Source organism: Cytobacillus eiseniae (genome assembly GCF_017874625.1).
GTDB classification, from domain to species: domain Bacteria; phylum Bacillota; class Bacilli; order Bacillales; family Cytobacillaceae; genus Cytobacillus; species Cytobacillus eiseniae.
The window spans coordinates 1-89,794 of record NZ_JAGIKZ010000016.1 but is presented as its reverse complement, the minus strand read 5'-3'; the positions used below and the strand labels follow the sequence as shown (position 1 = coordinate 89,794).

The following is an 89,794-nucleotide window of genomic DNA, read 5'->3' as shown; positions in this document are numbered from 1 at the left end:
CCATCATCAATGCTATGATGGACTTTGCATTTGCTTTCACACCGCGTTTTGTCCGTCATCAACGCTATGATGGACTTTCCCTCTGCTTTCACACCGCGTTTTGTCCGTCATCAACGCTATGATGGACTTTCCCTCTGCTTTCACACCTAGTTTTGTCCATCATCAATGCTATGATGGACTTTGCATCCTTACTGGCCTTTATCTCCCACTCTTTATCCAACCAACATTCGCCCTAAACATAACACTACATTAATAAATTATTCTGGATATAAATTGTTAAACATTCTTTTCATAAAATAGTCATCTTGGCATTTTTCTCTGACTAGTTGGATCTTTTTTCCCTTTTTCACATGCTGATCGATGACAGTCCATTCGGTTTCTTCCTTTTTTAAGTGTACGACTGTGTTTTTATGTTCTAGATCCTTGTAAAAGATATAAGCGGTCGTTGGATCGCCATGAAAGAAGTAAATTCTTTTTTCTCCAGTTGATTCCCCACTTAAATGATCTTTCAAGCTTTCTAAATGAATATCCTTATTTGCTGCCAGGACTGTATACTTCATTAAATCAATTCTATTTATATACATACTCTGATCAATAATCTCTTCATATTTATGACCGAAACTCGTAAAGATATCATTCATAATCCGTTCATTAAATTCCTTATTTCGAAAATCCTTTTTTCGTTCACATTCTACTTCAGACTGTTTTTCTTCTAAAGCAAATGCTGTACCAATGCTCGAAATAAAGAGGAATAGGACCGATAAAATAGATATTTTCAAAAATTGATTCACAAAATCACCTCGTTTTGTATTTTTCCAACGAAGTAGAAAATTATTCAGCATCCTTTCAATCACCAGCTAACATTTGATATTTTTTCTATTAAAATGTATTATTTTTTTTATAGCAAAAAATTGGGGAAGGTGAATTATGGCAGCACAACACAAATCAGAAAGTAAGGTTCATTTTATTTATCGGTATATCATGTTATTGATTGGCGCCTCTTTAGCTGCATTATCCATTGAGTTTATTTTAATTCCGAATACCATTATTGACGGTGGAATTATCGGGATCTCACTCATCATTAATAACCTGACAGGCATTAATTTTGGAATCCTCGTTTTCATCATTAATATTCCTTTTCTATACTCTGGGTATAAATATATCGGAAAAAGCTTTGCTTTCTCTTCACTATTCGGTATTGTCGCATTAGCGGTTGTTGAATCGCAGATGCACTTACTTAATCTTTCTGCTTTTACGGATGATGCTTTATTGGCAGCTGTATTTGGTGGTTTATTATTAGGTGTTGGAGTTGGAATTGTGATCCGTTTTGGCGGCGCATTAGACGGAACGGAGATTCTCGGTATTTTATTAACGAAGAAGCTTCCATTTTCAATTGGTGAGTTTGTTATGTTCTTGAATATCTTTGTTTTTGGCTGGGCAGGGTTTGTTTTAGGCTGGGAACAGGCAATGTATTCAGTTATTACTTATTTCATTGCATCGAAGCTAATTGATACAGTTGTTCAAGGATTTGAAGGAGATACGAAGGCAGCGATTATTATTTCAGATCATTATGAAGAAATTTCAGATGCCATCATCCACCGCTTAGGACGCAGTGTGACTAAGTTAAAAGGAAAAGGCGGCTACAAAGATACGGAAAAAGAAGTGATTTATGTCGTGATTACACGCTTAGAAATCTCTAAGTTGAAGGATATCATTAATGACATTGATAATAACGCATTCACAACGATAATGGATACACAAGAAGCCCATGGAAGTAAATTCAAATCAGCTATCCATTAAAACACAAAATGGCGTGAAGATTTCACGCCATTTTTACTATTTTCCTCACTCTATTCAGATATACTGCTTAACACAATCGCATGTCTACCTTGATCATATTCAATGACTAAATCCTCGACCTCAGCCTTTATATAAGGGTCAATCGCCACTTGGATTGTATTAATTATTTCTACTCGATCGGTTGGTTCCGGTTCATCTAATGCCATCCCCATTTCAGACTTTTCACAGCCAAAGCCAACAAAATAGATGCGGATCCCACTCGCTTGCTGATCTCTTAACACTTGCTTTAATAAATCCCGTGCTTCATTTGTAATCATCATAAAAATCAATCCCCCTATGATAAATTATCATTTAGAGGACCTTTTTGTAAATGGATTATACGCTCAAGACAATCAGATTGCCAGATGGATCTTTCGCTAAATAAGAATGATCCTTTTTACTTACAGGAACTTCTATCCTTTTCAAACGTTCAATAACCATTTCTCTTGCTTCCTCATTTGGAAAAATGAGTGTATATGACGCCAAGCCTACACTGTTTTCAACAGGAGCAGGAGCACCAAGTCCATTCCAAGTATTTAAGCCAATATGATGGTGGTAACCGCCACTTGATATGAACAGAGCTTGCCCACCATAACGAGTCACAACCTCAAACCCTAGCCCTTGACAATAAAATTGTTCTGCCGCATGCAAATCGGCCACATGTAAATGAATATGCCCCATGACCGTTTTTGCTGGAAGTCCACTCCACGGTGTTCCATCCCCTTCAGCCAAAATACTTTCAATATCCAATCGCTCTGTCGTCATATGCACTTCACCATTGTTCCACACCCATGATTCTGCTGGTCTATCCGTATAAATCTCGATTCCATTTCCATCTGGGTCTGCTAGGTACAATGCTTCACTAACAAGATGATCGGATGCCCCCTGTAATGGGTACCCATTCTTAATAAAATGTTCGATTATTTTTGCTAAATCAGAACGTGTTGGCAATAGCAGAGCAAAATGATAGAGGCCAGTCGTACGCGGTTGTTTCGAAACGACCTCTTCAGGCTGCTCAATTTGCAGCAAAGGGGTCTTTCCATCTGCTGTTAAAACCGCTTTCCTCTCCTGTTTCTCCAAAATTTGAAAGCCAATGACTTGCTGGTAAAATGCAATCGCCCGCTCTAAATCTGCTACTTTTATATCAACCTGACGCACAAAAACATTCGGTTCACTGTGAAAGTTCATTATAAGAATTCCTCCTTTAAAACGGCTTGTAAGTTAGTTACTTTATGTAAGTAATTATATTTTTATAATTTAATTATGTCAAGTACCTTTATTATTTCCAGTAATGAAGGTTATAATGTATATAGGAGTGATGAACGATGAACAAAGATCTTATTTGCCCAAGATTTGAAAAAGCCATGAATATTATTAGTCAGCGCTGGACGGGATTGATTATTTACCAATTGCTAAATGGCCCACAGCGTTTTAGCACCATTGAATCTACGATTGGCATTAGCGGGCGTGTCCTATCTGAACGACTAAAAGATTTAGAACTAGAAGGAATCGTTAAGCGAGAAGTCTATCCTGAGACCCCCGTTCGGATTGAATATTCTTTAACTGAAAAAGGGATTTCTTTAGAACCACTTATGAAAGATATTGAAATCTGGTCACAAACATGGATAGAAAAAGACATCCATTAAAAAAGCAATGGAGTCCATTCTCCATTGCTTTTCCTCTTACAAATACTTGCGATGAATCCCTTTTCCGTCATACGTAAACAGCATATTCTTCCCTTCGACAATCGTTTCAATATGGACACTTCTGCCCCAGAGCTGCTGGACATATGGGAGCACCTTTTCTAAATACTTCAGATCAAGCTCAATTCCTTCAAACCAATGCTTTAAATAGAGCTCGCCATTTTTTAAATAATCACCATCATTGACTGTTAAATACGGGAATCCGCCATTTACGCGCATGTTCACTAGTTGGTCACGAACACTTTCCCACTGCTTATCGACTACTTTATAATCCCTTCCCTGCTTTTGAAACAGATACATATCCTCTCGCATGACGAGATCCTTTGTTAAGTAATTTCTTAAAAAGGAGATATCTGATTCGATTTCGCGAACTTCAAACATCTTTTCGCGGCCGGATCCTTCCTTCACTCCACGTTTTTTCATTTCTTCTGTCGGATTATTGTATCTTTCTTCAATATCCTCAAAAATTTTCAAACCTAAATAATATGGATTAATGCTTGTTCTGGAAGGCTGGACGACCCCCGCATTTAATTTTGCAAATTCGAGTGCTTCCCCACTTGTTAAATCCATTTCACGGAGAATACGCTGATGCCAATACGATGCCCATCCTTCGTTCATGATTTTTGTTTCTAGCTGTGGCCAAAAATAGAGCATTTCCTCTCGCATCATCGTCAATATATCCCGCTGCCAATCGGCTAGCTCTCTGCTGTAGCTCTCAATAAATAAAAGAAGATCCTTTTCTGGCTGCGGGGGAATTTTCCTTTTCTTCTTTTTTCGAGTGACTTTCTTTTCATTTCGCTCATCAAGATTCCATAAATCATCATATGGGGAAGCGGCAACAGTATCCTCTTCCTCCTCATATTCCACATCCTCTAAACCCCAAGCAAGCTTTGGCCTCATAAGTGAAGGATCGATATGTTCTTCAATCGCTAATACCGCATCAAGGAACGTTTCAACTTCTTTTTTCCCGTACTCTACCTCATATTGCCGAATCCGTTCCGCTGTAGCAGCCATACTTTCAACCATATCTCGCTTCGTATTCTCAAAGCGAATATTATTTTTGAAAAAGTCACAATGGGCAAGGACATGGGCCACGATCAATTTATTTTGGATTAAAGAATTCGAATCCAGTAAGAATGCATAGCAAGGATTGGAATTGATTACAAGTTCATATATTTTCGATAGACCAAGATCATAGTGAAGCTTCATTTTATGAAATTGCTTGCCAAAGCTCCAATGAGAAAACCTTGTTGGCATCCCATAAGCACCGAATGTATAAATAATATCTGCAGGACAAATCTCATAACGCATCGGATAATAGTCTAAACCAAAGCCATTCGCAATTTCCGTAATTTCCTGGATTGCATATTGAAGTGATTTATATTCCTCGCCAACCATCGCTTCTCCCCCTTTATCCTCTTAACACAATCTATGAAGAAAAAGAAGGATTGATGATTTTTCTAGCAAAAAACGCTATGGCTCATTTATTTTTTGAAGGCTGTTTTCGTAAACATTGTTGCTATTTTACACATAATTGGTAAAGGTTGATTTCCGCGCACGTGTGCTCCCTTTCCGCGGGGTGGGCGCTGAGCCTCCTCGTCATTCAAGCTCCTGCTTAGGTCTCAGCTGTCCCACGCATCCCGCAGGACATTGAGTAGGCTTCTTAGGATTCACACCGCACGAAGGAAATGCGACAGCATTTTCGAGGATCTCGCTACCTTCCGCTCCAATCAACCGACCGACCTTGTTGATCAAACATTTGATTCAAAAGCAACAATCCTTTAGAAAAGAGCCTTTGTGAAACATAAAAAAGATAAGAGAGCCATGACTCCCTTATCCCTGTTTCTCTTCTACACTCATTGTTAATGTCTTGCTATTATCAAGACTATGAGTGATTTTCACAACAACGGTGACTGGTTTTCCATCTTCCTTTACTTGGAATGTAAAGGAATCAGTCACATTCGTTTCAGTTAATTTTTGTCTCCCTGTGTATTCGTATTCCACTACCTCTTCACCTGGATAATCTTCAATAACAACAGCTGTAGCAATTCGCCCGTATTTTTCATAATCTGGCTTTTCACTTGCAAAGGATGAGCCAATCCATCCATTGAAAAACAGACTAATTATAGCAAAAATGAGCAGATACCTTTTCATTCGATCCCTCCATAATAATTATTTTCCTTATTTTCCTCCACTTTTGATTATTTATTCATACAAGACTTATACAGGTAAAAGATGAAAACCCATCAAATCCAATATGACCAACATTTACTGCGGAACATTTCTGCGTCTCCACCGCAAACTATAATCAACTCCTAAATGGAGGAGGCTAAGACAAATGAATAAGACTAATTTGGATTATGATCGGGCGCTCTATTATACGCATCGGTCGGAATGGGACAATTTATTAATATTGATGGTACGGACGGAAGATCAATTTCTTTCAAAAAAAATCGAGTATTTCCTGCATGCATATAACTATGAAAAAGATTACACCGTCATTGAGAAGCATTTATATTCTTTGCTCCGATACATCGATCATGCAAATGAATATTCATTCGATGAACTGCCTGAAACTATGTATCAATTGCCATAAGCATTGAGAATTCCACCAAAATAAACACGATCCAAAATAATGGATCGTGTTTTCCTAGTTAATTCCTTTTCGAACAGCATACAATGCTGCTTGTGTCCTGTCTGCAAGCTCAAGCTTAGAGAGAAGGTTTGAGACATGTGTTTTCACAGTTTTTTCTGTAATAAATAAGGCGATTGCAATTTCTTTATTGCTTTTGCCTTTCGCAATTTCCTTTAGCACATCAAGCTCTCTTTTCGTTAATTCATCTAGTGGATTTGCTTCTTTTTTATTTGATAAATGGGTTAAAAGTTGAGAGGTCGCCTTAGGATGTAATTGATTTTCCCCTTCCTTTAAGGAAAGGATCGCTCGAACAAGCTCATCTGGTTCAACGTCCTTTAATTGGTAGCCAGAAGCACCCGCTTCAAGAGCAGGAATCACATGATCCTGATCAGAAAAACTTGTTAGCATCATGACTTTAACGGAAGGACATTTTTCCTTGATTAAGCGTGTGGCCTCAATCCCATTCAACTCAGGCATTTCCAAGTCCATTAATACGATATCTGGCTGAAATTTTATTGTTAGATCAACTGCCTCTTTTCCATCTTTTGCTTCACCAACTATTTCTAATTCTTGCTGTGTTTTCAGAAAGAAAACTAACCCGCGTCTAACTACATGATGATCATCCGCAATCAGAATACGTATCGCCAATTTTCGAATCCTCCTTATACCGGAATGATGATTTGTATGGTTGTTCCCTTGTCTGGAGAGCTTTTCAGCTTGAATTGCCCCTTTAAATGCTCTGCACGTTTTTTCATACTTTGTAGACCGAGGGTTGGGATTTCACCTTGTTTGTCATCATAATAAAAGCCATTCCCACAATCTGAAATAAGCATTTCCACTTGATGCGCTTCCATCGACAGACGCAGCAACACCTTTTCTTGTCCTGAATGCTTTTTACAATTGGCTAACGCTTCCTGGCCAATTCTCCATAAAGCTTCCTCCACTTTTCCTGGAAGTGAAATCACACCGGATACTTCTGGTTCCACTTTCAATCCAAGCATTTGTCCATAATCCAGCAAAGCACTCGTAATGCCATTTTCTAATCCTCTTGGGCGTAGCTGCCAAATTAATGCTCTCATTTCACTTAATGCTTCCTGTGCAAGATCTTGGATATATGTAAAGGTTTCCTTCGTTTCCTTATCCGCAGTCATCTCTGCACCTCCTCTTGCCGTTAGACGAAGAGAGAAGAGCAGCTGGCTAACCGAATCATGAAGATCTCTTGCTAAGCGATTTCTTTCAGCCGTTAAAGCCGTTTCTTGCTCTACTTCTATCAGCTTAATTCTCTTTAAGGCTGTGCCAATTTGAAAAGCGATCGACTCAAGCAATGCGAGCTCCTCAGGTTCAAAATGTGTCTTATTAGGTGCGCCAACATTAAGGATACCAAATTTTTCATTGCCCGCACGCAAAGGAATGGTTGCATGATGGGTTAGGCCATTCGTGTCCTCCCTTTTCATTGCAAGGGCTGATTCAATTCTTTTACACTCAATAATATTGGTCGCTTTTTGAAGCCGCCCATTATTATAGCGATCTAAGCACCAGCAATCCCCTGTACACATTGGTTCACAATCATTATAGGCCAATGCATGTGGAAGATTTTCCTTTGCAGCAAGCATATGCTTCCCATCAGGCTCAACGAGAAAGATCCAGCCACTGCTTAACCCTGTTACATGCAATAATTTTGCCAGCACTTCTGATAACAGTCCGTTAATTTCTGTTCCTTCATTTAATAATTCAGCAATTTCCTTCAATATACGAATTTCCGAATGATGAGCTTCCACCGATTCCCCTCCCAGCCTTTGTGCAGCTACTTCTTATTATATAAAAAAACACTGAAGAGAAGTTCTCTTCAGCGCTTTTTTATGCAATCGGATAGTTTTGAACAAATGGATGCAGAACGATTTCGTCAATTAACATATGCTTTGGTGCAGATGCCATATATACAACTGCATTCGCCACATCCTCTACTTGCAGCCAATCCTTTTTCTCTGCTAATCCTTGCTTTGATCCGGCAATATACGTATCAACCATTCCTGGATTAACCGTGCCCACTCTAATGCCATATTCCCGTACTTCTTGGGCAATGGAACCAGAGAACCCTTGAACGGCATATTTCGTTGCCGTATATGCGGCTCCATTCGGAATCGTATATCTTGCTACATCTGAGGCAATCGTAATAATTGTGCCTGATTTTCTTTCTTTCATATGAGGAAGAATGGCCTTCACACCTAGAAAAACACCTTGCACATTTACTTCAAACAGACGCTTCCAATCAGCGAATGATGTTTCTTCAATCGATTTGAATAGCCCTAGCCCCGCATTATTGACTAATAGATCAATTTGATTGTATTGCTGGAGGGTTTGTTCAATCATGGAATGCACTTGGTCTTCATTCGAAATATCCGCTTGAATCGCCAATACATCCGGAAAACCCTTTTGCTGTAATTCCTTTGCCGTTTCATTGATCTCGTTAGAGCTTCCGACAATCGCAAGCTTCATCCCTTGTTCAGCAAGCTTTGATGCGATTTCTTTTCCAATCCCTCTTGATGCACCAGTTATAATTGCTACTTGATCGTTTAACATGTTACCAAACATCCTTTCACTAATTCTTGCTGAATGATAGAGATTGAATTTTCTCATCGATCAAATTCATAAAGGCATTCTCAACACCAGTAAGCTTTTGTTTGCTTTCTTCTAATGATACGCCATTTATTCCAAAATAAAATTTAATCTTTGGTTCTGTGCCAGATGGTCGGATACAAACCCATGTGCCATCCTCAAACATATACTTAATCACATTTGATTTTGGTAAATCAATCGTATGTTGTTCCCCATTGCTTTGGGTTCGTACACTTGTTAAATAATCTTCAACGGCCGTGACCTTTAATTCGCCAAGTGTTTGCAGTGGTTCTGAACGGAATGAAGCCAATGTCCGCTCAATCAATTCAGCCCCTTCTTTGCCTTTCAATGTTAAAGAACGAAGACCTTCAAGGAAATACCCATATTGTTCAAAAATACGTAGTAGTACTTCATATGCATTGATCCCATGTTTCTTATAAAATGCTGTCACTTCAGCAGCAAGAATCGCCGCTTGTACCGCATCTTTATCACGGGCAAAATCCCCAATTAAATACCCATAGCTTTCTTCATAGCCAAATAAAAATTGATGCTCGCCTGTTTCATCATATTCCTTCATCTTTTCAGCAATAAATTTAAAGCCGGTTAACACATCCACTGTTTCCACACCAAAAGAAGCCGCAATTTTTCTCCCTAGCTCTGAAGTAACGATCGTCTTCAATACGACGCCATTTTCTGGGAGTGTATTTTTTTCCTTTTTCTGTGAAAGGAGGTAGTGCAGAAGCAATGCACCTGTTTGGTTTCCAGTTAGAAGGATGTATTCCCCTTTTTGATCACGAACAGCAATCCCTAATCGATCAGCATCAGGGTCTGTTGCAATTAAAAGATCAGCATTTGTCCTTTCCCCTTCTTTAATCGCTAATTCAAATGCAGACCTTTCTTCAGGATTCGGACTTTTAACTGTTGAAAATTCAGGATCAGGCAATTCCTGCTCCTTCACAACTTGAACAGAATGATAATTTAATGCCTTGAAAGCCGCTCGAACTGGTAGATTCGCTGTTCCATGTAAAGGGGTGAAAACAATCGATAAATCAACTTCAGTGCTTAGATGTGGATTCTCAGAAATCGTAATCAGATGATCGATATATCTTTGATCCATTTCTTCCCCAAGCATTTTGATTAACCCTTTTTCTTTCAAAACTTCCTCATCCACAACCTCAATTAACAGTTCATTTTCAATTTCATTTACTTTTGAAATGACAATATCGGCACTTTTAGGTGGCAGCTGTGCTCCATCTGAACCGTATACCTTATACCCATTATATTCAGGTGGATTATGACTTGCAGTAATAACAATTCCCGAAAATGCCTGTACTTCTCTAACCGCGAATGATAATTCTGGTGTCGGTCTTAGTTCATTAAAAACATACGTCTGTATTCCTCTTGTTGCTAATGTTTTAGCTGCTTCCATCGCAAATTCGAAAGACTTATGTCTAGAATCATAAGCAATGACAACACCTTGCTCCATTGCTTCTACACCCATGCTTTCTATGTATGCAGCGAGTCCAGCGGAAGCCTTTCTTACGGTGTATATATTCATCCGGTTTGTACCTGCACCGATTTCTCCGCGCATGCCACCTGTCCCGAACTCTAAATTTTTATAAAAAGCATCCTCTAGTTTTGACTCATCTTTTTGTAATAATTGGATTTCAGATAACAATTCTTGATTCAAATGGCTATACTGAATCCATTGCTCAGCCTTCTTTTTCCAATTCATCAATATCCCTCCAAAACTCCATCTTATTAAAACATCTTAAAGAAGAAAAATCCACTCTCCTGCTGCTATCTCCATTATGTATTTCGTTCTAGCAGCCTTTATTCCTTTCAATCATGACAAAACTATGACGAAATTCATACTAATAATTGACTTTGTCTCTCTGTTAATTTACAAAAGTGAAACAGTAGGTCATAATTTTATTTGATAACTTCATTTAAAGGAGCACAATATGGAGAAAACAAAGAAAGATTCTCGCGATTCCTTGTTGTTTATTTCTTGGGCGGCATCTGTCCTTGCTATGTTTGGCAGCCTGTATTTTTCTGAGATTCGTCAATATGAACCTTGTACACTTTGTTGGTATCAACGAATTGTTATGTACCCTTTTGTTGTCATTTTAGGAATAGCAGTCGTCAAGAAGGACTACCGAATTAGCATCTATACAATGGTTTTATCTGCAATTGGCATATGTATCTCTCTTTATCATTATTTAATCCAAAAGGTTGCTTTCTTTGCTGATCATGCAGCAACATGTGGAAGAGTTCCATGCACGGGCCAATATATTAATTGGCTTGGATTTATTACCATTCCATTTTTAGCATTCACTGCATTTGTTAGTATTTTTATTTGTAGCTATTTATTATGGAAAAAGTCTAAGGAGGCAGCATAAGTGAAGAAGATTATCATCTTTTTAGCAATAATCATCCTGCTTTTTATTGGGTTAGGTGTCCTAACAAAAATGCAAAATGAAGAAAAAGTAGCTGAAAATAATCCGTATGAGAAAGATACACTCCATCCTGAAACGGTCGCACAGCTTGATGACCCTAATTATCAAAACCTGATCCTTCCAAATAAATTAGAAGAATTGCTTGATAATAAAGAGGATGTAACCGTGTATTTCTATAGTCCAACTTGCTCTCATTGCCAACGCACAACGCCCGTCGTTTCTCCGTTAGCAAAGGAAATGAATCTTCAATTGCATCAATTTAATTTACTTGAATTCGATCATGGCTGGGATGATTTTGGAATTAAAGAAACACCAACCATTGTCCAATTCAAAGACGGCAAAGAAGTCAATCGAATTACAGGATACCAAGACAAAGAAGTATTTGAAGAGTGGTTTAATCAGAATAGTAAATAGTCCTATAAAAAAACGCCTGCAGATAAATTCTGCAGGCGTTTTTACAATTAGATTAACAATTCATTTGCAGGCTTCGTATATAAGCTAAGCCATTCATTTTTCATCATTCTACTCGTTATGAAATTTTCAAATTGAAAAGGAAATGAAAGGCCAAATTGTTGAAGAATATCTACATTTTTATTAAATGTCTGTTCATATTTTTCATTCAGATTTGATGAATCAAGAATAGCTATAATCGTTTGTAGGCTGACAATCACTTGAGATGCTTCCTTTAATGTTCCAAAGTCTTCAAAATGCCTTGAAGTCGTATGTAGCACATCTAATTCCACAAACCCCTTAATCTCTTCATCCGGAAAATAATTTGGAAAAATAGTAGAATATATTTTTTCAATTAGTACTTTTATTTCCTCCTCCTGCTCAGGAGTTGATGCAAATACAATCTTCACTGAGAACCCACCTCTATAACCTGTAACCAGTTTGTAATATGTAATAAGAATATCATATTCATTCTCCTTTTTAGGGTGGTAATTACAACCATCTAACGGGTAAACTACATATATTATGCACTTGTGAAAAATTGGTTGTATAGAAGGAGTCAATCATTATGAAAACAAAAAAAATGGGTGAATGGTACGAAATAAAAATTAATCAAGAATGGGATGGATTATCGATTGATTCTATATTTAGACAAGTTTGGCAAGCGCCTAAAAAGCAAGTTCATTCATTACGAATGGAAAAGGGAGTAAAAGTCAATGGAGAAGATCGAAGCTGGAATCTTCCTTTACAGGCAGGTGACCGCTTACAGCTGAAACTATTTACAGAGGAACCTTTTGGTGTGGTCCCAACATACCAAGATGTGGATGTATTATATGAGGATGACCATTTAATTATTTTTAATAAACCTGCGGATATGGATACCCATCCTAACGATCCTGATCAAACAGATACCCTTGCAAATGGCGCAGCCTATTATTTACTATCAAACGGAGAACAAAGAAGAATAAAGCATGTTCATCGGCTCGATCGTGACACTACAGGTGCTGTTCTATTTGCTAAGCATGCGCTTGCAGGCTCGATTCTTGACCGACTGCTTGAAGAAAGAAAGATTAAGCGAACGTATCATGCACTCGTTCATGGGAAGTTAAAAAGGAAAAAAGGAACGATTCAACAGCCAATTGGCCGAGACCGTCATCACCCGACTAGAAGGAGAGTTTCTCCAACTGGTCAGTCTGCCATTACTCATTATGAAATTCTAGAATATGATGCGAAACAAGATCAATCGTTCATCCAATGTCAGCTAGATACAGGGAGAACGCATCAAATTCGTGTTCATCTAGGTCATATAGGTCACCCAATCGTTGGTGATTCATTATATGGAGGGAAACCAATCTTTTATAGACAAGCGCTGCATGCGGCAAAACTCGAACTCCCTCACCCCTTTACAAATGAAACGATACGGGTTGATTGTCCGAGTGAATTTTAAATGAATATGGTTTGTACGAGCGAACCGTTAGATAAGCCACTACGTCCAAACTTAATTCCTGCCGCAAAAAAAACAAGGGCCTTCCAATAGCTGGAAGGCCCTTTTAACCTCATACCATTAATCAGTGGATTTTCTAAAAGCTCTCATCAATAGACTTAAAATAAATACAAGTGCAACTGCACCAATTAAAGCAGGGATAATGGCAAAATCAGCAACTACTGGACCCCAATTTCCAAAAATTAATGAACCTAACCAAGCACCGACAAAACCAGCAATGATATTCCCAAACACACCTCCAGGGATATCCTTACCTACAATCATTCCAGCAATCCAACCAATGATTCCACCTATAATTAATGACCATAAAAATGTAAACATCCTATCACCCTTTCGTGTTTGTAAATAGTTTTCGTCAAAATTCCTTTTTTATTACAAAAAAATTTACAAGAAGCATTTTATGTATAAATTTTTTCGCAGGAAGCGATTGCCTGTTTCAGACAATCGCTCTATATAAACGGCTTTTGCCGGTGTCTTACCTCTTTTCTACCCCAGACTAATAATGTCCTAAACAAAAAAGAAGAAACTGCCGTACAAACTGGAAGACACCGACTAAGATAAAGGAAACACGGTGAGCGAAAGCAAACCGATGTTGACACAATCGTTGCGGAGGGGACTGGAAATTTGGCAGCACAAAAAAACGACTACCGCTTTCGATAGTCGTTCAATCATCATTTATTTAGTTACTTGGTATTTCAGGCGCATCAATCATTTGAAGCTCACCACTCATACTTTCAAGGAATGCAACAAGGTTATCTATTTCCTTATCCGTTAAATTAAGTGGACTTACTAATACACTCTTATTCGCATGATCTCCGCCGCCAGCGTTATAATACATAACAACATCTTTTAAAGTTTCAAGACTTCCATCATGCATAAATGGTGCTGTATGAGCCACTCCTCTTAAACCTGAAGTTCTGAATTTCCCTTTATCTTCCTCATTACCAGTTACATCAAAACGACCTTCGTCTCCACTCATTCCTAAATTATGATAGCTATAATCAGATAATAGTGGTCCAGCATGACATGAAATACATCCAGCTTTTCCTACGAATAGCTTCATGCCTTCTTTCGCATCTGCACTAATTGCGTCTTCCTCCCCTTGAAGATAGCGATCAAATGCAGTATCAGAAATGACAATCGTTCTTTCAAAAGCAGCGATCGCTTTTGCAATATTATCAGCAGAAATCTGATCATTAAAAACAGTATTAAATTGCTCAACATATGTTGGCACACCATTTAATTCAATAACTAATTCATCTAAATTCTGATTCATTTCAACTTCTGATTGAATCGGTCCTAAAGCTTGTTCTTCTAAGCTCCCAGCTCGTCCATCCCAGAAATTCGTTGGGTAGTAGCCTGAGTTAATAATAGTCGGACTATTTCTTCCGCCTTGATGTCCTTCAAAGCCAATAAATGTGCTCATTCCATCCCCATAACCTGCACCAGGAGCATGACATGACATACAGCTTTGTACATTATTGCCTGATAGGCGTGGATCAAAATATAGTGTTTTTCCTAATTCTACTTTCTCATCTGTCATTGGATTATCAGCAGGAACCGGCATTTCTCCAAGTGGCTCGAACTTTGCTTTTGCATCCAATAATTCTTGATCTACTACTTCTTCCTTTGCAGGTTCATTCTTTTCCTTATCAGCTGGAGCGGATGCTTCTTCGTTTGAGTTACATGCTCCAAGAATTGATAAAACAAAAATAACCATCATAGCTAAACCTAATTTCCTCATAAATAGTTCCCCCTATTTATTTTTAGATAGAAATGGAATATCTGTAAATATTATTTATTTTTTCCATCCATCTTTAAAGTAATTATATCTTTAAATTCATTCTTATTTACGTATTACTTTCGAAAAGTTTGTGACATTTATCACAAATCGCAACTTAAACCTCATCCTTATATTGAAAACATAATCGATAGAATTTCATCACATAATAGGGTAATATGTAAGTTTTTCTATGCTTATTGAACTTTTTTCTACATTTTTCTTTCTAATTCATCGTTTTTCGTATAAAATTAGTCTCGTTTGGAAGAAATATTTGGGGGTAAGAAAATGGCTTTTAAAAAGAAGGACAAATTTAATCTGTTGCTCAGTAACATCGCATCAAATGTGAAGGAAGGCGCTAATTATTTTGCTGACTATAAATTAAGTAATGTAAGTGATCTGAAAATCTTTTCAGATACACTCAAGGACTATGAATCAAAAGGAGATTCATACGTTCATGAAGTAATTAAGGAATTAAATAATGCCTTTATTACACCAATTGAACGAGAAGATATTCTTGCACTGGCAATGAGCTTAGATGATGTAATTGATGGAATTGAACACTGTGCATCACTCTTTGAAATGTATTCCATTACAAAAGCAGACGACTTCATGTTGAAATTTGTCGATGCTATTAAAAATTGTGCACATGAAATTGTTGAATCAATTGAACTGCTTTCAAACAAAAAACTACTTCAAATTCGAGAACACGCAATTAAGATTAAAGATTATGAATCCAAATGTGACGGTGTCTTGCGTCAATCAATCAAACACCTCTTCACGGTTGAGAAAGATCCAATCCGCATCATCCAATATAAGGAGATCTATGAAAATCTTGAAGAAATTGCGGATAGCTGTCAAAGTGTAGCAAATACTTTGGAAAGTATTATTATGAAAAACGCGTAAGGAGTCTTAATATATGGACGGATTTTTACTATTAACCATTTTAATCGTATTTATGGCTCTCGCTTTTGATTTTATTAATGGCTTCCATGATACGGCTAATGCAATTGCTACATCTGTTTCTACAAAAGCACTTAAGCCAAGACACGCCATCCTGCTTGCAGCTGTGATGAACTTCGTTGGAGCTATGACCTTTACAGGGGTTGCCAAGACAATTACAAAGGATATTGTTGATCCATTTACACTAGAGAATGGATCACTCGTCATCTTAGCAGCACTTATTTCTGCTGTTTTCTGGAACTTGCTTACTTGGTATTACGGGATTCCAAGCAGTTCTTCACACGCACTGATCGGCTCCATAGCTGGTGCGGCTATTGCAGCGGCTGGATTTGCTTCACTCAATTACAAAGGTTTTCTGAAGATTATTCAAGCTCTACTTATCTCTCCAGTCATCGCGTTTGCTGTAGGATTTATCGTCTATAGCATATTTAAGATCGTCTTTAAAAATAATAATTTAACGAAGACAAATCGCAACTTTCGTATTTTTCAAATTTTTACAGCTGCACTGCAGTCCTATACACATGGAACAAACGACGCGCAAAAAGCGATGGGGATTATCACAATGGCTTTAATCGCTAATAATTATGTGACAAGCACAGATATTCCTTTTTGGGTTCAATTCTCCTGTGCACTTGCAATGGGACTTGGTACATCTGTAGGCGGCTGGAAAATTATTAAAACGGTTGGCGGCAAGATCATGAAAATTAGACCTGTGAATGGAGTGGCTGCCGACTTAACCGGAGCAATGATCATTTTCGGCTCTACTTTAATTCATCTGCCTGTTAGTACAACACATGTTATTTCTTCATCTATTCTAGGTGTAGGTTCTGCTCATCGCCTTAAAGGGGTTAAATGGGGAACTGCACAAAGAATGCTCATTACATGGGTAATTACCTTGCCAATTTCAGCTACTATTGCTGGACTTGTCTATCTACTTTTGAATGCTATATTTTAAACCATTGGAGAGGGCAGTCATTAAGACTTCCCTTTTTATTTTTGCTTAGAATGAATGCTTTCTTCATTTGTAATAAATAATATACAATAAGCACTTGTAATCCAAAATAAAAACGAATATTATATAGAATGTAGAATTTAATGTTCGTATTTGGAGGATTTATTTGATGTTTAAATTAAAAGAAAATCAAACAAATGCAAAAACAGAGGTTTTTGCAGGGATCACTACTTTTTTAACAATGGTCTATATCGTTGTCGTTAACCCAGTCATTCTAGCGGATGCAGGGGTACCTTTTGAGCAAGTATTTACGGCGACGATTATCGCTTCTGTCGTTGGGACATTATGGATGGCGCTTTTCGCCAATTACCCCATTGCGATTGCCCCTGGGATGGGGTTAAATGCCTATTTTGCTTATTCAGTCGTTGGAACACATGGAAATATTGATTATCAAACAGCTTTTGCAGCTGTATTTATTGCAGGTATTATTTTTATCATTTTATCTTTGACTCCTTTTCGCTCCAAGCTGATTGAAGCGATTCCCGATAATTTAAAGCACGGGATAACCGCAGGAATTGGATTGTTTATTGCTTTCATTGGATTGCGCTTAACTGGTATCATTACGAGCCATCCAACCAATTTAGTCGCATTAGGTGACTTACACGAGCCATCTGCCATCTTAGCTCTAATTGGTCTAGCTATTACATTAATTTTAATGGTGCTTAATATTAATGGTGCGATGTTCTTCGGAATGATTATTACAGGATTGATTGCCTTTTTCACTGGCCAGCTTTCTTTTGATCAAGGGTTCATGGCAATGCCTTCCTTGCCTGATGGATTAATGGTGTTAAATCCAATTGATGCGATTGGTGAAGTAATTTCACATAGTCTATATGCAGTCGTATTCTCTTTTCTACTCGTAACAATTTTTGATACGACAGGAACAATGATTGGCGTAGCCCAACAGGCAGGCTTAATGAAGGGAAAAACAATGCCAAGAGCGAGAGAAGCATTGCTTTCTGACTCTTTAGCTACAACAGTCGGTGCGATGTTTGGGACGAGTCCTACATCTGCCTTTATTGAATCATCTTCAGGCGTTGCTGCTGGAGGAAGAACAGGATTAACTACTTTAACAGTCGCTGGCCTATTTATGATTTCTGCATTTTTCGGCCCGCTTGTAAGTGCTGTTTCTGGGATTTCTGCAATTACTGCACCAGCACTCATTATTGTTGGAAGCCTTATGATGGGCAGTATTTCCAATATTAAATGGGGAGAGCTCGATGAGGCATTTCCAGCCTTTTTAATTATTTTAAGTATGCCTTTAACGTCAAGCATTGCAACAGGGATTGCACTAGGTTTCATCTCTTACCCGATCATGAAAGCCGTTAAAGGGAAATGGCGTGACGTTCATCCGCTTGTGTATCTTTTCGCTGTCTTATTTTTCTATCAACTCGCCTTTTTGCCACATTAGAATCGGTACATATTGCCAATTCACTCTTAGAGAAGCGCTTTTATGGGATGAACCATCATCCCATAAAGCGCTTTATTGTTACAAACTGAACCGCATAGTTTCTTCGTTTCATGCCACAATAATACCCAACAAACTATATTACAATAATTCCCCTGAATGTTTGCTCTTATTATTCAAATAATAATATTTGATTAATTGCTAATAAATTAAGTTTTTTTACTTATTTTGATTCTATTGCCACAAAATTTTCATTAATCTACAATAATATAGTTGACTGATTTTTAAAAATGGGGGTTCAGAAAATGGATGCAACAATGAATGCGAACCAGCAGGGAAAAAATAAGAAAAAGCATCCTCCTGGTTTATACTTACTATTCTTAACAGAAATGTGGGAGCGCTTTAGTTATTATGGGATGAGAGCGATTCTCGTACTTTACTTAACAACCGCTTTCGTAAGTGGCGGATTAGGTTTCAGTGATAGCTATGCAATGATGCTCTATGGGTTTTTCACTGGTGCCGTATATTTCACACCAATGGTTGGAGGCTATTTATCAGATCGGTTCTTAGGACAACGCCGTGCGATTACAATCGGTGGGGTCTTGATGGCACTTGGTAACATCGCATTGTTCATGCATCAAAGTGCTGGGGCTTTATATTTAGGTTTAATCTTACTTATCGTCGGAAACGGCTTCTTTAAACCGAATATTTCAACAATTGTTGGCGAACTTTATGAAGAGAAGGATCCTCGTAGAGATGCAGCATTTACAATATTCTATATGGGGATTAATATTGGGGCTTTCTTCTCTCCATTAATCATCGGTTTTCTTTACAATGATTTATTCAAAACAACAACGATTGACGGAATTATCCAATATGGTTTTAAGTATGGATTCTTAGCATCTGCAATCGGTATGATTATTGGTCAACTAATCTTTAATCTGTTTGGCAATCGTTATCTTGGAGATATTGGAAAAAAACCTACAGGTGCACCAGATAAAAGTGTGGACCCAAATGCGAAAAACAAACCGCTTACAAAGAAAGAAAAACAAAGAACTGCAGTTATTGTTATTTTAGCTTGCTTCGTTGTATTCTTCTGGGCTGGTTTCGAACAAGCAGGAAGCTCTTTAACGCTATATACTGAGCGATTTGTTGATAGAGAAATTTTCGGATGGGAAATTCCAACCGCTTGGTTCCAATCTGTGAACCCTGTATTTATTGTCATTTTAGCACCAATTTTCTCAATGTTTTGGCTTAAATTAGCTTCATCCAAACGTGGTGATCTTAAAGTACCTACAAAAATGGGACTTGGGATGATTCTTCTTGGTCTTGGATATGTCATTCTGTTAATTGCTATCGCACAAACAGGTAGTGATGAATCAAATATTCAAATGAAAGCAAATGTCATGTTTATTGTTCTTACTTATTTAATGCATACAATGGGTGAGCTCATGCTATCGCCTGTTGGATTATCACTAGTAAGTAGAATTGCACCAGTTAAGCTTGCTTCACTCCTTATGGGTGTATGGCTTGCAAGCACAGGTGTGGCAAATATTCTTGCAGGTCAGCTTGCTGCATTCACTCAAACATTAGGTTATTTCGAAATCTTTAGTGTCATTGGATTAATGGCTATTGTCCTTGGATTTATTTTGCTTTCCGTTTCGAAAAAACTTGTACGTATGATGGATTAATACGAAAAGCGCCTTGGACATCATAGGGGCCACTTCTATTAGTCTTGTGCCCTCTAGATGTTAGAATAAGGCACTTCTCACAAATAAAGGGGCATGTAAAAGTTTTTTTCAACTTTTTCATGCCCCTTTTCTTGTACAACTTTTCTTTTTGCTCGTGTCCTTAAATCGAGTTAATAGCATTAGAAAAATAAGCAGAGTTTTTCCGGTTAAATGCAGAATGAAGCGCGTTTTTGAGAAAATAACCGGAATTATTCCGCTTATTTAACGAAAAATCACCTATTTTTGCACTTTTCAAGACAATAGGCGGAGTTTTTCCGCTTATTTTCACTTTTTTTATAAAATATTCCGAAATAAGCGGAGTTTTTCCGTCTATTCGTCAGCTCTGTCGCTCAATCTGATCCCCCAACTGATAATGCAGACCTAGATAAGGGGCGCAGCAGCTTCCCATCATTTCTTAGTATAAATAATCGAATCAAATTACACCGTATTTTCCACATATTTTATATGTGACCAATAGAGGTTAAAAGCTATGTTTAATCAAAATTATTTCGATCGTAAAACTTAGTACTCCTTAACATTACAATAAAATAAGCAAACGGATTAATTTACAAAATTGCTTGCTAAAGCACTTTTTTCTACATTAAACCGATCTGTAAAAAACAGCTTCTCTTTATGCTTCCGCTTCAATTTTCTCCTTCATATCATTGTATACATCCGTATTAATTTCTCCAGTGATTCGACTTGTTAAAATCCCTGAAGTCATCGCCCCACTGACGTTTACTGCTGTCCGTCCCATATCGATAAGTGGTTCAATTGAAATTAGAAGTCCAGCTAATGCAACTGGTAGATCGAGTGCTGCGAGGACAATGATGGCCGCGAATGTAGCGCCTCCTCCTACACCAGCTACCCCAAATGAGCTAATTGCTACAACAGCAATGACTGTGAGGATAAACATAGGAGATAATGGATTAATCCCTACCGTTGGCGCAATCATCACAGCAAGCATAGCAGGATAAATTCCCGCACAGCCATTCTGTCCAATGGATAATCCGAATGAACCAGAGAAATTCGCTGTTCCTTCAGATACACCGAGCGATTTCTGTGTTTTAATATTTAAAGGAAGCGCACCAGCACTTGTTCTAGACGTGAAAGCAAAGACTAAAACCGGGAACGCCTTTTTCATATACGTAACAGGATTAAGCCCCGCAAACATGAGCAATAATAAATGAATAACGAACATAATGGCTAGAGCAACATACGATGCAATAACAAACTTTCCTAGCTCCAGTATCGAGTCTACATCACTCATCGCAACCGTGCGTGTCATGATCGCTAGGACACCATATGGAGTTAATCTAATGATAAGGATAACGACACGCATAATGACTGCATATAGCGCATCTACAATCTTAGCAAATAACTCTGCTTGTTCTGGTGATTTCCTTCTGACACCAAGAAAAGCAATCCCTAAAAAGGCGGCAAATATAACGACGGCAATCGTAGACGTCGCCCTTGCACCCGTAAAGTCTAGAAACGGATTGGCTGGAAGCAAATCAAGCATTTGCTGTGGAAATGTTTTCCCTTCAATGCTTTGAGATCTTTCTTCGAGCTGTTCACCTCTTATGCTTTCCGCTTCTCCTTGGTTAATCTCGATTGCTTCTAGATCGAAGCCTACGGCTGTAATAATCCCTACAGCTGCTGCAATGGCTGTTGTCCCAATGAGTAGCCCTAGAATAAGCGCACTAATTTTTCCGATATTATTACTTAACTTCATTTTTGTGAATGCGGCAAGAATGGAAATGAAGACAAGTGGCATAACAATCATTTGGAGAAATTTCACATATCCTCCACCTACTAAATTAAACCAGTCTGACGATTCGGAAACAATTTCTGAGGTTGGCCCATAGATAAACTGTAGGGCAAAACCAAAGATAATGCCTAGTCCTAAACCAACAAATACACGGATCGAAAACGAAATATGTTTCTTCTGCATATAATATAAGCTAATAAGAAGCAACAGTAAGATTGCAATATTTAATATCACTAACCACATATCAGTATGCTCCCTCCTTTATTGTTTCTTCGTATTCCTATCTATGAAGTAGGAATATCACATGGAAGATCCCTCCTTTCAAAAAAGCTATTAATAAAGTTTATTCGCAACTATTGGATAGATTCATCGATTTGAATTTCTTTTTACACAAATGAATAGTGAAAAAGGAAAAAACAGTTTGATTTATTTTGACCAAACAAGCAAAAAAGCATATAATTATATTTACAAAAAAAATTAAATGGTTTTTATCTAAATTTTCTGTTTATTTTAGTTTCAAATGGATATATTCTTTATATAAGCAATTTTTGATCAATAATTCTGGATGGGATGGTGTTCATAAGATGGCAGAGAATAAAAAAGAAAAACAGACGAAAAAGGACGTAAGCATTGGTACGAACGTATCGCTAAATGGCTTTGTAACTGCTGTTTTTGACAACATGGTTCATGTCCAAATAGGGGCCAAAATAGTGACTGTGCATATGAAGGATTTGTACTCAGGGTTAAATCAGACATTGATAAAGAATTAGGAATAAATGCGCAAGTGCCTTGTGCGGCCACAAGCATAGCACAAGGCTTTCCTCACAAAACAAACAACATGCGATTTGATCATTTCCTTAAGCAAAATAAAAAACAAGAGGGGACACTCCTCTTGTTTTTCTATTATGTATTTCATTTCAATTTTCATTTGAAAGAGCCATTGTTTTCTCCGTACAGCGCTCCATTGCTGACAAAATACTCGCCCTGAAGCCCCTTTTCTCTAGCTCTGCTACCGCTTCAATCGTTGCTCCTCCAGGTGTACATACTTCATCCTTCAGCTCTCCTGGATGTTTTCCAGTTTCAAGGATCATTTTTGCAGCACCTAATACGGCTTGTGCGGCTAATTGATACGATTGATTCCTTGTCAGACCTGCTTTTACACCACCATCAGCTAAAGCTTCAATCATCATATACACATAAGCGGGAGAGGAACCGCTAATTGCTGGAATAGCATTCATCAGCCCTTCATCTATTACCTCCACCTTGCCGAAGCAAGAAAACACTCGAATAATGTCTATCATATCTGCCTCAGTGACAGACGAATTGGCACAAATGGCACTCATCCCTTCCCCAACTAAAGAGGGGGTGTTAGGCATTGTGCGAACAGCCTTTATTTCTTTTCCGAATGACTGTTCAAGAAAAGTTAGACTGATTCCAGCAGCAATCGTGATAATGATGGCATCCTCTTTCACTGAATGTTTGATTTCCTCTATAATTGCGGCATGAATCGCAGGCTTCACTGCTAGAAAAAGAATGTCCGCCCGTTTTGCAACCTGCTTATTATCTGATGTTGCTTGGATTTGCAAAGTTTCCTTCACCTTACTAATCGTTTCTTGAGATTTTGCGCTAGCGATCAGTTGTTCATTTGTATAATCAGCTGATTGTAAAATTCCTCCGATGATCGCCTGCGCCATTTTTCCACAACCAATAAATCCTATAGTTCTCTCCAACCTATACACATCCTAATGCTACTCTATTATTTCTAAGCCCATTAAAGCTGAAAATTGCAAGGCTTGTTGTGTAGATACTTTGCATCCTCTAAGATTTTCAATTGAGACTGTTAGCGTTTGAAAAGTCGAGGTGCTTATATCTACACCCTTTAATGAGGTTTGTTCAAAATTCGCCCCATCCATATCACAAGACTGAAAATTAATTTTCTTTAATGTACAATCATATAAATCTGCACCTTTTAATAGCGTATCTTTAAAGATTACTTTTTCAAATTTAGAAGTCCCGAGCATGGCAAGGCTTAAAACAGACTGATCAAACAGCACATTTCCAAAACGGGAATCAGATAAATCGACGCCCATCAGCTTGCAATTTTTGAAAACGACTCGATGGATGGACGCTTTACTTAAATCAGCATTAGACAAATCACAATTTTCAAAGTAAACATCTGTTAGATTGATCATTTTAAAATCTGTATTGGAAAATCGGGAATTTTTGATCATCATATTGGTCAGATGTACGCGTTCCACTGCTTCATTTTCAAAATTTGCTTCTTCTATCGTACATGTATCAAGTTCTGGATCTTCATCATAAAAAATGTCATGGAAGTTCTTAAGTGGAAGATCTCTTGATAATTTCGGGGATTCAATTTTCATTTGGACACCTCATCTAGTTGTTAAATAATTTCAAGAAAATGGGTGAGTATTCGAGCAGTTAACCCCCATATTACTTTATCTTCATAGTAATAAAAACACTCATCCATTTTTCTTGCTTGCCAATTATATTTTTCTCCTCCTGGAATTTGATTAAGAGGAAAATCCTTTTCAGGCTCTGCCTTAAAATGCACTTGAAATATTTCTGGTTTATTCATTTTCAGAAAAGAAAGCGGAACCGTAAAAATATGGTCTACCTCATCAGGATTTGGTTTCATCTCATCTATACTATCAATAAATCCAACAAATGGGTAAATGATTTGTCCAAAAGGGGAGATCATGTAATCAAGGGGATACACATTGGTGATCCTATTTTCACTGATCCCAAGCTCCTCACACGTTTCACGAATGGCCGTATACTTTTCATCTCGATCGCTTCTGTCCATTCTTCCACCAGGGAAACAAATCTCTCCAGGCTGTCTTCGTAATTGCTGTGAACGGACTTCAAATAATATATGCAGCTCATCCTTTACAAAAAGAAGGGGCAATAAAATAGCAAACTTAGAGAAGTTCTCATTCCCTAAAATTGTTGGTTTGCGGGTATGAAGCCGTTTCATAATCTCATCAAGCTGCATAATTTCACCTCATTTCCATTCATAATTACTATCTATTCATCCATTATAATATGGAATGAAACGAAAAATGAAATAAATAGGTTAGACAGAAGATCATGCCTAACCCAAACATTACTTATTTGCCTTTGTTCTTTTCTAAATAATCGATGATGCCCATTGATCCAACACGTAAATCCAGTTGAATGATCTCTTCCATCTCTTGATTCAATGAAATCCCCTTTTCAGCTAAATCATTCACTACTTTTGCATACAAGGATTCAAATAAAGTTTCCACTTTTGCTATCATTGGCTCTTCTTTTGTTTCCGCATATAGTCTTCTTGACTCTTCCATAAATAATGCAAGCCAATACTCGATTTGCTCATACATATGAGTAGGATTCGTTGTCATTCCATAGTGACCGAAGTAGATTCGATCTGCTGCTAGCGCTTTGATTTTTTCAAGAGATTGAAGCATCGCATCTGGATCAAATTGATTTGGGGAGGTGGATGGGAAACATAATTCTACTCCTTTCTCCATTAGCTGAGGATAATAGACGCCGATTGTGTCCCCAGTAAAAACACCATTGCTCATTGAATCATGAATGGAAAAATGATGGTTTGCATGTCCAGGTGTATCAAAGAAAGTAAGCACCCGATTTTCTCCAATTTGCAATGTATCTCCATCCTCTTTTACGACTAACCGATCTTCTGGCACTGGCAAAATCGGCTCAAATAATTCATCGAACCTTGCACCATATACCGCTTTTGCTCCTTTGATTAATTTAGTAGGATCGGCGAGATGACGTTTCCCGCGCGGATGGACAATCACTTTCGCATGCGGGCAGATTTCAAGCAATAAGCCAACCCCTCCAGCATGGTCCAGATGAATATGTGTCACGATGATATTTTTTATTTCCGCCGGGTCTATCCCTAACACTTTCAATCCTTTTAATATATATCGAATGGACGGACTCGCACATGTTTCAATAATCGTTAATTGTTCTGCATGAAGAACATAGGAACCCGTTCTTCTTTCCTTGCCTAAATCCATTGCATCAATAATCGATACACCTAAACCTAAATCCATTTACATTGGAACCCCTTTCTAAAAAAAACTTATATTTTCCTTAACACCGCACGAACTGGACTGCCATCTGCCTCTGCTAACGCCAAAGGAAGGGCTGCTAACTCATAGTCACCAGTATCGATATGATCAAGGACAAGCCCTTCTAAAATATGAAGGCCATGACTAGTGAGTTCGTGATGGGCAGCTAATTCCTTGCTATCCACTGGATCGACGGATGGAAGGTCTAGCCCAATTAGCTGCACACCTTGCTTGGCTAAATAGGCGCCCACTCCTTCTTCAATATGTGGAATGGTTTCAGGGAATACTGTTCGATTTGTCCATGCGCCTGTATAGATTAATAGACGCTTTACACCTGATAGATCATATGCTTGTAAATCTTGCACCCCTATACTATTTTTGACAGGCAGATGAATCACTTTTGCTTGGCCAATATATAAATTAATATCAAGATCAATGACTCGTTTTCCTTCATTATCAAAATGATAGGGAGCATCAATATGGGTACCGGTATGTGCACTCATTTTGATTTCTCCTACATTGACGGATCCGCTTTCCTCCATACTCCAGCTCACCTTGTACGAAAAAGGCGTATCCCCTGGCCAAACGACCATATCATTCACTAGTTTTTGTGAGATATCCATCCATTTATTCATTTCCTAGCCTCCATTATAACTTTGTTCTTACACTCCATAACTCAGGAAAAAATTGCTGATCAATCACTTTTTTTAAATAGGTCACACCTGAAGAACCCCCAGTCCCTTTTTTGTGGCCAATGATTCTTTCTACTGTGTTCATATGATGAAAGCGCCAGAGCTGCTGCTGGCTGCCTATATCAATTAGCTTTTCTGCTAATTCATATAAATCCCAATATTGATTCACATCTTGATACACAACAAGCCATGCATCTTCCACGCTTTTATTCGACTGGTAGCTTTGTGACCAATCCCGCTTAAGTACGTCTTGGTCGATTGGCAGCCCACGAGTGGCAAGTGCAGAAATAGCTGCATCATAAATACTTGGCTTATTTAAGTCCTCATGTAAGCGTGTATGAAGCTTCTCATCATGCTGATAGACTGCTAGTGTATGCTTGTTTTTTTGACCAAGAGCAAATTCAATTAACCGATTTTGGTAGGATTGAAAGCCAGATGAGCGCCCTAGTTTATCGCGGAATTCCAAGTATTCTGCAGGTGTTAATGTTGATAATACACTCCATGATTGAATGAGCTGCTGTTGAATTCGTGAAACACGTGATAGCATTTTAAAAGAGGGCTCGAGGTCATTTTTCTGGATGCTTTCAATTGCTGCAGACAGCTCATGAATGATCAGCTTCATCCAAAGCTCACTTGCTTGATGGATAATAATAAAGAGCATTTCATCATGATGATCGGATAGACGATGCTGACTCGATAAAATTTGATCAAGATGAAGATAATCTCCATAGGACATTTCTTGTTGAAAATCGGTTTGTATTTCCTTTTCAACACTTGGTTCTGTTTGTCCATTATGATTTGTTTCCATTGGATTCACTCTTCCTTTCACTCAAACGTTCCTAGGCAACTACATTTCGATCATTAGAAAATTTCTCGAACTGCTTCTCGATCATAATCGTTTTAAGGATTTGCACGACTTTCCACACATCTTCAAAACAGTTATACAATGCAATAGGAGCTAGACGGATAATATTAGGTGCACGATAGTCGGGAATGACGCCATTTTCCTTTAATGCTTTACAAATTCGGGCTGCTTCCTTATGCTCGAGACTAATATGGCCTCCACGCTGCCTCTCATCTTTTGGATTGCCAATCGTAAACCCCATTGCATCCAAATCATATTCGATTAGGTCCATCATATACTGTGTAAGCTTAAGGGATTTTTCTCGGATTCGGTTGATCCCTGCTTCTTGAAACATTTCAAAGGAACCGATAAGCGGCGCAAGGCTTAATACATGTGGGGTGCCAATTTGGAAAGCCCCAGCTGTGTTTGCTTGTGTAAATGAATGCTCCATATCGAATTGTTTTTCCTTTTTCGAGCCAAACCAGCCGGCAAGCCCAGGAAGTGTACCAAAATGCTTGCGATTGACATATAGGCTTCCGACACTGCCTGGTCCGCCATTCAAATGCTTATAATTACACCAAAAGGCAAAGTCCACATCCCATTCACTGAATGAATGTGGAAACGCGCCAACAGAGTGACAGCCATCAAATCCAATCAGGATGCCACGCGCATGTGCTTCTGCCGTTAAGCGTTTCATATCAAGGATTTGTCCACTTCTATATAGAACAGTTGGCAACACAATTAAAGCAATCTCATCCGTCATAGCAGCAATAATATCTTCCTCGTGCAAATAGCGGCCATCACGACTCTTTACGCGAATAAGATCGGTCTCCTCATTCAATCCATGTAAGCGAAGCTGGCTTTGTAAAGCATAGATATCAGAAGGGAATGTGAGTTCATCTGCAAGGATTTTCGTTTTGTTTCCTTTTGGCTGATAAAAGGTAGCAGCAAGCTGATGAAGATTCACCGTTGTCGATCCAGTGACAATGACCTCTTCTGGTTTGGCACCAACAAGGTTGGCGCTCATCTCCGCAAGCTTTTCAGATAAGAAAAACCATGGGTACTTTCCCTCTGTCCATCCATCAATCCCTAACCCCTTCCAATCCTCAAGCACATCAATCACTGACTTTTCTGCCCTTTTTGAAAGCAAGCCTAGTGAATTGCCATCCATGTAGATCACATCTGGCTTTATGTAAAATTCATTGCGAAACGCTGCTAATTCATCTTCACTGTCTAACAGTCTGGAATATTCAACGGTTGGCTGAAATCTATCCTTTTGCATCAACATCCTCCTCATCTTAAAAACAGACTCTTTATCTAGGTTCATGATTTACACATTGAAATCCTGCTTACGATAATAGAAAAAGAGAGGTTTCCCTCTCCCTGCTATACATCGTCATGTTCAGGCTGGTCCTCATCGAACCATTCGATTAAATGGCAGATCCCAATTGTCCTTTCTACTTCAAGTACAAAGGCGATCCCTTTCCCTGGTTTTTCAAGCTCTCCTTCAACCATGATTGCCTGTAATACCTGCTCTGTTTTTCTCCGATCAATTAAAGTTAAAATGATCTCCTTTTCAGGCTCGATTGTGAAGGAAAAAAGCTTCGCTTGTTCATGAATCCCTGTTCCACGGCCATTGAGAATCGTTCCACCCTCTGCACCCGCTTTTTTAGAAGCATCTACTACTCTTTCGGAGTGCCCTTTATTTACTATTGTCACAATCACATCGTAAAGAATCGTGTTTTTCATGATAACCTCCGTTATCTATATTTTAGAAACTGCCCAGTTTTACCCATTGGCCACTTCCTATTCATTATTTTCATAGAGATGGAGCATATGTGCGATGCCACCGAGTTTTTTCACATCAACAACAAAACCTATACCATGTGAGGGTTTGTGTAAATTGGCAGCTTCCTCCACTGCCTTTAGAATGTCTTCCATAATATCAACTGGCATTAATGTTAAAATAACCTCTTTATCTGAATCAATCGTAAATCCGAGAAATGTTCTTTTCTCATGTATGCCATGCCCTTTTCCAAAGAGAATGGTCCCGCCCTTTGCCCCTGCACCTTTAGACGCTTTCACAACTTTAGTGGCCAACCCTTTTTTTACAATCGTTACTAATAGCTTATGATTCGTGTTCAACTGCCCGATCAGCTTGCTCGAAATTTCGTTCATTCTCCTTCTCCTTTCGGCCATAAAGTAATCCTAAGATTAACACTGATAATATCGGAGAAAGCGCCACTAATGCAACCATCCCAAAGCCATCCATTAATGGATCACGCCCTTCAATTGTAGAAGAGATCCCTACAAACAAAGCAACAAGAAAAGTGGCAGTCATGGGACCTGTTGCAACACCGCCAGAATCAAAGGCAATTGCTGTAAATGTTCGAGAAGAGAATCGAATGAGGATGAGTGCAATGATATATCCTGGGATAATAAAATAGAGGATCGGTATCCCAAAGATGATTCGCACCATCGCTAACGCAACAGATGTGGCTACACCTATTGATAATGTATATAGCATAACCTTTTGAGGGATGTACCCACCAGAGACTTTTTCAACTTGATGAATTAATACACTAACCGCTGGTTCAGCAAAAGTTGCCACGAAGCCTAGTACAAACCCAATCGGCACAAGCACCCATAGGAAATCCATTTCGCCAAGGATCTTCCCCATTGCCTCACCAGCGGGCAGAAACCCAATATGAACCCCTTGGAGGAAAAATACAAGCCCCCAAAACGTTAGAAACATACCAATCGCAATATCCTTCAGTTTTTTTAATGGAAGTTTTAAGATGAAAAATTGAAAGAATAAGAAAAAAATCATTAAGGGGATTAGCGCCATTGCTACTTCATAAAGCACATGTGAAAAGCCATCAAATATATGTATCTTCATCCATAAATCACCCCTAACACAAGAACCGCCAAGACAGGGCCAATGGATGCAAGCGCTACTAATCCAAAGCCATCTGAAGATGCTGCCTTCCCTCTAAGAACAGATGCCACCCCAACTCCTAAAGCTAAAATAAATGGAACGGTCATCGGCCCAGTCGTCACACCGCCTGAATCAAGTGAAATCGGAACAAATTGATCTGGTGTGAATGCAGACAGCAGGAAAATAAGTCCATATCCTCCAATTAATATATAGGTGATCGGGATATTAAATACGAGCCTAACCATTGCTAAACCAACAAAAATAGCCACGCCTAAAGCAACCGTATAAATTAAAATATTTCCCGGGACTGTTCCATCCGAAACGGTCGCCACTTGTTTCGCTAATACACGGACATCTGGTTCAGCAACAGTCGCAACAAAACCGAGCAGAAAACCAAAAAAGACAACGAGCCAAACTTTCCCCATCTTCGGCAGGGAAGAACCAATCATTTCTCCTATTGGAAGTAAACCGATATTTACTCCTAATAAGAAAAGAATTAATCCAATGGATACCATAAGGATTCCAATTAGAAATTGAATAAAAATTTCAGTGGGCATGCCAATAATCGTAAATTGCAATGCGATAACAACTAATGATAAAGGCAAAATCGCAAATATCACTTCTTTTACAGTATCTTTTATATTTTCCATCCCATCCTCCTCGCATGAAAACGTTAAGTAATTAGCCTTATGGCTAGGAAAATTCTTTTATACTAATATTTTACCATTAATTTATTATGGGGATTATACACTTTCTGAATATTTTTAATAAAACTTTAAATATTGCATCATAGAAGACTAGTTAAATAGATGATCGATAATGAAAATTAAACTATCATTTCACTAATCTAGCAGGGATATTTGAAGAAAAACGGAACATATAAACTGAATATCAAAACATTAGGAGTGAAAAAATGAATGAACAAAAGGATGGTTCTATTTGTGGAAAGGTGATTGCAGTTAGCGTAAGTGCTACACATACTTTCAGCAAAGAAAATCAAAAAAGCATTAAATTAGTTGAAGGATTGGGGGTGAAAGGTGATGCTCATTGCGGCGCTACCGTTAAACATCGCTCAAGAGTGGCACAAAATCCAAATCAGCCCAATTTAAGACAAGTACATTTGATTCAAAAGGAATTATTTGAAGATCTAAAAGATCGCTTTACTGTTGAACCAGGACAAATGGGGGAAAATATTACAACAGTTGGAATCAATCTTTTAGATTTACCGACTGATACACTTTTACACATCGGTACAACAGCAATCGTAAAAATAACAGGCTTACGGAACCCTTGTGCTCAAATCGACCATTTTCAAACTGGCCTATTAAAGGCGGTTCTAGACGAAGATGAGCAAGGGAATCTGATACGGAAGGCAGGAATAATGGGGGTGATAGTACAAAGTGGAGAAGTAAAACCTGGAGATTCCATTCATGTACGATTACCGTCTGAACCTTTTAAAAAGCTTGAGCGAGTTTAATAATCGAATAGATAAACGGTATGCTTTTCTTTAAATGAGACGATCCATTAAGTCCCCTTCCTTTAGGATTGGGGACTTTTGATTTTTTTGTTTTGGCTCTTTTCTAAAAGATTGTTGTTTTTATAGCAAATACTAGAATGAATGGTTTACTAAATAGGTCTGTTGATTGAAGCGGAAATCAACCTTTACTAATTATGTGTAAAATAACAACATTGTTTGCAAAAATAGCCTTCGTTTTCTATGTTTGGCAAATTTAAATGCTGTAATGGTTTAATATAGGACATAGACAAGACACCTATTATCCTCCAAATTAAATAAGCCCTTTGTAAAAACCTCCTATTTGTTAGGCAGCATAAAAAAATCCCAAAGTCATTTTTTATACCTTCCTTACTTTTGCAACACCTAATGCATAATGATTCCATAGCACGTTCTCTATAAACGCAGCTTGTGATTCTTCACAATCAATAATTAGAATAACCTCAGAATATTTTCCCTTTAACAGACGTCTGTTCTTCTTTACAACCAATTCAGTAAAAAGACGAATAGCAACTCCAAGGACAAACCCGATAAACGCACCTATTAGCCCCCAATAAATGGGCCCCCATGATAATTTAAACCCAACACTCGCACCAATAACAGAAAAGGCTGTGGCAAGAGCAGCACCTACATCAATTAGGCTAGTACCATCCGAACGATGAAGGGAATCAAAAACCCTTCGTTCCTCTGTGCGATTATCCAAAGGTACAGCATAGATTTGTTCTTTTTTTATTCCTTTTTCTTCTAAACTCGATATGGCCAATTCTAAATAGGAGCTAATCTCAAAGGTCGAAAAAATTTGCATATTCACTTTAATTTTTGTCCCTTTCGTATTTTAAATCCAGTAGATTGATAATTATCTTTCAAATGATTCTGTAATTCTTTTTCAAACAGTTTATTATTTTCTACTGTATTAATATAAGAATCATAAATGGCAAATCCATAATGAGAAGGAATAAATAATAGCCACTCAGGTTTTAACACAGAGGTTGCTTCTTTCACTTTTCCTAAAAACAAGAGCACAACGGCTTCTTGAACATGCGAAAAAAAATAAAATATTACTAACCAAATAATAACAAATACTGCCGTTAAAATTCTATGTATATAGAGCTGTCCTAAACCAGGGATAAATAATGACCAAATAATAGAAAGAACTGGATTTCGTTTATCCAGATAGTTAATCTCTAAAGCACCAATTGAAAAAGAATTAATACGGTGCTCCTCTCGTTCTGCCATAAGATAAACCCTATTCATATCCACTGTTGTTCGATAACTATCCCAGATTCCAAATATATAAACAGGGATATACATAAGTAGCCATCTTGTGTCTAATATCTCTTTGGCCATGTCGATATTCCCTTGAAAAGAATAAATCATGGCTAAATTCACATTTGCTTTCACATTAACAATTACTTCCCAAATAAATAATGAATAGCCTCTAAGGTATTTCGATAAAAGCATATGCCCAAATCCAGGGAACGCAGCAGACCACCAAGCAATAATATAAGGATTTCTCAAATGCAATTGAGTGGTCCCTAATGTACTAACATGGGCTTTATACCTTCTGGCGGTGTTGTCATTTGTGTAGTTGTTCATTACATCCACCTTTTTGGAATTTTTATAATTTATCTCCATAAAAGGATCGAATTATACCTAATCTTGTTCGATAACAACCATTTGGAAAACTATACAGACTGTATGATATTGTACTAAATATTCGTGTCATAGAATCATAGAAAAACCCCCAACCTACACGATTGGGGTCTACGTCACTACACATACAGCTTCCCTTCCTGTTCCTTCCTAAAGAAGCTCTTCATCGCATGAAACACATCTACTTTTTGCTTAAGAATGTAATAACGGAAATCTTCATGTTTGATATTTTTATAAGCGGACATAAGGGTTGAGTGGCGGTTGTACTGATTGACTTCTCCATAATAGAACATATTAGATACTTTCATCATTTGCTCCACAAGCTTTACACAGCGCGCATTGTCAGAGGTTAAGTTGTCACCATCTGAAAAATGGAAAGGATAAATATTATATTTTTGCGGATTGTATTTCGTTTCAATAAGTTCAAGTGCTTTGCGATAAGCAGATGAACAAATCGTTCCCCCACTCTCTCCCTTTGAAAAGAAATCTTCTTCTGATACGACCTTCGCTTCTGTATGATGGGCAATAAATTCAATTTCAACGGTTTCATATTTCGTTCGCAGAAATCTAGTCATCCAGAAGAAGAAGCTTCTTGCCATATATTTCTCCCAGATTCCCATTGATCCGCTCGTGTCCATCATCGCTAACACGACAGCTTTTGAATCTGGCTTCACGACTTCATTCCATGTTTTAAACTTTAAATCTTCCTGATAGATTGGATGAAAGCTCGGTTTTCCTGTCATTGCATTCCGTTTAAATGCAGTCATCATCGTTCTCTTTTTATCAATATTCCCCATTAACCCAGTCTTGCGAATATCATTAAATTCAATGTGTTCAACAATATTTTCGGCTTGTTCCTTACGCTTTAAATTCGGCAGCTCCAGCTGTTTAAAGAGTGCCTCCTCTATTTCCATTAAAGACACTTCAGCTTCGAAATAATCTTCTCCAGGCTGATCCCCTGCACCTTGCCCTTTTCCTGGACCCTTTGCACTTGGTGAACCATCACGTGCAACTACATCACCAATTTGACTTTCTCCATCTCCTTGACCAACATGTTTGTTTTTATCATAATTATAACGAATTTTATATTCGTCCAACGAACGAATTGGGATCTTTACTACTTCTCGACCATTCGACATCACTATACTCTCTTCTGTGATTAAATCAGGCAAATTATTCCGAATGGCATCCTGCACCTTTTCTTGATGGCGTTGCTGGTCGTCATGGCCTTTACGATGGAGGGACCAATCTTCTTGGGAAATAACAAACTGATGATTATTTGGATCGTTCATTTATTAAGCCCTCCTTTTATTCCATTTTGTGCACACTTCTAACTTAGCAACATACTATATAAGGGTGTCATGTGAAGAATGGATAGCGTTTGACAATACATGACAAACATTTGGCTAAGCGTCAACTTTGGACAACTTTATCCATATAGTGTTTATTACTCTATCCTATGCAGAACCCAAATAATAATTTACAAATAATTTCGATAATAGCGTAAAGGAAATTTACTTCCCTTATACTTAAGTCCACATGGCGCAGATTACTTAGTCTACTATTTAAACGAGGACTGACAGTGTTTCATACATATATTCGTACATGCCCTAATAAAGTATAGTAAACATACAAAAGGGGTGATGTTATGAGCGAATTACTTTGTTGCGAACGCTGTGGAGAACTAACTATTTTTGAACGAATGACTTATATTAATAACAAACCGATTTGTTCCAGCTGCAGCGAGAATGCTGTTTATGCACTGCAAACAGCAGACAGCGAGGAACAATAGCAAAAATGAATAGAAGGTTAAAAACATGGTTGATCACCTAGTTACAACCAAACTACATTTAGTCAAAAGGGACTGACAGATTTTGTCAGTCCCTTTTCATTCTATTTATCGATTTAACAAACTACCAACATAACGCAGCAATTCATTTGCAGAGGTCGAGTTATATCCATGCTCATCAATTAACCGAGCGACGACTTCATTTACTTTCTTCAGCTGCTGCTCATCTGGTGTTTTTGTTGATGTCGTAATTTTCACTACATCCTTTAAATCAGCAAATAATTTCTTTTGGATCGCTTCACGAAGGCGATCATGTGAATTATAGTCAAATCGTTTTCCTTTACGAGCATAAGCAGAAATACGGATAAGAATTTCTTCACGGAATGCTTTCTTCGCATTTTCAGAAATGCCGATTTGCTCTTCAATCGAACGCATCAGCTTTTCATCCGGATTGATTTCCTCCCCTGTCAATGGATCTCTTAGCTTCGATTTATTGCAGTATGCCTCCACATTATCGAGGTAATTATCCATTAATGTTTTTGCCGATTCCTCATAGGAGTAGACGAATGCTTTTTGTACTTCTTTTTTCGCAATATCATCATATTCCTTACGAGCAAGTGAAATATAATTTAAATAGCGCTCCTTCAGCTCCGCAGTAATTGACGGATGCTGATCCAAGCCTTCTTTTAATGAGCGCAATACATCAAGGGCATTGATGGACGTAATCTCTTTTCGAATAATTGTAGAAGAGATTCGGTTAATTACATAACGTGGATCAATTCCACTCATCCCTTCATCCGCATATTCTTTCTTCAATTCCTCCACATCTGCTCGATTATAGCCTTCCACATTTTCCCCATCATACAGGCGCATTTTCTTCACTAAATCAATATCGCCTTTTTTCGGTTCTTTCAGACGAGTTAAGATCGTGAACATGGCCGCAACCCTTAGCGTATGTGGAGCAATATGAACATCAGACACATCACTTTCGCGAATCATTTTATCATAGATTTTCTCTTCCTGTGTGACCTTTAAATTATATGGAATCGGCATCACAATGATTCGAGAATGAAGCGCTTCATTTTTCTTATTGGAAATAAAGGAACGGTATTCTGTTTCGTTCGTATGTGCGACAATTAATTCATCGGCAGATATTAAGGCAAACCTGCCAGCTTTGAAATTACCTTCCTGCGTCAAGGAGAGCAAGTGCCAAAGGAACTTCTCATCACATTTCAGCATTTCCTGGAATTCCATCATTCCACGGTTCGCCTTATTTAATTCACCATCAAAGCGGTATGCCCGCGGATCTGATTCAGAGCCATATTCAGCAATTGTTGAGAAGTCAATGCTTCCAGTTAAATCAGCAATGTCTTGTGATTTAGGATCAGATGGACTGAATGTACCAATCCCCGTCCTTTTATCTTCAGAAAAAAGGATTCTTTCGATTATGACATCTTCAATCCGCCCACCATATTCCTGCTCTAAGCGCATACTATTTAATGGAGAGAGATTCCCTTCAATCCGAATTCCATACTCTTCATGGAAATCCTTCCTAAGATGATGTGGGATTAAATGCAGTGGATCCTCATGCATCGGACAGCCTTTAATCGCATACACTGCCCCATTATCATGATGTGAGTAGGCTTCAAGCCCTCTTTTTAACATCGTTACTAATGTGGATTTCCCTCCGCTAACTGGGCCCATTAATAATAAGATTCTTTTGCGGACGTCCAGCCTTTTCGCAGCAGGATGAAAGTATTCTTCTACCAGTCTTTCTAACGGTTCCTCAAGTCCGAATAATTGATTGCTAAAAAATTGATATCGCTTCTGCCCCTTCACTTCGTCAACACCGGCATCTTTGATCATATTATAAACCCGAGAATGCGCGGACTGGGCAACCAATGGCTTTTCTTTAAGTATCTCTAAATATTCTCTAAATGTACCTTCCCATTTCAACTTTTCCTCTTCATGGCGATGCATCTCAATTTTTTTTAGAATATCCATTTGGACCTCCCCCTGTCGCTTTATCAGAGACGATTAATATACTCTATGCGGCTCGGCAAACGAACATGCTAAACTGTGACTTAGTTTCGGTTGTCCTTTTTAAGTTAGGTCGTTTTCCTTACATGAAATAAAGGATGATTCAACCAAGTTATGTCTATAATAAACAAGGATGTGACTTTTGATTGTTAAGTGTAAAAAATTCTCCATACATTTCATTCACAGTTTGAATAAAATGGGCTATAATTAACATGTATTTTTTATATTCCGGTTTGATAAAAAAAGGAGGATACATAGATAATGAAGACGATTCTTGTTCTTGGTGTAATGGTTGCATTCTTAACAGCCATTCTAACATCTGGTTATGAAGATAAGCCCGGTTCTGGTGTAGAGAAATAAGAAGTTTATAGCAAAAGCTGCTGGAATCCAGCAGCTTTTTTTATTTTCGATTCAACCCCGACTTTTGGACGAAATCGTTCATATACATTCTTGATTGCTTCTCAAGCATGCCAGCCATTTGGCTTGTCCAAGTATCCTTTCGCTTCCCCTGTGTTCGCTCGATATAATAGTCAGAAATGATCTCATTATACACTTGAAGCTGCTGTTCATTTTCTTCTCTATTCGACCGATATTCATTTTCATGGTAAATATGGTTAATCGGCAGTCGCGGCTTTTTTTCTGTCATTTTTGCTGGGTAGCCGACAGCAAGTCCAAATAGCGGGAGGACTCTTGAAGGAATATGGAGCAGATCACAAACAGCTTCAAGATCATATCGTAAACCACCAATGTAACAAATGCCTAGTCCCATTGATTCGGCTGCAATTGCCGCATTTTGAGCAGCCAATGCCGTATCAATAAGCGTGACCATGAACTTTTCAGTACTCTCAATGGACGGAATCACACGCTTATTTTCCATTTCCCCAATGATTTCATGTCGGTATAAATCTGCACAAAATACAAAAAAATGGCCATTTTCAGCTACATAGCTTTGCTCCCCAGCAATTTTAGCTAACTTCTTTTTCTTCTCCTTATCTGTTACACCAATAATCGAATACGCTTGAATAAAGCTTGAAGTGGAAGCTGATTGTGCACAGGAAACAATCATTTCTATTTGTTCCTTTGATAAAGGCCGATCCTCGAATTGACGGATTGACCGATGATTCAATAATAGATTGATGCTCTCATTCATTCCATCCCATCCTTTATTTTCAATGCTTTCATTTTACATGAAAATAAATGGAAACGAAATGAATTCGCTATTCTTCAGGTTTAACAATGAAAAAAAGACCTGAATCAACGTTCAGGTCCTAGTGCTGTTAGATGGAGATAATCTTGCTGGCGCAATGCCTCATAAATAAGGATGGCTGCAGTGTTGGATAAGTTTAAGGATCTTACATTATCATTCATCGGAATACGTAATGCTCGATCCTTGTTCATTTCAACGACATCCTTCGGCAGCCCCGTCGTCTCTCTCCCAAAAATGAAATAATAATCTTTTTCTTTCACACTATAGTCGAAAGTAGAATGTGGTTTTTGGCCATATTTCGTTAAAAAGAAAAATTCGCCACCCGCATTCTTCTCGAAAAATTCATCTAGCGAATCATAATAGACAATCTTTACAAATTGCCAATAATCCAAGCCCGCACGCTTCAGCATTTTATCATCTGTGGAAAAGCCAAGCGGACGAATTAAATGCAATACCGTATCAGTTGCCGCACAAGTACGGGCGATATTTCCAGTATTCGCTGGAATTTCTGGTTGGTATAAAACTACATGTATTGCCACGTTTTTTCACCTCTAAACATTTGCTATCACTTATTATACCACGTTTTTTTCAAGATTCATTGATCATCTACGATCGAATAAAACTTATATTTCATATTAGGTGTGTAGGCTGTTGAATCCTCATACGCCCAATAACGCATTCGGCTATTTGTCGTATGGGCATTAACATAAGGCATCCCATCAGTATCCTTAGCTGTCACGATTGTCGTATGATCGAACCTGCCATCTCCTTGAAAATCATAGCAAATGACGTCCCCTAAGAGCAATTCCTCTGGACTAGAAACCTCTCTTGCCCTTAAGCCCAACTTTGATCCAGCCAAATACCACCTCATTGAATTAGCCACTGTAAAACTATAGCTCCAATTATTACTCCTCATCCACCAGCCGTTCGAACGGTTTGGATATCCTCTCATCGGCGCACCACCTGCATGCAAGCATTGAGAAATATAATTCGTACAATCAACATCAAATGATTTATAGGCTGGATTATAGCTATTCCACCAAGTCTCAGCATATTGCACAGCCTTCAATCGATTATATTGATAAGAAATCCGCTCTTCGGCGTCTTCCTCTGAATGTACAGGATGATTTTCCACTACATATGCTTCATATGGATTAATTTCCTTGTCCTCCACAAGTACCCCTTTATAAAATTCGGCTGTTCTTGACTCGATTTCCTCTTCTAGATGAAAGAGACCTTTCTGCTTAATTAAGTATTTGAAATGGACATCATATTGAACAAAACAGAGCTCATCTTTTACTTCCCCTATTTTTCGAATCTTCCCGATAGCATTTGCTTTCACGATCTCACATGAGCGCTTAGAAAGCCCTTCCTTCTTTCGCTCAATTTTTTCACAGCCTGCACTTCGATCAACAGACACATATTGCTGCACCCTTTTTTCTACATGCGCTTGAAGCTGCTCCCTCATGTTTTGACACTCCTTTCCTATTTTATACGTATGAACGGAGAAGTGATTTCACATCAAAAAAATGTGAGTGAATGTGAAAATGTGGCTAAAAGAGGATTTCCAATTGAAAGAAAAATGAAGTATATTTGCTGTTATCTCCCCTTTGGGATAGTTGGATTGGACAGATGAAATTTATTCATTTAACAGGAGATTCTTGTTTAATAACGAATAAAGTAATGGATGAAAGCTATAATGGAGAATAACGAACATTTGGAAATGGCGGTGAACCATATGTTAGCGCAAAAAGAAATTCTTGAGCTACTGTCAAATAACTTAAATACATGGAAAGAAAAATACGGGATTGAGTGGATCGCTCTCTTTGGTTCATACACGCGAGGGGAGCAAAAGGAGTCTAGTGACATCGACTTATTAGTAGAATTTGCAGAACACTCAATGACATTTGATAACTATATAGAACTAAAATTCGAACTGGAAGATTTATTTCATAAGCCTATAGATTTAGTGATGATTGAAGATATTAAACCAGCTATAAAGCCGAGTATCCTAAGGAGTGCCAAGTATGCTGAGGGAGCCTAAAGTCTTTTTAGAGGATATTTATGTAGCTTGCGTAAAAATTGATAAATATACGAAGGGCCTCTCATTTGAAGATTTTGTTGGCAATGATTTAGTTTCAGATGCTGTAATAAAAAACATTTTGGTCATTGGTGAAGCTTCAAAAAACATTCCTAATAAAATTAGAGAAGAAAACCCTCATATTGAATGGAGAAAAATGGCCGGCACGAGAGACATGATGATTCATGGTTATTTTTCTATTAATTATCGGATTGTATGGGATGTTGTTCAAAATAAAATTCCTCCATTAAAACTACAAGTCCAAAAGATTTTAAATGAATAAAAATCCACTCAAAGTTGTCCTAGGACAGCTTTTTTATTTCACTTAAGGATGACCAGTTAGCAACTTATGAGTCCCGCTCCCTTAGATTTGCAAATAAAATCAATCAATGGTCTTTTAAAGTGAAAAGTTTAAAGCATTTAGCAATGGAACAATTTCTCCCTTAAAAGTCAAAAAAGAAGGGTTATTTTCATCATCAAAGAGGAGTAAATAGGGTTCCTCCCCTTCTGGAATAATAATGATTGCTTCATCAATCAGTGCATTCAGCCATTTGTTTTCTACTAGAATGGATGGTTCCAATGGAATTTTAATCATATATCCTTTAGCTGGAATAGGGTTGAACTTTTTAACAATATTATCAATAGCGTTAATGATCTTTTCAGCTTCAGATTGGATATTAGGATTGGTTGGAGATGTTTTTATTACCTTATTTTTTTCAATATCAAGAAGCTCAACTTTCGTGCTTTGTGCACTAATTATTAATAGATTAAACAGGAGAAATATGGGAATAATTGAAAGCCAAATTTTACGAACCACATGGATCACCTCGGTTGTAATATTACCGAAGATTATTTTTCTTATGCCAAAATTATGTTTTCTGTGGATGTGAGCAGTTAAGTTAAATATCGGAAAAACAGTTCAGTTTAGGAGAGAAAAATAAAAAAGACAAGTGTTTAAGTAATCATATATTAGATATGGATGACTATGTTTACCATTATAAATTGCAACAGATGAAGCATAGGTTTTAACCAGTGGAAAGGTCTATTTGTCACACTACTAAAGTGGGGTAAAAACAGTGGTACATTAATAACTAGAGAAGAGATGGGAAGTTGCTGATTCCCATATTTAGCATTTATTAGTTTGGGGATAAATAGACGGAGAAATTCCGCTTATTTCATAATTTTTTATAAAAAGGGCGTCAATAAGCGGAAAAATTCCGCCTATTGGTTCAAAAAATTCAAAAATGAGCGATTTTTCATTGAATAGGCGGAAAAATTCCGCTTATTTCATCTAAAAAGAGCTTCATTCTGCATTTAACCGGAATTTCTCCGCTTATTTCATTCTTGCTAGTTACTCCATCATGGACAAGACATCTTATTTATATGGAAGCAAGGTTATAAGCAGGAACGCTCTTTAGCATTCGCCTTATCAGCTACAGTTGCGTTTGAGTATAAATTGCTATTTCGTCGTTTTACCGTGTCATTTTATAAAAATACACGATTTAGCTTGATATTAACTTTATAAATTCGGCTTTTCTATAGCTGCATTTTCATTCACACCAAATTGACTTCCTTTAATCCATGAGAAATTTCAGTCAAAACCTCTTCATCTGTTTCTTTTTCCAGTGCCTTCTCTAAAGCAAGCTTCGCTGTTTCTCCCCCAATTTTCCCAAGCGCCCATGCGGCCGTTCCTCGCATCACAGGTCGAGTATCTTTCGTCATCACTTCAATTAGTTCGCCCACTGCTGTTTCATCTTTAAAATGGGCAAGGGCAATAATCGCATTGCGCTGAATTGGTTTTTTCCCACGCCATGATCCGGCAAGCTGCCCGAACTTCTCCTTGAATTCTCGATTGCTTAGCTGGAGGATTGGTTTCAAGAGCGGCTTCACTATTTCAGGATCTGGCTCCATTTCTTCATGAAAATGAAAATTCTTTCCTTTATTTTCTGGACAAGATGTTTGGCAGGAGTCACAGCCATAAATCCGGTTGCCGATTTTCGCACGTAATGGCTCCTCAATAAAGTCTTTCGTTTGGGTTAGAAAACCAATGCATTTTTGCGCATTAATTTGTCCCCCTTGCACAAGGGCGCCCGTTGGACAAGCTTCTATGCATTTATTGCATGATCCACATTGATCTTCAATCGGCTGATCGGGTTCAAAAGGAATCGACGTAATCATCTCACCTAAATAAACATACGAACCAAATTCAGGAGTGATAATCGAACAATTCTTCCCGCTCCAGCCAATGCCTGCCCGCTCAGCAACCGCTCGGTCTGAGAGCTCACCTGTATCAACCATTGACTTGCATCTAGCATCTGGCACTTTTTCTAAAATAAAAGCCTCCAGCTTTTTCAGACGATCTCTTAAAATGAGATGATAATCTTCACCCCATGAGGCACGGCAGAAAATGCCTCTTCGCTCCCCTTTTTTACTTGTAACACGTTCATTCATTTTCGATGGGTAAGCGAGTGCGACTGCAATAATTGATCGAGGTGTATCCATCAACAAGGAAGGATTGACCCTCTTCTCTATGTCCTTTTCTTCAAAGCCAGATTGATAATTGAGCTCCTGCTGGCGAATGAGACGATTTCTTAATTCATCGAAGGTGCTTGCCGTTGTAAAGCCAATTTTATCAATCCCAATTGTTTTGCTATATTCAATAATTTCTTGTTTTAATTGTGCAGCATCCATTGTTATCCTCCTTTCATCTTGGATATTGATCAATGAATGGAAATGTAAAAGCATCGACTATTATGATAAACTATTTTTAACTATTTTTGGAGGTGGAAACGTTGGAAATTCGACTTTCTTCAGAGCTTTGTGCACTCTTCCCTGCTTTTACAATCGGTGTGATTCATTATAATCATATCCAAGTTGGTGAATCCCCACAAATGGTGAAGGGACGACTGCAATTATTCCAGGAATCGATTTTTTTTGATTTGGAAGAGAAAAATGTAACAGATATAGAGGGAATTAAAGAATGGAGACAACTTTTCAAGGCTTGTGGCAAAGATCCTAACCGTTACCGCCACTCAGCTGAGGCACTCTATCGAAGGGTAAAAAAGCAAAATTATTTACAGCCTGTTAATAGTGCGATTGATCTAAATAATTTCTTTTCCTTGCAATATGCCATCCCATTAGGCATCTATGACGCAGATAAGCTCAAAGGGGATCTTGTCATTCGTCTTGGAGAAGAAGGCGAGGAATATTTCGGACTGAACGGCCGAATGAACTCCATTCATCGCTTGATTGTCAGTTCCGATGAGGAAGGCGCTTTTGGCAGCCCTTTCGTTGATTCGAAAAAGACAGCTGTTACAGAAGAAACTAAAAAAGCCTTACAAATTGTTTACTTGCGCCCTTCAATGAATCCTGATGAAGCTAAGAAATTACTAGAATCATTACAGAATATGTACACCCAAGTACATGGCGGAGAAGGAAAATATGAATTAATTAGATGCTGAGAATGCATCTTTTTTTTCATCATTACTTTGTAAAAAAAAAGCCCAATCCTTCCGTCTTTTTAGTGGGAGATCAGGCTTCTGATTTTTGGGAAATGGGTGCAATTATCAGCATTGGTACTGAGACTATTCGCCTCCTGTCTTGTCTTACTTACAATCGCATAGATCCGACTTTGATTTAAAGCCTCACTTCCACTTCGGTCCCATCCTTCAATTTTGTTTCAACAAGGATCAGGCCACTGTACTCAGATAATTCCTGCAGCAATGGCTTCAAATCTTTTCTTTCAATTTCCGGGAAGATGAATTTGCTGCCATCCTTTTTAATTGCATTATTTATTAAGCGATTCACCCTTTTCGATGTAACAAGTAAACTGCCCAAATGTAAAATCGCATAGGGAACAGGAATAGAGAATCTTTTATCCTTTGCTTTCACCTTAACTTTTAACATAATCTACTCTATTACCACAAAGACTTTATCACCGTTAGCTGATTTAATGTCAACAATCTGTCCGCCCAATTCGTTCTCAATTGCTTCGATGAGCAGATCAATATTTATATCTTTTACATATTTTTCTGCCTCAGGTATCTTTTCAGCAATATTTGTCCCAACTTTTAAAACGGCCTTGACCAAATTAATTGGTAGATTCACATTTACATTATCGCCTTCTTCAGAGATCACACGGATTTTCAACATTTTATTTCCATAGGGGACTTCTTTTTTTAATATCACCCGTTCTGGCTGTTCTTTCCCTTGTAAAATTGTAATTAATTCGCTTGCTTTGTCCTTATCAATCTTGCCTTCCTCCACCATCGTTAACACTCTTGAGATTTCGTCCTTCATTATCCTTCCCCCTCTTCTTTTAATAATTGAATGGCTTTCTCTGCGGTAATTTCGCCTTTTTCTAATAATGATACAATTTTTTTCTTATCCACTTCCGGTTTCTTTTGAGAGGAATAGCCGAGATTAGAGATAATTTCATCTAACTTTCCTCTGACAGTCGGATAGGAAATGCTGAGCTCCTTCTCAACCTCTTTGATATTTCCACGGCATTTAAGAAAGATCTCAATGAAATGCAGCTGTTCCTGGCCGAGAGCCGCCAGTTTTGAAACTTCAAATTCATTTTCTACCGTTGTGTGGCAATGAGTACACTGCAGCTTCGTAATTTTAAGTGCTTTGCTGCAAACTGGACAGTTAGTAAGTAAAGGATACGCCATACTGTTCTCCTTTCTTTTTATTTAATCCTATCATACACTGGTTTTTTAAATATTCAAGTATATTTTTAAATCTTTTTATAAAATTTTATAATTTTATTCAAAAAATTAATTTTTATATTAAATAATTTAATTTCGATAGGTTTAATTATTAGGAACTGAAATTTATTATAGTTCAAAGGAATGGCAAGAGATCCAATCCCCCTAAACGTGCAATTAAATTTGAAGAAACACATTCCCAGGCGGTTTCTAGAGTAATATTGCTTTTCCTTGCTCAAAAACCTTTATTAGACTGTTTTCGCAAATATTGTTGCTAATAAAGATAAAGTTGGTAAAGGTTGATTTCCGCTCCATGTTGCTGCAATCAACCGACTTAGTTCGTCAAACATTAATTCAAAAACAACAATCTTTCAGAAAAGAGCCTTTTTTAAAAGAAATGTATTTTAGCCAGTTATTTAATAGAAGTGTATCTTTTTGAAGGATATTGCATCTATTTTATTGAAATATATGGGAGAGGTTTATGCTTACATAGGGCAAAAAGGAGTTCACAGATGAAACAAAAGATAAACATTGGGTCATTTATCTCTTCGATTGTTTGCATTTTATTATTTGTTATCGTTTCTTTTTCGGATCTAATTAATAACTCTGTTTTGGGTGTACATCCTTTAAATCTAGTCTTCTCTTTTACTTTGATTACTTTCCTTTTAGGAGTAGTAGGCCTATCTGGTGTTCAAAATTGGAAAGGGATGGCAAGAAGCATCACTACTATAATAGTTACAGTAGGATTATCAGTCTTTCTGTCATTCATTCTTTTTTTCGGAACCATATTTAGTTAACGGGAACAATCCTTGGAGAGCTGGTTTACTCTTTTACTTATCGAATTAGAGAAAAAAATGTATTCACGTTTTTTGGAATATTGAATTTTAATCAATGTTGAACGATATACTTAAGTTAAATTGGATAAAAAAGGAGCAAAAAAAATGTTACTGAAAAACATGATAAATGCTTATCATTTATTATTATCTTTAGGCGCTTTTTATTTAGGTGCATCGATGTTATTAGAAAAAGGCGTTTTTGCCTCGTTCCCACAAGAGTGGATAGGAATCATGCCATTTAATAGTTGGGCAAGTTTGGCTTTATTTGGAATCATCATCTTTGGAATGGGCAATGCTATTGCATCCATTTATGGGTTTATAAAGAAAGACAACAACATATTTATCATAACCATTGCTATGGGCGCTTTATTTTTCTCATGTGCTCTTCTCCCATTTATTTTATTGGGGGAATGGTACTTACCGACGGCACAATTTTTCATATTAAGCTCAATCCAGATCATACTTGGATTATTTGGTTTAGTTACTAAGAAATCCTTACAGGCCATTTAGTTGAAACTGCTAGGTTAAAGTTTTTTTATTTTTTTATAATAAAGGCTGAGAAGAATATCTCTGAGACATTCGAAACCATAGCAATCAAAACGCAAATCACCCACTTCTTTTTACTTGTATTATTCAATTTCTTTGCGGACATTGAGTACGTTATTTTCATAAATTAGGCTATTTTGGGAAGTTTCCGGACATTGAGTACGTTATTTGCTACTAATTAGGTAAAAACAATCCCATTTTAGCTAAATAACGGAACGTATGTCCGATAAAAACATGAAAGCACGACTTTTATTGCAAATAGCGGAATGTAAGTCCTATTAATTACACATAGTACGACTATTTTGCATACAACAAGCTCAAAATAGGAAATAACATTACTTTTAACACACCTTACGATTTAATAATTTACTAAACTAAAAAGGAAACAGGCAAAACATCTTGTTTTGCCTGTTTTTTAGTATTCTCAGATTATCAACATGTAGTTACGATCAAGCACGAAGACAGGTTCTACCTCCCACTATTCCTCACTATCGTCTTTCTCCTTTTCCAGGAAACTCCATACCAAGTTCGGCTAATTTTTCTTGAGCCTCTTCCCGGGTGATTGTCCCTTCTCTTTCTTGTTCCATAATGCCTTGAACCTTTTCTCTAGTCTCTTCATCTAAATCTCCAAACATGTCTCCAGGGCCTCCACCCATATCAGGTCGAGGTTGACCTTGGCCGCCCTCACCGGGACCACCTTGACCGCTTGGCCCGCCCTGGCCTCCTGGACCGGCGTTTCTGCTTGTTGTGATACCAGATTCATCTAGCCATGTGACAGATTCAGATAGTGTAAACTCTACCACTTTTGTTCCTCCTTGATAGTTTCCAGTTTTATAAAGACCATCTGAATTACTCTCTGTTGATGAACCGCCAGAGTATAAAATATAAGATGTATCCTTTGTTAATTCAGGGGAACTGATAAAGACAGATTGATAGTCTTTTTTCGGTGAAAAGGTTGTTATTGTATTTCCGTCATTGTCCCCAAGATGAACGATCGTACCAGCTTTCTGTGTTTCAGAATAAGTCATCAATAAAGAATTTTGTGTGGATTGATCAGATGCAGCTTGAACCATCCCGGAGCTACCAACAGCAATTAGAAAACCTCCGCTCATGTCCAAGCTTCCATCATAATCTAGTGGACCATTGCCATTGGATGTTGGTCCATTTACAATGACTGTCCCATCTGTCATTGCAATTGACCCATTAGCGTCCAATCCGTCCCCTTCTGCATCGACTGTAATATAACCGCCATTGATAATGAGCATATTTTCTTCTGAATCTGATTGGGTACTATTTTCCTCAGCATCCATTTGGTTTTCAGGATTTGCGGTTTCAGAACTTGCTTGTCCATCATTCACAGGACTAAATGGCGTACGGAATCCAGAGCCATCATTTCCTCCACCAACATTGATGCCATCATCACTGGCAACTACATGAATTTCACCGTCTGAAATCGTTATTTTTTCACTCTCTATCCCTTCATAGCTTTTCGTCACATTGATTTTTCCACCTTTAATTTGGAGAGAGGTATCTGCGTGAACTCCGTCATCTCCCGAGGCAATTGTTAGCTCACCACCTGCAATCGTTACATTGCTGTTACTATGAACGGCATCATCAGATGAATCGATGGCAAACGTTCCTCCACCTATAGCTAATTCTGCAGTAGCCTTCAGCCCTTTTGCACTCTGTGATTCTGTTTCTTCGGTAGTTTCCTGATTCGTCTTTACATTCGAATTTTGATTTGGATTTTCATTCGGGCGTGTATTCGGGTCTGCCCCTGGATTTGCATGATCCCCCCATGGTTCGGGAGAATTTTCGCGATTACTTATCGTTTCTGGACTTCCACCTCCAGAGACAATTTTGAAGGAACCATCAGCAATCCATAAAGATGCTTCAGCTTGTATTCCGTCACTGCCTGCTACGATATCATAAGTACCTCCCTCTAGGGCGATGTTTCCTTTTGACGTATCTTTGTCATTCGTTGACTTAATCCCATCACCACCAGCTTCAATCGCGATCTCTCCAGCTTTAATGGCCACTAAATCCCTACCCATTATTCCATCATCCACTGAATGGATTTGAATGGTTCCGCCTGTTATTTTTAAATCATCCTTACTGACAATGCCGTTATTGTAATTAGCATGAACGACTAACTTACCAGAACCATTTATTGTTAGGTCATCTTTGCTAAAAATAGCTGCATTTGGTTCATCTGAGGATGAATCTTCAAAACGATATTCTTTTCCATCCGAAATATTATTTACCGTATCTTCTTGAAGAGAAATAATCGTTTTTTCGGCATTAATAACATTAATTGCTGCATTTTCTGTATTATTTATTTCCACTCCATTCAATACAAGCCGAACTGTATTTTTATCTTCGGAATCAACGGCAATTTGGCCATCATCCCACTTTCCGCTTAGTACATAAACACCACCTGTTTTTATCGTAAGCGTTCCATCCTTTAAGAGGATGGCAGCAGATTGATCAAACTCGGCCTCGGTTCCATTTAATTCAATGTAAGTGGGATTTTCATTTTTCCAATCCATGTAATCATCGTCTTTGTTATAAGTCACTGCCTTAGTAATCGTATCAGTAATCTCTTTATTGCTGCCATTTTCTGTTGCAGTATCACCATCATTACTGCACCCAGATAATAAGCTTGCCGATAAAAGCGTTGCCACTGCTATTAAATATCTCTTTTTCATAGTCGTCTCCTATTCCATATCAAAATTCATTCTTCTTGAACACATTATTACGGACAAACCTTAATCCAACCTTAAAACACAATTTTAGGCTGTGATTTTACAACTTATTGATTAGAGCGGAATTAACAGCTAGTTTAATAGAGCCTTTTTAATAAAAATTAAAAAACATTTTGCATTCAATCTAATTCGTCCTATAATCTAAGCAATAATAGAAAGAAAAAAGAAAAGGGGAACATCATGAAGTTATTAATTATTGAAGATGATCAATACCTTTCAGAAACAATACGTGAAACAATCGGTGATATATATGAAACGGAGCAGGCTTTTGACGGAGAAGAAGGACTATTCCTTGCTGAGCAAAACATTTTCGACTGTATCATTCTGGATATCATGCTACCAAACATGAATGGGTATGAGGTTTTAAAACAGCTAAGGAAAAAGAATATTTCAACCCCTGTTATTATGCTGACAGCCAAAGATGGGATTGATGATAAAATTCAAGGATTTAAAGTAGGAGCGGACGACTATATCGTAAAGCCCTTCCATCGCGAAGAGCTCATGCTGCGTTTAGAGGCAATCATTAGAAGAGCAGGAGGGAATTTTGAAGAAAATGCGATTTCCTTTAAAGAGTTAAAATTAAACTTAAAAAATAAAACGGCCTCGATTGGAGAGGAACTGGTGAATCTTAATGGAAAACAATTCGACTTGCTGGAGTACTTGATCAACAATAAAAATTCAATCGTAACGAAAGAACAAATCTTTGATCGAATTTGGGGATTCGAATCAGATACCTCTACAACCGTTGTAGAAGTATACGCAAGTAAATTAAGAAAAAACTTAAAAAAATTCGGCTATGATCAATATATTAAAACCTTCCGGGGTCTTGGCTATATGCTATCTGAAAATGGTGAAGGAAATGTTTAAAAAGACCATTTTTCGCAAGCAGCAATTGAAATTTATGGCTTTTAATCTCATTGCTTTTACGGTTATCTTTACCATTTTTGGCGTCATTATAATTGGTCAGGTGCAGAGAACATTATATTCGAAATCAGATGAGGAGCTAAAGTCATTTAAAGAAATGATGATTGTACATCCTTCAAAAGGATTCGAATCTCCACTTCCAGATGAAAAAATGGATCGTCTTCCTCCCTATGAGGAACGACAAAGAGACCGTCCAAACCCTCGTATCATTGTACTTAAATGGAATAAAGAGGGGAAAATTATCAATCAAAATGAGATTGGCTCTTCTTTTTACGAAAGTTTTATACAGGATTATCCATTGGATAAAACTAATATCGATACGATTACAAATACTACCATTCATAACCAATACCATTTTCGGTACCTTCTTTTTGAAACGACCGATACAAAAGGTGAAAGAACTTATACACAGCTACTGATTAATACGGAGGCAGAACAAACGATTATTGATAATTTTGAGCGGCTGATTATCATTTGTTCGATTATCTTCGTCATCCTTTCTATCTCGGCAAGCTATATTTTATCAAGAAAAATGATGATGCCTATTATTCATTCCTGGAATAAGCAGGCTGAGTTCGTTGAAAATGCTTCACATGAACTCAGAACGCCATTAACAATTATTCAAAATAAATTAGAGCTGCTGCTAACCGAGCCGCAAGAAAAAATTATCAATAAATTTGAGAATATTGCACTCAGCCTATCAGAAACAAGGCGATTATCGAAGCTCACCTCTGATTTACTAACCTTAGCACGCGCTGACTCAGCTGAAACACAGCTAACGAAACAGACAATAGATATTGATCAATTTATTCAAAGAGTTTGCGCGCCTTATATGGAAATAGCGGAGTCACAAGATAAGCATTTTTGGCTCAATTTAAACTGTAACGTAAGTATGGAAGCTGATGAAGTACGCCTCCACCAGCTTCTCGTCATTCTCCTTGATAATGCTTTAAAATACACGAGTGATGATGATAGCATTGGGGTTAAAACATATGTAGAGGATCATAAAGTTGTTTTCGAGGTTAGCGATACTGGAATTGGAATTAAAGAAGAAAACATGAAATATATCTTTGATCGCTTTTACAGAGAGGACAAGGCACGATCAAGAGAAACGGGTGGAATGGGACTAGGGCTCTCCATTGCGCAGTGGATTGTAACCGAACATAATGGAACAATTACTGGATTTCAAAATAAACACAAAGGAACAACCTTTAAAGTAAAGCTGCCAAAGTAGGAGATCACATGTGATCTTCTTTTTTTACTGAATAAAAAAGTATAACTTTCGAGTCAGAGAATTGTCTAGCTCCAGCGCCTATCGCCTATCAAACTTCAGGTCTCCTCCACAACGATTGCGTCAACATCGGTTCGCTACCGCAATCCGTGTTTCCTTTATCGCTGTCGTTGTCCCTTCCAGTTTGTACGGCGATGAGCAAGGCGCTTCCGCTTTTCTTTTTAAGGTTTATTTAAGGTTTCTCCTTAATAATGTGAATCACTGCGCTAATATCGTACAAAAGGAGAATGAGAAACATGAAGGCGATGACCTTAAATGGTGTGCAGGGCCGGTCCGAATTAAAGCATGAAATAACGAGAATGGACTGCTACCTTCTAAGAAATAGGCTAAAGCATTATATGGAAGTCGATCCACACGCAAATAACGATGGAAAATATACCATTCGAAGTGTTTACTTTGATAACTTCGACAATAAGGTGCTAACCCAGAAGAAAGAAGGGCATTATGAGCGCGACAAATTTCGGGTGAGGCTCTATGACTACAATACTGATTATCTTACGCTCGAAAAAAAGAGCAAACGTAATAATCTGACATACAAACAAAAATGCCGAATCCATGCAGAGGAATACGAACGCATTAGGCTCGGGGACATCCTTTGGATGGAAAATGATTCGAGAGCGCTCATACAAGAGTTATTCATACAAATGAACCTGCTTCAATTAAAACCGATGACAGTTGTAGATTACGAAAGGGAAGTATTTATTTATCGTCACGGAAATGTACGGGTAACCTTTGATAGCTCCATCAAAACTAGCTTTCGCAATAATGATGTCCTGAATCCCGATATTGCGATGATTGAAACAAATCCGAATATCGTCATCCTTGAAGTGAAATTTGATGAATACCTGCCCGACGTCATCAAAAAATTACTCCAGCTAGGAGACAGACGAAAAGGAACCTATTCTAAATACCAAATTAGCCGAATGTACGGGTAATCAGGCGTGACAAGTTCATTGTTCATTAATGAAAAATGAAACATGGGGACAGGTACACGGTCCCACATATAAAAAACAGAAATACTTGGAGGAATACGTAATGGAAAGTGTAAATTTCAGTGATATTTTCAAATCGAGTTTTTTAGAAAAGACAAACAGCTTTTCAATTATTGATTCACTTATTGGCTTATTAGTAGCATTCGCAGTAGGATTATTCATTTATTGGGTATATAAAAAGACCTTCTCAGGCGTGATTTATTCACACACGTTTAATATCTCATTAATCGTCATGTCAATGGCCACTGCCTTAATAATTATGGGGATCTCATCCAATATCTTGTTATCGCTTGGAATGGTCGGTGCTTTATCCATTGTCCGTTTTAGAACACCTATTAAAGATCCAATGGACATTGTTTATATTTTTTGGGCAATTGTGTCAGGTATTTTATGCGGTGCTGGTTTTATCCCTCTTGTCATTATTGGTTCAATTTTAATTGGCGCTGTATTAATTTTCTTTATTAATCGTATTAAAGTTGAAAATCCCTATTTATTGGTCGTTAGGTATAGTGATCGTTCGATTGAAAATCCATTAGAACATATGGTAGCTGAGCATTCATTAAAGCATTCGGTTAAATCAAAATCTGTCATGCCTGGCGGTGATCATGAAATCACTTATGAAATTCGGATAAAGGAAAATAATATGAGCTTTATCAATAACATCTCGGATATGAAAGATGTTAAATCAGCCATTATGTTAAGCTATGATGGTAATTTCACAGCGTAAGAAGGCTGGGATGTAACTAATTTATCTATGTCCAAAGCCGAATGATATATTCATTTTTTAATACCTAAATACAGAAAGCCGAACGATTGTAGAATGCAGAGTGAGCATTTCTAATAATCGTTCGGCTTTTTTTATTGCTGAAAAACTTTTGTCCCAGTCTCTACTTTTTTTTTCTATCGACCTGTTTTCATCATCTGCATGTATCTAAGTTCTTCAATTTGCAGATATAAAAAAAGAACCCTAAACAATGCAGGTTTCCTACTAACAATATAAAAATTCAACACGCAATTTAAGTAGAATCACTAGTATAAAATTGAAAAACGCAATACCTCGTTCTCTTCGTAACGAAACACTGCGTTGTGATATGTATGGAGCGGGTGAAGGGAATCGAACCCTCGACAACAGCTTGGAAGGCTGTGGTTTTACCACTAAACTACACCCGCATATTTAATTTTATAAGAATAACTCGCTATTATTATATTGAAAAACTTATGTAGCAACGAATCAACTTCTATATAATACTCCTGATAACATGAATCGTCAAGATTTTTTAGGGGATTTTGTCGAAAAAACTTGTTTGACATATAAAGCTTTATTGCAAGATATAATGGTAAAATAAAGCCGAAAATTCAAATAATAGAAAGGGGTGCAAAAATGTATAGACTATACTGCAGAATCTATCAATCCACCTATCGAATCGTTTCTAGATTATTGCCTTGGAGGCAGCCAATTTTATTACAAGGAGAGAATAGCCTGAGCAAGCTGCCAAAGCTAATAAGCAGCAAAGGGATTGATCATGTTCTAATTGTGACGGATAAAGGAATTGTTTCTTTAGGATTGATGGATTCCTTGCTTGCAGGCTTAAAGGAAGAACAGATTGAATTTATAATCTATGATCGAACGATTCCCAATCCGACAATTGAAAACATTGAGGAAGCGCTTGATATGTATAAGAAACATGGGGCAAATGGAATTATTGCCTTTGGCGGAGGCTCCCCGATGGATTGTGCGAAAGGGGTTGGTGCACGGATCGCAAGACCAGAAAAGAGCATTCCGCAAATGAAAGGCCAATTGAAAATACGCAAGAAAACGCCTCCTCTATTCGCAGTGCCAACAACGGCTGGAACAGGAAGTGAAGGAACGGTTGTAGCAGTCGTAACGAATAGTGAAACACATGAAAAATATGCGATCAACGACCTCGTGCTTATTCCAGATTATGCAGTCCTAGATCCTTTACTCACAATCAATCTGCCTCCACACATTACATCAACAACTGGAATGGATGCACTTACCCATGCCATTGAAGCATACATCGGTCGAAGCAACACAAAGGAAACAGCAGAGTATTGCCGCCGAGCAGTGAAGATCATTTACGAGAACCTTTATGAAGCGTATTCGAATGGGACGAATATGACTGCACGGACGAACATGCAAGAAGCTGCCTATTTAGCAGGTGTGGCATTTACTCGGGCATATGTAGGATATGTGCATGCAATTGCTCATACATTAGGTGGATTTTATGCGGTTCCCCATGGACTAGCCAATGCAATCATACTCCCGTATGTATTAGAATACTACGGTGATTCTGCCACTGAAAAACTGGCAGAATTAGCCGATTTAGTCAGATTAAGCAATTCAACAGACACAATCGCGGAAAAGGCCGAATCCTTCATTTCATCGATTAAGGACCTAAATGCAAAAATGAATATTCCTAATAAAATAAGCGGCATTGTTGAAAGTGATATTCCTTTAATGGTAGAACGTGCTTTGAAAGAAGCCAATCCCCTTTACCCTGTACCGAAAATATTATCAAGAAACGATCTTTTTACTTTATATCAGCTGATTAAGGAGTAATGAAGCGATTACTATTATTAATAAACTATGAGACTTTTTTTCTGGCATTCTCTTGATTTTGTCTCATTGAGCTCTTCTACACTTTCAAGCAAAAAAAGAGCAGTCCGAAAAGTCGAAAATACGTCTTTTTGGACTGCTCCATTCTATTTACAAATCAGTTAGTACAATCACATTCGAATGTGTACGTAGGCTTGTGATTGGAAACTTCTCTGTGATTTCTCCACTCAATAATGCATCAAGTGCCGCTCTTTTTTTCTCACCAACAGCTAATAGAAGAATGCATTTTGCTCGTAAAATCGTTGAAATCCCGAGTGTGATTGCCTTTTCTGGGACTTCGTCAATTGAATCAAAGAAGCGCGCATTTGCTTCTCTCGTGGAGGGAGTTAATTGAACAACATGTGTTTCACTAGTAAAAGGTGTTCCAGGCTCATTGAAACCAATATGCCCATTTTCACCTACTCCAAGAAGCTGCAAATCGACATTCTTTGATTGAACAAGCTGCTCATACTGTGATGCTTCTTCCTCCACATTTTGTGCTTCCCCATTTGGGAGATTTGTTTCTTTAAAAGGCTTCGTTTGAAAAAGATTATTTTGCATAAAAGCATAATAGCTCTCATCATGCTGCCTTGGCAGGCCAACATATTCATCTAAATTCACACTCGTACATTGTGAAAAATCTAAATCGCTTTGACAGATTCGGCTGTATAATGGAACCATCGTCCCACCAGTCGCAAGACCAAATGACTTTGCACCAGCATTTAAATGCTGTCCGATTATTTCGAACGCCCGATTATAAAGTGCTTCTTGATCATTAAATCGTTCAAGTTTAATATTCATGATTCATTCCTTTACTTTTTTCCCAGAAATAGCATTCTGGTTATTCTAGTAGGCCAATCAGAAGATGAACCAACTTCCAATTCATTTTACTCTGTTCTGAACTTTCCTGTCAAAAAGAAGATGATCTTTCATGTGCAAATGCCACAACCGGTTTGCCTTTCATTACACATCGGTTATTAGGTTGATTCCTAGCGCTTTCTTTAAGCGATCCACCATTTTTACAGCGCTTACTTATCGATGTTTTCGTATTTTTTCTACTTCATCTGCCACAAATTGGACATTTGTTCCAACAATGACTTGAATGCTTTGTGAGCCTACAATGTGAATACCTGGTACACCCGTCGATTTTATTTTCTTTTGATCCACATGATCCATCTTGCCGACTTCTACTCGCAGGCGGGTTGCACAGTATTCAACGGAACGAATATTTTCCACTCCACCTAATCCATCAACAATTTGCACAGCCATATTCGTGAAATCATTTATCGTTTCCCCAAGCTCACTTTCTTCGATTTCTTCTTCATCTTCTCTGCCTGGTGTTTTCAAGTTGAACTTCACAATTAAAAAGCGGAAAAGGAAATAATACACAACGGCAAATCCTAATCCTTGAACGACGAGCATGAGCGGCATATTGGCAATTGGAATGCGAAGGCTCAAGAAAAAGTCAATAAATCCGGCACTAAATCCGAAGCCTGCCGTCCACTCGAACATCGCGGCAATAAATAAGGAAAGCCCTGTTAACGCAGCATGAACAACATATAATGCCGGTGCTAGAAACATGAAAGCAAATTCAAGCGGTTCTGTTACCCCTGTGAAAAAAGAAGCAAATCCAGCTGCTAACATTAATGAGGCCACTTGCTTTTTTCTTTTTGTTTTGGCTGTATGATACATCGCAAGCCCAGCTGCAGGCAATCCAAACATCATGATTGGGAAGAATCCAGCTTGATACATGCCGGTAACCCCTTTCACGCCTTCACTTGCCCAGAACTTTCCGATATCATTAATCCCGATCGTATCAAACCAAAAAACAGCATTCAAGGCATGATGCAATCCCGTTGGAATTAAGAGACGATTAAAGAATCCATATAATCCAGCACCAATGGCTCCTAAACTACTAATTCCTTCCCCAAATGATACTAACCAACTATAAACAACTGGCCAAACAAAGAATAATACGGCTGAAGCGGCTAGCATCGCAACAGCAGACATAATCGGCACAAGCCGCTTGCCGCTAAAGAAGGCTAAGAAATCTGGCAGCTTCACCTGACTATAGCGATTATACATCCATGCCGCAATAAAACCAGAAAGAATACCTATAAATGCATTATCAATTTTCTCAAATGCGGGATTCACATTTGCTACATCAATCCCTTGTAATAGAGCAACCGTGTCTGTCGATAACATCGTTGTGACAACTAAAAATGCGACCAGCCCACTTAAGGCAGAAGATCCATCCTTGTCCTTTGACATCCCTAAGGCGACACCAACTGCAAAAAGAATCGGAATATGATCAATAATCGAAGCGCCTGCCTTAATCAAAAATGCAGCTAGCGCATTTCCTTCACCCCAGCCATCGTGATCAATCCAATAGCCAATCCCCATCAGAATCGCTGCAGCTGGTAAAACGGCGACAGGAAGCATTAATGAGCGTCCAAGCTTTTGCAAAAACTTCATCATTCACACTCAACTCCTTTTTATTTTTGTTTTTAATGGGCGATTTCTCCTTAAGCGCTCAATATGAAGGGCAATATAGCCTAATTCCACTTTTGGAAGTTCCATTCCATGTCGACTAAGAAGCGCCTGCGCAATTTCTTTCGCACAACGATACGCGATAGGGAACTTTTTCTGAATCATGCCTGACAATTCCTCATCCATTGTATGAAGGTCATATTGGCTCACTCTAGATAAGGTAAAGCGTAAATGAGAGATAAAGCGTTGATAGGCGATCTCATCTTCTTCAATCTCGATCTTTAGCTGACTTTTCACCGACTGAATGATGTCTCTAATGATCGTTGTTTGTCTAATCGTCTGATGCAAATCACCCCCTTGTGGCTTCATTGTATGTAAATGAAGAGCAATGAAAGCTGCTTCATCTACAGGCATTTCCACTTGACATTTATCCCTTATATGCTTGATCGCCCAAAGCCCGATTTCAAATTCCCTTGGATAGAGGATCTTAATCTCATATAGTAGTTTGTTAGTTATATAGATTCCTTTCTGTGTTCGTTCAATCGCAAATGAAAGATGGTCGGTAAGAACAACATGAATATGCTCATTTAGCTTTGCCCCTAAATCATGTTCAGCATAGGTGATGATTTCCTCTGAAATCGTGAAGTGCTCCGCAGGAATTCGACTCAATAATTGTTCAAGCTTCGCGTTCTCCCTCATGATAAAGACCTTTTCAATCTTACTTGCTATTACCAAGTCATTCTTTCTCTTGTTAAAAGCAATTCCAGCACCAATCGCAATTTTCTCTCTCCCTCCATCAAGCACGATCACTGCGTTATTATTGAGAATTTTTTTGATCTTCATTGTGAAGCACCTCCCCACTAATTGAATTTGCAGCAATCTACTTATTGGACACTGTCATTACGACTGTTTTTCCGACGACATTTTCTATTACTTGTTTAACTTGAACTTTTTTTTCCTTGCTATTTGTAATGATAATTGGGGTGATCAAACTCTTTGCCTTGTCACGAATGAATTCCCAATCCACCTCGATAAGCTCCTGCCCAACGGATACCGGATCTCCATTTTCAACAAGCATACGAAATCCCCTCCCCTGTAATGAAACCGTTTCCAATCCAATATGAATAAGTACTTCTGTTCCATCCTTAGAACGAAGCCCAATCGCATGCTTCGTTTCAGCCACAAGGATGACCGTTCCATCAATTGGAGAGCAGACATTGCCTCCGTCAGGCATAATCGCCACTCCCTCCCCCATCAACCTTTCACTAAAAACAGGATCAGGCACTTCTTCAAGTGAACGCACATCCCCTTTTAACGGAGAAATAATTTGTAATGCCTCTTTCTTAAAAAATTTCCTGAGCATATGGACACTCCTTCATCGTTGATATGGATGAATATGAAAAGGCATGGGGCAATGAGAAAGAGGGAAAAAAACCTCTGTCTTCTTTGCCGCCATGCCTGAAAAAAATCAGTCACATGGGACCAATATGAAACTTTCGATTCATTCGAGCTTGTATGGCTCCTATGCTATTCATATGCTTGGCTTTTTCTATTCATGCTATTTGGGCTAGGATATTTTTAAATTTAAAAATGAAAGGAAACCCATACAGTTTGGGTTTCCCTTCATTAGGCTAACGTAATTAGCAGCTTACTATTTTTTATGCTTTTTAATATTTATTGAGTTAGTCCTAGCGAAATTCTCAATAGATTCATCAAAGGTATCTGAATTAAAACGAGAAATTTTCCACCTAAATCCTTTTTCTAATCTAATAAACACAGACTTTTTATCCCAATCTGTTCTTTTAAATTCAATTAATTTAATCTGTTCTTTCCTTGCTTTCTTTTTCAATATCTCTAAACCAAATAGAGAAGTTGTAAATAATAAATCAGTATCGTTTACCTTGAAATGATACTTTACGTTAGTAGAAACGATAATCATGATAGCTAGCAATAAGTAAATTGACCAATTAGAGATGATAAACATGACTACCATCATGAAGAAAGAGAATAATAAAGGTACTTTTGGTTCTACTGCATTGAAAAGCAATTTACATCCCTCCCTTGAACTATATTACCATATAAAGCCAATATCTAATTACTATGGTTCATAAAAAACAATAGAATTCCACGAATATATCCACTAGTTGTAAAATTTGGGATATAATTAGGAAGTATTCTAAATATTAGGAGGGATCTTTTGAAGAAGTTAAGAAAACTAGGGATTTTAACCTTATCGACTGGATTAACGATTGGAATTCTTGCACCAGCAGCAAGCGCAACATCCTTAGGGAATGAACATTATTCCCCTGCACAAATTCAAGTTGCTCAGACAGAAAAGGTCATTTCAAAAAGTGAGCTAATCAAGAAGTTTAAAGCCTTTTTTCCACAATTTGATTACTTAAAAGATAGCGAGTTTCATTCAGGTTCCGGCTATCAATACCCTGAAGATACGACCATTCGTTATGACTTACATTTTCAAAAAAAGATAAACGGGAAGCAAATGTATGGAAGTGTCAGCTTTCTAGGAGATGATTTAAAAATTGAGCGTTTTCACTATGAACCTACGAATGCGGTAGATGCTTTATTTCCAGCAAAAATAACAAAAGAAAAAGCAACAGAAGTGGCTAAAGCATTTCTAAAAAACTTCCCTGAAAGCAAGGATTATCATCTAGAAACGAATCACATCAACTACTACCCATTGAATCAATTACTGACGGAACCGATCCGTTACTCATTCTCCTTCGTTAAGAAACAAAATAATGTACCTATTCCAGACCAGCAAATTCAAGTCACAGTGCTTGGAAATGGAGAAGTAACTGAATTCTACCAGTACTCAGGTAATAGTGCTTCCCCATCGTATGATGATGCCACAAAAATTTTACCTAAAGATGAAATAATCAAGCAGATGAAAGAACGTATTTCTGTTGATCTTCAATACAGAGTAGAGACGAATTATCGAACAGGCGATACCGATGTAAACCTCATATATCAACCAATAAATAATGTAATCGGTGTTCATGCACTTTCTGGTGAATGGCAGCTGATGAATGGCTTTACACCTGAACTTCAAAACGAACATAAGATTGAACATATTGTGACTCAACCGCTCAAGCCTAAACAAACCAATATTTCGTTAGCGGATGCAAAGGCTTTTGCTGAAACATTACTCAAAATTGATTCGGATAAAATAAAGCTACGATTTGATTCCATTGAGGAAAGAAAAAATTTCAATGGCCAAGAGGTCATTAACATTCAATATATGTACGAGTACGAAAGTGGAGGATCTGGGACAAACCTTGAGTTAGACAAACATACAGGGGAAATCATTCAGTATCATGACATCAAAGAAGAGCTTCTAAAGGAACGAGACAACAGCAAACAAACGGATAAGGCGATTTCTAATGAAGAGGCACTGAATAAAGCAGTCCATTACTTAAAGCTGTACGCCCCTTCTTATCTACATGAGTATGCAATGCCAATTGGCGAATTTTATCATGATGAAGACAGAGGAATCTATCATTTCGTCTTCCCTAGAGTAGCTAATGGAATCATCGTTAATGGAGAGCAACTAACTGCTAGTATATCTGCTAATGGTGCTTTACTCGGTCTTAATGTCTATCAATCTGATATTCAAAATTGGCCTTCAATTGATAAAGTGATTCCAAAAGAAAAGGCACAAGAGAAATACTTTGAAGAGCTCAATCTAAATCTTAATTATGTAAAAGAAGGATATGGAAAAAAAGATAATCATTATCATCTTGTTTATTCACAAGTATTCCAAAATAATACAAGTATGTATTTAGATGCCGTTACAGGAGAGTGGAATCGCACAAATGAGAATGACGATCCTGTCGTTTCCCATCCTTGGGCAGAAAAAGAACTCAATCATCTTATTCAAGCAAAAATACTTAATGTAGAAGAACAGAAATCATTTGACGCAAATGCAAAAATGACAAAAGGTGCTGCACTGGAAGTAATTACGAAGTCCATTACCCATTTCTATGATCATTACTATCCTGAGCAAAACGAGACAAGTCATTCCTTTGAAAATATTAAACCTACTCATCCTTTATATCAAGTCATTGAACGTGCAGTTACACTCGGCATCATTGAAAAAGAAGAGACATCTTTTAATCTGGACGAGCATCTAACTAGAGAAGAGTTAGCGATTTGGTATATTCGTCTATTAGGTCTCGAGCAAGCTGCTAAAAACCAAGGCATTTATCACCTTCCGTTCTCTGATGCCAAAGATGTGAAAGCAGAGAATGTTGGTTATGTTGCATTGGCGCACTCAATCGGCTTATTAACTGCGAATAAAAATAAATTCAACCCAAAACAGGATGTGTCCTATGCTGATCTAGCCGTTTCTGTTATTCGTTTGGCACATGAGACATATGAAAAAGGCATTCAATTTTACAATTATTAAGTAATTAGACTGGATGACTTCCATCATTACTAGCAAAGATCCGCCCATAAGTTGGGCGGATCTTTTATATTTTGCACAAATAATTGCTGTATCATTTGCACCATTCTATTTCAAAAACTTCCGCACCAATTGCAAGTTTTTATCATTGTAAGGGGGGAAGAGCATCTTGATATTAATTTTTGTACTTGATTTAAGGATACTTTTTTGATGTGAAAAGGTTAAAAAGCTGTGATGGCCATGGTATGCACCCATTCCAGAGCTGCCTACCCCTCCAAATGGTAGATCCGGGTTTGCTAAATGGGTGACGGTATTATTAATGCAAACACCGCCTGAGGAAATTTCCGTCAGCACCCGCTCTTCGATTTGCTTGTCAGCTGTGAAAAGGTAGAGCGCTAATGGTTTCGCACGCTTATTAATCATTTCAATTGCTTCATCCAAGTTCTTGTACGTTATAATCGGCAGCAAGGGGCCAAATATTTCATCCTCCATTGTTGCCGATTGCCATGTGGCTTCGATTAATGTTGGCTCAATAAATCGGGTCGTTGCATTCGTTCCTCCACCGAAAATTACATGATTCTTTTCTTTTTCAAGAATCGTTAATAAGCGCTGATAATGGCGTTCATTCACAATCCGTCCGAAATCCTTGCTTTGTTCAATCGTGGACCCGAAAAACCGTTTCAACGTTTGGATCATTTCATCAATTAATTCCTTTTTAATTGCCTCATCAACCATTAAATAATCTGGTGCGACACATGTTTGGCCAGAATTGACTGTCTTTCCCCAAATGATCCGTTCAGCTGCCACTTTCATATCCGCACTTTTATCAACAATGACTGGGCTTTTTCCCCCAAGTTCAAGCGTAACAGGCACTAGATTTTTGGCGGCTGCCTCCATCACCATTTTCCCAACAGGGATGCTCCCCGTAAAAAATATATAATCAAATGGCGCATTCATGAGTGAAATATTCGTTTCGACGCTCCCTTGGACAGATCGGATATAGGAAGGATCGAAAATCGATTCAATCATTTCTGTCACTACAGCAGAAACATGTGGAACCAATTCGGATGGCTTTAGCACGGCACAGTTTCCAGCAGCAATGGCCCCAATCAATGGTTCGATCAGCAGCTGGAAGGGATAATTAAATGGACCGATAATTAAGACCGTCCCATAAGGTTCGTACATGACCATGCTTTTTGCAGGAAACAAGGCGAGTGGCGTATCTACTTTTTTTGGCTTTGCCCATTTTTTTAATCGCTTTATCGTATGTGTAATGCTATTTAAGGTAAAACCGACCTCAGTTGTATAGGATTCAAATGGATGCTTGCCTAAATCCTTCTGGAGCGCTTCCGAGATTTTCGTCTCATATTTCAGTATTCCTTCTCGCAGTTTTTCTAATTGGTGCAAACGAAAATCCACGTCTTTAGTTACATTCGTACGAAAATAATGATGATGTTCCTGTAGGATTGCAGCAACATTCTCTGGTTTTTGTTCCACCTCTATCATAATTCGCATTCTCCTTCTCCCTATGAGATCGTTTATATAAAAACATCTGACTATATCTACCTATTATATAGATAAATCGAAGAGGATAGAAATATTAAGAGTGGATTTTATTGCTGGTGTTATTACAAATACGTTTCAACTAACTCATAGCATCTCTCTTTAGTCAGCCTCGTTTGTGTCATTACATATTCTAACGATGCCAATGAACCGCCTTCATATTTAGCTGCGGCCTCTTTTGCTTTTACGTCCCTTGATGCGACCCATTCTCGCTGCTCGATTCTTAGATTTTCCATCTCACTTGTGGCCAGCTGCTTCTCAAGCTCTCCATAAATTTCGTTTAATATGGCATCCCATCTTTTATATATTTCTCCCTGTGCTTCAGTCATTTCAATCTGTGTTCCATTTTTAAAGATTGGATCAAATTCAGCTAAGCTTTTTTCAATCGCATCGAGTTTCTTGATAAATTCATCCTTTTGGATTTTCTCAGTAGATTTTGAGCCCTCTGCTTTTTCCTTTTCTTCTCTCTCTTTTGCTAAGCCTTCATTATATGCATGATGCTCTTTAATGCCATCTGCAATTTCTATTTCTACATCCTTGATGATTTGTTCGACTGCTGCTTGAATGCTTTCATTTAAGTTCTCATCCTTCAATAGCTCATGAGACCTATTTAAAGCTTCATCCAATTCTCCATCATCCACTGCTGTCTTCACTTGATTGAATGCTTGAATTTGCTCATGTAGTAATACAGCTTCTTCATTATTTGGCGCTTCCTCTATTGTTTCCTCCAGAGATAATAAAGCTTTGTCAAAGTTCCCCTCTTCCAGCGAAACCATCACATCATCCATTGGTTGACTATCCACTTCATTGCTGCAGCCTGTCAAAAATAACGAAAAGAGTACTAGCCCCAGTATTTTTTTCATCTTATCCCCTTCTCCTGTACGTCCTATTTTTATGTGCTCATTTCTTGCTTATAAGCTATTTTTGTAGCCTTTGCTACTTATCGATTTGAGGAGTAATGGGCGGAGAATTTCCACTTAACTGCTCTACATTTTCCAGCTATTAAAAGCTCGTTTTCATTTGCTCCATTATTGGTGATTTGATACATTCGATAAGCGGAACCCTTCGACAACCACATCTTCATCGACCTCTAATAACAGGCATCTTTTTCCTTCATACGTAATGTATTTCATATTTTTTAGGTCTTTCGGGTGAATCGATACGTCAGCAATCTTTGTATTGATCTTGATTGATTTCGGGATGACACTGCTCGCTTTGATTTCATGCTTCACATCGTATACAACACTTTTGAACGCATGCTCCACTTTAGCCGTGTCCACATTTTCCACACCACTTACTTCTAAGATGCGTTCAATGTCCCGAGAATCTAGCTTCGGAGGCTCACTTTCTTCATTTTCTACGCTCTCCTGTACCATCTTATCAATTTCCTCATACACATTGGAAATGATATTCGTGTCCACTTCTTCCCCTGCGACCAATTTGACAATCTGTTCAAACGTGTCCTTCTCTTCGATGGCGGTGATAATGTCTTCACAATGGAGCACTTCTTCAATAAACATCATATCTGGCTGATGGGCTTTTCCACCATAATAGAGAATATGATTCACATCTGATGCATTGTCATTAAAGGCAGGAAATAGAAAACCTGTTAACGGCGCCGTTAAATTTATTATCGGATCAACTGCATTATTGGATTTGAATTCCTTCTCGATATAATCAAACAGCAATGCTTTTTTCGGCTGATCGGTTTTATTAAGGCTGCAAAGAATGAATTCATTGGAATAGACCTCGTCATCGCCACCTTCCCCGGACTCAAGATCACGTTTTTTCGTTGCCTTTTGATATTCTCCACGGATAAAAGTGACAACTGTATCAAATTCATACACAGTATGAGCAAACATTTTCGATACAATACTGAGCATGCTTTCTTTCCAATCCTCCGAATCCGCCCGCAATCCTTCATATAGAATCATTTGTGTGCTGTCTTCCACATCCCGTCTGAATTTTAGTTCAAACAACTTGGCATCCAGATTTCCCGTCAGCACCTTTTTAAAGTTCATTAAAAATAATTCTTGTGCTTCCTGCTCTAGCAATTGAAACGGTTGACTGACTTGATGGTAAATCTCGCCTGATTCTTTTTTTATATACACATTAAAGATTTCGCGAATATTCATTAAGCGATTATTTAATTTAAATTGTTTTCGCACATTGGCAATGTCATTTTTATTCATTTGTCTCATCTCCCATTCCTCGATTATACTGTTTCGCTTCCTAAATAGTAATACTTGATATTTTGTCGATTTTATTAGCTAATAGGAATGGCTGTTGATCAAAAAAATACCCGCAACAATGATCGTTGCGGATATGAATGATGCAATGACTAATGCCCTCTCTCCATCTCTGTTCTTGGTTCCTCCATTACTGTTCGTAAATCATTCCCAGATGGATTCTGGAATAGGCGTAGCCCAAACGCTGGGGCGACAGCAAAGAGATGGTCGAAAATATCCGCTTGAACGGATTCGTACACTGCCCATCGAATATCATTTGAAAAAGCGTAGATTTCCAATGGCAGCCCGTGTTCTGTCGGAGCTAGCTGTCTTACCATGAGGGTCATTTCTTGATTAATTCCAGCATGCCTTTGTAGATACTGGCTCACATACTCCCGAAACACACCGATATTCGTTAGAGCTCGGCCGTTCACCGGATTGCTTCGGTTAATTTCATTCTTCGTATTGTAATCGGCAATTTCTTGTTCGCGATTGACGAGGTAATCGGTCAGATAATCGATTTGTTTAAATTTCCTAACCATCTCCTCGGTACAAAAGGCAATGCTATTCGTATCGATATATATAGACCGCTTCATACGTCGTCCGCCAGACGCTTGCATGCCCCTCCAATTAATAAACGAGTCGGAAATCAAGGCGTAGCTTGGAATCATCGTAATCGTCTTATCCCAATTTTGCACTTGTACAGTATTTAAGGAAATATCAATCACATCTCCATCTGCTCCATATTTAGGCATTTGAATCCAGTCACCTACACGAACCATATCATTAGAAGATAATTGAATCCCAGCCACTAGTCCTAGTAACGAATCTTTGAATACGAGCATGAACACCGCAGATAGCGCACCAATCCCACTTAATAGAATAAGAGGACTTTCCCCAATCAAGTTCGCAATCACAAGAATCATCCCAAGCGTGATTACAATGATTTTAACTACCTGAACAACCCCTTTTATTGGCCTTGTCTTCGATATTTCATAGGTTTGATAAATATCGACCAATGCATTCAATAGGCTATTGATAATCATGAGTCCAACAATGATGATATATGTGTTGGCACCCTTTTCAATCAATTGTTGATTCGCCGTAAAGGTGGCTGAGAAATTATAAATAATGATCGCAGGAACAATATGTGATAGCTTATGAAAAACCTTTCGTTCCAAAAGCATATCATCCCAATGAAATTTGCTATTCTTGACAATATGGGTAATGATTCGGATAACAATTTTTTTCGTAATAAAATTGGCGACAATACAGATGATCGCGATGAAAAGAATCATAATCAAGGGTGAAAGATACTTCACTAATGTTGGATGTAATTCAAAGGCTAACAATTGCTCACTAATGTACTCCATAATTCCCTCCATTCTGTCGTGCCATTTACGAACGAGGCAATTTGACCGACAAGATTGTCATAAAATACTGATTGAGCTCTTGAATCGAAGTTTCATATCCTTGACGATGCCATTCTATTAGAATACCAAGAATCGCATTCGTTTGATAACTAATAAGATAATCGAGCTGAATGCCGTCATCAAGTTCGAAGTGTTCTTCGATTGAATTTTTCATAAATGAACGAACAGTATCGAATAAAAGATAATAATACATCATCGGAATATGTTCATCAAAGATAATTTGGTAAAAGTCTTTATATTTTTTTACATGATGAAAGATTTTGATCATATCGGCATCGATATTCTGAATCCGATAATTTGTTTTGTAATAAGGTTCTTCGTAAGACTGTTTTAAATCTTCAACAATGACCTCTAAATATTCTTTGAATACTTCATGTACCTCTCTGTAGTGCAAATAAAACGTCCCACGATTAATATTCGCCTCTCTGCATAATTCAGCAATCGTGATCGTATCCAATGGCTTCCGTTTCAATAAAGCTAATAGAGAGTGGCGTAAACTCTCCTTCGTTTTAATAATTCGAAGATCTTTTTTCACTTTTTTTCACCCCATATTGAACACTAATAATAATAAGTGTCTATTACTCAACATTACTGAAATTTTCTGTCGATTGTACTACTATTTCTTCTCTAGTATAATTTTTACTGTACACATGTTCAATATATTCTTTGAAAAACAATGGAGGGGTAAGGGATGAAATTAAAAGACAAGGTAACAATCGTAACAGGGGCAGCTTCAGGAATGGGAAAAGCAATTGCAGAATTGTACGCAAGTGAAGGGGCAAAAGTGATTGTAGCTGACCTTAACATCGAAGGGGCAGAAGCAGTCGTTAAAGCGATTACTGATAAAGGCGGCATTGCTAAAGCTGTTCAAGTAAATATTGCGAAGCAGGCAGATATTGATACGATGATCGACACAGCTGTTAGTGAATACGGAACACTAGATGTGTTAGTTAATAATGCAGGAATTATGGATGGCTTCGAACCAGTTGGCGATATTCTTGATGAACGCTGGGATTTGATTTTTGATATTAATACAAAAGGCGTTATGAGAGCGATGCGTAAAGCTCTTCCAATCTTTTTAGAAAAAGAAAGTGGAATCATTATTAATACCGCTTCAACGGGCGGATTAAATGGTGCTCATGCAGGTGCAGCATACGGCGCATCTAAGCATGCAGTCATTGGCCTTACGAAAAACACGGGCTATATGTATGCAAACAAAGGCATCCGTTGTAATGCCATTGCTCCAGGCGGTGTAGCAACAAATATTACTTCTACGTTAAAAGGCTTTAACCAATTTGGCATGGAGCGTACGAAAGCTGTACAGGGAGTTATGCCTAGAATCGGACAACCTGAAGAAATCGCACAAGTCGCTTTGTTCTTAGCTTCTGATGATTCAAGCTTCGTCAACGGCACTGTATTACAGCTGACGGTGGTTGGACAGCTGCATTCTAATTTTATGATAAAAACGCAAACGACTGTTACGTGTAACAGCCATTTGCGTTTTTTTTATTCGCTTCTACATTCTACTTCGCGTTTTCGTCTGGCTGGTGGATTCCGAAGATATTTCCTTCTGGATCTAAGTAATAGCCTTGCCAAGCCATTCCTGGCAGCGCATGTTTTGGATGGGCCACCTTGCCGCCAAGCTCCATTATTTTCGCATCGATCGCATCATAATCTTCGACACCTATCGTGCAAGCATAGCCATTCAAAGCCTGTCCTAATTCTGGCGGTGCACTTTGGCGTTTCATCAATGCTCCGTTAATTCCAAGCTCCTTGTCATCACCCGTGACAACGCCGAAATAAGGCATTCCCGCATAATCGCTCCAATCTTGAAAGGTCCATCCAAATACATCTCCATAAAACTTCTTTGCCCGCTCCATATCATCCACATGAATTTCAAAATGAATCAATCTTCCCATTATTTGATTTCCTCCTGATTGGCTTTTTTTAATCCATTGTTTATATTCAATCTACAATAGCAATACACCTTTTCCATTATTGCGAAAAGTAGGGAGAAATATTCAATTGTTTGAAAAATTCAGTTGGTATGTTGATAGTGGGGTAGCAAGTTTTTTTGAATGGTGTCTACATTTGATTGATGATGGACTTTTTCTTGCTTTGATTACTGCGTTTTGTCCTTCATCCGCCCTATGATGGACTTTTTCTTCCTTTGATCATTGCGTTTTGTCCTTCATTCGCCTTATGATGGACTTTTTCTTCCTTTTCTCATTGCGTTTTGTCCTTCATTCGCCCTATGATGGACTTTTTCTTGCTTTGATCACTGCTTTTTGTCCTTCATTCGCCTTATGATGGACTTTTTCTTCCTTTTCTCACTGCGTTTTGTCCTTCATCTGCCCTATGATGGACTTTTTCTTCCTTTTCTCACTGCTTTTTGTCCTTCATTCGCCTTATGATGGACTTTTTCTTGCTTTACTCCTTGCGTTTTGTCCTTCATTCGCCTTATGATGGACTTTTTCTTCCTTTGATCATTGCGTTTTGTCCTTCATTTGCCCTATGATGGACTTTTTCTTCCTTTGATCATTGCGTTCTGTCCTTCATCTGCCCTATGATGGACTTTTTCTTCCTTTGACCACTGCGTTTTGTCCTTCATTCGCCCTATGATGAACTTTTTCTTGCTTTACTCCTTGGGTTTTGTCCTTCATCCGCCTTTTGATGGACTTTTTCTTCCTTTGATCATTGCGTTTTGTCCTTCATTCGCCCTATGATGGACTTTTTCTTCCTTTGATCACTTCGTTTTGTCCTTCATTCGCCTTATGATGGACTTTTTCTTTCTTTACTCCTTGCTTTTTGTCCTTCATTCGCCTTATGATGGACTTTTTCTTTCTTTACTCCTTGCGTTTTGTCCTTCATCCGCCCTATGATGGACTTTTTCTTGCTTTACTCCTTGCATTTTGTCCTTCATCCGCCCTATGATGGACTTTTTCTTCCTTTTCTCCTTGCGAAAAGTCCATCACACCAAGCTTCATCATCCCTATTAACAAAGAAAGCAGGGAAATCTCAATCGAAATTTCCCTGCTACACTTGTTATTTATTTTGCTCAAGGCATTCGTAAACAGCCATCATTTCTTGCTTGTCTAACTCGCGAATTCGGCTGAAAATCGGAATATTTGCAGCAGCTTTGGTGTATAAGCTTTCATCCACAACATCGCTGACTTTTCCTGTTAGCCATGTTTGCACGTTAATGCCCTCGACGCTTTCTTTACGTCCTTCATCATTAACGCCCGTTTCCTCACAACGAACACATGGAATCGTTAATTTATAGACGCCATCATGGAGTCCATCCTCGGAAATGACTTTCTTTCCTTTACAAAATGGGCATGGATCGCTTTTTCTAATTTTATTGATTTGTGTCACTAGTTTTTTGTAACCGAAGGCTTCATACACATAGGTGAGTTTTTTATATTTTCCATTTGTGAAATACTTGTCAATTATCGCTTCTCTCGTCTCTGTAATCCCCGGAAAATCGCAGATCGTTACCTTGTTATTCATACTGATCGACTCCATATTGCCACTAATTTTCTCCCAGAATGGCAACGCATTTTGTAGAACAATTTCATAGTGAGAAAAGCTTGCCTCTTCTAGTTCAAGCATTTTCAATGCAACTTGTGTTTCTCTTGGCAATAAGGAGACGTCCTCTGTTAAAACCATATCACCGCCAACAACGGCCTTTAATTTTTCTAATTCTGGCAGATTTCCAACTTTCCCCAACACTTGATCGAGTGGCTGTTGGATCAGCTCTCGTATATCAGTATCACCAAATTTAAGCTTTCTACGATGGTTTAACACCGTTCCCTCACAAATTGGGCAAGTGATCATTTCTTTCGATTCTTTCATCCGATCTTTAATGATTGATTTCGAAATGAAGATGTAACGGCCAATAATTAAATTGAAGCCCTCCCATGTCCGTGAAGCTTTGCCTGCTTTATCATAAAATGACTTTTCCCAATATCCGTATAAATACGTGTGCTTTTCTGCTTCCGTCATCTCATTATAGCTTTTGCTTATATCCTGACCGAGTTCATTCTTGATTTCATCAAAGAGAAACTGCAGCTTTGGGTATTGATAGTATTTTAAAACTTCCATTACGTCTGGATGCAATTGCCCATCCCAAAATGGCACGGTTTTGTCTTGAATCACGACATCGATATCAAACTTTTCAATGACGCGGCGGCCCGAGCAGCTTGGACAATGATTGTCTTGATGATAGAAATCGAAGCTCTTCGTATCCTTATTCGTTGGATGTGCTGCGACAAGATGGTTGATTAGACCGCCCATCTCATAGAGAAAACTATATTGGCTATACAAATGCCGTTCAAGATCAATTGCAATGACAGGAGCAATCACATCTGATTCGTATTCACCGTAAATCAAACGGGCCATGGATGATAAGCTTTTTAAAATGCCGCCCTTATAAATGTTTTCAGCATTTTTAAAATAGGCAATTTGATCTTCTTTTACATAAGAAATGCCGTTTTGCTCTTTGAGAGTCGATGAAATATGTGATGGAAGTGTGATCTCTTCCTGATTTTTCATTCGAACATATTCCTCATGGCTCACAACATCTAGATGCTTCACAGGCGCAAGCTGTCTTTTCCCAAAATCAACGATATAATCGGAGCTTTCCAGCATATAGGCGTTATGTTCAATCATCATGATCGAGACCGCTTCATTTTGCAGGATGTCTCTGATGCTATCAATGAATTGATTTAATATATTTTGTGATAGCCCTTTTGAAGGCTCATCAAAAATAAAAAGGGTGTGTGGGTTTCGCGAGTTGGCAAACAGCTCGGAAACTAAATGCACACATTGAAATTCACCAGTTGAAAGATCACGCGTCTTTCTTTCTAATGTTAAATAGCCGAGTCCTAGCTTGATTAATAGACTTAAGCGTTTATAAGCAATGTCTTCATTTGGCAGTTCCTCTAAAATATCTTCAATCGAACGCTCAAAAAGATCATCAATTTCTTCACTATATTTTACGAGCTTTCTTTTAATATCAAGGAATGTCGCAACCGTGGATCGACTCGTAATCGACTGGTTTCGATCTTGGCCGACCATCACGAGTTTATCTTTTGGGTAACGCTTGAGAAAGTCCTTAGCGATACACTCATTCACAAGTGTGGATTTGCCGCAGCCTGACTCACCCGTAAAGGTGACCAGTCTATTTTTCGGAATTTGAATGTCATCTATTTGAATATTACGGCAATAGAGATCTTGAAATTGGTAGTATTCTGCAGGCGCCGTCTCATTTCTTTCACAATGAATCGGTTGAGGGCGTGGGGATTCCTCAACAATTTTCCCGCCATATTTCCCGCTGCCAGGTCCGAAGAACAATTGCTCATCTGTAATATCAAGCACCGTGTCCGAATGATCAATAAACCAAATTTGATTTTTTAAGCCTAATTGTTTAATCTCTTCTAAAATTTTCAATAAGGTATGGTGATCAAGACCGACGGAAATTTCATCAATGACAATCACCGTGTTCTCACTCGCTGCCATGAATTCTGCTAAATAAAGCCGCGTTAATTCTCCACCAGACAATGTGCCCATGATCCGATTGATTGTTAAATAGCCAATATTCATCCGGATCATATTTTGGAGAATAAGCTGTTTCGCTTCACTAATATGTAATTCCTCTGCAAGGGAATGGATTGTTTCAATGCTTAATTGATTAATATCGGAAATAGCATGTGGTTGATTCAATATTTCGATCGTATATTGGAGGACTTCTCGGTTGTAGCGTTTGCCTTCACACTTTTTACATTCCACATTTTTCGTTGTTCCTCGTCCTTTACACGCTTTACACCAGCCTAATTCATTATTAAATGAAAACATTTCTGGCGACAGATTAAATTGTTCAGCAAGATGCTGGCGAATTTCTTTGAAAACGCCTGTATGCGTACCGATCGTTGAACGTGGATTGGAAGAAATCGATGATCTGCCGAGAAAGAGTACTAAAGGCATCTCTTCCATTTTTATCGCACTGAAATTCGTCTCCATAATATCTGGAAATAAATACTGATATTCTGCCTTTGGCAATAAGGAAACGAGACGCTTCTTCGATTCTTCGCCAATTGTTTGACAAAGCGTCGTTTTCCCAGAACCCGACAATCCAGCAATGCCTAATGATTGATTATCTGGAAGGTCAACATCTAACCGGGTAATATTGTTTGCAATTAATTGCTTAATTTTCATTTGCATTCTCCTCTACATTCTCTAAATCTAGTATAGCCATGTTAGCATAACTTCAAATGAATTGGCAGAATTTTTTTAGAAAAGGTCCTTGTATGAAATGGGAGACCCTATTTTTCACAAAATAAAAGAGATGCCTCAGCATCCCTCTCCTTAACGAATGTTTTCTGTTTTATATTCTTCCACATACTCTTCATAATCCAAGACTTCAATGGCGTTTGACCAATGCAGGACAGTTCCGACAAAGTCTTTAATATCTAAGCCTTGCATTTCATATGTTTCGTCCGTATTGACTGTGCCAGTCGCATTTTCAATAAATGTCACTTTATATCCTCGATCAAAGGCCGAGATAGCGGTAAACATACAGCAAAACTCTGTGTTAAAGCCGGTAATAAAAAGGTGTTTGACACCTAATTTTTCTAATGTGCTAGCAAGTTCTGTTTGAAAGAAGGAGCTTGGCGTTTGTTTCTCTAGTACATAGTCAGCATAGTGTTTCAAGGAAGGATGCAGCTCAGAACCAACAGAATGCTTATACAATGAACTTTCTTCTTCGTCATCCAAATGCCTCATAAAAATGACTGGCTGTTGATTCTCTTTGAAATCCTTGATTACATGTTCCATTAATGAAAGTTCTTCTTTAAAATCACCAAAATTAACAATGCCATTTTGTACATCTATGACTAATAGTGCTTTCACTTTCTCACCTACCTATTTGTAATAGGTACATACTTCTATTTATTGTTAAAAAATCCCTTCCCATTTCGCAATCTTCTGTTCATCTCCTCAAGAACTCTTCTCCTTCTTCTGTAAAAGCACTGCCGCAATCACTATGACCCCTTTAAAGGCTTCTCGCAAAAATGGCGGGACACCAAATAAGTTTAAGAGATTGTTCATGACAGCAATAATGAGCATTCCATAAACAGTGCCAAGGATAAATCCTCTCCCGCCCATCATATTTGTTCCGCCAACAACAGCTGCGGCAATGGCGTCCATTTCCATGCCTCTTCCAGCATTTGAGAAGTCCATTGAACCGATTCTCGACACTTGAATAATGGCTGCAATCGATACGAGAAGGCCCATAAGTGCATACACACGCAGCTTCACCTTTTCAACGTGAATGCCAGAAAGCTTTGCTGCACGTTCGTTGGAGCCAACTGCGATAATTTGTCTGCCAAATGTCGTTCTTTTGGAAACATAGTAAAGGATGAGGGCGATGATTGCCCAATAAATAATTGGCATGATCATGAAGTTCCCAATTTTAAAACTAGCAATCTGTAAAAATTCCGCTGGCACCTTTGGATTGTAGCCTTGCATGAAATGCTGTGTGACGCTTCGAAAAATCATCATCGCACCTAAGGTCGCAATGAATGGCGGCACTTTTCCTTTTGTAATCGATACCCCTATTAAAGAACCTAGTAAATAGCCAAAAAGCAACACGACGAGAATCGTAATGATAAATGCCGGCACACCTGTTATTCCAGCTGCAACAAGAAACCCTTTCGTCCCTGTGTCAAGAAGCATCATTGATAGAGCACCCGTGACAACAAGCGTAGAGCCAACTGCTAAATCAATGCCACCTGTCATAATAACAAAGGTCATCCCTAACGCAACGATCGCTGTTGCAGCATTGTTTCGCAAAATATTGATCCAGTTATTTGTCCAGGCCTGAAACCAGCTGCCAAAAGAATCATAATCAAAGCCCAAAACCAATGTTTGCAGGATGATCATGATGATTAGGGCAACGGCAATGCTAAAAAGTGGATCGTTTGACCATTTATATTTAAACCATTGAAAAAAGTTTCGCTTACTATTTTTAGGAACATGATCCAGGCTCGGTTTCATCTTTGTTCATCCCTCCTTTTGCAAAAGGCAGTTGGCCGCCCGTTGCCAGGCTCATAATTGCATGCTCATTCATCGTTTCTCCTGCAACCTCCCCTTGAATGACGCCATGATACATCACGAAAGCCCTGTCACATAGACGAATGATTTCATTGGCCTCACTTGAAAGCACGATGATAGCAATTTTTTCTTCGGCAAGCTTCATAATGATGTCGTAAATATCTTCCTTTGCACCGACATCGACTCCCTGGGTAGGATTGTCCAATATGAATAGCTTCGGCTTTGCTGCGAGCCATTTCGCTAAGATCACCTTTTGCTGATTTCCCCCTGACAGACTTGTAATCCGATCAGTCAGCTCGCCCATTTTTATCCGTAATGCCTTGCGCTGTTCTTCAAAAGTCGCCTGATGCTGCCGCCTGTTGATCGTGCCCTTTTTCGAAAAGGCTGGCCATGTAACGATCGAAGCATTCTCGATAATATCCATATCCTTAATAATTGCGTTTTCCTTCCGATTCCGTGGGAGATAGGCAATACCTGCTTTAATCGCCTGTTGGGTACTCCGTATGTTTATTTCCTCATCATGTAGAAACATTTTTCCTGCCATCATTTTCTCCGCACCAAAAATCGATTGGAAGAGCTCACTGCGCCCATCACCAAGAAGACCGGTAAAACCAACAATTTCCCCTTCCTTAATCGAAAAGCTAATCTCTTTGAAAAAAGGGCTGTTCGTAAGACCTTCTGCACGCAAAAATTCCTTGCCGATGAATTTCTCTCTTTTTAACGATTCAGTCCTCACCTCGTGACCGACCATGAAACGAGCTAGATCATTCGTATTCACCTCAGCCACATTGCCTTTGGCAACAAGATTGCCATCGCGGAGTACGAGATAACGATCACAAACTTGCATCACCTCATTCAATTTATGCGAGATAAAAATAATCCCGACCTGATGCTCCCTCAATGTTTTCATCATTTTAAACACACGTTCAATTTCCTGATCGGTTAAGGAAGTCGTCGGCTCATCCATAATAATGAACGAAGCATTCGTCATCATCGCTCGGCAAATTTCAATGATTTGCTTATAGGATGCATCAAGATCACGAACCATCATGCCCGGTTCGAGATCGACATTCATTTGCTTAAAAATCGCTGCCGTTTCTTGCTGCATTTTTTCTAAATCCAGACTCCCTCTTTTCGTTTTCAGTTCTCTTCCTAAAAACATATTTTCATAGATTGGCAAATCGTTAATTAAATTCAATTCCTGGTGGATGAAGGCAATGCCCGCCGCTTGCGATTGTCCAGGCGTTTTAAATACGACTTCCTTTCCACCGACGAGAACGGCGCCTGAATCCATTTGATGGACACCACCGAGAATATTCATTAAGGTCGATTTTCCTGCGCCATTTTCTCCGAGCAATGCACAGATTTCCCCGCCTTTAAGCGTAAATGACACATCCTTAATAACATCATTGCTGCCAAAGGATTTCCTAATCTTTTTCATTTCGATCATAGCATCACATCCAAATCTTAGTAGAAGAAGAGAGGCTATAGCATTTGCCATATCCTCTCTTTCGTATGTTTATATGTTAGTAAGGGGAGTTGGCATCAATGAATTCTTCATAATTGTCTCTGTCGACGATTGTTGTTGGAATAATCGTTTCTTTTTCTACTTCTTCTCCTTTTAGTACTTTAAGGGCAACATCTACCGCATCCTTTACCATCGCTGGGCTGTAGAGGGCGGATTGAATCCAAATGTCTTCATTTTCAGGCATCATATTAAAGTACTCCTGCATGCCGCCACCGCCTGTGACAACTTTAATATCTGTTCTGCCTGCTTCTTTGATCGCTTGCAGCACACCGATCGATGTTTCGTCATCCATTGAATAGACCGCATCGATTTCTTTTAGGCTTGTTAAAATATCCGCAAAATCCTTTAAGCCATCTTCACGTGTAAACTTAGTCGCATACGTATGAAGCTCCATATTCGGGGCAATTTCTTTGATCGTATCTGTAAAGCCCTTGCCTCTCAGCTCAGAAACCGATCCGGATGACGGTACTTCAAGAATGACGACATTTCCCTCTGTGCCAACCTTGTCTACAATGTATTTCGCTCCTTGAATGCCCATATCCTCGTTGTCTCCAGCGACGCGATAAATATCAGCGGAATCAATGACAATATCAAAATTAACTATCTTAATGCCTTCATCTAATGCACGCTGGATCGGCACTTCCATTCCTTCCCACTGCGGGAATGCAACGATCGCTTCAGCGCCCCATGTCATTAAATCATCTAGCTGAGATGTCATTTCCTCTGCATTGCTGCTCGTTTGGATTTGATACTCGATCTCACTATTAAGCTCCTTTGCACGTGCTTCTGCATGGTAAGCAACCGCAGCCACCCACCCATGTGTCACAGCTGGGGCGAGAATGCCAATCTTGTGTTTCTTTCCTGCATCCTCTCCAATGTCCTCGCCTTCATCTGTTGTTTCCGAGTTGCATGCACTTAAAACAGGAACCAAACACAACACAAGCAATAGAAAGAGATAAGTAATCTTTTTCATGAACTTTTTCCCCCTTTTTATTAAAGGCTGTTTTTGCAAATATTGGCGTTTTGAACCCTTCTTAACTACCAATTTTTCCTTCTTTTACAAATGCGGGCGTTTTGAACCCTTCTTAATTACCAATTTTTCCTTCTTTTACAAATACGGGCGTTTTGAACCCTTCTTAACTACCGATTTTTCCTTCCTTTACAAATACGGGCGTTTTAAACCCTTCTTAACTACCAATTTTTCCTTTTTTCACAAATACGGGCGTTTTGAACCCTTCTTAACTCCCAATTTTTCCTTCCTTTACAAATTTGGGCGTTTTGAACCCTTCTTAACTACCGATTTTTCTTTCCTTTACAAATACGGGCGTTTTGAACCCTTCTTAACTCCCAATTTTCCCCTTTTCACAAATACGTTTTTTTAATTACGAGCTTAACTGTACCTGATCAAATAACCAAGTGACAAAAACGCTTACATTTTTGAAAAAACAAGAGGGAGTATTGCTGAGAATGTGGGTGCTAGTTAAACCATTATGATCTCCCCTGTTTCTAACGATGCTTCAATCGCCTTCAATAGTTTAAGCGTATACCATACATCTGCTAAAGGAATGACCTTGTTTTCTTGATTTGATTCCACACATTGAATGAAGTAGGCAAGTTCATTTTGAAACGCATCTTCCTCGGCTACATCTATGGGAAATGACTGCTCGTGACTGTAGTAAACAAGCTTGCGTTCATTTATTTGCTCGATGTTTTCGCCGGCGGCCACACGGTATTCCACTGTTCCTTGGATCGCTTGTGCCCTGAACGACATCGTAAATGGATAGCTCTTAGGCATTCGGTGAGAGGCTTCAACAAATGCTTGGCAATTATTTTTAAAAGAAAGAGTCGTTAGGATCTGATCCCAAGCTCCAAAGTTGTTTTTCATGCCGACTGCATACACGGATTTCACTTCACCAAGTAAATACGTGGCAAAATCGATATCATGGATATGGAGATCAAACAGTGCCCCACCGCTTTTCTCTGGATGGCGGAACCACTCACTCCATGCTGGTGCCTGACCGAGCCGTTTCGCATGAACAATTTCAATCTCACTTAATTTCTCCGATTCACTAAGCGATTTGATCTGCTGATATTCTGGCCAAAACCGGAGCAGATGCCCGACAAACAATCGGACGCCATTTTCACGGACTTCTTTTAAAATCCGTTCAGCAGAATCAAGTGTCAATGTTAATGGTTTTTCGCAAATAATATGCTTTCCCGCTCTTGCCGCCTTCGTAATATATTCCTCATGTAAAAATGTCGGCAAGCAAAGATCGATTATATCAATCTCATTAGAGCGCAGTAACTCATCATAGTCAGAAACAAAGATTCCTTGAAAATCGTCTCCAATCGCTTCTTTATTTTTCGTACAAATGGCCGTTATCTGGCAATTGTCCAGCGATTGATAGGCTTTCAAGTGCATTTTCCCAACAAATCCAAAACCGACGAGGCCAATGTTTTTCATCTTGTCCTCCTCACTCTAGTAATCTTGAAAGATAGGTGTAGGACCTTCGAACGGCCTCATTCACTTCTTCCAAACTAGCAGGACCTTCTGGGGTAAATTCAATTTCCACACTAATTGGCCCTTGATAATTCGCTGTTTTTAAAATGCCGAGAATTTTGCGGAAATCTAACTCGCCATCCCCGATCGCGGGAAAATTCCATTCTTGATTGGCTCCCCGTTTATCCTTGAGATGGATAAATGCTACATTGTCGGCGGATGCTTCTAAATCCTCATAGGGCATCGTATTCCCATAGAAAATCACATTTGCCGTATCATAATTGATTTTGACGCGGTTATTTAGGGAATGAGCCAGTTTTTTCAAGGCAACACCTGTCGGATAATTATTGCCATGTGTTTCAAATGCAAGCACTTTATTTGCTTGCTCACACTTCTGAATGACAGCCTCTATATTCCGAGCCAACACCCTTTCATCCTCAATCACATCTGAATCATCATGCGAGTTACCTGTCGCTGTAATCATGTATGGGCAATCAAATGTAACCGCCAAATCGATGCTCTTCATTAAATTTGCGATTCCTTCTTCATTCATCACATTGCTATGGGCACCAATGCCTACACATTTCATGTTGTATTCCTGAAGCAAAGCCTTCACATTACGAAGCTGTTCGGATGACATCTCTGGTAGCACATGTGCCGTATGATCCTTTACAGCAGATAATTCGATTTGTGTGAACCCAGCTCTACTTGCCCCTTTGACTGCCTCCTCAAGTGAAAACCCGTGATACGTATTCGAATTAATTGCAAGCTGCTTCAACATTTCGCCGACCCTCCTGTCGATATGTAATTGATTACATGGAAACAGCTGTATCCTTTCGTAAAAACAGATACTTAAAACTATGTAATCCATTACATATTTAGTATGAAAATATGACTTTTGCAATGAATATATTCTATAAGCCAAGTATTTGATCAATGACCTTTAGACAAGCTAGTGCTTGCTTTCCAGTAACGGGTGGCTCCCGATCATTGATAATGCAATCAATAAAAGCATCAATTACTCCGGTGTTCGTTTGGTTCTCATTTGTTTGAATTGGCTCTAGTTCATATTTAATGACTGTGCCATCTTTCTTTTCGATAATGAGCTGGGCTTCTGGATGCTGATAGATTTTGATAATCCCACCCTCGCAATAAATCGTTGTGGAATTGTCTTCTGCCCCGTAATACGTCCATGAAAAGGAAGCCGTTCCTAATCGACCCCTTTTTGTCTTCAATGCACAGACTACATTGTCGCAAACCTCAATTTTTTCGCCCGTTTCGTCCACCTTATCAAGCGCCCCATGAAACGCATGCACCACATCAATCTCATCATCTAGTAAATAATGGATTAAATCGATTTTATGAATGCCAAGATCACCAGCAACGCCTGAGTACGACCGATCCTTTTTAAAAAACCATGTCGCATTTGATTTGTCTACGCCCCAGCCTTCTGGCCCTTGATGCCCAAAGGTTGTTTTAAAGGTTAACACTTCACCAAGTTCTTTTTGATCAAGCAGTTCTTTCGCTTTTTGATGGGCTTTCGTAAAGCGCTGGTTATGGTCGATCATTAATTTCTTGCCTGATTTGCGTTCTGCTTCTAGCATTTTTTCAGCAAACGCCACATTGATCGCTAAAGGCTTTTCACATAACACATGCTTGCCGCTTAATAATGCATTGGATGTATGGATATGATGGACTTCATTAGAGGAGCAATCACTAATTGCTGTAATCGTCGGATCATTGATTAGTTCGTCCACTGTTTCTACATAACAGCCGCCAAATTCCAGTGCCAATTCCTTTGCTCGCGCTGCATTCCGGTCATAGAAAACAAGTTCCGTCACATGCGGGTTTGCTTGATACTCTGGTGCATGACGGAATTTCGCAATCGAACCGCAGCCGATAATCCCTACTTTTATTCCCATTCTGAAATACCTCCTTACCCCATTGTTGACTCACGAATAATTAAATCATGATCAAGCACAACGCTTTCCACCTGCTCCCCCTTCATGCTTTGCATAAGCAAATTGGCAGCAGTACAGCCCATCTTGTACATCGGCTGTGAAACGGTCGTCAATGTCGGATTCGTCATATTCGAAAAACTAATATTATCAAAGCCTACGATAGCGAGATCATTCGGGACATGCAGCCCACTGCCATTAATTCCTTTTAAGGCACCAATTGCTAATGTATCCGAAACAGCGAAGATTGCTGTTGGCTTTTCCTCTAGCTCTAGCAGCATCCTTATTGCTTGAACGCCATTTTGAAATTCCAAGTCTTTCGTGTGGTAAATCCATTCAGCTCGGGTGGGGAGATTAAACTCCTTCAATGCTCGCTCATACCCGCTCCTTCGCTGTCTCGCATATAAAAACTTTTCATCTGAATTAATGAGTGCAATTTTCTCATTGCCTAATGTAATCAAATGCTTCACCGCTTGATAGGCCGCCAGCTCACTATCAATCGTCACATACGGAATACTTCCGCCTTCCTCATACTCACTGCAGAGAATCACAGGGTGACTCTCCGCTAATTCATTCAGCTTCTGCATATTGACGGTCGGATCCATCGAAATAACCCCATCCGCCAATTTATTCTTAATCATATTGAAGTAAATATTTTCACGCTGCGGGTTCGAATCCGTCTCACAAAGCAGGATATGATAGCTGTTGGCAATCGCCGTCGTTTGAATCCCATTAATAATGTCTGTGTAAAAAGGATTAGAAACACTAGGAAGCAGCACTAATATAAGCCGGCTTTCCGAGTTTCGCAGATTTCTTCCTAGCATACTCGGCTCATAATTCAATTCCTTAATCGCATTCTCTACCTTTAGCCTCGTTTTTGGGCTAACCGATGCCGCATGATTCAGCACCCTTGAAACTGTTGCTACAGATACACCTGCTTTTTGAGCTACCTGCTGGATATTTGCCATGATCGTTTCCCTCTTTCATACTCTATGACAGAAATTTGTAATCGATTACAAAATGATTTTCGAATGTATTGGCTTGTTAATCAATATATTATGATAACGCGAGAAATATAGCTGAATTATATAAAACTTCTTTTTGTAGAGGTTGATTTGCGCTTTGGGATGCTCAACAAACCAACGGGAAACTCTCCCATAATTCCCGCAGGGCGTGACACACCGCACGAAGGAAATGTGCATGCTTTTACGAGTCTCTCGCACACTTGCGCTCCAACCAACTTACCTTTTTCAACCGTTTATTACGCTCTAGTTTTTTATAATCTATTTAAAATCCCATGTAACGGATTACAAAATAACTTTTTAAGGATGGTGCTTTATTATGAAATTAGGCGTGTTTACTGTGTTATTTTCAGATAAGAATTTAGATGAGATGCTTGATTATGTGAGTTCGATGGGGATTGAGGCTGTGGAGCTTGGGACAGGCGGGTATCCTGGGGATGCGCACTGCAAGCTCGATGAATTGCTTACTGAGGATGGGAAGCAGAGGGAATTTTTAGAAAAGATTGCGAGTAGAGGATTAATCATCAGTGCCCTGAGCTGTCATGGAAATCCGCTTCATCCGCAAAAGGCAATCGCTGAGGATGCGGATGCTGTATTTACAAAAACACTTCAACTGGCAAGCAAGCTTGGCGTGCCTGTCGTCAACACGTTTTCAGGCTGCCCTGGTGACCATGATGATGCGAAATATCCGAACTGGCCTATCTCCCCTTGGCCAAATGAATACCAAGAAATTTTGAAATGGCAATGGGAAGAAAAAATCATCCCCTATTGGAAGGAAAAAGCAGCACTTGCTGAACAGCTCAATGTAAAAATCGGCCTAGAACTACATGGCGGATTTTCAGTACATACCCCTGCTACACTATTACGTCTGAGGGCGGCATGCGGCTCAGCAATCGGCGCCAATCTCGACCCAAGCCATATGTGGTGGCAAGGCATTGACCCAGTGGAAGCGATTAAAATACTCGGACGAGAAAAAGCCATTCATCATTTCCATGCGAAGGATGCAATTATCGATCAAGTGAACACGAATCGAAACGGCTTAACCGATATGACGTCTTATAGCGACATGCAAAACCGCTCCTGGTACTTCCGCACAGTTGGATTTGGGCATGATTCAAAGGTTTGGGCAGATCTCATTAGCACGCTTCGACTGTATGGGTATGATTATGTGGTGAGTATTGAGCATGAGGATGGGTTGATGTCTGTGGATGAAGGGTTTCAGAAGGCGATTCAGACGTTGAAGCCGGTGATGGTGAAGGAGTCGGTTGGGGGGATGTGGTGGGTTTAGGTAAATCTTTTGCCTCGAATGATTTCTGGACTCACTTTTGTAATAATAGAAACCGTTAGAAGGGCTAGACTACCGACGGTTTCTATTATTTGTTTTTTGCAAATTACTAAATCATATGATCCGAGCGATTTTCTTTTGCTTTACTCAAGGAACCGTTATTATGCGGACACAGGATCTCTTATTTTGCAAAAACATGCCTAAATTCTCGCTTTTGCGGACACCAGTTCCTTTATTTAACTCAAATCACTTAAATAGTTCTTCTAAATAGCTAATAGCGGAACGTGAGTCCGTTTCATTTACTAATCATAGGCTTTTTACTGCAATAACGGAATGTATGTCCGCAAAATTTCCGTTCAAAGGCAGGATCATACGCTTACCCATTCACGCATCTGCATTCCAATTTCTTAATATCCTCTATTAGCATTTCAACATTTTCCTTTTTTGTAGCCCAGCTTGTACAAAATCTAACAACACTGTGGGCAGCATCCACCTTTTCCCACATGGAAAAGGAATATTTATTGCCCAATTTCATTAACACATCATTCGGTAAAATAGGAAATTGTTGATTTGTTTTGGAATCATATTTTAATGAAAACCCTTTTGCAACAAACGCCTCTCGAATCATCATCGCCATTTCCACAGCGTGATTCGAAATTTCGTAGTATAAACCATCTTCAAACAACGTTTCAAACTGGATCCCTAATAATCTCCCTTTAGCGAGTAATCCTCCCTTTTGCTTGATAAAATACCGAAAATCCCTTTTAAGATGATCATTCATAATGACTACTGCTTCCCCAAACAATGCGCCAATTTTCGTTCCACCGATATAGAACACATCACAAAGTCCAGCAATATCTGCTAAGGATAAATCACTGTCTTTCGAGACCAGGCCATAGCCTAATCGTGCGCCATCCATAAACAGCGGCAACCCTCGTTCCCGGCAAACTTTGCTTAATTCCTCTAATTCAGATTTACTGTAAGTTGTCCCATTTTCAGTCGGGTGAGAAATATAAACCAATCCTGGCTGAACCATATGCTCATGAGTCACATCATTCCAATGAGCATCATATAAATCTTTCACCTGTTCAGCTTGAATTTTTCCATCCTCACTCGGCAAAGTAAGCACTTTATGGCCAGTCGCTTCAATCGCTCCCGTTTCGTGTGCAGCGATATGACCCGTAATTGCAGCAACTGCCCCTTGATGCGGGCGTAATATGGAAGAGATAATCGTCGTATTTGTTTGTGTTCCTCCCACTAAAAAGTGAACATCTGCATTCTCTGCATCACATGCTTTTCTAATATACGTTCTCGCTTTTTCACAATGTTCATCCGTCCCATACCCAGGTGTCTGCTCTTCATTGGTTTCTATTAGCCGTTTCAGAATGCGCGGATGCGCACCTTCAGCATAATCATTTTCAAAACGGATCATTCATAGTCCCTCCAACCATCTAATTTCTTCTGAATCAACAACATAGACGTATGTATTTCGTTAATTTCTTCTTGTGACAAGCCTTGCAGTAATTTCACTATTTGTTCATCCTATTTTTCATTTAGTTGATTAAATAAAGCGATTCCTTTAGGTGTCAATCGAATCAAACTCGTTCTGTTATCCACCGTCGAAAATTTCTTGCTAATTCATCCATCTTTACTAAGCTTAGCAATGATTCCACTCATATAACTGCGATCAATATCCAGATTTTCAACTAATTGATTTGCGATACATTGTTCCAAGAAACCAATCTCTAAAATGACCCTTGCCTCTGTAAAAGAATAGCCCGTATTCAATACATGCTTCTCTAATAAACCAAGGATATTCGTATAAAACCGATGAATTGTCGAATATCAGCTATGACATAATCATTTAGGATCATTGTCGCCCCCTTTAGCGGACTATGTCAACATAATAAATGCTTAAAACAGGTTGCACAATAACGTCTAAAGCGACATTTGGGCATAAAAAAAGAGAGATTTTGTTAATCTCAATTGTGAATGTAGTGTGTTTAATAAACTGTATTTTTTTAATTGTAAAAGATTATTTTGCCCGCTTTTCTAAATCCTTTGCTGTCTGACTCGTCTCTACTTCTTTTTCATTTTTTAATGTCCCAAATAATACGTCTACAAATGGAGTGGAAACGCCATACCAATAGTTTTCATTTTTATAGTGATGGAGGGTATGCGTCTTTTTCACCCAAATACCTAGTTTTGTTTTCGGCTTGATTGGACGATGAGCTACATAATGCTTCCATTCATAAATGAGAAGCATGAGAATGGTCCCAGTGATAAACGATATGGTTCCAACGACCGATTGGACGATTAAAAAGAAGATGCCTGCTGCAATGAGTAAATTAGGAATGCTATACCAGAGTGGGAGGAACAATAGCTTTAAGTCATTTGGATGTTTATGATGATCATAATGGAGACGTTTCAATAATTTTAGGAAAAAAGGATTTTTCGGCGTTTTTAAGTGAAAGAAATAGCGGTGTGTTAAATATTCTGTAAACATGTAAGTAACTAATCCTATTATAAAAAACAGCATGTATACCCAAGTAACTCCTTTTACTAGTACGAAGACCGTTGCGATACTAAATACAACCAGCATAAAAAGAATATCAAAATGAAGAAAAAAATCCCGATACAACCCTTTCTTTTTCATGATTCCTTCGCCCCTTCACTTTTCTTCATCCATAGCACTAAGCTTTGTTCCATCATCATTTTTGTCAGCTGTTCTGTTGCTTCCACATCCCCCTTCAAAAGAGATAAAACAAGATCATCATAGTATTGGCTTGACACTTTCCTATGCAGTGGCTCACTAAAGTATTTTTCCGCCATCGGAATATATATGTCTGCGAAACTATTTAATAGCAATCGATAGATCGGATTTGGGGAGAGCTGTGCAAGATTTTGATGTAAAGTCCAATCAAACACTGCATACGATTTGGCATCATCCTGAAGTTCGTCAAGCTTCGTAAATAACGCAATCACCTTCACTTGATTATGTGCTACCGCCTCTTTCATATAAGCAGGAGCAAGTGCAATTCTAAGACCGAGCATATATTCAATAAATACATTCGGGATTTCCTCATAGCACTGCAAAATGTCTACAATCGTCATGAGATTTCCATATGACCAATAATCATTCACAACAGCAGGCATCCCTTTGCGCGCAGCGATCCACCCATCTCGCTCTAAACGCTGAAGCGCCTCCCTTATCGTCGGTCTGCCAACCTGATATTTCACAGCCATTTCCCTCTCCGCTAATAAGGGCTCGTTCACTATATATTCTCCTTCTAAAATAGCTGAGATTACTTTTTTACAAATCAATTCAGAAGATCGCAGCTTCAAACGTGTATTCCCCTTTCTTTTCAATTGGTCATACCAATAAGACCTTTGGTATTACCAATATATTATTGTTTATTGATTTAAGTGTCAATATATTCTTAAAATTATAAAAATAATGAAAATACAAGTTGACAAACTGCCTTTTTAAGTGTAAATTGATTAATAATTTAATATTTTCAAATTTTCTTATCCAGAGAGGTGGAGGGACTGGCCCTTTGAAGCCTCGGCAGCGGACTTTTTAAGTACTGTGCCAATTCCAGTAGCGAAATGCTACAAGATAAGAAGAGCGGAACATTTATGTATGTAATCAGCCCTCTTCTTATTTTTATGAAGAGGGTTATTTGTATTAAAAAAATAAAAAAGTAGGGAGAAGATTCAAATGACAAAAACATTAGTAAAGGCTCCATTTCGTGCTGATCATGTAGGAAGTTTGTTACGACCAGAAAGAATTCATCAAGCAAGAAAGGATTTCCAGGCAGGAATACTAACTGCAGGAGAGCTTCACGAAATTGAAACAGAAGAAATCAAAAAAATAGTGGATAAGCAAATTGAAGTAGGCTTACAAGCCGTGACAGATGGGGAGTTCCGCCGCAGATTCTGGCATACTGATTTCCTTGAGCACTTAAATGGGGTCGAAGGGTATGTGCCTGAACACGGTTTTAAATTTAAAGGCGAAGAAACGGAACGATATGATGTGCGTGTTGTTGGTAAAATTTCTTTTAACCAGGACCATCCGCATATTAAAGACTTTGTAGAATTTAAAGAAATTGTTGGCGATCGTGCTGTTGCTAAACAAACGATTCCAAGTCCGAATCAATTATTTAATGCTGGGATTCGCACTAAGGAAATCTATCCGAACATTGAAGAATATGCAAATGATGTGATTCAAACCTATCGGGATGCCATCAACGCTTTTTATGAGGCCGGTTGTCGATACTTGCAGCTAGATGATGTTTACATAGCTGGCCTGAATGCGCCTGACATTCCTTTTAATGATAGCGGTGCGACTCGCGAGGAATTAATTGAATTGGCATTGAAAGTCGTAAATGGTGTGCTTGAGGATAAACCAGAGGATTTAATCATTACGACTCATCTTTGCCGGGGCAACTATCGTTCGAATTGGGCCTTTGAAGGCAGCTATGCAAAAATTGCGCCCGTCCTGTTTGCGAAAGAGAAAGTAAACGGCTTTTTCCTTGAATATGATGATGATCGTTCAGGCGATTTCACGCCATTAGAATATATTCCAAATGATGGCCCTCAGGTTGTTCTTGGCGTATTTACATCCAAGCGTGGCGAATTAGAAGCGAAGGAAAACATTATTGCACGTGTGAAAGAAGCTTCTCAGTATGTGCCACTTGAGAATTTATGTATTAGCCCGCAGTGTGGCTTTGCTTCTACGCATCATGGGAATATTTTAAGTGAAGAAGAGCAGTGGGGGAAGTTGAAGTATATTGTTGAGATTTCTAAAGAGATTTGGGGATGAGGGATGTGGAGTGAACACCGTTTGGGATGGTGTTCGCTTTCCTTTTATTATTTTTGGTCCGGAGAAGAAACAATTGAAATTCGCTTTCGGTCCGAAGTTAAGAGCCTCGCTATTAAAACATGCCTTGAAATAGGATTGATAGAACCAGTGTAGGGGCTAATCGTCGATCGGATTTTACCGAATTTACCTGCTGTGCTCAATATTTTCGGGGAGTTGCTTGACCTTTTTTAAAAGGACTGTAGTACCGTTAATAATTCATAAAGATTATTTTTCCTAGGGTTTATGGACCCTGAATCCGTTAATGCATGAAAATGAAGGATTTATTGTCATATTTTTCGTAATTAACGGATTCACTGTCCATCAAATTCGATTTAGGTATAGATGTTAGTGGTGTAGCGGATTCTATGTCTAATTCACATATCCGCATTATAATTGCCTCTTTTGCAATTCTTTGAAATTCTCCGAAAGTGAGGATTTAACAGAAGTTAGGTCATATAAAATGAGGGCTTGATTGTGTTTAGCAAACCGAATTTCCTCTTTGATTTCCATTTGCCCTTTTTCTAGACGAAGTTGTCCAGCTCCAAGATTAACTAATTCCTTTTCCATTGTTTTAAATCTTAGATTCGCATCATCTTGCCAAGTCTCAATATTCGCGAAGCGTTGATCTGCCTTTTCTTGCCATGCCTCTATATTCGCAAAACGTTGATCTGCCTTTTCTTGCCAAGTCTCTATATTCGCAAAACGTTGATCTGCCTTTTCTTGCCATGCTTCCATTCTTTCAAGGCGTTGGTCCATTTTATCAAATCGTTCTTCCGTTCTTTTTTGCCCATCTTTGATGTCGGATACTTCCGTAAGTATCTGCTTTAATAATTCCTCCATGTTTTCACCCCCCTTCTTTTATGATTTTAACATATAGGGTTTAAATATCGGTGTTTGTCAAGATAGTTGTCGCATTTCACTTGTTTGCTAGTGTAAAAATGTTAGGGGTTACTACCGCGCTTCGCTTGGTGGCCTTCTCATC

Annotated in this window: 87 protein-coding genes, 1 tRNA gene, 1 pseudogene and 1 riboswitch; of the genes and pseudogenes, 26 read left to right on the top strand and 63 right to left on the bottom strand. The window is 38.5% G+C overall.

Going from position 1 to position 89,794, the window contains the following annotated elements:
* Positions 1 to 257 precede the first annotated feature (257 nt).
* Positions 258 to 791, bottom strand: a complete 534-nt coding sequence (locus J2Z40_RS13660) for a hypothetical protein (protein ID WP_157087801.1) — start codon at positions 789 to 791, stop codon at positions 258 to 260.
* Between the two features lie 136 nt (positions 792 to 927).
* Between J2Z40_RS13660 and J2Z40_RS13655 the strand changes: the two genes are divergently transcribed.
* The gene (locus J2Z40_RS13655; protein ID WP_066392495.1) at positions 928 to 1,800 is read left to right on the top strand and encodes a YitT family protein; all 873 of its coding nucleotides are present in this window, start codon (positions 928 to 930) and stop codon (positions 1,798 to 1,800) included.
* Positions 1,801 to 1,850: 50 nt separating this feature from the next.
* Here the strand turns inward: J2Z40_RS13655 and J2Z40_RS13650 are convergent, their stop codons facing one another.
* Complete coding sequence (locus J2Z40_RS13650) at positions 1,851 to 2,120, bottom strand: iron-sulfur cluster assembly accessory protein (protein ID WP_066392493.1); 270 nt, start codon at positions 2,118 to 2,120, stop codon at positions 1,851 to 1,853.
* Positions 2,121 to 2,175: 55 nt separating this feature from the next.
* Positions 2,176 to 3,027 carry a VOC family protein gene (locus J2Z40_RS13645; RefSeq protein ID WP_066392491.1) on the bottom strand — a complete coding sequence of 284 codons (852 nt, stop codon included), beginning with the start codon at positions 3,025 to 3,027 and terminating at the stop codon, positions 2,176 to 2,178.
* Positions 3,028 to 3,164: 137 nt separating this feature from the next.
* On the opposite strand from J2Z40_RS13645, the gene J2Z40_RS13640 reads away from it, so the two are divergent.
* A complete protein-coding gene (locus J2Z40_RS13640; RefSeq protein WP_066392489.1) occupies positions 3,165 to 3,485 on the top strand; it encodes a winged helix-turn-helix transcriptional regulator in 321 nt (106 codons plus the stop codon).
* Between the two features lie 36 nt (positions 3,486 to 3,521).
* On the opposite strand, the gene J2Z40_RS13635 is transcribed toward J2Z40_RS13640, so the two are convergent.
* Both J2Z40_RS13635 and J2Z40_RS13630 read right to left on the bottom strand, forming a co-directional pair.
* Complete coding sequence (locus J2Z40_RS13635; protein WP_066392487.1) at positions 3,522 to 4,940, bottom strand: SpoVR family protein; 1,419 nt, start codon at positions 4,938 to 4,940, stop codon at positions 3,522 to 3,524.
* Positions 4,941 to 5,375: 435 nt separating this feature from the next.
* On the bottom strand, positions 5,376 to 5,696 hold the full coding sequence (locus J2Z40_RS13630) for a DUF3889 domain-containing protein (protein ID WP_066392485.1): 321 nt from the start codon (positions 5,694 to 5,696) through the stop codon (positions 5,376 to 5,378).
* Between the two features lie 184 nt (positions 5,697 to 5,880).
* On the opposite strand from J2Z40_RS13630, the gene J2Z40_RS13625 reads away from it, so the two are divergent.
* The gene (locus J2Z40_RS13625) at positions 5,881 to 6,138 is read left to right on the top strand and encodes a YhdB family protein (RefSeq protein ID WP_066392483.1); all 258 of its coding nucleotides are present in this window, start codon (positions 5,881 to 5,883) and stop codon (positions 6,136 to 6,138) included.
* A gap of 54 nt (positions 6,139 to 6,192) precedes the next feature.
* Here J2Z40_RS13625 and J2Z40_RS13620 read toward each other — a convergent pair whose 3' ends face one another.
* The 4 genes from J2Z40_RS13620 to J2Z40_RS13605 form a co-directional block, all read right to left on the bottom strand.
* Entirely contained in the window at positions 6,193 to 6,825 is a 633-nt protein-coding gene (locus J2Z40_RS13620; RefSeq protein WP_066392481.1) for a response regulator, read from the bottom strand.
* 14 nt (positions 6,826 to 6,839) lie between these two features.
* A complete protein-coding gene (locus J2Z40_RS13615) occupies positions 6,840 to 7,970 on the bottom strand; it encodes a GAF domain-containing sensor histidine kinase (protein ID WP_083953852.1) in 1,131 nt (376 codons plus the stop codon).
* Between the two features lie 64 nt (positions 7,971 to 8,034).
* Positions 8,035 to 8,757 (bottom strand): SDR family oxidoreductase, encoded by a 723-nt coding sequence (locus tag J2Z40_RS13610; protein WP_066392476.1) that lies wholly within the window; start codon positions 8,755 to 8,757, stop codon positions 8,035 to 8,037.
* 19 nt (positions 8,758 to 8,776) lie between these two features.
* Positions 8,777 to 10,528 carry a phospho-sugar mutase gene (locus J2Z40_RS13605; RefSeq protein ID WP_066392475.1) on the bottom strand — a complete coding sequence of 584 codons (1,752 nt, stop codon included), beginning with the start codon at positions 10,526 to 10,528 and terminating at the stop codon, positions 8,777 to 8,779.
* Between the two features lie 229 nt (positions 10,529 to 10,757).
* Between J2Z40_RS13605 and J2Z40_RS13600 the strand changes: the two genes are divergently transcribed.
* Both J2Z40_RS13600 and J2Z40_RS13595 read left to right on the top strand, forming a co-directional pair.
* On the top strand, positions 10,758 to 11,195 hold the full coding sequence (locus J2Z40_RS13600) for a disulfide oxidoreductase (RefSeq protein WP_066392472.1): 438 nt from the start codon (positions 10,758 to 10,760) through the stop codon (positions 11,193 to 11,195).
* Entirely contained in the window at positions 11,196 to 11,666 is a 471-nt protein-coding gene (locus J2Z40_RS13595; protein ID WP_066392471.1) for a DUF6568 family protein, read from the top strand.
* 47 nt (positions 11,667 to 11,713) lie between these two features.
* On the opposite strand, the gene J2Z40_RS13590 is transcribed toward J2Z40_RS13595, so the two are convergent.
* Positions 11,714 to 12,112 carry a DUF5365 family protein gene (locus J2Z40_RS13590; RefSeq protein ID WP_066392469.1) on the bottom strand — a complete coding sequence of 133 codons (399 nt, stop codon included), beginning with the start codon at positions 12,110 to 12,112 and terminating at the stop codon, positions 11,714 to 11,716.
* Between the two features lie 158 nt (positions 12,113 to 12,270).
* Here J2Z40_RS13590 and J2Z40_RS13585 point away from each other — a divergent pair, with 158 nt between their 5' ends.
* On the top strand, positions 12,271 to 13,149 hold the full coding sequence (locus J2Z40_RS13585) for an RluA family pseudouridine synthase (RefSeq protein WP_066392467.1): 879 nt from the start codon (positions 12,271 to 12,273) through the stop codon (positions 13,147 to 13,149).
* A gap of 117 nt (positions 13,150 to 13,266) precedes the next feature.
* On the opposite strand, the gene J2Z40_RS13580 is transcribed toward J2Z40_RS13585, so the two are convergent.
* Both J2Z40_RS13580 and J2Z40_RS13575 read right to left on the bottom strand, forming a co-directional pair.
* Positions 13,267 to 13,527 (bottom strand): GlsB/YeaQ/YmgE family stress response membrane protein, encoded by a 261-nt coding sequence (locus J2Z40_RS13580; protein ID WP_066392465.1) that lies wholly within the window; start codon positions 13,525 to 13,527, stop codon positions 13,267 to 13,269.
* Between the two features lie 358 nt (positions 13,528 to 13,885).
* On the bottom strand, positions 13,886 to 14,950 hold the full coding sequence (locus J2Z40_RS13575; protein ID WP_066392463.1) for a cytochrome-c peroxidase: 1,065 nt from the start codon (positions 14,948 to 14,950) through the stop codon (positions 13,886 to 13,888).
* 324 nt (positions 14,951 to 15,274) lie between these two features.
* Here J2Z40_RS13575 and J2Z40_RS13570 point away from each other — a divergent pair, with 324 nt between their 5' ends.
* The 4 genes from J2Z40_RS13570 to J2Z40_RS13555 all read left to right on the top strand — a co-directional run bounded on the left by J2Z40_RS13570 (position 15,275) and on the right by J2Z40_RS13555 (position 20,060).
* Positions 15,275 to 15,892: a DUF47 domain-containing protein gene (locus J2Z40_RS13570; RefSeq protein WP_066392461.1), complete on the top strand. Its 618-nt coding sequence runs from the start codon at positions 15,275 to 15,277 to the stop codon at positions 15,890 to 15,892.
* A gap of 13 nt (positions 15,893 to 15,905) precedes the next feature.
* Positions 15,906 to 16,904 carry an inorganic phosphate transporter gene (locus J2Z40_RS13565; protein WP_066392458.1) on the top strand — a complete coding sequence of 333 codons (999 nt, stop codon included), beginning with the start codon at positions 15,906 to 15,908 and terminating at the stop codon, positions 16,902 to 16,904.
* A gap of 166 nt (positions 16,905 to 17,070) precedes the next feature.
* A complete protein-coding gene (locus tag J2Z40_RS13560; protein WP_066392457.1) occupies positions 17,071 to 18,372 on the top strand; it encodes an NCS2 family permease in 1,302 nt (433 codons plus the stop codon).
* A 302-nt stretch (positions 18,373 to 18,674) separates the two neighbouring features.
* Positions 18,675 to 20,060, top strand: coding sequence for a peptide MFS transporter (locus J2Z40_RS13555; protein ID WP_066392455.1), 1,386 nt, complete (start codon positions 18,675 to 18,677; stop codon positions 20,058 to 20,060).
* A gap of 670 nt (positions 20,061 to 20,730) precedes the next feature.
* Here the strand turns inward: J2Z40_RS13555 and J2Z40_RS13550 are convergent.
* Positions 20,731 to 22,113, bottom strand: a complete 1,383-nt coding sequence (locus tag J2Z40_RS13550; protein WP_066392453.1) for an L-cystine transporter — start codon at positions 22,111 to 22,113, stop codon at positions 20,731 to 20,733.
* Positions 22,114 to 22,454: 341 nt separating this feature from the next.
* Between J2Z40_RS13550 and J2Z40_RS13545 the strand changes: the two genes are divergently transcribed.
* The gene (locus tag J2Z40_RS13545; protein WP_066399141.1) at positions 22,455 to 22,640 is read left to right on the top strand and encodes a hypothetical protein; all 186 of its coding nucleotides are present in this window, start codon (positions 22,455 to 22,457) and stop codon (positions 22,638 to 22,640) included.
* A 147-nt stretch (positions 22,641 to 22,787) separates the two neighbouring features.
* Here J2Z40_RS13545 and proC read toward each other — a convergent pair whose 3' ends face one another.
* The 11 genes from proC to J2Z40_RS13495 form a co-directional block, all read right to left on the bottom strand.
* Positions 22,788 to 23,600: a pyrroline-5-carboxylate reductase gene (gene proC / locus J2Z40_RS13540; RefSeq protein ID WP_066392450.1), complete on the bottom strand. Its 813-nt coding sequence runs from the start codon at positions 23,598 to 23,600 to the stop codon at positions 22,788 to 22,790.
* 18 nt (positions 23,601 to 23,618) lie between these two features.
* Positions 23,619 to 24,254, bottom strand: a complete 636-nt coding sequence (locus tag J2Z40_RS13535; RefSeq protein WP_066392444.1) for a pentapeptide repeat-containing protein — start codon at positions 24,252 to 24,254, stop codon at positions 23,619 to 23,621.
* Positions 24,255 to 24,274: 20 nt separating this feature from the next.
* On the bottom strand, positions 24,275 to 24,886 hold the full coding sequence (locus J2Z40_RS13530; protein WP_066392443.1) for an NUDIX hydrolase: 612 nt from the start codon (positions 24,884 to 24,886) through the stop codon (positions 24,275 to 24,277).
* A gap of 115 nt (positions 24,887 to 25,001) precedes the next feature.
* Positions 25,002 to 25,952, bottom strand: coding sequence for an MBL fold metallo-hydrolase (locus J2Z40_RS13525; RefSeq protein WP_066392442.1), 951 nt, complete (start codon positions 25,950 to 25,952; stop codon positions 25,002 to 25,004).
* 29 nt (positions 25,953 to 25,981) lie between these two features.
* A complete protein-coding gene (gene kynB, locus J2Z40_RS13520) occupies positions 25,982 to 26,605 on the bottom strand; it encodes an arylformamidase (RefSeq protein ID WP_066392437.1) in 624 nt (207 codons plus the stop codon).
* A 13-nt stretch (positions 26,606 to 26,618) separates the two neighbouring features.
* Positions 26,619 to 27,470: a tryptophan 2,3-dioxygenase gene (gene kynA, locus J2Z40_RS13515; RefSeq protein ID WP_066392436.1), complete on the bottom strand. Its 852-nt coding sequence runs from the start codon at positions 27,468 to 27,470 to the stop codon at positions 26,619 to 26,621.
* A gap of 31 nt (positions 27,471 to 27,501) precedes the next feature.
* A complete protein-coding gene (gene kynU, locus J2Z40_RS13510) occupies positions 27,502 to 28,788 on the bottom strand; it encodes a kynureninase (RefSeq protein ID WP_066392435.1) in 1,287 nt (428 codons plus the stop codon).
* A gap of 104 nt (positions 28,789 to 28,892) precedes the next feature.
* Positions 28,893 to 29,255, bottom strand: a complete 363-nt coding sequence (locus J2Z40_RS19845; RefSeq protein ID WP_066392434.1) for a P-II family nitrogen regulator — start codon at positions 29,253 to 29,255, stop codon at positions 28,893 to 28,895.
* Between the two features lie 57 nt (positions 29,256 to 29,312).
* Positions 29,313 to 29,684: a P-II family nitrogen regulator gene (locus J2Z40_RS19840; RefSeq protein ID WP_066392432.1), complete on the bottom strand. Its 372-nt coding sequence runs from the start codon at positions 29,682 to 29,684 to the stop codon at positions 29,313 to 29,315.
* On the bottom strand, positions 29,635 to 30,405 hold the full coding sequence (locus J2Z40_RS13500) for a DUF1538 domain-containing protein (RefSeq protein WP_066392430.1): 771 nt from the start codon (positions 30,403 to 30,405) through the stop codon (positions 29,635 to 29,637). Before J2Z40_RS13500 ends, J2Z40_RS19840 begins: the two co-directional genes overlap by 50 nt.
* Positions 30,402 to 31,094: a DUF1538 domain-containing protein gene (locus J2Z40_RS13495; protein ID WP_066392428.1), complete on the bottom strand. Its 693-nt coding sequence runs from the start codon at positions 31,092 to 31,094 to the stop codon at positions 30,402 to 30,404. The genes J2Z40_RS13500 and J2Z40_RS13495 overlap by 4 nt, the downstream gene beginning before the upstream one ends.
* Positions 31,095 to 31,357: 263 nt before the next feature.
* On the opposite strand from J2Z40_RS13495, the gene J2Z40_RS13490 reads away from it, so the two are divergent.
* The gene (locus tag J2Z40_RS13490; RefSeq protein WP_066392425.1) at positions 31,358 to 31,921 is read left to right on the top strand and encodes an MOSC domain-containing protein; all 564 of its coding nucleotides are present in this window, start codon (positions 31,358 to 31,360) and stop codon (positions 31,919 to 31,921) included.
* Positions 31,922 to 32,297: 376 nt separating this feature from the next.
* Here the strand turns inward: J2Z40_RS13490 and J2Z40_RS13485 are convergent, their stop codons facing one another.
* The 3 genes from J2Z40_RS13485 to yhbH all read right to left on the bottom strand — a co-directional run bounded on the left by J2Z40_RS13485 (position 32,298) and on the right by yhbH (position 34,902).
* Entirely contained in the window at positions 32,298 to 32,762 is a 465-nt protein-coding gene (locus tag J2Z40_RS13485; RefSeq protein ID WP_066399138.1) for a hypothetical protein, read from the bottom strand.
* Positions 32,763 to 32,764: 2 nt separating this feature from the next.
* Positions 32,765 to 33,553: a hypothetical protein gene (locus tag J2Z40_RS13480; RefSeq protein WP_066392423.1), complete on the bottom strand. Its 789-nt coding sequence runs from the start codon at positions 33,551 to 33,553 to the stop codon at positions 32,765 to 32,767.
* 176 nt (positions 33,554 to 33,729) lie between these two features.
* Positions 33,730 to 34,902 carry a sporulation protein YhbH gene (gene yhbH, locus J2Z40_RS13475; RefSeq protein ID WP_066392422.1) on the bottom strand — a complete coding sequence of 391 codons (1,173 nt, stop codon included), beginning with the start codon at positions 34,900 to 34,902 and terminating at the stop codon, positions 33,730 to 33,732.
* A gap of 356 nt (positions 34,903 to 35,258) precedes the next feature.
* Here yhbH and J2Z40_RS13470 point away from each other — a divergent pair, with 356 nt between their 5' ends.
* Positions 35,259 to 35,402: a hypothetical protein gene (locus J2Z40_RS13470; RefSeq protein WP_157087800.1), complete on the top strand. Its 144-nt coding sequence runs from the start codon at positions 35,259 to 35,261 to the stop codon at positions 35,400 to 35,402.
* A 105-nt stretch (positions 35,403 to 35,507) separates the two neighbouring features.
* On the opposite strand, the gene J2Z40_RS13465 is transcribed toward J2Z40_RS13470, so the two are convergent.
* The 4 genes from J2Z40_RS13465 to J2Z40_RS13450 all read right to left on the bottom strand — a co-directional run bounded on the left by J2Z40_RS13465 (position 35,508) and on the right by J2Z40_RS13450 (position 40,114).
* Complete coding sequence (locus J2Z40_RS13465; protein ID WP_066392421.1) at positions 35,508 to 37,403, bottom strand: PrkA family serine protein kinase; 1,896 nt, start codon at positions 37,401 to 37,403, stop codon at positions 35,508 to 35,510.
* Between the two features lie 436 nt (positions 37,404 to 37,839).
* Positions 37,840 to 38,589: an oxygen-insensitive NADPH nitroreductase gene (nfsA, locus tag J2Z40_RS13460; protein ID WP_066392418.1), complete on the bottom strand. Its 750-nt coding sequence runs from the start codon at positions 38,587 to 38,589 to the stop codon at positions 37,840 to 37,842.
* A gap of 104 nt (positions 38,590 to 38,693) precedes the next feature.
* On the bottom strand, positions 38,694 to 39,185 hold the full coding sequence (trmL, locus tag J2Z40_RS13455; protein WP_066392416.1) for a tRNA (uridine(34)/cytosine(34)/5-carboxymethylaminomethyluridine(34)-2'-O)-methyltransferase TrmL: 492 nt from the start codon (positions 39,183 to 39,185) through the stop codon (positions 38,694 to 38,696).
* A 56-nt stretch (positions 39,186 to 39,241) separates the two neighbouring features.
* The gene (locus J2Z40_RS13450; protein WP_066392412.1) at positions 39,242 to 40,114 is read right to left on the bottom strand and encodes an amidase domain-containing protein; all 873 of its coding nucleotides are present in this window, start codon (positions 40,112 to 40,114) and stop codon (positions 39,242 to 39,244) included.
* Positions 40,115 to 40,345: 231 nt separating this feature from the next.
* On the opposite strand from J2Z40_RS13450, the gene J2Z40_RS13445 reads away from it, so the two are divergent.
* Positions 40,346 to 40,690: a nucleotidyltransferase family protein gene (locus tag J2Z40_RS13445; RefSeq protein WP_425351413.1), complete on the top strand. Its 345-nt coding sequence runs from the start codon at positions 40,346 to 40,348 to the stop codon at positions 40,688 to 40,690.
* Positions 40,674 to 41,009 (top strand): HepT-like ribonuclease domain-containing protein, encoded by a 336-nt coding sequence (locus J2Z40_RS13440; protein WP_066392410.1) that lies wholly within the window; start codon positions 40,674 to 40,676, stop codon positions 41,007 to 41,009. Before J2Z40_RS13445 ends, J2Z40_RS13440 begins: the two co-directional genes overlap by 17 nt.
* A gap of 114 nt (positions 41,010 to 41,123) precedes the next feature.
* Here the strand turns inward: J2Z40_RS13440 and J2Z40_RS13435 are convergent, their stop codons facing one another.
* Together J2Z40_RS13435 and queG are read right to left on the bottom strand one after the other, a co-directional pair.
* Positions 41,124 to 41,543 carry a hypothetical protein gene (locus J2Z40_RS13435; RefSeq protein ID WP_066392408.1) on the bottom strand — a complete coding sequence of 140 codons (420 nt, stop codon included), beginning with the start codon at positions 41,541 to 41,543 and terminating at the stop codon, positions 41,124 to 41,126.
* A gap of 737 nt (positions 41,544 to 42,280) precedes the next feature.
* The gene (gene queG / locus J2Z40_RS13430) at positions 42,281 to 43,417 is read right to left on the bottom strand and encodes a tRNA epoxyqueuosine(34) reductase QueG (protein ID WP_066392406.1); all 1,137 of its coding nucleotides are present in this window, start codon (positions 43,415 to 43,417) and stop codon (positions 42,281 to 42,283) included.
* Positions 43,418 to 43,518: 101 nt separating this feature from the next.
* On the opposite strand from queG, the gene J2Z40_RS13425 reads away from it, so the two are divergent.
* Complete coding sequence (locus tag J2Z40_RS13425) at positions 43,519 to 44,187, top strand: B3/B4 domain-containing protein (protein WP_066392403.1); 669 nt, start codon at positions 43,519 to 43,521, stop codon at positions 44,185 to 44,187.
* A gap of 175 nt (positions 44,188 to 44,362) precedes the next feature.
* On the opposite strand, the gene J2Z40_RS13420 is transcribed toward J2Z40_RS13425, so the two are convergent.
* The 3 genes from J2Z40_RS13420 to J2Z40_RS13410 are packed head-to-tail and all read right to left on the bottom strand — an operon-like array spanning position 44,363 to position 45,399.
* Positions 44,363 to 44,632, bottom strand: a complete 270-nt coding sequence (locus tag J2Z40_RS13420; protein ID WP_066392396.1) for a hypothetical protein — start codon at positions 44,630 to 44,632, stop codon at positions 44,363 to 44,365.
* A gap of 3 nt (positions 44,633 to 44,635) precedes the next feature.
* Positions 44,636 to 45,025, bottom strand: a complete 390-nt coding sequence (locus J2Z40_RS13415) for an SHOCT-like domain-containing protein (RefSeq protein ID WP_066392394.1) — start codon at positions 45,023 to 45,025, stop codon at positions 44,636 to 44,638.
* Positions 45,025 to 45,399, bottom strand: a complete 375-nt coding sequence (locus tag J2Z40_RS13410; RefSeq protein ID WP_066392392.1) for a DUF2089 domain-containing protein — start codon at positions 45,397 to 45,399, stop codon at positions 45,025 to 45,027. Before J2Z40_RS13410 ends, J2Z40_RS13415 begins: the two co-directional genes overlap by 1 nt.
* A 977-nt stretch (positions 45,400 to 46,376) precedes the next feature.
* Between J2Z40_RS13410 and J2Z40_RS13405 the strand changes: the two genes are divergently transcribed.
* The gene (locus J2Z40_RS13405; protein WP_066392386.1) at positions 46,377 to 46,781 is read left to right on the top strand and encodes a hypothetical protein; all 405 of its coding nucleotides are present in this window, start codon (positions 46,377 to 46,379) and stop codon (positions 46,779 to 46,781) included.
* A gap of 524 nt (positions 46,782 to 47,305) precedes the next feature.
* Here the strand turns inward: J2Z40_RS13405 and J2Z40_RS13400 are convergent.
* Entirely contained in the window at positions 47,306 to 49,525 is a 2,220-nt protein-coding gene (locus J2Z40_RS13400; RefSeq protein WP_066392385.1) for a carbohydrate-binding domain-containing protein, read from the bottom strand.
* 237 nt (positions 49,526 to 49,762) lie between these two features.
* Here J2Z40_RS13400 and J2Z40_RS13395 point away from each other — a divergent pair, with 237 nt between their 5' ends.
* The 4 genes from J2Z40_RS13395 (at position 49,763) to J2Z40_RS13380 (ending at position 53,516) form a co-directional block, all read left to right on the top strand.
* A complete protein-coding gene (locus J2Z40_RS13395) occupies positions 49,763 to 50,449 on the top strand; it encodes a response regulator transcription factor (RefSeq protein ID WP_066392384.1) in 687 nt (228 codons plus the stop codon).
* Complete coding sequence (locus J2Z40_RS13390) at positions 50,442 to 51,740, top strand: sensor histidine kinase (RefSeq protein ID WP_066392381.1); 1,299 nt, start codon at positions 50,442 to 50,444, stop codon at positions 51,738 to 51,740. Before J2Z40_RS13395 ends, J2Z40_RS13390 begins: the two co-directional genes overlap by 8 nt.
* Positions 51,741 to 52,033: 293 nt before the next feature.
* Positions 52,034 to 52,732, top strand: coding sequence for a polyphosphate polymerase domain-containing protein (locus tag J2Z40_RS13385; RefSeq protein WP_066392378.1), 699 nt, complete (start codon positions 52,034 to 52,036; stop codon positions 52,730 to 52,732).
* Positions 52,733 to 52,832: 100 nt separating this feature from the next.
* A complete protein-coding gene (locus J2Z40_RS13380) occupies positions 52,833 to 53,516 on the top strand; it encodes a DUF4956 domain-containing protein (RefSeq protein WP_066392375.1) in 684 nt (227 codons plus the stop codon).
* Between the two features lie 369 nt (positions 53,517 to 53,885).
* Here J2Z40_RS13380 and J2Z40_RS13375 read toward each other — a convergent pair.
* Positions 53,886 to 53,959 (bottom strand) — tRNA-Gly (locus J2Z40_RS13375).
* Between the two features lie 211 nt (positions 53,960 to 54,170).
* Here J2Z40_RS13375 and J2Z40_RS13370 point away from each other — a divergent pair.
* Positions 54,171 to 55,370: an iron-containing alcohol dehydrogenase gene (locus J2Z40_RS13370; RefSeq protein ID WP_066392374.1), complete on the top strand. Its 1,200-nt coding sequence runs from the start codon at positions 54,171 to 54,173 to the stop codon at positions 55,368 to 55,370.
* 147 nt (positions 55,371 to 55,517) lie between these two features.
* Here J2Z40_RS13370 and J2Z40_RS13365 read toward each other — a convergent pair whose 3' ends face one another.
* The 5 genes from J2Z40_RS13365 to J2Z40_RS13345 all read right to left on the bottom strand — a co-directional run bounded on the left by J2Z40_RS13365 (position 55,518) and on the right by J2Z40_RS13345 (position 59,943).
* Positions 55,518 to 56,207 carry a glucosamine-6-phosphate deaminase gene (locus tag J2Z40_RS13365; RefSeq protein ID WP_066392373.1) on the bottom strand — a complete coding sequence of 230 codons (690 nt, stop codon included), beginning with the start codon at positions 56,205 to 56,207 and terminating at the stop codon, positions 55,518 to 55,520.
* Between the two features lie 231 nt (positions 56,208 to 56,438).
* Complete coding sequence (gene nagE / locus J2Z40_RS13360; protein ID WP_066392371.1) at positions 56,439 to 57,884, bottom strand: N-acetylglucosamine-specific PTS transporter subunit IIBC; 1,446 nt, start codon at positions 57,882 to 57,884, stop codon at positions 56,439 to 56,441.
* A gap of 6 nt (positions 57,885 to 57,890) precedes the next feature.
* On the bottom strand, positions 57,891 to 58,739 hold the full coding sequence (locus J2Z40_RS13355; protein WP_066392367.1) for a PRD domain-containing protein: 849 nt from the start codon (positions 58,737 to 58,739) through the stop codon (positions 57,891 to 57,893).
* 37 nt (positions 58,740 to 58,776) lie between these two features.
* A complete protein-coding gene (locus tag J2Z40_RS13350; protein ID WP_066392366.1) occupies positions 58,777 to 59,259 on the bottom strand; it encodes a PTS sugar transporter subunit IIA in 483 nt (160 codons plus the stop codon).
* Between the two features lie 288 nt (positions 59,260 to 59,547).
* Positions 59,548 to 59,943, bottom strand: coding sequence for a hypothetical protein (locus J2Z40_RS13345; protein WP_066392364.1), 396 nt, complete (start codon positions 59,941 to 59,943; stop codon positions 59,548 to 59,550).
* 150 nt (positions 59,944 to 60,093) lie between these two features.
* Between J2Z40_RS13345 and J2Z40_RS13340 the strand changes: the two genes are divergently transcribed.
* Positions 60,094 to 62,322, top strand: a complete 2,229-nt coding sequence (locus J2Z40_RS13340; protein ID WP_066392358.1) for a YcdB/YcdC domain-containing protein — start codon at positions 60,094 to 60,096, stop codon at positions 62,320 to 62,322.
* Positions 62,323 to 62,427: 105 nt separating this feature from the next.
* Here J2Z40_RS13340 and J2Z40_RS13335 read toward each other — a convergent pair whose 3' ends face one another.
* The 5 genes from J2Z40_RS13335 to J2Z40_RS13315 all read right to left on the bottom strand — a co-directional run bounded on the left by J2Z40_RS13335 (position 62,428) and on the right by J2Z40_RS13315 (position 68,078).
* Positions 62,428 to 63,825 carry an aldehyde dehydrogenase gene (locus J2Z40_RS13335; RefSeq protein WP_066392356.1) on the bottom strand — a complete coding sequence of 466 codons (1,398 nt, stop codon included), beginning with the start codon at positions 63,823 to 63,825 and terminating at the stop codon, positions 62,428 to 62,430.
* A gap of 122 nt (positions 63,826 to 63,947) precedes the next feature.
* Complete coding sequence (locus J2Z40_RS13330; protein WP_066392355.1) at positions 63,948 to 64,745, bottom strand: lysozyme inhibitor LprI family protein; 798 nt, start codon at positions 64,743 to 64,745, stop codon at positions 63,948 to 63,950.
* A gap of 165 nt (positions 64,746 to 64,910) precedes the next feature.
* Positions 64,911 to 66,074, bottom strand: coding sequence for a DUF4317 domain-containing protein (locus J2Z40_RS13325; RefSeq protein ID WP_066392352.1), 1,164 nt, complete (start codon positions 66,072 to 66,074; stop codon positions 64,911 to 64,913).
* 149 nt (positions 66,075 to 66,223) lie between these two features.
* Complete coding sequence (locus J2Z40_RS13320; RefSeq protein ID WP_066392348.1) at positions 66,224 to 67,483, bottom strand: mechanosensitive ion channel family protein; 1,260 nt, start codon at positions 67,481 to 67,483, stop codon at positions 66,224 to 66,226.
* Positions 67,484 to 67,508: 25 nt separating this feature from the next.
* On the bottom strand, positions 67,509 to 68,078 hold the full coding sequence (locus J2Z40_RS13315; RefSeq protein WP_066392347.1) for a TetR/AcrR family transcriptional regulator C-terminal domain-containing protein: 570 nt from the start codon (positions 68,076 to 68,078) through the stop codon (positions 67,509 to 67,511).
* Positions 68,079 to 68,234: 156 nt separating this feature from the next.
* On the opposite strand from J2Z40_RS13315, the pseudogene J2Z40_RS13310 reads away from it, so the two are divergent.
* Positions 68,235 to 68,995, top strand: a pseudogene (locus J2Z40_RS13310) (SDR family oxidoreductase).
* A 71-nt stretch (positions 68,996 to 69,066) separates the two neighbouring features.
* Here J2Z40_RS13310 and J2Z40_RS13305 read toward each other — a convergent pair.
* From J2Z40_RS13305 to J2Z40_RS13260, 10 genes are all read right to left on the bottom strand, one after another.
* Positions 69,067 to 69,462 carry a VOC family protein gene (locus J2Z40_RS13305; protein WP_066392346.1) on the bottom strand — a complete coding sequence of 132 codons (396 nt, stop codon included), beginning with the start codon at positions 69,460 to 69,462 and terminating at the stop codon, positions 69,067 to 69,069.
* Positions 69,463 to 70,588: 1,126 nt separating this feature from the next.
* On the bottom strand, positions 70,589 to 73,759 hold the full coding sequence (locus J2Z40_RS13300; protein WP_066392344.1) for an ATP-binding cassette domain-containing protein: 3,171 nt from the start codon (positions 73,757 to 73,759) through the stop codon (positions 70,589 to 70,591).
* Between the two features lie 150 nt (positions 73,760 to 73,909).
* Entirely contained in the window at positions 73,910 to 74,452 is a 543-nt protein-coding gene (locus tag J2Z40_RS13295; RefSeq protein ID WP_066392342.1) for an isochorismatase family protein, read from the bottom strand.
* 87 nt (positions 74,453 to 74,539) lie between these two features.
* Positions 74,540 to 75,598, bottom strand: coding sequence for an ABC transporter permease (locus J2Z40_RS13290; RefSeq protein WP_066392339.1), 1,059 nt, complete (start codon positions 75,596 to 75,598; stop codon positions 74,540 to 74,542).
* A complete protein-coding gene (locus J2Z40_RS13285) occupies positions 75,570 to 77,105 on the bottom strand; it encodes a sugar ABC transporter ATP-binding protein (protein WP_066392338.1) in 1,536 nt (511 codons plus the stop codon). Before J2Z40_RS13285 ends, J2Z40_RS13290 begins: the two co-directional genes overlap by 29 nt.
* A 76-nt stretch (positions 77,106 to 77,181) precedes the next feature.
* Positions 77,182 to 78,156, bottom strand: a complete 975-nt coding sequence (locus J2Z40_RS13280) for an ABC transporter substrate-binding protein (protein WP_066392336.1) — start codon at positions 78,154 to 78,156, stop codon at positions 77,182 to 77,184.
* 507 nt (positions 78,157 to 78,663) lie between these two features.
* Positions 78,664 to 79,647 (bottom strand): Gfo/Idh/MocA family protein, encoded by a 984-nt coding sequence (locus J2Z40_RS13275; protein ID WP_066392334.1) that lies wholly within the window; start codon positions 79,645 to 79,647, stop codon positions 78,664 to 78,666.
* A gap of 10 nt (positions 79,648 to 79,657) precedes the next feature.
* The gene (locus J2Z40_RS13270; protein ID WP_066392331.1) at positions 79,658 to 80,464 is read right to left on the bottom strand and encodes a sugar phosphate isomerase/epimerase family protein; all 807 of its coding nucleotides are present in this window, start codon (positions 80,462 to 80,464) and stop codon (positions 79,658 to 79,660) included.
* 133 nt (positions 80,465 to 80,597) lie between these two features.
* Positions 80,598 to 81,605, bottom strand: a complete 1,008-nt coding sequence (locus tag J2Z40_RS13265) for a Gfo/Idh/MocA family protein (protein WP_066392327.1) — start codon at positions 81,603 to 81,605, stop codon at positions 80,598 to 80,600.
* A 14-nt stretch (positions 81,606 to 81,619) separates the two neighbouring features.
* Positions 81,620 to 82,609, bottom strand: coding sequence for a LacI family DNA-binding transcriptional regulator (locus tag J2Z40_RS13260; protein ID WP_066392325.1), 990 nt, complete (start codon positions 82,607 to 82,609; stop codon positions 81,620 to 81,622).
* Positions 82,610 to 82,982: 373 nt separating this feature from the next.
* On the opposite strand from J2Z40_RS13260, the gene J2Z40_RS13255 reads away from it, so the two are divergent.
* Positions 82,983 to 83,951, top strand: coding sequence for a sugar phosphate isomerase/epimerase family protein (locus J2Z40_RS13255; protein ID WP_066392322.1), 969 nt, complete (start codon positions 82,983 to 82,985; stop codon positions 83,949 to 83,951).
* 373 nt (positions 83,952 to 84,324) lie between these two features.
* On the opposite strand, the gene J2Z40_RS13250 is transcribed toward J2Z40_RS13255, so the two are convergent.
* The 4 genes from J2Z40_RS13250 to J2Z40_RS13235 all read right to left on the bottom strand — a co-directional run bounded on the left by J2Z40_RS13250 (position 84,325) and on the right by J2Z40_RS13235 (position 87,272).
* Entirely contained in the window at positions 84,325 to 85,380 is a 1,056-nt protein-coding gene (locus J2Z40_RS13250; protein WP_066392320.1) for a threonine aldolase family protein, read from the bottom strand.
* 206 nt (positions 85,381 to 85,586) lie between these two features.
* Positions 85,587 to 85,736 carry a hypothetical protein gene (locus J2Z40_RS19835; RefSeq protein WP_245350100.1) on the bottom strand — a complete coding sequence of 50 codons (150 nt, stop codon included), beginning with the start codon at positions 85,734 to 85,736 and terminating at the stop codon, positions 85,587 to 85,589.
* A 247-nt stretch (positions 85,737 to 85,983) separates the two neighbouring features.
* Complete coding sequence (locus tag J2Z40_RS13240; protein WP_066392316.1) at positions 85,984 to 86,604, bottom strand: sterol desaturase family protein; 621 nt, start codon at positions 86,602 to 86,604, stop codon at positions 85,984 to 85,986.
* The gene (locus tag J2Z40_RS13235; RefSeq protein WP_245350101.1) at positions 86,601 to 87,272 is read right to left on the bottom strand and encodes a GntR family transcriptional regulator; all 672 of its coding nucleotides are present in this window, start codon (positions 87,270 to 87,272) and stop codon (positions 86,601 to 86,603) included. Before J2Z40_RS13235 ends, J2Z40_RS13240 begins: the two co-directional genes overlap by 4 nt.
* A 201-nt stretch (positions 87,273 to 87,473) precedes the next feature.
* A riboswitch (SAM riboswitch) is annotated at positions 87,474 to 87,574 on the top strand.
* A 95-nt stretch (positions 87,575 to 87,669) separates the two neighbouring features.
* Between J2Z40_RS13235 and J2Z40_RS13230 the strand changes: the two genes are divergently transcribed.
* On the top strand, positions 87,670 to 88,773 hold the full coding sequence (locus J2Z40_RS13230) for a 5-methyltetrahydropteroyltriglutamate--homocysteine S-methyltransferase (protein WP_066392306.1): 1,104 nt from the start codon (positions 87,670 to 87,672) through the stop codon (positions 88,771 to 88,773).
* 426 nt (positions 88,774 to 89,199) lie between these two features.
* Here J2Z40_RS13230 and J2Z40_RS13225 read toward each other — a convergent pair whose 3' ends face one another.
* A complete protein-coding gene (locus J2Z40_RS13225) occupies positions 89,200 to 89,652 on the bottom strand; it encodes a hypothetical protein (protein WP_066392301.1) in 453 nt (150 codons plus the stop codon).
* Between the last annotated feature and the right edge of the window lie 142 nt (positions 89,653 to 89,794).

Coding starts and splice junctions, on each gene's coding strand:
- J2Z40_RS13535 (WP_066392444.1), bottom strand. CDS start 24,254: ATGAAAATTGAATCCCCGAAATTATCAAGAGATCTTCCACTTAAGAAC.
- J2Z40_RS13420 (WP_066392396.1), bottom strand. CDS start 44,632: ATGTTAAAAGTTAAGGTGAAAGCAAAGGATAAAAGATTCTCTATTCCT.
- J2Z40_RS13400 (WP_066392385.1), bottom strand. CDS start 49,525: ATGAAAAAGAGATATTTAATAGCAGTGGCAACGCTTTTATCGGCAAGC.
- J2Z40_RS13465 (WP_066392421.1), bottom strand. CDS start 37,403: ATGGATATTCTAAAAAAAATTGAGATGCATCGCCATGAAGAGGAAAAG.
- J2Z40_RS13565 (WP_066392458.1), top strand. CDS start 15,906: ATGGACGGATTTTTACTATTAACCATTTTAATCGTATTTATGGCTCTC.
- J2Z40_RS13275 (WP_066392334.1), bottom strand. CDS start 79,647: ATGAAAAACATTGGCCTCGTCGGTTTTGGATTTGTTGGGAAAATGCAC.
- J2Z40_RS13480 (WP_066392423.1), bottom strand. CDS start 33,553: ATGAACAACTACACAAATGACAACACCGCCAGAAGGTATAAAGCCCAT.
- queG (WP_066392406.1), bottom strand. CDS start 43,417: ATGGATGCTGCACAATTAAAACAAGAAATTATTGAATATAGCAAAACA.
- J2Z40_RS13325 (WP_066392352.1), bottom strand. CDS start 66,074: ATGAATAAAAATGACATTGCCAATGTGCGAAAACAATTTAAATTAAAT.
- J2Z40_RS13410 (WP_066392392.1), bottom strand. CDS start 45,399: ATGGCGTATCCTTTACTTACTAACTGTCCAGTTTGCAGCAAAGCACTT.
- J2Z40_RS13610 (WP_066392476.1), bottom strand. CDS start 8,757: ATGTTAAACGATCAAGTAGCAATTATAACTGGTGCATCAAGAGGGATT.
- J2Z40_RS13335 (WP_066392356.1), bottom strand. CDS start 63,825: ATGATAGAGGTGGAACAAAAACCAGAGAATGTTGCTGCAATCCTACAG.
- J2Z40_RS13370 (WP_066392374.1), top strand. CDS start 54,171: ATGTATAGACTATACTGCAGAATCTATCAATCCACCTATCGAATCGTT.
- J2Z40_RS19845 (WP_066392434.1), bottom strand. CDS start 29,255: ATGAAAAACACGATTCTTTACGATGTGATTGTGACAATAGTAAATAAA.
- J2Z40_RS13265 (WP_066392327.1), bottom strand. CDS start 81,605: ATGGGAATAAAAGTAGGGATTATCGGCTGCGGTTCGATTGCGAAATTC.
- nagE (WP_066392371.1), bottom strand. CDS start 57,884: ATGATGAAGTTTTTGCAAAAGCTTGGACGCTCATTAATGCTTCCTGTC.
- J2Z40_RS13415 (WP_066392394.1), bottom strand. CDS start 45,025: ATGAAGGACGAAATCTCAAGAGTGTTAACGATGGTGGAGGAAGGCAAG.
- J2Z40_RS13600 (WP_066392472.1), top strand. CDS start 10,758: ATGGAGAAAACAAAGAAAGATTCTCGCGATTCCTTGTTGTTTATTTCT.
- J2Z40_RS13230 (WP_066392306.1), top strand. CDS start 87,670: ATGACAAAAACATTAGTAAAGGCTCCATTTCGTGCTGATCATGTAGGA.
- J2Z40_RS13525 (WP_066392442.1), bottom strand. CDS start 25,952: ATGGATTTAGGTTTAGGTGTATCGATTATTGATGCAATGGATTTAGGC.
- J2Z40_RS13500 (WP_066392430.1), bottom strand. CDS start 30,405: ATGAAGATACATATATTTGATGGCTTTTCACATGTGCTTTATGAAGTA.
- kynA (WP_066392436.1), bottom strand. CDS start 27,470: ATGGAAACAAATCATAATGGACAAACAGAACCAAGTGTTGAAAAGGAA.
- J2Z40_RS13270 (WP_066392331.1), bottom strand. CDS start 80,464: ATGTTGAAGCAGCTTGCAATTAATTCGAATACGTATCACGGGTTTTCA.
- J2Z40_RS13650 (WP_066392493.1), bottom strand. CDS start 2,120: ATGATGATTACAAATGAAGCACGGGATTTATTAAAGCAAGTGTTAAGA.
- J2Z40_RS13495 (WP_066392428.1), bottom strand. CDS start 31,094: ATGGAAAATATAAAAGATACTGTAAAAGAAGTGATATTTGCGATTTTG.
- J2Z40_RS13450 (WP_066392412.1), bottom strand. CDS start 40,114: ATGAGGGAGCAGCTTCAAGCGCATGTAGAAAAAAGGGTGCAGCAATAT.
- J2Z40_RS13380 (WP_066392375.1), top strand. CDS start 52,833: ATGGAAAGTGTAAATTTCAGTGATATTTTCAAATCGAGTTTTTTAGAA.
- J2Z40_RS13300 (WP_066392344.1), bottom strand. CDS start 73,759: ATGAAAATTAAGCAATTAATTGCAAACAATATTACCCGGTTAGATGTT.
- J2Z40_RS13255 (WP_066392322.1), top strand. CDS start 82,983: ATGAAATTAGGCGTGTTTACTGTGTTATTTTCAGATAAGAATTTAGAT.
- J2Z40_RS13655 (WP_066392495.1), top strand. CDS start 928: ATGGCAGCACAACACAAATCAGAAAGTAAGGTTCATTTTATTTATCGG.
- kynU (WP_066392435.1), bottom strand. CDS start 28,788: ATGCAAAAGGATAGATTTCAGCCAACCGTTGAATATTCCAGACTGTTA.
- J2Z40_RS13470 (WP_157087800.1), top strand. CDS start 35,259: ATGAGCGAATTACTTTGTTGCGAACGCTGTGGAGAACTAACTATTTTT.
- J2Z40_RS13290 (WP_066392339.1), bottom strand. CDS start 75,598: ATGAAACCGAGCCTGGATCATGTTCCTAAAAATAGTAAGCGAAACTTT.
- nfsA (WP_066392418.1), bottom strand. CDS start 38,589: ATGAATGAGAGCATCAATCTATTATTGAATCATCGGTCAATCCGTCAA.
- kynB (WP_066392437.1), bottom strand. CDS start 26,605: ATGAATAAATGGATGGATATCTCACAAAAACTAGTGAATGATATGGTC.
- J2Z40_RS13625 (WP_066392483.1), top strand. CDS start 5,881: ATGAATAAGACTAATTTGGATTATGATCGGGCGCTCTATTATACGCAT.
- J2Z40_RS13240 (WP_066392316.1), bottom strand. CDS start 86,604: ATGAAAAAGAAAGGGTTGTATCGGGATTTTTTTCTTCATTTTGATATT.
- J2Z40_RS13365 (WP_066392373.1), bottom strand. CDS start 56,207: ATGAATATTAAACTTGAACGATTTAATGATCAAGAAGCACTTTATAAT.
- J2Z40_RS13350 (WP_066392366.1), bottom strand. CDS start 59,259: ATGCTCAGGAAATTTTTTAAGAAAGAGGCATTACAAATTATTTCTCCG.
- J2Z40_RS13585 (WP_066392467.1), top strand. CDS start 12,271: ATGAAAACAAAAAAAATGGGTGAATGGTACGAAATAAAAATTAATCAA.
- J2Z40_RS13645 (WP_066392491.1), bottom strand. CDS start 3,027: ATGAACTTTCACAGTGAACCGAATGTTTTTGTGCGTCAGGTTGATATA.
- J2Z40_RS13305 (WP_066392346.1), bottom strand. CDS start 69,462: ATGGGAAGATTGATTCATTTTGAAATTCATGTGGATGATATGGAGCGG.
- J2Z40_RS13630 (WP_066392485.1), bottom strand. CDS start 5,696: ATGAAAAGGTATCTGCTCATTTTTGCTATAATTAGTCTGTTTTTCAAT.
- J2Z40_RS13605 (WP_066392475.1), bottom strand. CDS start 10,528: ATGAATTGGAAAAAGAAGGCTGAGCAATGGATTCAGTATAGCCATTTG.
- J2Z40_RS13330 (WP_066392355.1), bottom strand. CDS start 64,745: ATGAAAAAAATACTGGGGCTAGTACTCTTTTCGTTATTTTTGACAGGC.
- J2Z40_RS13530 (WP_066392443.1), bottom strand. CDS start 24,886: ATGCAGCTTGATGAGATTATGAAACGGCTTCATACCCGCAAACCAACA.
- J2Z40_RS13260 (WP_066392325.1), bottom strand. CDS start 82,609: ATGGCAAATATCCAGCAGGTAGCTCAAAAAGCAGGTGTATCTGTAGCA.
- J2Z40_RS13390 (WP_066392381.1), top strand. CDS start 50,442: ATGTTTAAAAAGACCATTTTTCGCAAGCAGCAATTGAAATTTATGGCT.
- J2Z40_RS13250 (WP_066392320.1), bottom strand. CDS start 85,380: ATGATCCGTTTTGAAAATGATTATGCTGAAGGTGCGCATCCGCGCATT.
- J2Z40_RS19840 (WP_066392432.1), bottom strand. CDS start 29,684: ATGAACGAAATTTCGAGCAAGCTGATCGGGCAGTTGAACACGAATCAT.
- J2Z40_RS13545 (WP_066399141.1), top strand. CDS start 22,455: ATGGCAGAGAATAAAAAAGAAAAACAGACGAAAAAGGACGTAAGCATT.
- J2Z40_RS13285 (WP_066392338.1), bottom strand. CDS start 77,105: ATGATCGAAATGAAAAAGATTAGGAAATCCTTTGGCAGCAATGATGTT.
- J2Z40_RS13385 (WP_066392378.1), top strand. CDS start 52,034: ATGAAGGCGATGACCTTAAATGGTGTGCAGGGCCGGTCCGAATTAAAG.
- J2Z40_RS13550 (WP_066392453.1), bottom strand. CDS start 22,113: ATGTGGTTAGTGATATTAAATATTGCAATCTTACTGTTGCTTCTTATT.
- J2Z40_RS13640 (WP_066392489.1), top strand. CDS start 3,165: ATGAACAAAGATCTTATTTGCCCAAGATTTGAAAAAGCCATGAATATT.
- J2Z40_RS13405 (WP_066392386.1), top strand. CDS start 46,377: ATGTTACTGAAAAACATGATAAATGCTTATCATTTATTATTATCTTTA.
- J2Z40_RS13490 (WP_066392425.1), top strand. CDS start 31,358: ATGAATGAACAAAAGGATGGTTCTATTTGTGGAAAGGTGATTGCAGTT.
- J2Z40_RS13580 (WP_066392465.1), bottom strand. CDS start 13,527: ATGTTTACATTTTTATGGTCATTAATTATAGGTGGAATCATTGGTTGG.
- J2Z40_RS13320 (WP_066392348.1), bottom strand. CDS start 67,483: ATGGAGTACATTAGTGAGCAATTGTTAGCCTTTGAATTACATCCAACA.
- J2Z40_RS13395 (WP_066392384.1), top strand. CDS start 49,763: ATGAAGTTATTAATTATTGAAGATGATCAATACCTTTCAGAAACAATA.
- J2Z40_RS13445 (WP_425351413.1), top strand. CDS start 40,346: ATGGAGAATAACGAACATTTGGAAATGGCGGTGAACCATATGTTAGCG.
- J2Z40_RS13560 (WP_066392457.1), top strand. CDS start 17,071: ATGTTTAAATTAAAAGAAAATCAAACAAATGCAAAAACAGAGGTTTTT.
- yhbH (WP_066392422.1), bottom strand. CDS start 34,902: ATGAACGATCCAAATAATCATCAGTTTGTTATTTCCCAAGAAGATTGG.
- J2Z40_RS13575 (WP_066392463.1), bottom strand. CDS start 14,950: ATGAGGAAATTAGGTTTAGCTATGATGGTTATTTTTGTTTTATCAATT.
- J2Z40_RS13225 (WP_066392301.1), bottom strand. CDS start 89,652: ATGGAGGAATTATTAAAGCAGATACTTACGGAAGTATCCGACATCAAA.
- J2Z40_RS13440 (WP_066392410.1), top strand. CDS start 40,674: ATGCTGAGGGAGCCTAAAGTCTTTTTAGAGGATATTTATGTAGCTTGC.
- J2Z40_RS13485 (WP_066399138.1), bottom strand. CDS start 32,762: ATGCAAATTTTTTCGACCTTTGAGATTAGCTCCTATTTAGAATTGGCC.
- J2Z40_RS13570 (WP_066392461.1), top strand. CDS start 15,275: ATGGCTTTTAAAAAGAAGGACAAATTTAATCTGTTGCTCAGTAACATC.
- J2Z40_RS13635 (WP_066392487.1), bottom strand. CDS start 4,940: ATGGTTGGCGAGGAATATAAATCACTTCAATATGCAATCCAGGAAATT.
- J2Z40_RS13280 (WP_066392336.1), bottom strand. CDS start 78,156: ATGAAAAAGATTACTTATCTCTTTCTATTGCTTGTGTTGTGTTTGGTT.
- J2Z40_RS13555 (WP_066392455.1), top strand. CDS start 18,675: ATGGATGCAACAATGAATGCGAACCAGCAGGGAAAAAATAAGAAAAAG.
- J2Z40_RS13355 (WP_066392367.1), bottom strand. CDS start 58,739: ATGAAGATCAAAAAAATTCTCAATAATAACGCAGTGATCGTGCTTGAT.